The 108,388-nt window shown below is 61.3% G+C and carries 122 protein-coding genes (2 of these 122 cut by a window edge); 57 read left to right on the top strand and 65 right to left on the bottom strand.

Translation table 11 applies throughout. From position 1 onward, the window contains the following. Positions 1-18: the 5' end (the start) of a class I SAM-dependent methyltransferase gene (locus AC1DUP_RS25505; RefSeq protein WP_477835340.1), read on the bottom strand. Its footprint begins 771 nt before the window's first position; the window shows 18 of its 789 coding nt (coding positions 1-18); its start codon is at positions 16-18; its stop codon lies beyond the left edge, outside the window. A gap of 74 nt (positions 19-92) precedes the next feature. Between AC1DUP_RS25505 and AC1DUP_RS25500 the strand changes: the two genes are divergently transcribed. Further along, a complete protein-coding gene (locus AC1DUP_RS25500) occupies positions 93-947 on the top strand; it encodes an acyl-CoA thioester hydrolase/BAAT C-terminal domain-containing protein (protein WP_477835338.1) in 855 nt (284 codons plus the stop codon). A 15-nt stretch (positions 948-962) separates the two neighbouring features. On the opposite strand, the gene chrA (AC1DUP_RS25495) is transcribed toward AC1DUP_RS25500, so the two are convergent. The 3 genes from chrA (AC1DUP_RS25495) to AC1DUP_RS25485 form a co-directional block, all read right to left on the bottom strand. Beyond that, entirely contained in the window at positions 963-2,174 is a 1,212-nt protein-coding gene (chrA, locus tag AC1DUP_RS25495; RefSeq protein ID WP_113308403.1) for a chromate efflux transporter, read from the bottom strand. 136 nt (positions 2,175-2,310) lie between these two features. Continuing rightward, positions 2,311-3,216 carry an EamA family transporter gene (locus tag AC1DUP_RS25490; RefSeq protein WP_113301076.1) on the bottom strand — a complete coding sequence of 302 codons (906 nt, stop codon included), beginning with the start codon at positions 3,214-3,216 and terminating at the stop codon, positions 2,311-2,313. Positions 3,217-3,377: 161 nt separating this feature from the next. Further along, positions 3,378-4,862 carry a DUF1254 domain-containing protein gene (locus tag AC1DUP_RS25485; RefSeq protein WP_477835336.1) on the bottom strand — a complete coding sequence of 495 codons (1,485 nt, stop codon included), beginning with the start codon at positions 4,860-4,862 and terminating at the stop codon, positions 3,378-3,380. Between the two features lie 286 nt (positions 4,863-5,148). On the opposite strand from AC1DUP_RS25485, the gene AC1DUP_RS25480 reads away from it, so the two are divergent. From AC1DUP_RS25480 to AC1DUP_RS25470, 3 genes are all read left to right on the top strand, one after another. After that, entirely contained in the window at positions 5,149-5,784 is a 636-nt protein-coding gene (locus AC1DUP_RS25480; protein ID WP_115034954.1) for a LysE family translocator, read from the top strand. A gap of 117 nt (positions 5,785-5,901) precedes the next feature. Next, positions 5,902-6,324, top strand: coding sequence for a hypothetical protein (locus AC1DUP_RS25475; RefSeq protein ID WP_113507640.1), 423 nt, complete (start codon positions 5,902-5,904; stop codon positions 6,322-6,324). Between the two features lie 10 nt (positions 6,325-6,334). Then, positions 6,335-6,907 carry an OmpA family protein gene (locus tag AC1DUP_RS25470; RefSeq protein WP_477835406.1) on the top strand — a complete coding sequence of 191 codons (573 nt, stop codon included), beginning with the start codon at positions 6,335-6,337 and terminating at the stop codon, positions 6,905-6,907. A gap of 45 nt (positions 6,908-6,952) precedes the next feature. On the opposite strand, the gene AC1DUP_RS25465 is transcribed toward AC1DUP_RS25470, so the two are convergent. Continuing rightward, positions 6,953-8,407, bottom strand: coding sequence for an MltF family protein (locus AC1DUP_RS25465; protein ID WP_477835333.1), 1,455 nt, complete (start codon positions 8,405-8,407; stop codon positions 6,953-6,955). Positions 8,408-8,511: 104 nt separating this feature from the next. Further along, positions 8,512-10,176: an arylsulfatase gene (locus AC1DUP_RS25460; protein WP_113507642.1), complete on the bottom strand. Its 1,665-nt coding sequence runs from the start codon at positions 10,174-10,176 to the stop codon at positions 8,512-8,514. A 212-nt stretch (positions 10,177-10,388) separates the two neighbouring features. Between AC1DUP_RS25460 and AC1DUP_RS25455 the strand changes: the two genes are divergently transcribed. Continuing rightward, the gene (locus AC1DUP_RS25455) at positions 10,389-10,763 is read left to right on the top strand and encodes an HIT domain-containing protein (protein WP_113301070.1); all 375 of its coding nucleotides are present in this window, start codon (positions 10,389-10,391) and stop codon (positions 10,761-10,763) included. 7 nt (positions 10,764-10,770) lie between these two features. Here AC1DUP_RS25455 and AC1DUP_RS25450 read toward each other — a convergent pair whose 3' ends face one another. Together AC1DUP_RS25450 and AC1DUP_RS25445 are read right to left on the bottom strand one after the other, a co-directional pair. Next, positions 10,771-11,226: a MarR family winged helix-turn-helix transcriptional regulator gene (locus AC1DUP_RS25450; RefSeq protein ID WP_477835330.1), complete on the bottom strand. Its 456-nt coding sequence runs from the start codon at positions 11,224-11,226 to the stop codon at positions 10,771-10,773. 25 nt (positions 11,227-11,251) lie between these two features. Beyond that, positions 11,252-11,698 carry a MarR family transcriptional regulator gene (locus AC1DUP_RS25445; protein ID WP_113301068.1) on the bottom strand — a complete coding sequence of 149 codons (447 nt, stop codon included), beginning with the start codon at positions 11,696-11,698 and terminating at the stop codon, positions 11,252-11,254. Between the two features lie 85 nt (positions 11,699-11,783). Here AC1DUP_RS25445 and AC1DUP_RS25440 point away from each other — a divergent pair, with 85 nt between their 5' ends. Beyond that, on the top strand, positions 11,784-13,601 hold the full coding sequence (locus AC1DUP_RS25440) for a chloride channel protein (protein ID WP_477835328.1): 1,818 nt from the start codon (positions 11,784-11,786) through the stop codon (positions 13,599-13,601). 88 nt (positions 13,602-13,689) lie between these two features. Here the strand turns inward: AC1DUP_RS25440 and AC1DUP_RS25435 are convergent, their stop codons facing one another. Next, positions 13,690-15,108, bottom strand: a complete 1,419-nt coding sequence (locus tag AC1DUP_RS25435) for an MFS transporter (protein ID WP_477835326.1) — start codon at positions 15,106-15,108, stop codon at positions 13,690-13,692. Positions 15,109-15,239: 131 nt separating this feature from the next. On the opposite strand from AC1DUP_RS25435, the gene AC1DUP_RS25430 reads away from it, so the two are divergent. Next, entirely contained in the window at positions 15,240-16,169 is a 930-nt protein-coding gene (locus tag AC1DUP_RS25430; protein WP_115034947.1) for a LysR family transcriptional regulator, read from the top strand. 170 nt (positions 16,170-16,339) lie between these two features. On the opposite strand, the gene AC1DUP_RS25425 is transcribed toward AC1DUP_RS25430, so the two are convergent. Continuing rightward, a complete protein-coding gene (locus AC1DUP_RS25425) occupies positions 16,340-16,537 on the bottom strand; it encodes a hypothetical protein (RefSeq protein ID WP_113507647.1) in 198 nt (65 codons plus the stop codon). Positions 16,538-16,792: 255 nt separating this feature from the next. On the opposite strand from AC1DUP_RS25425, the gene AC1DUP_RS25420 reads away from it, so the two are divergent. Continuing rightward, positions 16,793-17,008 carry a hypothetical protein gene (locus AC1DUP_RS25420; RefSeq protein WP_477835324.1) on the top strand — a complete coding sequence of 72 codons (216 nt, stop codon included), beginning with the start codon at positions 16,793-16,795 and terminating at the stop codon, positions 17,006-17,008. 13 nt (positions 17,009-17,021) lie between these two features. Here the strand turns inward: AC1DUP_RS25420 and AC1DUP_RS25415 are convergent, their stop codons facing one another. Continuing rightward, on the bottom strand, positions 17,022-17,333 hold the full coding sequence (locus AC1DUP_RS25415; RefSeq protein WP_477835322.1) for a hypothetical protein: 312 nt from the start codon (positions 17,331-17,333) through the stop codon (positions 17,022-17,024). A 113-nt stretch (positions 17,334-17,446) separates the two neighbouring features. After that, positions 17,447-18,340, bottom strand: coding sequence for a LysR substrate-binding domain-containing protein (locus AC1DUP_RS25410; protein ID WP_477835320.1), 894 nt, complete (start codon positions 18,338-18,340; stop codon positions 17,447-17,449). Between the two features lie 134 nt (positions 18,341-18,474). On the opposite strand from AC1DUP_RS25410, the gene AC1DUP_RS25405 reads away from it, so the two are divergent. Next, the gene (locus tag AC1DUP_RS25405; RefSeq protein ID WP_113301064.1) at positions 18,475-18,867 is read left to right on the top strand and encodes a RidA family protein; all 393 of its coding nucleotides are present in this window, start codon (positions 18,475-18,477) and stop codon (positions 18,865-18,867) included. A gap of 9 nt (positions 18,868-18,876) precedes the next feature. Here the strand turns inward: AC1DUP_RS25405 and AC1DUP_RS25400 are convergent, their stop codons facing one another. Beyond that, positions 18,877-19,623, bottom strand: a complete 747-nt coding sequence (locus AC1DUP_RS25400; RefSeq protein ID WP_477835318.1) for a sulfite exporter TauE/SafE family protein — start codon at positions 19,621-19,623, stop codon at positions 18,877-18,879. A 97-nt stretch (positions 19,624-19,720) separates the two neighbouring features. Here AC1DUP_RS25400 and AC1DUP_RS25395 point away from each other — a divergent pair, with 97 nt between their 5' ends. Next, positions 19,721-20,650 (top strand): LysR family transcriptional regulator, encoded by a 930-nt coding sequence (locus AC1DUP_RS25395; protein ID WP_477835316.1) that lies wholly within the window; start codon positions 19,721-19,723, stop codon positions 20,648-20,650. On the opposite strand, the gene AC1DUP_RS25390 is transcribed toward AC1DUP_RS25395, so the two are convergent. After that, positions 20,588-21,811: an alpha/beta hydrolase family protein gene (locus tag AC1DUP_RS25390; protein WP_477835314.1), complete on the bottom strand. Its 1,224-nt coding sequence runs from the start codon at positions 21,809-21,811 to the stop codon at positions 20,588-20,590. The genes AC1DUP_RS25395 and AC1DUP_RS25390 overlap by 63 nt on opposite strands. Before the next feature lie 152 nt (positions 21,812-21,963). Between AC1DUP_RS25390 and AC1DUP_RS25385 the strand changes: the two genes are divergently transcribed. The 4 genes from AC1DUP_RS25385 to AC1DUP_RS25370 all read left to right on the top strand — a co-directional run bounded on the left by AC1DUP_RS25385 (position 21,964) and on the right by AC1DUP_RS25370 (position 25,671). Then, positions 21,964-23,517, top strand: coding sequence for an acetolactate synthase large subunit (locus AC1DUP_RS25385; RefSeq protein ID WP_113507653.1), 1,554 nt, complete (start codon positions 21,964-21,966; stop codon positions 23,515-23,517). A 90-nt stretch (positions 23,518-23,607) separates the two neighbouring features. Beyond that, entirely contained in the window at positions 23,608-24,504 is an 897-nt protein-coding gene (locus tag AC1DUP_RS25380) for a helix-turn-helix domain-containing protein (protein ID WP_477835312.1), read from the top strand. A 62-nt stretch (positions 24,505-24,566) separates the two neighbouring features. Continuing rightward, positions 24,567-25,445: an NmrA family NAD(P)-binding protein gene (locus AC1DUP_RS25375; protein WP_477835310.1), complete on the top strand. Its 879-nt coding sequence runs from the start codon at positions 24,567-24,569 to the stop codon at positions 25,443-25,445. A gap of 76 nt (positions 25,446-25,521) precedes the next feature. Next, on the top strand, positions 25,522-25,671 hold the full coding sequence (locus tag AC1DUP_RS25370; protein ID WP_113308362.1) for a hypothetical protein: 150 nt from the start codon (positions 25,522-25,524) through the stop codon (positions 25,669-25,671). A 270-nt stretch (positions 25,672-25,941) separates the two neighbouring features. On the opposite strand, the gene AC1DUP_RS25365 is transcribed toward AC1DUP_RS25370, so the two are convergent. Beyond that, positions 25,942-26,649, bottom strand: a complete 708-nt coding sequence (locus tag AC1DUP_RS25365; protein WP_477835308.1) for a hemerythrin domain-containing protein — start codon at positions 26,647-26,649, stop codon at positions 25,942-25,944. A 185-nt stretch (positions 26,650-26,834) separates the two neighbouring features. Between AC1DUP_RS25365 and AC1DUP_RS25360 the strand changes: the two genes are divergently transcribed. The 3 genes from AC1DUP_RS25360 (at position 26,835) to AC1DUP_RS25350 (ending at position 29,027) form a co-directional block, all read left to right on the top strand. After that, complete coding sequence (locus AC1DUP_RS25360; protein ID WP_477835306.1) at positions 26,835-27,293, top strand: hypothetical protein; 459 nt, start codon at positions 26,835-26,837, stop codon at positions 27,291-27,293. After that, positions 27,290-28,636, top strand: coding sequence for a GAF domain-containing protein (locus tag AC1DUP_RS25355; RefSeq protein WP_477835304.1), 1,347 nt, complete (start codon positions 27,290-27,292; stop codon positions 28,634-28,636). Before AC1DUP_RS25360 ends, AC1DUP_RS25355 begins: the two co-directional genes overlap by 4 nt. Before the next feature lie 160 nt (positions 28,637-28,796). Then, on the top strand, positions 28,797-29,027 hold the full coding sequence (locus AC1DUP_RS25350; RefSeq protein WP_477835302.1) for a hypothetical protein: 231 nt from the start codon (positions 28,797-28,799) through the stop codon (positions 29,025-29,027). 23 nt (positions 29,028-29,050) lie between these two features. On the opposite strand, the gene AC1DUP_RS25345 is transcribed toward AC1DUP_RS25350, so the two are convergent. Beyond that, positions 29,051-29,347 carry a hypothetical protein gene (locus AC1DUP_RS25345; protein WP_115034932.1) on the bottom strand — a complete coding sequence of 99 codons (297 nt, stop codon included), beginning with the start codon at positions 29,345-29,347 and terminating at the stop codon, positions 29,051-29,053. Positions 29,348-29,495: 148 nt separating this feature from the next. Here AC1DUP_RS25345 and AC1DUP_RS25340 point away from each other — a divergent pair, with 148 nt between their 5' ends. Beyond that, complete coding sequence (locus AC1DUP_RS25340; RefSeq protein ID WP_477835300.1) at positions 29,496-29,912, top strand: YkvA family protein; 417 nt, start codon at positions 29,496-29,498, stop codon at positions 29,910-29,912. A 17-nt stretch (positions 29,913-29,929) separates the two neighbouring features. Here the strand turns inward: AC1DUP_RS25340 and AC1DUP_RS25335 are convergent, their stop codons facing one another. After that, on the bottom strand, positions 29,930-30,820 hold the full coding sequence (locus AC1DUP_RS25335) for a LysR substrate-binding domain-containing protein (protein WP_113507661.1): 891 nt from the start codon (positions 30,818-30,820) through the stop codon (positions 29,930-29,932). Between the two features lie 169 nt (positions 30,821-30,989). On the opposite strand from AC1DUP_RS25335, the gene AC1DUP_RS25330 reads away from it, so the two are divergent. Further along, positions 30,990-31,151 (top strand): YjiS-like domain-containing protein, encoded by a 162-nt coding sequence (locus AC1DUP_RS25330; RefSeq protein ID WP_113507662.1) that lies wholly within the window; start codon positions 30,990-30,992, stop codon positions 31,149-31,151. A 14-nt stretch (positions 31,152-31,165) separates the two neighbouring features. On the opposite strand, the gene AC1DUP_RS25325 is transcribed toward AC1DUP_RS25330, so the two are convergent. Continuing rightward, on the bottom strand, positions 31,166-31,684 hold the full coding sequence (locus AC1DUP_RS25325) for a 2'-5' RNA ligase family protein (protein WP_477835298.1): 519 nt from the start codon (positions 31,682-31,684) through the stop codon (positions 31,166-31,168). A gap of 277 nt (positions 31,685-31,961) precedes the next feature. On the opposite strand from AC1DUP_RS25325, the gene AC1DUP_RS25320 reads away from it, so the two are divergent. Then, positions 31,962-32,822: an NmrA family NAD(P)-binding protein gene (locus tag AC1DUP_RS25320; RefSeq protein WP_113301451.1), complete on the top strand. Its 861-nt coding sequence runs from the start codon at positions 31,962-31,964 to the stop codon at positions 32,820-32,822. Between the two features lie 130 nt (positions 32,823-32,952). Beyond that, complete coding sequence (locus AC1DUP_RS25315; RefSeq protein ID WP_113301450.1) at positions 32,953-33,351, top strand: cupin domain-containing protein; 399 nt, start codon at positions 32,953-32,955, stop codon at positions 33,349-33,351. Positions 33,352-33,411: 60 nt separating this feature from the next. On the opposite strand, the gene AC1DUP_RS25310 is transcribed toward AC1DUP_RS25315, so the two are convergent. The 6 genes from AC1DUP_RS25310 to AC1DUP_RS25285 form a co-directional block, all read right to left on the bottom strand. Next, positions 33,412-34,272 (bottom strand): glycerophosphodiester phosphodiesterase family protein, encoded by an 861-nt coding sequence (locus AC1DUP_RS25310; protein ID WP_115034929.1) that lies wholly within the window; start codon positions 34,270-34,272, stop codon positions 33,412-33,414. Between the two features lie 16 nt (positions 34,273-34,288). Continuing rightward, positions 34,289-35,119, bottom strand: coding sequence for a glycerophosphodiester phosphodiesterase family protein (locus tag AC1DUP_RS25305; RefSeq protein WP_115034928.1), 831 nt, complete (start codon positions 35,117-35,119; stop codon positions 34,289-34,291). An 11-nt stretch (positions 35,120-35,130) separates the two neighbouring features. After that, a complete protein-coding gene (locus tag AC1DUP_RS25300) occupies positions 35,131-36,228 on the bottom strand; it encodes a sn-glycerol-3-phosphate ABC transporter ATP-binding protein UgpC (RefSeq protein ID WP_115034927.1) in 1,098 nt (365 codons plus the stop codon). Between the two features lies 1 nt (position 36,229). Further along, positions 36,230-37,147: an ABC transporter permease subunit gene (locus AC1DUP_RS25295; protein ID WP_113507668.1), complete on the bottom strand. Its 918-nt coding sequence runs from the start codon at positions 37,145-37,147 to the stop codon at positions 36,230-36,232. A 9-nt stretch (positions 37,148-37,156) separates the two neighbouring features. Continuing rightward, positions 37,157-38,047: a carbohydrate ABC transporter permease gene (locus tag AC1DUP_RS25290; protein ID WP_113301445.1), complete on the bottom strand. Its 891-nt coding sequence runs from the start codon at positions 38,045-38,047 to the stop codon at positions 37,157-37,159. Positions 38,048-38,109: 62 nt separating this feature from the next. After that, positions 38,110-39,420, bottom strand: coding sequence for an extracellular solute-binding protein (locus AC1DUP_RS25285; RefSeq protein ID WP_477835293.1), 1,311 nt, complete (start codon positions 39,418-39,420; stop codon positions 38,110-38,112). A gap of 190 nt (positions 39,421-39,610) precedes the next feature. On the opposite strand from AC1DUP_RS25285, the gene AC1DUP_RS25280 reads away from it, so the two are divergent. Continuing rightward, positions 39,611-40,765 (top strand): ROK family transcriptional regulator, encoded by a 1,155-nt coding sequence (locus AC1DUP_RS25280; RefSeq protein ID WP_477835291.1) that lies wholly within the window; start codon positions 39,611-39,613, stop codon positions 40,763-40,765. Between the two features lie 12 nt (positions 40,766-40,777). Here the strand turns inward: AC1DUP_RS25280 and AC1DUP_RS25275 are convergent, their stop codons facing one another. From AC1DUP_RS25275 to AC1DUP_RS25265, 3 genes are all read right to left on the bottom strand, one after another. Then, on the bottom strand, positions 40,778-41,176 hold the full coding sequence (locus tag AC1DUP_RS25275; RefSeq protein WP_477835289.1) for a GFA family protein: 399 nt from the start codon (positions 41,174-41,176) through the stop codon (positions 40,778-40,780). Between the two features lie 100 nt (positions 41,177-41,276). Continuing rightward, positions 41,277-42,260, bottom strand: coding sequence for an aldo/keto reductase (locus AC1DUP_RS25270; RefSeq protein WP_477835287.1), 984 nt, complete (start codon positions 42,258-42,260; stop codon positions 41,277-41,279). Between the two features lie 126 nt (positions 42,261-42,386). Next, the gene (locus AC1DUP_RS25265; RefSeq protein ID WP_477835285.1) at positions 42,387-42,767 is read right to left on the bottom strand and encodes a DUF2255 family protein; all 381 of its coding nucleotides are present in this window, start codon (positions 42,765-42,767) and stop codon (positions 42,387-42,389) included. A gap of 115 nt (positions 42,768-42,882) precedes the next feature. On the opposite strand from AC1DUP_RS25265, the gene AC1DUP_RS25260 reads away from it, so the two are divergent. Continuing rightward, positions 42,883-43,788, top strand: coding sequence for a LysR family transcriptional regulator (locus tag AC1DUP_RS25260; protein WP_477835283.1), 906 nt, complete (start codon positions 42,883-42,885; stop codon positions 43,786-43,788). A gap of 198 nt (positions 43,789-43,986) precedes the next feature. Beyond that, positions 43,987-45,534 (top strand): methionine--tRNA ligase, encoded by a 1,548-nt coding sequence (metG, locus tag AC1DUP_RS25255; RefSeq protein WP_477835281.1) that lies wholly within the window; start codon positions 43,987-43,989, stop codon positions 45,532-45,534. A 154-nt stretch (positions 45,535-45,688) separates the two neighbouring features. Here metG and AC1DUP_RS25250 read toward each other — a convergent pair whose 3' ends face one another. Both AC1DUP_RS25250 and AC1DUP_RS25245 read right to left on the bottom strand, forming a co-directional pair. Then, complete coding sequence (locus tag AC1DUP_RS25250) at positions 45,689-46,300, bottom strand: pyridoxamine 5'-phosphate oxidase family protein (RefSeq protein WP_477835279.1); 612 nt, start codon at positions 46,298-46,300, stop codon at positions 45,689-45,691. 48 nt (positions 46,301-46,348) lie between these two features. Next, positions 46,349-47,299 carry an alpha/beta hydrolase gene (locus tag AC1DUP_RS25245; RefSeq protein ID WP_477835277.1) on the bottom strand — a complete coding sequence of 317 codons (951 nt, stop codon included), beginning with the start codon at positions 47,297-47,299 and terminating at the stop codon, positions 46,349-46,351. 45 nt (positions 47,300-47,344) lie between these two features. Here AC1DUP_RS25245 and AC1DUP_RS25240 point away from each other — a divergent pair, with 45 nt between their 5' ends. Then, complete coding sequence (locus tag AC1DUP_RS25240; protein WP_113308385.1) at positions 47,345-47,812, top strand: MarR family transcriptional regulator; 468 nt, start codon at positions 47,345-47,347, stop codon at positions 47,810-47,812. On the opposite strand, the gene AC1DUP_RS25235 is transcribed toward AC1DUP_RS25240, so the two are convergent. After that, a complete protein-coding gene (locus AC1DUP_RS25235; protein WP_477835274.1) occupies positions 47,809-48,996 on the bottom strand; it encodes a low temperature requirement protein A in 1,188 nt (395 codons plus the stop codon). The genes AC1DUP_RS25240 and AC1DUP_RS25235 overlap by 4 nt on opposite strands. Before the next feature lie 34 nt (positions 48,997-49,030). Then, positions 49,031-49,405, bottom strand: a complete 375-nt coding sequence (locus AC1DUP_RS25230) for a gamma-butyrobetaine hydroxylase family protein (RefSeq protein WP_477835272.1) — start codon at positions 49,403-49,405, stop codon at positions 49,031-49,033. Between the two features lie 136 nt (positions 49,406-49,541). On the opposite strand from AC1DUP_RS25230, the gene moaA reads away from it, so the two are divergent. Both moaA and AC1DUP_RS25220 read left to right on the top strand, forming a co-directional pair. Further along, positions 49,542-50,588: a GTP 3',8-cyclase MoaA gene (gene moaA / locus AC1DUP_RS25225; RefSeq protein WP_477835270.1), complete on the top strand. Its 1,047-nt coding sequence runs from the start codon at positions 49,542-49,544 to the stop codon at positions 50,586-50,588. 125 nt (positions 50,589-50,713) lie between these two features. Further along, the gene (locus AC1DUP_RS25220; RefSeq protein WP_477835268.1) at positions 50,714-51,496 is read left to right on the top strand and encodes an SDR family NAD(P)-dependent oxidoreductase; all 783 of its coding nucleotides are present in this window, start codon (positions 50,714-50,716) and stop codon (positions 51,494-51,496) included. 166 nt (positions 51,497-51,662) lie between these two features. Here the strand turns inward: AC1DUP_RS25220 and AC1DUP_RS25215 are convergent, their stop codons facing one another. Then, on the bottom strand, positions 51,663-51,869 hold the full coding sequence (locus tag AC1DUP_RS25215) for a CsbD family protein (protein WP_477835266.1): 207 nt from the start codon (positions 51,867-51,869) through the stop codon (positions 51,663-51,665). A gap of 117 nt (positions 51,870-51,986) precedes the next feature. Then, complete coding sequence (locus tag AC1DUP_RS25210) at positions 51,987-54,542, bottom strand: methyl-accepting chemotaxis protein (RefSeq protein WP_477835403.1); 2,556 nt, start codon at positions 54,540-54,542, stop codon at positions 51,987-51,989. A 312-nt stretch (positions 54,543-54,854) separates the two neighbouring features. Between AC1DUP_RS25210 and AC1DUP_RS25205 the strand changes: the two genes are divergently transcribed. The 3 genes from AC1DUP_RS25205 to mobB are packed head-to-tail and all read left to right on the top strand — an operon-like array spanning position 54,855 to position 56,958. Beyond that, positions 54,855-55,763, top strand: coding sequence for a DMT family transporter (locus AC1DUP_RS25205; RefSeq protein ID WP_113301434.1), 909 nt, complete (start codon positions 54,855-54,857; stop codon positions 55,761-55,763). Positions 55,764-55,780: 17 nt separating this feature from the next. Beyond that, on the top strand, positions 55,781-56,410 hold the full coding sequence (gene mobA, locus AC1DUP_RS25200) for a molybdenum cofactor guanylyltransferase MobA (protein ID WP_477835264.1): 630 nt from the start codon (positions 55,781-55,783) through the stop codon (positions 56,408-56,410). 14 nt (positions 56,411-56,424) lie between these two features. Further along, positions 56,425-56,958, top strand: a complete 534-nt coding sequence (gene mobB / locus AC1DUP_RS25195; RefSeq protein WP_477835401.1) for a molybdopterin-guanine dinucleotide biosynthesis protein B — start codon at positions 56,425-56,427, stop codon at positions 56,956-56,958. Positions 56,959-57,210: 252 nt separating this feature from the next. On the opposite strand, the gene AC1DUP_RS25190 is transcribed toward mobB, so the two are convergent. Further along, a complete protein-coding gene (locus tag AC1DUP_RS25190; RefSeq protein ID WP_477835262.1) occupies positions 57,211-59,463 on the bottom strand; it encodes an OmpA family protein in 2,253 nt (750 codons plus the stop codon). Between the two features lie 326 nt (positions 59,464-59,789). On the opposite strand from AC1DUP_RS25190, the gene AC1DUP_RS25185 reads away from it, so the two are divergent. The 6 genes from AC1DUP_RS25185 (at position 59,790) to AC1DUP_RS25160 (ending at position 64,358) form a co-directional block, all read left to right on the top strand. After that, positions 59,790-60,563: a transporter substrate-binding domain-containing protein gene (locus AC1DUP_RS25185; RefSeq protein ID WP_113301431.1), complete on the top strand. Its 774-nt coding sequence runs from the start codon at positions 59,790-59,792 to the stop codon at positions 60,561-60,563. Between the two features lie 113 nt (positions 60,564-60,676). Beyond that, the gene (locus tag AC1DUP_RS25180; protein WP_113301430.1) at positions 60,677-61,483 is read left to right on the top strand and encodes an ABC transporter permease; all 807 of its coding nucleotides are present in this window, start codon (positions 60,677-60,679) and stop codon (positions 61,481-61,483) included. Continuing rightward, complete coding sequence (locus AC1DUP_RS25175; RefSeq protein ID WP_477835259.1) at positions 61,480-62,310, top strand: ABC transporter permease; 831 nt, start codon at positions 61,480-61,482, stop codon at positions 62,308-62,310. Before AC1DUP_RS25180 ends, AC1DUP_RS25175 begins: the two co-directional genes overlap by 4 nt. A 162-nt stretch (positions 62,311-62,472) precedes the next feature. Further along, on the top strand, positions 62,473-62,739 hold the full coding sequence (locus tag AC1DUP_RS25170) for an usg protein (RefSeq protein WP_113308392.1): 267 nt from the start codon (positions 62,473-62,475) through the stop codon (positions 62,737-62,739). A gap of 43 nt (positions 62,740-62,782) precedes the next feature. Next, positions 62,783-63,604: a class I SAM-dependent DNA methyltransferase gene (locus AC1DUP_RS25165; protein WP_113308411.1), complete on the top strand. Its 822-nt coding sequence runs from the start codon at positions 62,783-62,785 to the stop codon at positions 63,602-63,604. A gap of 70 nt (positions 63,605-63,674) precedes the next feature. Continuing rightward, complete coding sequence (locus tag AC1DUP_RS25160) at positions 63,675-64,358, top strand: glutathione S-transferase family protein (protein ID WP_477835256.1); 684 nt, start codon at positions 63,675-63,677, stop codon at positions 64,356-64,358. A 15-nt stretch (positions 64,359-64,373) separates the two neighbouring features. Here the strand turns inward: AC1DUP_RS25160 and maiA are convergent, their stop codons facing one another. From maiA to AC1DUP_RS25135, 5 genes are all read right to left on the bottom strand, one after another. After that, positions 64,374-65,024, bottom strand: coding sequence for a maleylacetoacetate isomerase (gene maiA, locus AC1DUP_RS25155; RefSeq protein ID WP_113507683.1), 651 nt, complete (start codon positions 65,022-65,024; stop codon positions 64,374-64,376). A gap of 150 nt (positions 65,025-65,174) precedes the next feature. Then, positions 65,175-65,996: an ABC transporter ATP-binding protein gene (locus tag AC1DUP_RS25150; RefSeq protein ID WP_477835254.1), complete on the bottom strand. Its 822-nt coding sequence runs from the start codon at positions 65,994-65,996 to the stop codon at positions 65,175-65,177. A 10-nt stretch (positions 65,997-66,006) separates the two neighbouring features. Then, positions 66,007-66,858 (bottom strand): aliphatic sulfonate ABC transporter permease SsuC, encoded by an 852-nt coding sequence (ssuC, locus tag AC1DUP_RS25145; protein WP_477835252.1) that lies wholly within the window; start codon positions 66,856-66,858, stop codon positions 66,007-66,009. 40 nt (positions 66,859-66,898) lie between these two features. Continuing rightward, positions 66,899-68,074 carry an FMNH2-dependent alkanesulfonate monooxygenase gene (gene ssuD, locus AC1DUP_RS25140; RefSeq protein WP_477835250.1) on the bottom strand — a complete coding sequence of 392 codons (1,176 nt, stop codon included), beginning with the start codon at positions 68,072-68,074 and terminating at the stop codon, positions 66,899-66,901. Between the two features lie 209 nt (positions 68,075-68,283). Continuing rightward, positions 68,284-69,249 (bottom strand): aliphatic sulfonate ABC transporter substrate-binding protein, encoded by a 966-nt coding sequence (locus tag AC1DUP_RS25135; RefSeq protein WP_477835248.1) that lies wholly within the window; start codon positions 69,247-69,249, stop codon positions 68,284-68,286. Between the two features lie 262 nt (positions 69,250-69,511). On the opposite strand from AC1DUP_RS25135, the gene AC1DUP_RS25130 reads away from it, so the two are divergent. Beyond that, positions 69,512-70,381, top strand: coding sequence for an NAD(P)-dependent oxidoreductase (locus AC1DUP_RS25130; protein ID WP_477835246.1), 870 nt, complete (start codon positions 69,512-69,514; stop codon positions 70,379-70,381). Positions 70,382-70,394: 13 nt separating this feature from the next. Next, positions 70,395-71,108 carry a DNA alkylation repair protein gene (locus AC1DUP_RS25125; protein ID WP_477835244.1) on the top strand — a complete coding sequence of 238 codons (714 nt, stop codon included), beginning with the start codon at positions 70,395-70,397 and terminating at the stop codon, positions 71,106-71,108. Here AC1DUP_RS25125 and AC1DUP_RS25120 read toward each other — a convergent pair. The 5 genes from AC1DUP_RS25120 to AC1DUP_RS25100 all read right to left on the bottom strand — a co-directional run bounded on the left by AC1DUP_RS25120 (position 71,077) and on the right by AC1DUP_RS25100 (position 76,110). After that, a complete protein-coding gene (locus tag AC1DUP_RS25120) occupies positions 71,077-72,009 on the bottom strand; it encodes a LysR substrate-binding domain-containing protein (RefSeq protein WP_477835242.1) in 933 nt (310 codons plus the stop codon). The two genes, AC1DUP_RS25125 and AC1DUP_RS25120, sit on opposite strands and share 32 nt — an antisense overlap. Positions 72,010-72,451: 442 nt before the next feature. Beyond that, a complete protein-coding gene (locus AC1DUP_RS25115; protein WP_113507688.1) occupies positions 72,452-73,495 on the bottom strand; it encodes a porin in 1,044 nt (347 codons plus the stop codon). 869 nt (positions 73,496-74,364) lie between these two features. Next, entirely contained in the window at positions 74,365-74,853 is a 489-nt protein-coding gene (locus AC1DUP_RS25110) for an Lrp/AsnC family transcriptional regulator (RefSeq protein WP_113301461.1), read from the bottom strand. Positions 74,854-74,923: 70 nt separating this feature from the next. Then, a complete protein-coding gene (locus AC1DUP_RS25105) occupies positions 74,924-75,565 on the bottom strand; it encodes a uracil-DNA glycosylase family protein (RefSeq protein ID WP_477835239.1) in 642 nt (213 codons plus the stop codon). Continuing rightward, complete coding sequence (locus tag AC1DUP_RS25100; protein WP_477835237.1) at positions 75,562-76,110, bottom strand: thermonuclease family protein; 549 nt, start codon at positions 76,108-76,110, stop codon at positions 75,562-75,564. The genes AC1DUP_RS25105 and AC1DUP_RS25100 overlap by 4 nt, the downstream gene beginning before the upstream one ends. Positions 76,111-76,216: 106 nt before the next feature. Here AC1DUP_RS25100 and AC1DUP_RS25095 point away from each other — a divergent pair, with 106 nt between their 5' ends. Continuing rightward, positions 76,217-77,752, top strand: a complete 1,536-nt coding sequence (locus AC1DUP_RS25095) for a sensor histidine kinase (protein ID WP_477835399.1) — start codon at positions 76,217-76,219, stop codon at positions 77,750-77,752. A gap of 63 nt (positions 77,753-77,815) precedes the next feature. On the opposite strand, the gene AC1DUP_RS25090 is transcribed toward AC1DUP_RS25095, so the two are convergent. Then, complete coding sequence (locus AC1DUP_RS25090; RefSeq protein WP_113307687.1) at positions 77,816-78,196, bottom strand: diacylglycerol kinase; 381 nt, start codon at positions 78,194-78,196, stop codon at positions 77,816-77,818. Between the two features lie 119 nt (positions 78,197-78,315). After that, positions 78,316-79,332: a nicotinate-nucleotide--dimethylbenzimidazole phosphoribosyltransferase gene (gene cobT, locus AC1DUP_RS25085; protein ID WP_477835235.1), complete on the bottom strand. Its 1,017-nt coding sequence runs from the start codon at positions 79,330-79,332 to the stop codon at positions 78,316-78,318. Positions 79,333-79,506: 174 nt separating this feature from the next. On the opposite strand from cobT, the gene AC1DUP_RS25080 reads away from it, so the two are divergent. The 4 genes from AC1DUP_RS25080 to AC1DUP_RS25065 all read left to right on the top strand — a co-directional run bounded on the left by AC1DUP_RS25080 (position 79,507) and on the right by AC1DUP_RS25065 (position 82,133). After that, complete coding sequence (locus AC1DUP_RS25080; protein WP_477835233.1) at positions 79,507-80,286, top strand: adenosylcobinamide-GDP ribazoletransferase; 780 nt, start codon at positions 79,507-79,509, stop codon at positions 80,284-80,286. An 18-nt stretch (positions 80,287-80,304) separates the two neighbouring features. Then, a complete protein-coding gene (locus AC1DUP_RS25075; protein WP_113301468.1) occupies positions 80,305-80,502 on the top strand; it encodes a DUF1289 domain-containing protein in 198 nt (65 codons plus the stop codon). Further along, positions 80,502-81,200, top strand: coding sequence for a TIGR02281 family clan AA aspartic protease (locus AC1DUP_RS25070; protein WP_477835231.1), 699 nt, complete (start codon positions 80,502-80,504; stop codon positions 81,198-81,200). Before AC1DUP_RS25075 ends, AC1DUP_RS25070 begins: the two co-directional genes overlap by 1 nt. A gap of 75 nt (positions 81,201-81,275) precedes the next feature. Beyond that, entirely contained in the window at positions 81,276-82,133 is an 858-nt protein-coding gene (locus AC1DUP_RS25065; protein ID WP_477835229.1) for an NAD(P)-dependent oxidoreductase, read from the top strand. Between the two features lie 21 nt (positions 82,134-82,154). Here the strand turns inward: AC1DUP_RS25065 and AC1DUP_RS25060 are convergent, their stop codons facing one another. Beyond that, the gene (locus AC1DUP_RS25060; protein ID WP_477835227.1) at positions 82,155-83,120 is read right to left on the bottom strand and encodes an alpha/beta fold hydrolase; all 966 of its coding nucleotides are present in this window, start codon (positions 83,118-83,120) and stop codon (positions 82,155-82,157) included. Between the two features lie 155 nt (positions 83,121-83,275). On the opposite strand from AC1DUP_RS25060, the gene AC1DUP_RS25055 reads away from it, so the two are divergent. Next, on the top strand, positions 83,276-83,725 hold the full coding sequence (locus AC1DUP_RS25055) for an Rrf2 family transcriptional regulator (RefSeq protein WP_113507774.1): 450 nt from the start codon (positions 83,276-83,278) through the stop codon (positions 83,723-83,725). Between the two features lie 126 nt (positions 83,726-83,851). Beyond that, positions 83,852-84,289: a hypothetical protein gene (locus tag AC1DUP_RS25050; protein ID WP_477835224.1), complete on the top strand. Its 438-nt coding sequence runs from the start codon at positions 83,852-83,854 to the stop codon at positions 84,287-84,289. An 8-nt stretch (positions 84,290-84,297) separates the two neighbouring features. Here the strand turns inward: AC1DUP_RS25050 and AC1DUP_RS25045 are convergent, their stop codons facing one another. Together AC1DUP_RS25045 and AC1DUP_RS25040 are read right to left on the bottom strand one after the other, a co-directional pair. Then, positions 84,298-84,687, bottom strand: coding sequence for a Rap1a/Tai family immunity protein (locus AC1DUP_RS25045; protein WP_477835222.1), 390 nt, complete (start codon positions 84,685-84,687; stop codon positions 84,298-84,300). Positions 84,688-84,835: 148 nt separating this feature from the next. After that, complete coding sequence (locus AC1DUP_RS25040) at positions 84,836-85,456, bottom strand: TetR/AcrR family transcriptional regulator (protein ID WP_113301477.1); 621 nt, start codon at positions 85,454-85,456, stop codon at positions 84,836-84,838. A gap of 122 nt (positions 85,457-85,578) precedes the next feature. Between AC1DUP_RS25040 and AC1DUP_RS25035 the strand changes: the two genes are divergently transcribed. After that, positions 85,579-86,436, top strand: a complete 858-nt coding sequence (locus AC1DUP_RS25035) for an MBL fold metallo-hydrolase (RefSeq protein ID WP_477835220.1) — start codon at positions 85,579-85,581, stop codon at positions 86,434-86,436. Between the two features lie 54 nt (positions 86,437-86,490). Here the strand turns inward: AC1DUP_RS25035 and AC1DUP_RS25030 are convergent, their stop codons facing one another. After that, entirely contained in the window at positions 86,491-86,943 is a 453-nt protein-coding gene (locus AC1DUP_RS25030; RefSeq protein ID WP_113507775.1) for a pyridoxamine 5'-phosphate oxidase family protein, read from the bottom strand. Positions 86,944-87,090: 147 nt separating this feature from the next. Here AC1DUP_RS25030 and AC1DUP_RS25025 point away from each other — a divergent pair, with 147 nt between their 5' ends. Beyond that, complete coding sequence (locus AC1DUP_RS25025; RefSeq protein WP_113507698.1) at positions 87,091-87,513, top strand: helix-turn-helix domain-containing protein; 423 nt, start codon at positions 87,091-87,093, stop codon at positions 87,511-87,513. 19 nt (positions 87,514-87,532) lie between these two features. Further along, positions 87,533-87,913: a DUF4180 domain-containing protein gene (locus AC1DUP_RS25020; protein WP_477835217.1), complete on the top strand. Its 381-nt coding sequence runs from the start codon at positions 87,533-87,535 to the stop codon at positions 87,911-87,913. Between the two features lie 41 nt (positions 87,914-87,954). Here the strand turns inward: AC1DUP_RS25020 and AC1DUP_RS25015 are convergent, their stop codons facing one another. Continuing rightward, on the bottom strand, positions 87,955-88,947 hold the full coding sequence (locus AC1DUP_RS25015; RefSeq protein WP_477835215.1) for a squalene cyclase: 993 nt from the start codon (positions 88,945-88,947) through the stop codon (positions 87,955-87,957). A gap of 186 nt (positions 88,948-89,133) precedes the next feature. Between AC1DUP_RS25015 and AC1DUP_RS25010 the strand changes: the two genes are divergently transcribed. After that, entirely contained in the window at positions 89,134-90,057 is a 924-nt protein-coding gene (locus AC1DUP_RS25010; RefSeq protein WP_477835213.1) for a LysR family transcriptional regulator, read from the top strand. Here the strand turns inward: AC1DUP_RS25010 and AC1DUP_RS25005 are convergent. The 3 genes from AC1DUP_RS25005 to AC1DUP_RS24995 all read right to left on the bottom strand — a co-directional run bounded on the left by AC1DUP_RS25005 (position 90,020) and on the right by AC1DUP_RS24995 (position 93,085). Next, complete coding sequence (locus tag AC1DUP_RS25005; protein WP_477835211.1) at positions 90,020-90,757, bottom strand: SDR family oxidoreductase; 738 nt, start codon at positions 90,755-90,757, stop codon at positions 90,020-90,022. The two genes, AC1DUP_RS25010 and AC1DUP_RS25005, sit on opposite strands and share 38 nt — an antisense overlap. 113 nt (positions 90,758-90,870) lie before the next feature. Beyond that, entirely contained in the window at positions 90,871-92,268 is a 1,398-nt protein-coding gene (chrA, locus tag AC1DUP_RS25000) for a chromate efflux transporter (RefSeq protein WP_477835209.1), read from the bottom strand. 1 nt (position 92,269) lies between these two features. Then, positions 92,270-93,085, bottom strand: a complete 816-nt coding sequence (locus AC1DUP_RS24995; RefSeq protein ID WP_477835207.1) for a chromate resistance protein ChrB domain-containing protein — start codon at positions 93,083-93,085, stop codon at positions 92,270-92,272. Between the two features lie 302 nt (positions 93,086-93,387). Here AC1DUP_RS24995 and AC1DUP_RS24990 point away from each other — a divergent pair, with 302 nt between their 5' ends. Next, entirely contained in the window at positions 93,388-93,987 is a 600-nt protein-coding gene (locus AC1DUP_RS24990) for a demethoxyubiquinone hydroxylase family protein (RefSeq protein ID WP_477835205.1), read from the top strand. Positions 93,988-94,144: 157 nt separating this feature from the next. Further along, a complete protein-coding gene (locus AC1DUP_RS24985; protein ID WP_477835203.1) occupies positions 94,145-95,080 on the top strand; it encodes a pyridoxal-phosphate dependent enzyme in 936 nt (311 codons plus the stop codon). A 90-nt stretch (positions 95,081-95,170) separates the two neighbouring features. Here AC1DUP_RS24985 and AC1DUP_RS24980 read toward each other — a convergent pair whose 3' ends face one another. Then, positions 95,171-95,908, bottom strand: coding sequence for an SDR family oxidoreductase (locus tag AC1DUP_RS24980; RefSeq protein ID WP_477835201.1), 738 nt, complete (start codon positions 95,906-95,908; stop codon positions 95,171-95,173). 183 nt (positions 95,909-96,091) lie between these two features. Here AC1DUP_RS24980 and AC1DUP_RS24975 point away from each other — a divergent pair, with 183 nt between their 5' ends. Then, a complete protein-coding gene (locus tag AC1DUP_RS24975) occupies positions 96,092-96,715 on the top strand; it encodes a TetR/AcrR family transcriptional regulator (protein WP_477835199.1) in 624 nt (207 codons plus the stop codon). A 25-nt stretch (positions 96,716-96,740) separates the two neighbouring features. On the opposite strand, the gene AC1DUP_RS24970 is transcribed toward AC1DUP_RS24975, so the two are convergent. The 7 genes from AC1DUP_RS24970 to AC1DUP_RS24940 form a co-directional block, all read right to left on the bottom strand. Beyond that, complete coding sequence (locus AC1DUP_RS24970; RefSeq protein ID WP_477835197.1) at positions 96,741-97,457, bottom strand: hypothetical protein; 717 nt, start codon at positions 97,455-97,457, stop codon at positions 96,741-96,743. A gap of 87 nt (positions 97,458-97,544) precedes the next feature. Beyond that, positions 97,545-98,075, bottom strand: a complete 531-nt coding sequence (locus AC1DUP_RS24965; protein ID WP_477835195.1) for an AAA family ATPase — start codon at positions 98,073-98,075, stop codon at positions 97,545-97,547. A gap of 50 nt (positions 98,076-98,125) precedes the next feature. Continuing rightward, on the bottom strand, positions 98,126-99,376 hold the full coding sequence (locus AC1DUP_RS24960) for an ATP-binding protein (protein ID WP_477835397.1): 1,251 nt from the start codon (positions 99,374-99,376) through the stop codon (positions 98,126-98,128). A 65-nt stretch (positions 99,377-99,441) separates the two neighbouring features. Then, positions 99,442-100,119, bottom strand: coding sequence for a response regulator transcription factor (locus tag AC1DUP_RS24955; protein ID WP_477835193.1), 678 nt, complete (start codon positions 100,117-100,119; stop codon positions 99,442-99,444). Next, on the bottom strand, positions 100,116-100,685 hold the full coding sequence (locus AC1DUP_RS24950) for a cytochrome b/b6 domain-containing protein (RefSeq protein WP_113335322.1): 570 nt from the start codon (positions 100,683-100,685) through the stop codon (positions 100,116-100,118). The genes AC1DUP_RS24955 and AC1DUP_RS24950 overlap by 4 nt, the downstream gene beginning before the upstream one ends. 3 nt (positions 100,686-100,688) lie before the next feature. Further along, complete coding sequence (locus tag AC1DUP_RS24945; RefSeq protein WP_477835190.1) at positions 100,689-100,955, bottom strand: PepSY domain-containing protein; 267 nt, start codon at positions 100,953-100,955, stop codon at positions 100,689-100,691. A gap of 123 nt (positions 100,956-101,078) precedes the next feature. Then, positions 101,079-101,447, bottom strand: a complete 369-nt coding sequence (locus AC1DUP_RS24940; protein WP_113301494.1) for an NIPSNAP family protein — start codon at positions 101,445-101,447, stop codon at positions 101,079-101,081. Positions 101,448-101,826: 379 nt separating this feature from the next. Between AC1DUP_RS24940 and AC1DUP_RS24935 the strand changes: the two genes are divergently transcribed. Further along, complete coding sequence (locus AC1DUP_RS24935) at positions 101,827-102,537, top strand: DNA helicase (protein WP_477835188.1); 711 nt, start codon at positions 101,827-101,829, stop codon at positions 102,535-102,537. Between the two features lie 39 nt (positions 102,538-102,576). Here the strand turns inward: AC1DUP_RS24935 and AC1DUP_RS24930 are convergent, their stop codons facing one another. Then, entirely contained in the window at positions 102,577-103,524 is a 948-nt protein-coding gene (locus AC1DUP_RS24930) for a LysR family transcriptional regulator (protein WP_477835186.1), read from the bottom strand. 191 nt (positions 103,525-103,715) lie between these two features. Between AC1DUP_RS24930 and AC1DUP_RS24925 the strand changes: the two genes are divergently transcribed. From AC1DUP_RS24925 to AC1DUP_RS24910, 4 genes are all read left to right on the top strand, one after another. Beyond that, positions 103,716-104,399 (top strand): glutathione S-transferase family protein, encoded by a 684-nt coding sequence (locus AC1DUP_RS24925; RefSeq protein WP_113507777.1) that lies wholly within the window; start codon positions 103,716-103,718, stop codon positions 104,397-104,399. Positions 104,400-104,657: 258 nt separating this feature from the next. Beyond that, positions 104,658-105,065 carry a (R)-mandelonitrile lyase gene (locus AC1DUP_RS24920; RefSeq protein WP_113507714.1) on the top strand — a complete coding sequence of 136 codons (408 nt, stop codon included), beginning with the start codon at positions 104,658-104,660 and terminating at the stop codon, positions 105,063-105,065. Beyond that, positions 105,065-106,048, top strand: a complete 984-nt coding sequence (locus AC1DUP_RS24915) for an aldo/keto reductase (protein ID WP_477835183.1) — start codon at positions 105,065-105,067, stop codon at positions 106,046-106,048. The genes AC1DUP_RS24920 and AC1DUP_RS24915 overlap by 1 nt, the downstream gene beginning before the upstream one ends. 493 nt (positions 106,049-106,541) lie before the next feature. Next, the gene (locus tag AC1DUP_RS24910; RefSeq protein ID WP_477835181.1) at positions 106,542-107,177 is read left to right on the top strand and encodes a DUF1062 domain-containing protein; all 636 of its coding nucleotides are present in this window, start codon (positions 106,542-106,544) and stop codon (positions 107,175-107,177) included. 70 nt (positions 107,178-107,247) lie between these two features. Here AC1DUP_RS24910 and AC1DUP_RS24905 read toward each other — a convergent pair whose 3' ends face one another. After that, complete coding sequence (locus AC1DUP_RS24905) at positions 107,248-107,769, bottom strand: NUDIX hydrolase (RefSeq protein ID WP_477835179.1); 522 nt, start codon at positions 107,767-107,769, stop codon at positions 107,248-107,250. A 172-nt stretch (positions 107,770-107,941) separates the two neighbouring features. Next, positions 107,942-108,388: the final stretch of an inorganic phosphate transporter gene (locus tag AC1DUP_RS24900; protein WP_113301503.1), read on the bottom strand. Its footprint extends 558 nt past the window's final position; the window shows 447 of its 1,005 coding nt (coding positions 559-1,005); its start codon lies off the right edge, out of view; the stop codon is at positions 107,942-107,944.

Genomic DNA, 108,388 nt, shown 5'->3' with positions numbered 1-108,388 from the left:
CTGCGGCTTCTCGACCATGATAGGCTCTGCCCTCTGTTCCAGTCGAGAACCACTCCATAATTCAACAGGATGTCAGTATGGTAACAGGCGCGATGGCCAGCTGTAAAATCGAACGGCTCGAAGGCCGGATCAACGGGGTGTTCGTCTCCCGGCCGGATGCAGGCGAGACCGGCGTCGTCGTGCTCAGCGGTTCCAGCGGCAGAGTGGATATCGATCGTGCCAGACTGCTTGCCGAGGCTGGCGCGCAGGCGCTGGCGCTGCAATGGTTCGGTGGTTCCGGTCAGTCGCCCGGCATCTGCGAAATCCCGCTGGAGACCTTCGCCGACGCTACGGACTACCTGATTGCGCGGGGCTGCCGGCGCATCGTCTTCGTCGGAACCTCGAAAGGCGCCGAAGCGGCCCTGCTTGTCGCCACCCTGGACCCGCGCGTCGATGACGTTATTGCGATCAGCCCGACCTCGGTCGTCTGGGGCAATATCGGTCCCGGCAAGGACGGCATTGCCTGGCCGGAACGCTCATCCTGGTCCTGGAAGGGAAAGCCGCTGGATTTCGTTCCTGCCGACCTCGCCTGGGAACGGATTGATCGCGATGGGCTGGTGTCCTATCGCTCCTTCTTCGAACAGTGCCTGGCGAGGGACGAGGAAACCCTGCGGCGCGCGCGGATTCCCGTCGAAAAAGCCGCCGCGAACCTTGTGCTCGTGGCTGGCGGAGACGATGCGCTCTGGCCATCGGACAGCTTCGCCGGCGCGCTTGCCCACCGGCGGGAAGACAGTGGCAGGCCTGTGTCACTGATCGTTGACCCCGAGGCAGGTCATCGCGTGCTGCTCCCCGGCGAGACGACGCCTCGCTCCAGCCTTCGTGCCCATGGCGGCACCGACATTGCGGATGCAAGGCTTGGTCTGATGGCATGGGCGGCGATCGAAGCCGCCTTGCTGAAGAAGGATTGACTGGCCCGATACGGTTCAGGCGGAAAGCTGCAGCAGGATCGCACTCGTTGCCATCAGCACCACGACGATCCATGGCGGCGCCTTCCAGACCACCAGCAGCAGGAAGCCGGACAGGGCAAGGGCAAAATCGGCCGATGTGAGGACCGCGCTTGTCCATACCGGATTGTAGAGGGCCGTACCTAAGACGCCGACCACAGCCGCGTTTGCGCCACGCATGGCCGCCTGCGCCAGCGGATAGGTGCTGAGCCTGTCCCAGAAAGGCAGGGTGCCGAGCAGCAGCAGAAAGCCCGGCAGAAAGATGGCGACCAGAGAGATGGCTGCGCCTGTGACACCATTGGGAGACGGACCTGTCACCGCCCCGAGATAGGCGGAAAACGTGAAGAGCGGACCGGGCACCGCCTGCGCAACACCATAACCGGCAAGAAACGCGTTTTCCGAAACCCAGCCCGGCCGCACCACCTCCGTCTCGAGCAGCGGCAGGACGACATGTCCGCCACCGAACACCAGAGCACCCGAGCGATAGAAGGCATCGAAAAGGCGCAGCCCTTGCGAATCCATGATGGAAACGATGAGCGGCAAACCGAACAGCAGGAGCAGGAACGCCAGCAGACAGGTGACGCCAGCAGATCTCGATATTCCGAACGAAAAATCTGTCCGTTGCTCGACCGCGGCCCCACGACAAAGGGCGAGCCCTGAAACGGCACCCAGGACGATGGCTGCGAGCTGACCGAGCGCCCCCGCTGATATCACGATGAAAATGGCGGCCAGCGCGATGCCGGCGCGCGGCCTGTCGGGTGTCAGCGATCGGGCCATGCCCCAGACGGCTTGTGCAACGACAGCGACGGCAACGAGCTTCAATCCGTGCAGCAGACCCTGCCCGAGAGGATTGTCGAGCGCGGTGGCGGCGGTTGCGAAGATGAACAGGATCAGCGCGGATGGGAGCGTGAATGCGCTCCACGCTGCAAGCGCCCCCAGTGGCCCGCCGCGCAGCAGGCCCATGGCAAAGCCGACCTGGCTCGATGCAGGACCGGGAAGGAACTGACAGAGGGCGACGAGATCGGCATAGCCCTTCTCGTCGATCCATTTGCGCCGCGTGACGAGCTCGTCGCGGAAATAGCCGAGATGCGCGATCGGTCCGCCGAACGAGGTGAGGCCAAGCTTCAGGAAGGCGCCGAAGACCTCCGCAGGCGTGCCTGCCGATGGAACAGCCGTCTGCTCCTCAGTCATTTCCTTCGCATCCACGCCAATATCCCCCATTGTGCCGACCCGTATCCTCATCATCAATGACGGCACGATGACAACAGGTGATTTTCGATGTCAGTCGAATAAACCGTTGCAGATCTTGTGGTCCTGGAGGCGCGGATCAGGCAGCCTGACGGAACCGCCTTCGTGTGGGCAGCGTCATTGCGATGACACCGGCCATGACGCAGGCAAGACCAACGCCCGCCGTGGAAGACAACGTTTCGCCGAGGAAGATCACACCGATCGCAACGCCGATCGGGACCCTCAGATAGGCCTGGGCCGTGGCACCCACCGAACCGAGCGTCTGCACGAGACGGAAATAGATCACGAAGGCGAGCGCGGTCGAGAAGACGGAGAGCGCAAGGAGCGCCAGCAGCGAATGGAGGCTCGGCTGCAACGTCCAGGGATGATCGACGATGACGCTGACCGGGAGGAGAATCACCGCGCCTGATATCAGCGAGCCGGCAGCCGGCATCATTGGGTCGAGCTCTCTGAAATTCCGCCCGAAGACCGCGGCACCCGCATAGCAGATCGTGGCGGTGACGATCGCAAGCTGAGCCCAGAGTGCCTGTCCGATGCTGCCGAGCGCACCGACGCCGATGATCAGGGCCGTTCCGATCAATCCCGCCGACACGCCGAAAAGCTTGCGGGCTGTGAGCGCTTCATGCCGGGTGATCAGCGCCGTGATCAGAAAGGCAAAGATCGGCGTCGTGGAATTCAGGATTGCGGCAAGACCGGCATCGGTCGTTCGTTCGGCCCAGGCGATCAGCGTAAAGGGCAAGACGCTGTTCAGGCAGGCTTGAAACAGAAAGTAGGCCCATGTCTTTCGGTCGCGGGGCAGCTTGAGGCCACGCCAGCCGATGATGGCGAGAAGCAGCCCGCCGGCGATGAATGTCCGTGCTGCCACCAGCGTGACCGGCGGAATGGTTTCGACGCCGATCTTGATGAAAGTGTAGGAGGCTCCCCACAGCGTCGAAAGCGCCAGAAGTAGCGCCAGTTCCGTTGTCAGCGTCGTCGTCTTTTCCATCACAGTCGCATTCCCTGACGTTCAAAACCGACCGCATGTTTAATGGCTGCGGCCGCGAAATGCTTCGATGCGGAACGAACTATCGATGGAAAAGAAAGGCTTGGTGGTGCGCGCCATGGTTCATGGCGCGCACCGCCAAGCCTCCGATGCATTTGGCCTTGTCACTGAGCAGCGAGCGGAGCCGCCGGAGCCGCACGCGTCACCGGTGGCGGGTTCCACTTGCCGATCAGCGCGCTACCCTTCGGCGCATAGAGCCTCATCGTCAGATTATACGGGCCGTTCGGCGCCGGCAGCCAGTTCCATTCCTTGTCCTTGCCGGGGCTCTCCGTCTGGAAATAGAGGTCGAGCGAGCCGTCCGCGTTGAACTGGAACGGCATCCAGCTGCTGACCGCGAAACGGTTGAGCGGGTTGGCGACCTGGAAGCCGTCACTGTCATAGAGGGTGACCGACCAGAAAGCGTTGACTGGTGGAATGTTCTCCTTTTCGAAGTGGATCGTGTAATTGCTTCGCCCGTCCAGCGGGTTGCCGGTTTCATCCGCAAGATTCAGCGGATAGATGGCGTCTTCAGGCAGATTGGCGCCAAGCCCCTGTTGCGCTATGATCGCGCGTTTCAGGTAGTAATTGCCATAAACGCCCATCGTGTCCGTATTCATCGACCAGCCATTGACCACGCGTGCCAACGTCTTCAGCTTCCAGCCCATGAGCGCTTGCGCATCCTGCGGCGCCGTCTTCAGCGCTTTCTGGACGACAGGATCGGCCTTGGAAAGATCGAAGCTCTTGCCGGGCTCGATGCCGATCCGCTTCATGCGGGCAATGATCGGCTGATCGGTGCTGTGYGGCGGATGAAGTTTCAGGAGTTCGGCAGCGTAAGCGAAATAGTCTTCCGCCGAAGCCGTATCGGCTTGCGTCTTCGGCGGCGTCGTCATGTTGACGGAAGGGTCTATCTTGACCGCGGCCGGCTTGGCGTCTTTGCCCCACTGCGACAGCGGGGTGATCTTGTAGCCGTCCTGGACCTTGTGAACGGCATCGTAGTCGTCAGGGCCATCGGTTTTGGTGCGGCCGATGGTCCAGACATAGGGCGTCGGAGCATCGATCCGTTCAGTTCCATCAGGCAGCTTGAATTCGCCGAACGTATCGCGAAGCTCGGGCCTCCATCCGGGCGAGGCAATCAAGAAGTTTCCGGCTGACGTTCCGGTCGTTCGCCAGCCCGGCGCGGCAAACACATCCGTCCACATGTCCAGCATCGGCAGGAGGTAATAGCGACCGCCGGTATCCGGTGCGGTAACCACCACCGGCTCCTTCGTGAGATCAAGCCAGCCGCTCGAATAGAGCGTATCGAAATTCGGCCGGACCACGGCCTTCATGTCCGCCGCCGGAAATGCGCGGACATTGGCGAAGCGGTTGGCCGGACCGCCAATCGCTCCCTCCTTCGGTTCCATGTTGGTCAGCTGCTTGCGCGTGATATCCATCGATATCAACGGATAAAAATAGACATAGGCTTCGATGCCGATCTCACGCGCTTCCTCTTCGGTCAGGGAAGCGGCCCTGGCCTCAGAGGGGGCCGAAATGGCCATCGAAGCAATTGCCAGGAAAGCGAACGAGATAGGCGTCCGCAACAGGCGTCTGATCCCAAACTGGATTGTCATGTGCGTTTCCCCCGGAACGAAATGAAAAACCCGGCAGGGCCTCGATTGATGCCGACGCATCTTTGGCAAGGCCAGGATAGCGAAGGTACTGAGGACTTGCTGAGTGACCAAAGCGAAACATACGGGGCGAATATCCGGAAGTAAGTTACAGTAAACGGCGCCGTAAATGGTCAGGATACATGGATCTGTGCTTTGATCCGGAGCAGGATATTGGCTTTCATTGAAGGCCCTTCCGCAAATGTCAGGTGAATGCCATAACTCGATTCCTGACACGGAGGAGGACGATATGACTGAGATGACCGTTCTTGCATTTGCGCTTGTGGCATTCATCGGCATCGCTACACCCGGCCCGACCGTGCTTCTGGCCCTGACGAACGGCTCGAAATTCGGGGTGCGCCGGGCGATATCGGGCATGATCGGCGCAGTCATGTCCGACTTCGTGCTGATCGGCGCAGTCGCACTGGGTCTTGGTGCCCTGCTCGCCGCCTCGGAATTCTGGTTCACCGTCGTTAAATGGGTGGGTGTCTGCTACCTCGCCTTCCTGGGTGTCATGCTGCTGCGCTCCAAGGGGACGCTGGATGTTTCGCTGCGCTCTGAAAGCGGCAATGCATCCGCTTCGGCGGTGACGATTTTCCTGAAGAGCTTTCTCGTCGCCGTCACCAACCCCAAGGGCTACCTGTTCTTCTCGGCCTTCCTGCCGCAATTCATCGATCCCGCCAGTCCGCAGGTCGAGCAATATGCCATGCTCGCCCTCGTCTTTGCCGCCATCGATTTCATGGTCATGTTCGGCTACGCATTGCTCGGCTCGCAGGCCGTCCGGCTGTTGCGGAAGTCGGGCGCGCTCTGGCTCGACCGGATCTGCGGCGGCGCCTTATTGACGCTTGCCGGCTCGCTCGCGCTTTATCGGCGGGCCAGCGTGTAACTACCCCGAATTTACGGGTCTGATTTACGGTAACGTACTTATCCGAACTCGCCCGATCTGCATTCAATAAGCCTCGAGGGGACGCCATTCCGGCGGCCGCAGCAGGAGGGCTTGCGCATGCGGAAAGGACCGAAACTGATTGGTGCGGCGGCGATCGCCGTCATTGCCTGGACCGGTGCCGCAAAGGCCGACACCATCAGCTATGCCGACGCGATCACGGTGCTAGCGAAGGATTGCGGTGCCGATATCAAGAAGTTCTGCAAGGGGATGAACCTCGGCAATAACAGGATTGCCGATTGCCTCGCGCAGAACTCCGCCAAGGTATCGCCGACCTGCACAACTACACTGGCGAGCGTCGCGGCATCGATCCAGAAGCGCGAACAGGCGCAGTCCTCATATAAAAAGGTCTGCGCCACCGACATGGCGCGGCGCTGCAACGGCGTGAAGGGCGACGGCTACATTCTTGCATGCCTCGCCGGCAAGACAAAAACGGTCAGCAATCAATGCAGTCAGACGATATCAGATGCGGGCTGGAGGTAAGGTCATGACGATGAGAAAAACCGCCCTCGCCGGCCTTGCCGCAGCCTTCCTCGTCCCAGCGCTTGCGCTCGCGCAGCAGGTCTCCGAACAACGCATCATCAACGGCCTCGGCAAGCTGCAGGGGGCAGCGCCCATCGTCGATGTCGAACTGCTCAGGCAGGAGGCCATGAACGGATCGGGAAAACAGATGTCCGGCCTCCCGAACTGGAGCAAGGTCGCGCGCCTGCCCCAGATGGTGGTCGAGATCGCCTTCGCGAATGATTCCGTTGCCATCGAGCCGGAATCCTACCGCACGCTCGGCATGATCGCCGATGCGCTGCACCACCCGAACCTCTGGGCCTACAAGTTCCTCGTCGTCGGCCATACGAGTTCGACCGGCAGCGACCAGCACAATCTCGACCTCAGCCAGCAGCGGGCCGAGGCGATCAAGGAGATCCTGTCGACCACCTTCGCCGTCGATGCCGGGCGTCTCTATGCGGTCGGGGTCGGCGAATATTTCCCGATCGAGGGCTCGAAATCGGAGGCCGCCGATAACAGGCGCGTCCAGCTCTACAATCTCGGGGTCTTCACGCGCAAACCCTGAGGAAGAGACCCACCGTGCTGCTGATTCCAACAGCCGGCGGCACGGTTATTTCTGGACAGGCTGGCCAGCATTTGTCCGCTCCCCCATGCGCGCCACGAGCAGCGAATAGGCCACGTAATATTTATAGATGTTGCTGACATATTGAACGGTTTCCCGCCCGACGATCTCGGAGGCGGCATTCTCCACATTGCCGAACCAGACATTGGGGTCGAGGCCCATCGCCTTTGCCTTGTCGCGAAACTTGTGCAGGTTGCCAGGCCCGGCATTATAGGCGGCGAAGGCGAAAAGCTGCTTGTCCTTGGCGTCCAGGCCCTCGTCATCAATATAGGTGTCGATCAGGTGGCGCAGATATTTGGCACCGGCCTCGACATTGCGATCCGCATCCTTGTCGATGCCGCTGATGCCGATCACCTTGTCTTTTGCCGTCGAGGGCAGCATCTGCATGATGCCGACGGCGCCGCGCGGCGAGCGACGCGACTGGTCGAGCTGCGATTCCTGATAGCCTTGAGCCATCAACATCAGATAGTCGAACGAATAGCTGCCGCCATATTTGCGGAAGATCTCCACCAGCGTCTGGAAGCGGGCGACGTCGGAGGGCGAATAGGCGCGCTTGATGATCTTGTCCTGCTTGTAAAAGGTGTTGCGCAGGATATTGCCGAAAGTCGTGCCGACCTTGTGCGTCGCAACGAAGGCGTTCAGTTCCGCCTTCAGCTCCGGGCTGTTCTTGCGGATCGCCCAGGCGATCTTGCCCTCGGAGGACAGCACGATATCCTGGCGCACCTTCATGTCGGCAAAGACATGCGACCAGATATTCCCCTTGTAGGCGTCGACGACCGTGAAGGGCAGAAGCTCGGCATTGACCATCTCCATCAGGTCCTCGTCTTCGAGGCTTTCATCCATCACACGGATGCCGATCTCGGGTTTTCCTGCCGCGGTCAACTCCTTGTTGCGGACCAGAAGATGCTCGTAATAGCTGCTGGAGGCGCGCACCGCGATATGCTGGCCCGAGAGATCGTCGAGGCTGGCGATCGCCGGGCTGTTGGGAGCGGCGACCAGCACCTCCTCGGCATTTTCATAAAGCGGATCGGCGAAATCCACCTGCTTCAGCCGCTCGTCGGTGATCGTCATGTTGGCCATGACGATATCGCCATAGCCCTCGTTGAGCGCGTCGAGCAGCCTGTCGCGCGCCATCGGCACGAAGACGATGTTGACGCGGTCGATCTGCTTCTTGCTGTTCTTGTTGAGGACCTTTTCGAGCTCCAGCCCGAACTGCACCGCCGTGCCATACTGGCGGCCCTTGTCGACGAAATAGATCGTCTTGCTGTAGGGCACGAGCACGCGCACGATGCGGCGTTCTTTCATCTTGCCGAGATCGATCACGTGCTTGTCGATAAGATCAGGCTTCTCCACCGGCGCCGGGGTCTCGGCCGAAGCCGGCCTTGTCCCCAGCGACACAGCGGCCAGAACGAGGACGAACAATATCTTCAAAAACGAGCTCATCGAGGCCTCCCCAGCATCGGCCATGAACGCATTTGTATCGCTGCGGTTTGGATCTCTTCCGTCGCGGCAGCTCCGGCCGCACTGCCGCGACGGTCTAGGGAGGACTATTGCGGCGCCAGCCGCTCCAGATCGTTCAGCCGTTTCAGGGCCGCCTGCTGACGCAGCAGGCTGTAATTGATGCCGCTCGCATTCAGCGAACTGCCCTCCTGATAGGGGTACTGATCGAAATCGGAGAAGAAGTCCTTGATCTTCGCCTGCACCGGCACGAGCAGCCACATATTGCGGGCAAGGAAGTCGACAGCGCCGCCACCCTCCTTCATTCCGCGCTCATATGGATCCATGCGCAGGTTGGCGATGTTGGCCCAGGCCGGCACCTCGCGCGTCGCGGTGGCGATATTGCCTTCGCTGTTGATCGCAAAGCTGAGCTTCCAGTCGTTCCACCTGATGGCGTTGAGATTGCCGCCCTGGTCGAAATAATAGACGGAATCACGCGGTCCGGCTTTGACTTCGCCCTTCAGCATCGGCAGCAGGTTATAACCGTCTAGATGCACCTTGAAGTTTTTGGCGCCCGACGTGAAACCGGCCTTCATCTGCTCCTTCAGATCGTCCATGCCGGCGGCAGCCGCGAAGGTCGGCATCCAGTCCATCAGCGTGACGATATCGTTGACCTCGGTTCCGGGCTTCACGACACCCGGCCAGCGCACCATCATCGGAATGCGGAAGCCGCCTTCCCAGGTCGTACCCTTTTCGCCGTGGAAAGGCGTCATCGCCCCATCCGGCCACAGGGCAATCTCGGCCCCATTGTCGGTGGTGTAGAGAACGATCGTGTTGTCGGCGATCCCGAGCTGATCCAGCTGATCGAGCAGCTGGCCGACATGACCGTCATGCTCCACCATACCGTCGGCATGAATGCCTTTGCCCGTCTTGCCGAGAGAGTCTGGCTTCAGATGGGTGAAGATGTGCATACGTGTTGCGTTGAACCAGACGAAGAAAGGCTTCTCCGCTTTGGCCTGCCGATCGATGAAATCCTTGGCGGCGCCGAGAAATTCCTCGTCGACCGTTTCCATCCGCTTCGTGTTGAGCGCGCCGGTATCTTCGATCTTCCCATCGGCACTAGACTTGATCACGCCGCGCGGGCCGAACTGCCGGCGGAAGGCCGGGTCCTTCGGGTAGAAATAGCCTTCCGGCTCTTCCTCGGCATTCAGGTGATAGAGATTGCCGAAGAACTCGTCGAAGCCGTGTTTGGTCGGCAGGTGCTGGTCCTGGTCGCCAAGATGGTTCTTGCCGAACTGGCCGGTCGCATATCCCCTCGTCTTCATCACGTCGGCGATCGTCGGCATCCAGTCCTGGATGCCGTGCGGATCGCCCGGCATGCCGATCGTGAGAAGGCCGGTGCGGAATGGCTCCTGCCCGAGGATGAAGGAAGCACGCCCCGCCGTGCAGCTCTGCTGCCCATAGGAATCCGTGAAGATCGCCCCTTCCCTGGCGATACGGTCGATATTCGGCGTGCGGTAACCCATCAGGCCCATCGTGTAGGCGCTGATCTGCGGAATGCCGATATCGTCGCCGAAGATGACGAGAATGTTCGGTGGTTTTGCGGAACCGCTGCCCTGTGCAGGTGCTGCCTGCTGCGTCTGCGCGGCAGCCGGTCCGGCAGCGGCAGAAACGGCGAGAGCCGTGAGCGCCAGCGATGTGCCGCCGAGCAGAAGATCACGGCGGCTGACGGGCACGATCGGGTCATCCTGCTTTTGAATGTCGACGTCTTTCATCGAATTCTCTCCTTGAGATGAAACCTACACGCGAATGTTTTGCCAAATTCCATGATCGCGGAAGTACGTTACGGTAAACACTGAGCGTAAACGGCCGCGTTAACGGTCCGGGCTTTCCCTCAGGCCCTGATATCAGCCTGTCACATATCCTTCGCTACCGCGCGCTATTGCCTGCCCGTAGCAATGACTTGATATGGTCAGGAATGATGCCCATGTGCCCCTTCTGTGCCGCAAACCGTGCGGAAAAAGCCCCGCCGCTCTTTTCCAACAACAGCTGCTATTTCCTCGAAACGACCGATCAGGTGCTGCAATGCTCCGGTATCATCATACCGTTCCGGCATGTCGCAACGCCCTTCGACCTGACATCAGAGGAATGGTTCGACACTTTCGACCTTCTGGAGAATGCGCGCGCCCATCTCGATAGATCCGAACCGCACGGCTACAATATCGGCTGGAATGTCGGCGAGGTTGCGGGACAAACGGTCCAGCACGCCCATCTGCATGTCATTGGCCGCTTTGCCGACGAGCCGCTTGCCGGCCACGGCATTCGCCACCACTTGAAGCAGGCCACCAACAGGCGGATCTGATTGCCTGTCAGCTCGGCCAGGGATCGTTCTTGGGGCTGTCACCTTTCTGCAGGCTCTGCAGCATGTTGATAAGCTGCGGCGCCATCTCCCGGATTTCCGTCAGATGAATGGCGGTGAGCCGCTTCAGCGCATCATCAGCCTTTTCCGTCAGCTCCAGTGTCTGCCGCCGCTTGTCGGCCGGGTCTGTCCGGCGCGAGACATAGCCGGCAGCAACCAGCCGGCCGACGAGTTCGGTTGCCGAATGCGGCGCAATCAGCAGGCGCTCGGCAAGCAGGCCGATCGTCATCGCATCCTCGCTGCGATGACCGCGGATCGCCAGCAGCGCCTGATGCTGCTGTGCCGGCAGCCCCTCTTCCAGCGCGGCCGAAGCGCTGAAATCCATGAAGCGGCGCAGCGTATAGCGCAGGTTGGACAGCGCCTCGTAATCGGCATCCGTCAGGTCATTGTCAGGCGTTTTCACCATGCGTCCCCCAGGGCGCTTCATCCGCTCATTGCATCCATGCGGCCACTTCCATCTGCCGGTGATCCCCAAGCATGCGCAGCGCCTGCATCAGTTCCGGTGCCATCTCGCGGATTTCGTAGAGATGGGCGGGTGTCAGACGGTGCAATAGCTCTTCTGCCTGTGCTGTCAACAGGACGGCCGGCCGGCGCTTCTGTCTGACATCGATGCTGACATGGCCGGCCTCCTGCAGCGAAGCCGCCAGTTCGGCTGCTTCATCCGGCGTCAGAAAAAGCTTGTCCGAGAGATCGGACAGGGTCATGCGCCCCCCGATGCCCAGCCCCTTGATGGCCAGCAGCGCCTGATGCTGCTGTCGCGTCAGGCCGAGTTTTTCGGCCGCCTTCCCACTGAACTGGCGAAATTTGCGGATCCTGTATCTCAGGTTGGCAAGCGCTTCATATTCGATTTCGGATAGAGCGCGGTCCTTGTTCGGCATGATTCCAGCTCCTGGTTTTGGCTGTTGATTTATATCGTACTACGATATATTTGCGTCAAGAACGAAGCCGTCAACAGGACCTGCAATGCCTCCCCAAAAAAACGCACATCGCCCCCATGACTTCATGGGTGGCCTCTCCCGGCGCGAGGCCGGGGATTTCACCACGGACAAGCGCGTTCTCGCCCTCGTCGGCATGGCGCTGATCGTCGGCACGGGCGGCGCATTCGCCGCCTGGGTTCTGGTCAGCCTCATCTCGCTGGTGACGAACCTCGTCTGGTTTCACCGCTTCAGCATTGCTGCCGTCTCGATGGCTCAGGCTCCGCGCTCCGTCTGGATGGTGCTGATCCCCGTTATCGGCGGCATCGTCATCGGCCTGATGGCCCGCTTCGGCTCCGAAAAGATCCGCGGCCACGGCATTCCCGAAGCGATCGAGGCGATCCTGATCGGCGGCAGCCGCATGTCGCCGAAGGTGGCGATCCTCAAGCCGCTCTCATCGGCGATCTCGATCGGCACCGGCGGTCCCTTCGGCGCCGAAGGCCCGATCATCATGACGGGCGGCGCGATCGGCTCGCTCTTTGCCCAGTGTTTCCATCTGAGTTCGGCCGAGCGCAAGACGCTGCTAGTCGCAGGTGCGGCCGCCGGCATGACCGCGATCTTCGGCTCGCCGATCGCCGCTATCATGCTTGCCGTCGAACTGCTGCTATTCGAATGGAAGCCGCGCAGCTTCATCCCGGTTGCGGTCGCCGCCTGCGTGTCGGTCTGCTGGCGTCCCTTCCTGTTTCAGGCAGGCCCGCTGTTCCCGAAGCAATTCAATATGGACCTGCCCTGGTGGGGCATCCTGCTCTGCGCCGCTGTCGGCATCATCGCCGGCCTGCAATCCGGCATCCTCACGACGCTGCTCTATAAGATCGAGGATCTCTTCGAGGCCCTGCCGATCCACTGGATGTGGTGCCCGGCGCTCGGCGGTCTCTTCATCGGCCTCGGCGGCCTGATCGAGCCGCGCGCGCTCGGCGTCGGCTACGATATCATCGACGGCCTGCTGAACAGCTCAATCCTGCCGGCCGCCGTGCTGACGATCCTGCTGGTCAAGGCGGCGATCTGGCTGATTGCCCTGTCCTCGGGCACCTCGGGCGGCGTGCTTGCGCCGCTCCTGATCTTCGGCGGCGCGCTTGGCTGGCTGGTCGGCCTTTTCCTTCCCGGCGATCCCGGCTTCTGGGCCCTGCTCGGCATGGCCGCCATGATGGGCGGCACGATGCGCGCGCCGCTGACGGGCACCTTCTTCGCCCTGGAACTGACAGGCGATGTTTCGGCGCTGCTGCCGCTGCTGGCAGCGACCGTCTCCGCCTATGCGGTCACGGTGCTGCTGCTGCGCCGCTCCATCCTGACGGAAAAGATCGCCCGCCGCGGCCAGCACATCACCCGCGAATACGGCATCGACCCCTTCGAGTTTTCTCGCGCCCGCGACATCATGATCAAGGAAGTCGATACTTTCCCGGCCGAGATGACGGTCGGTGAAGCGACCAGCTTCTTCGTCGCGACGCCGAAGACCCACCGCGTCTATCCCGTCGTCGATGGCAAAGGCATCGTGAAGGGGCTGGTCTCGCGCGGCGACGCGCTGCGCTGGCAGCAGGATGGTACGCTTGCCGACCAGACGCTCGGCGATCTCGTCTCCGACAGCTCGCTACCATTAGCCCATCCCGACGATACGGTCGGTTATGTCGCCGATCTGATGCTGGCAACCGATGCCGGCCGCATCCCGATCGTCGACGCAGAAAACGGGCAATTGCGCGGCCTCGTCGCCCGCAAGGACCTGCTGCGGCTGCGCCATTCGCTGCGGGCCACCGAGACGGAGCGCCAGCCCTATTTCGGGCCGCGCCGGCAGGTGAATGAAGGGCGCACCTGAAGCTCAGGCGCCTGATGGTATCAGTGGAAGCCGCCGTCAGCCTGTGACGGCGGAGAGCCGCCTCAATACAGCGGATGCAGGCCCCGCCCTATGCGCGCGACCCGTTGTTGCCCCTTTGCAATGCGCAAAAGAGAAACAGACCTAGAGTAACGGCGACCAGATTATAGAGTGTCGCAACCGCGAATGCAGTCCCATAGACACCGCCGCCGCTTCCGTCGCTAATGCCGAACAGGATCACGCCGACGATCGTCACGCCGAAAGCCGAACCTGCCGTTTGTGTCGTACTGAAGACGCCCGACGCCATCCCGGCTTCGGAATTTGCTACGGTACTCAGAACCATGTTGAGCAGAAGCGGAATGATAATTCCCTGACCGAATCCCTGGAGAATCACCGAGATAGTCAACGCCCATCTCTCTCCCCCGACAAAGCCGTCGATAACCGCGATCAGCAAGCCGAAGCCGAAGATGCCCATGCCAAGTGTTGGCGCCTGATGCCGCAACTGTTTCGCTAACGAGGCCGAAACCAGGGAGCCGGCGAAGAATGCGACTGTGGAAGGCAAAAACAGCATGGCCGCCTGTAGAGGGGTCTGGCCGAGGCCGACCTGCAAAAAGATCGTCAGTGACAGCGAGAACGAACTGATCGCCGAGAAAAACAGAAACGACGCCGACATGCCGAGGGCCACACCGTCGTTCTTGAAAATCGAGGGATCAATGATCGGGACGCCGCCGCGTCGCATCAAGCGGCTTTCATAGGTGATGAAGGCGACGAACAAAGGCACGGACGACAATAGGCCCGTGATCGCCCACCATGGCCAATGTTGTTCCTGCCCCACCATTGCTGGCAGGAGGATTGCCGTGAGTGCGGAGGCGCCGAGTAGCGCTCCCATGAGGTCGAGCCTTGCCGATGCAGCGTCTCTGGTTTCAACAATGAACCATTTCCCGGCAATGAGGGCGTAGGCGGCGATGGGAAGGTTGACAAAGAAGATCAGGCGCCAGTCGAGGTTGCCAATGTCGAGTGCCATCAAACCGCCGCCGAGCAGTTGCGAGGCCGCACCTGCGACGCCTTGCACAGCGCCCATCACGGCAAAGGCCCGCCGACGCTCGTCACCATCGAACAATAATCGCAGCGACGCATAGACCTGCGGCATCAGCAGGGCTGCGCCGATGCCCTGTAGTGCTCGTGAGGCAATAAGGCTCCAGGGCGATAAGGCGACGCCACACAGCAAGGACGCCAGTGCAAAGATTGCCATGCCGGAGAGAAACATACGCCGCCGGCCATAGAGGTCGCCCAGCCGCGCGCCGTTGAGCAGCATGGCGCCGTAAGATACGCTGTAAGCGACCATGATCATCTGCAACTCGGCATTCGAGGCGTGCAAGTCCCGTTGAATATTCGGCAACGCCACGTTGACGATGAAAAGATCAAGGATGGTGACGAAATTTCCGGCCAGTAGCACCGCAAGTGATGAATTGGCTCCCGCCCACTGACGTTTCCTATGTATCGACTTCATCTTTTTCTCCGCCTGAAGGGAAGCAAACAGAATTGGGCTTCCTGTGGAGAAAACGATATCTTGTCTTGAATGTTGATCAATTCGGGAAAATGGACTTACATAAAGGACAAAATGTCCTTTATGGCGCGATCATGGATAGTTTCAGCAGTCTTACCGCCTTCGTTCACGCCGCCGAGCGACACAGCTATGTCGCGGCCGCTCGCGTCGCCGGGGTTTCTCCATCGGCTATCGGCAAGGCCATCGCTCGCCTCGAAGCACGGCTTGGCGTTCGGTTATTCAACAGAACGACGCGCAATATCAGCCTGACGGAGGAAGGTTCAGCCTTTTACGAACGCTGCAAGCGCATCATCGACGACCTCCAAGATGCAGAGACAAGCATTATAGAAAGCCGGAAGCGCCCCAGGGGACGCCTGCGCATCAGCGTCGCGCATATCGTCGGTCATCACCTCCTGATGCCGATCCTGCCGGCCTTTGTGGAACGATTTCCCGAGATCGAGCTGGATATCGACTTTGAGGATCGCGTCGCCGATCTGGTGGCGGAAGGGGTGGATGTTGCCATTCGCAGCGGCGAACTCGCCGATACCGGTCTGATCGCCCGCCGTCTCGGCGAGCAGCATTTTGTGGTTTGCGGAAGTCCCGGCTATTTCGATCGCCATACGCTGCCAACCGCGCCGGCCGACCTCGCCGGGCATGCCTGCATCCATTTCAAATATCCAACCAGCGGCCGCCTGGCGCCCTGGGCTTTCGCTCCTCCGAACGAAAAACTGATCTTGCCGAGAAGCCTGACCTTCAACAATACGGATGCCGGCTTGCGGGCCGCGCTGGATGGTTTGGGAATCGCCCACCTGCCGGTCTATGTAGCGGCAGCCCATATCCGCGGCGGATTGCTCGTTCCCGCCCTGACCTCATACATGGTCGCGTTTGGTTCATTGTCGCTCGTCTGGCCGTCAAATCGCCAATTATCGCCGAAGGTTCGGGCCTTTGTGGATTTCGTAGCCGAGCATCTCGCCGCCCGATTAGATGCTTTCCAGGCAGGTGTGGCTCCGTCGCAAGCTTCCTGATTTTTGTCGGAAATGAGCCGCCCTGAAATCGCTTGTTAAATCGTGTCGAAAATATCAAACGCAAAAGCCCATTTTCCGAGGGGCGACGACCGCGAAATGCTCGGCGTCCCGCTCGCGCAACGGTACGCCCCCTCGATGTCTCATCCAGCTCGATTGGCTTCACCGTCCCGTCAGCTCGCGACCCAGAGGATGCAGGCAAGGCCAGCAAAGAAGACGGCGAGAACCAGGGCGAGCCTGAGAAATATCCAGAGATCGTCCGTATGATCGAACGTCACCTCGGTCCTGCGCTGCGCGTTCCAGGACGGCTGAGACGGAGCCACATGGCGCAAGCGCGCCTGCATGTAATAAGCCCACCAACGACCATACATCGCCTTTTCCTTTCGCGTTGTCGGAGCGGACGAAGGATCATCCGCGCCAGGCAAAGCTACTCATTCGGGCATATGTTTTCGATTGGGACGGAAGGGCGCCGGCATAGGCTTCCCATAAAGACATCCGGGCTGTCACTGGCCCGCCGGCCTTGATGCAATTCCTATATTCCCCGCCCCGCGGCAATATCGATTTCCTATGGGCTTTTCGTCAGACTCGCTCCCGCAACCCTGTCGACAATGCCAAGGAAGAAACCCATGTTCGGCCGCAGCGGCGTAACGTATCTGGCGCGTGAACGCGAAATCATTGCCCATACCCGAAGCCGCAAGGCCTATCGGCGTTTTCTGACGAGCCTGATGACCGCCGGCGTGCTGCTTGTCCTGCTGGCGGGCGCAATCGCCATTCGGCTGGTGCCGGGCGACGACAGGACCGGCATATTTTTGCAGGCAGCGGGCCATCATGCGCGCGCATGATGGCCGCAAGGCATTAGCGGCCGAGCCAGCGATATTCCTCGATCGAGGCCTTGCCGGTCTTCTTGTCGTAGAGGCAGATCAGGTTGACGTTCTTGACCTTGCTCTTGCCCTTGCCCATCGAGCCGCGCAACAGCACGGCGACCTTGCCCGTCGCATCGTCGAAGACAACAGGAGCGGTCGCCTCGGGCGTATCTATGCCCGACTGGCCGATGCAGGTGCCGTTCACCTTGGCGAAGAGCGCATTCCACGCGGCATCGCTTGAGGCGCCGGCATAGTGAGCCGAAAGTAGCATCGCGGTCGCCGCGATCGTCATTTTCTTGATCATTTTCAAACCCTTGTTGAACGGAAAGGAATCGCCCATCGCGTGGGATCTGTTTAGTGATGGGCGAGCGGGGCTAAAACAAGGCGGCGGGTGCTGCACGCGGAAACGCCGAATGATCAACCGCGCGCAATCTCCGCACGCAGCCATTCGGCCGCGGCGGGGACGCTGGCGCCAGGCGGCGGATCGATATTCATGACCATATGGTAGGTATGGCCGGGAACGGTCGGGCCAAACGGCTGGACGAGGTGCCCGGCTTGCAGCTCGTCGCGCACAAGGGCCAGGCTCAACAGCGCTATCCCCTGTCCGGCGACGGCAGCCTGAATGGCATGGCTTTCGTCAGAAAAATGCAGTTGTCCCTGAGGCTGCGACCGGACAATACCGGCCGCAGAGTACCAGCGCTCCCAGGTGGGGTTGAGCGGGTGATTTCGCCGCCACTGAAAATGGATCAGCGGCACCGTACTCAGATCCTCGATGCTCAGTGCACCGCACAGCGGGTTGGCCACGGGCGCGAAGTCGTCGGCGAACATCACCTCAGCGCTCAGGCCGGGATAGGGCCCCCGACCGTACCGGATGGCAATATCGACGCCATTGTCCGCAAGCCCGACCGCTTCGTCCGAAGCATGCAGCTGAAGGTCGATGTCCGGATGCAAGGCATGGAAACGTGCCACCCGCGGGACCAGCCACTTGGCCGTGAACGCGTTTGTGGCTGAAATCGTCACCCTGGCGCGTTTGCGGATTTGGACCAGGCGATCGAGCGTCGCCTCGAAGGCGTCGAACCCGTCCCGCAGAACAGGGTACAGCTGCGCACCCGCCTCGGTCAGCACCACCTTGCGCACCTGCCGACCGAACAGGACGAGACCCGTGTGCTCCTCCAAAGACCTGATCTGGTGGCTGATGGCTGTGGGCGTGACATTGAGTTCTGCCGCGGCCCGCTTGAAACTCATCAGGCGGGCGGCTGCCTCGAAGGCGCGGAGAGCGGAAAGCGTCGGAAGTCTGCGCATGATCACCATGGATGAATTGGATTCACTCGATAACTGACGATTTGGAGTTTGTCGAGGCAAGGAAACAGCCCCATTCTCTTCATGTGGCTGAGGTCACGAAGATGAATCCATCTCGATCATCGGCCCTCACAAGGAGTGAATCAATGCTGGAACGTATCGTCACCGAGCCTGATAATTATGCACCATTCCTGCTGTCGCAGGGAATCAGGTTCGGCAATCTTCTGTTCATTTCCGGCCAGGCCGGCGCCGATGACGGTGGTCGGATCGTCGATGGCGGTTTCCGCGCCCAGGGCGAACAGGCTTTCGCCAATCTGCGCCGCGCTTTGGAGGCCGGCGGCTCAAGCCTGAAAGACGTCATCAAGGTGACAATCTTCGTCACCGATATGGGCCATTTCCCTGATGTGGTCGAACTGCGCCGCACATATTTCTCCGAGCCCTACCCCGCCGACACGATCGCGGAGATCAAGGCGCTCTATGATCCCAAGGCCATGATCGAAATCGAAGCGATTGCCGCAATCGATGAAGGGCACGGCTGATGGGCGGTTTCAATGTGGTCCCAGACACATCCCCGCGCCGAGCAGCAGCAGGCAGATGAGAAACCAGCGGCGGAAAGTTTCAGGCGCAATCCGCCGGCGCAGCATCTGCCCCACCCCCATGCCCGCAAGCGCCGGAAGGATGGCGAGACAGGAGAGCGCCAGATTACCCGTGTTGAAGGCGCCACGCAGCCCGAGGGAGGCTGCAAGCCCGATCGTGGAAACGGTGAAGGATAGGCCCAGCGCCTGCACCAGATCGTCCTTCGCAAGCCCCAGCGCCTGCAGATAGGGCACGGCCGGAATGACGAAGACGCCTGTGCTGCCCGTCACCAGTCCGGTCACCGCACCGATGAGGGGCGAAAGCCATGGCTCCATTGCCTTGGGCACGCGGAGCTCACAGGCAAACAGCGCATAGGTCACATAGAGCACCAATACCGCGCCAAGTCCTCTGGTCGTGAGGCTGGTATCGCCGCTTGTCAGCCACGCCGAACCGAGCATCGTTCCCAAAAAGATGGCCGCCATCATGAGCCAGAACCGGCGCAGGAGCCGAAGGAAAGCCGGCCCTGCGAAAAGCTGCCAGATATTGGTGACTGACGACGGCGCAATGAGCAGGCTCGCCGCCGTCAGCGGCGAAGTCAGGACACCCAGCACACTCATGGCGACCGTTGGAAGTCCCATGCCGGTGACACCCTTGACGATGCCGGCGATGAAGAAGGTGGCCGTGACGGCGAGGATGAAGCTGATGGAAAGATCGGACATGCCGCATCGCTAGCAGCTCCCGATACCGGCACAATGCGGAAGTCCCTCAGCCAGCCTTCGGCTGGTCCGAAGGCTGAAATTGGCCTATCCTTGCAAAATGCGTTTCGATCTTACCGACCTTCGCCTGTTTCTGGCCGTCGTCGATGCCGGCAGCATCACCCATGGGGCGGCGGACGTGGGGCTGTCGCTGGCGGCTGCGAGCGAGCGCCTGCGCGATATGGAGGCGCTTGGCGAAGTCACCCTGCTGGAGCGCGGCCGGCGTGGCGTCTCCCCGACGGAGGCCGGCGAAGCGCTGGCCCACCATGCCCGCGTGATCCTCGCACAGATCAGGCAGATGCGTGGTGAACTCGGCGAATATGCACGCGGGTTGCGCTCGACGATCAGCATTCTCGCCAACACGGCAGCCATATCGGAACATCTGCCTGAACGGCTCGCACCCTGGATGGCCGCCAACCCGCAGGTGGATCTGCAACTGAAGGAGCGACAGAGCGTCGAGATTGCCAGAAGCATCGCGGCTGGCCATGCCGAGATCGGCATCCTCTCTGCCGCGACTGACATGGCCGGCCTGACGGCGCGACCTTTCGCGATCGATCGCCTCGTCGTCGTGGTCAGCAACAGCCATCCTCTTGCCCTGGAGAGCAGTATCCGCTTCGCCGATCTCGTCGATGAACATTTCATCGGCCTCGCCGCCGGTGCCCTGCAGGACCATATCGATGCGCAGGCAGGCCGCATCGGCTACAGGCTGAAGACCCGGGTGCGGCTGCGTGATTTCGAGGCTATCTGCCGGCTGGCTGGTGCAGGCGCCGGGATCGGCATCGTCCCGGAGACGGCGGGCCGCCGCCAGAAAAGATCATCCGGGATTGCCATTCTCGGCCTGTCGGATGATTGGGCGACACGGCAGCTGGTAGTCTGCACGGCGCAAGGGGCGGAATTGCCCGTCCATGCCCGCAGCCTTCTGGACCATCTAGCTGGTGCCCGGCCCGAATTGCTCGTCGAGCCAGTCCAGAACCCGTCTGTTGAGCAGTGACCGGTTCTTCATCTCGCAATGGCCATCTGCGCCTTCTTCGGCGGTGAACCGCAGCAAGGTCTTGGAGCAGCGCAGCGTATCGAAGAAAAAGCCGGCATCGGCGGCAAGCCCGTCATTCTCCGCCTGGGTGATCAAAGTCGGGCACTGGATGTGCTCCGCATGTCCCCGCATGGTGAAAAGCTCGGCCGAGGCGAGATAGGCCCTGAGGTTATCCACCCCATGCACCCAGAATCCTCGTTGCACCACCTTCCAGTTCAGCACCGGATTGTTGCGGATGAAGGCATCCATCGTATCGAGCAGTGTCTGGTCGAGAGCGCCGAGATCGGCCGCCGCTTCCGCAGGCACGCCGAACTTTTGGACGATGATCTTGCGAAAACCGTCGGCAATGCTCCAGGTGCCGGGATCGGCGATCAGCGCCGCAATGCGCGGCTCGCCCGCCGCCCCGCGCGGAGCCAGAAACCCGCCGAGGCTCCAGCCGCTGAGGGCGATACGATCAGGATCGACGAGCGGATAGTTCACCGCAAAATCCACCACCGCACGAATGACCACATCCCAGTCCGGCCGCAGCGGGATGCCGTGCTCGTAGAGCATGGCGCCCTGGCCGGGGCCGTCGAAGAGCAGGCTGTGATAGCCGCGCCGCGAGGCTGCGACGGCGCAGGCGAAATAGGTGTCGGTGATGGTGCAGTCATAGCCGTTGTTGAAGATGACGAGCGGCCGCACCTCATGCTCGAGACCATGCGCCGGAATGAAATATCCAGGCATCGGCGTTTCGCCGAGCGGAATGGCAAGCGGCTCGATCGTCGGCGCCGAGAGCGCAAGCCCCGTCTCCAGCGCATCCGTCTGCTTGCGGAAGGCGGAAAGCAGACGCGGATCGACAGGCGCTCCGTAGAGCGGATGATAGGAGGCCGCGTAGAAGACGCTTGCCCGCAGATAAAGCTCGCGCGCGCTGACCTTATGGCCCCCGGAAAGCGCTGCCTCCGCTTCGCCTTTCAGACGGTCGCCGGCCGAAACCCACGCCTCGTAAAAGGCGGGATGATCGCCATCGCCGACGGCTTCCGCCACGGCCCGGATCTCACCGAAATCCGCCCCGCCATAGGGAATATAGGCGATCGGCCAGCTGCCGAAATCCTCATGCAACTCGTTCCTGAACAGCATGCTCATCGCCAACTCCTCAATGGCTGCCGAGGTGCGACCGCAATGATTATAGATGCGGCTTGCGGCACTGTCACGAAAGCTCGCGCCGGCCGGATGCATTATTCAAGGTTGTGCCTATATTCTTCCCGTGCGAGGCTATGATACGGGAGGAAACGGCCATGAATGGTGCAGACAGCCTGTGTGACACGCTCCTGGCAAACGATGTCAGGGTGTGCTTTGCCAATCCCGGCACGTCGGAAATGCATTTCGTGGCGGCACTCGACCGCAAGTCCGACATGCGCTGCATTCTCGGTCTCTCCGAGGGCGTCGTCACCGGAGCGGCGGACGGCTATGCGCGCATGACCGACCGGCCGGCGGCGACCTTGCTCCACACCGGACCGGGGCTGGCGAACGGCCTCGCCAATCTCCACAATGCTCGCCGGGCAAGGGTTCCCGTCATTAACATCGTCGGCGACCACGCCTCCTACCATCTTGCCCTCGATGCGCCGCTGACATCGGATATCGAAAGCCTTGCTGCGCCGATGTCCAATTGGGTGCGTCGCATCAGCAGTCCCGAGGATGTGGCAGACGCGACGGAGGCTGCCTTCCGTGCCTCATTGTCACCTCCTGGTGTGGCAACGCTCATCCTGCCGGCAGATGCCGCCTGGGGCGAAGTCGCCTCCGCGCAACCGCTTAAGGTGTCTCCTCCAGCGCCATCAGCCGTCAATATGGATACCGTGCGCGAGGTTGCCAACGCCATTCGTAACACGCCGGGCGAGGCCGCTATTCTCGTCAGCGGGGCGGCTGCCCGCGCCGACTGTCTGGAGATATCAGGCGCGATTGCCGCGGCCAAGGATGTACGTCTCTTCAGTGAAGTGCTGTTGGCCAGGATGGAGCGCGGCGGCGGCCGTGTCACCCCGACCCGCATCCCCTACCCGATCGACGACGCCCTGCAACTGCTTGCCGATATCGATGTTCTGGTGCTCGTCGGCGCTCCCGAACCCGTCGCCTTCTTTGCCTATCCGGGCAAGCCGGGACGATTGGTGCGCAACGGCTGCAAGGTCCTCACATTGGCGAAACATGGAGAGGATTTGAAAGGCGCGCTGGAGGCGCTGCGGGACGAACTCGGCGTCAAACCATCGCAACCACAGCGGCGTGCAATCATCGATTCCGATTATATCGTCCCGTTCGGACATCTGACCGAAGATGCAGTCGCCGTGATGGTGGCGGAAAGGCTGCCTGATAATGCCATCGTCTGCGAGGAGGCTATCACTTCGGCCCGCCGTTTCTTCGAGCTCACGGCCGCGGCTGCGCCGCACGATTACCTGATGAACACGGGCGGCTCGATCGGCTGCGGCATCCCGCTTGCGACGGGTGCCGCGATCGCCTGCCCGGATCGCAAGGTCATCAATCTGCAGGCCGATGGCAGCGGCATGTACACGGTGCAGGGCCTGTGGACGCAGGCCCGCGAAAACCTCGACGTGGTGACGATCATCTTCGCCAACCGCGCCTATGCCGTGCTGCATGCCGAAATGCGCAATGTCGGCGTCAACGGCATCGGCGAGAATGCAAGGCGGATGATGGACCTCGATCACCCGGCCTGGGATTGGGTTTCGGTCGCCAAGGGCATGGGCGTCGATGCCGCGGGCGCACATAGCTGCGAGCAATTCGCCGATCTTTTCGAAAGCGCGCTCAGGCGCCGCGGTCCATTCCTCATCGAAGCGATCATCTGATTGCGACGGTAAACCCGGTTGGCAAGCCGGCGGTTGAGACGTAGCATCCCGGCCCCAAGCTAAGAGCCCAAGTTAAAGCAAAGACATATTATGATAGCTCCATCCCTGCAGACGTCACCGCAGATCCTGTTGACCAGCGCCGGACGGGCGTGGAGTGGGCTCGCTGCCGAATTCCTGCATATTCCCCGCGGCCTCTCTCGCGCACCGGGCGGTGACATGCATCGTCTGGGCATTCACTTTGGCCCGCCTGTCAACGCCGACTGCAGTTGCGATGGCCGCCGGATGATCCGCGTGCAAAAGCCCGGCGATATCGACGTTATCCCGGCCGGTCTCGACGGCTCCTGGGAGGATGATGCCGATTGCCGGATCCTGCGCGTAAGTCTCGATCCCTCGCGGCTGGAACAGGTCGCGGAAGATCTCGGCCGGGATGCCGGCAAGATCGAGCTGCAGCCGCGATTTCAGCTGCGTGACACCGGCATCGAGGCGATCTGCCGGGCGATCAAGGCGGATCTGGAGGCCGATATGCCCTCCGATCCGCTTTATATCGATCTTCTCGCCAACGCGCTCGCCATCCGGCTGATCGAAACGGCGAGCGACGGCGCGCCTCGGCCCGAGATCAACCGCGAACCGAAACTCTCGGCCCGGCAATTGCGGATGCTGACGGAATTCATCGAGACCCATCTGGACCGGAAGCTGCATCTGGCGGACCTTGCGGTCGTTGCTGGTGTCAGTGTCACACGGTTGAAGAGCCTGTTTCGCAACAGCACCGGCGTTTCTGTGCACCAATATGTCATCCGCCGCCGCGTCGAATATGCCCGCGCCCTGATGACGACGACGGATATGGCCGCAAGCGAGATTGCGCTTGCCGCGGGCTTTGCCCATCAGAGCCATATGGCAACCACCATGCGCCGGCTCACCGGCCAGACACCCGGCGAGATCCTGCGCGAAGTCGGCGAATTCCGCCCGAAATTGCAAAGACCGGCCTGAATATGTGCGACGCCTCTGGCGCGCCCCTCTAGTCCTTGCGCATCATCAGCAAGGAGAAACAGATGATTGCAATCCTCGGAGCCGCCGGAAAGATCGGCTATTCGACCGCCAAGGCGCTGCGCGAGGCAGGTGTGCCCGTGCGCGCTATCCTGCGCGATCCGGCAAAGGCTGATCGCCTGACCGCCATCGGCTGCGATGTCGCTTTTGCCGATCTGCAGGACGCCAAGGCGCTTGCCGGAGCGATATCAGATGCGGACAGCGTTCAGGTCATTCTGCCGGCCGACCCGCGGGCTGAAGACATAAAAGGTGACATGCGCCGCTCGATCGAAAGCATTGCCGAGGCATTGGAAGAAGCGCGGCCGGCCCTCATGCTTGCCATTTCCGACTACGGCGCCCATCTCGGCGAAGGCTTCGCCATGCCGAGCATGTTCTACATCTTCGAACAGCGCCTTCGCCAACTGGATATGCGCCGGATATTCCTGCGGTCGGCCGAGCATATGGAAGGCTGGGGCCGCGTCGCGCCGGTAGCGATCGCAACCGGCATTCTGCCGAGCTTTCATGACCCGGTCGAAAAGCAGATCCCCAACGTCTCGGCGCAGGATGTCGGCCGGGTCGCCGCCGATCTCCTGCTTCGCCCCGACATCGAAACGCGCGAGCAGATCGTTCACGCAGAAGGCCCGCGCCGCTATAGCGCGAGCGACGTGGCTGCAGCGCTGAGCCAGTTGCTGGGGCGCACGATTACTGCTCAAGCCCTGCCCCGCTCGCAATGGCGCGAAAGCCTGGGCCGGGTGATGAGCGCCAGCGCTGCCGATCTTCTGACCGAGCTCTACGACGTGCATAGCAGGGGTGGCCTCATCGACGTCGAGCCGAATGCGCGCGATGTCCGCAAAGGCACCACCGAATTGATCGACGCGCTTCGGCCATTTGTCACTGCACGGTGACCGAAAGGCGATCTTCGTAATCAGCCGGAACCGGATGAGCCTGAGGGGAATTTACCCCTCAGCACAGGAGGTTCACATGATACGGAAATTGAAGTCAGGGGAATATCGTCTCTATTCCCGCAAGCCTGATGCGAAGACGCACAAGCGTAAGAATCTTGGCACCTTCAAAACCCGCGAGGCGGCCGAGAAGCATGAGCGCGAGGTGCAGTATTTCAAGCATCACTAGAGAGGTTCTGCTTTTTCGGAGTCGGCATCGGATTCCCAAATCTGAGGCGCGTCTCCGGGAAGACCGACGCGGGCGGCGGGCGCTCGAAACGTGCGGCGATCCCCTCGCCCGCCATGGCTGAAGGCAGCATGGGACAGCCGCGACAATCGCCGCGGCGCGGACACTCGGCCGGGATGCCTGCCTCGCCGTTCGGTTTGCACATGGTTCTTCTCCGGAAATTCTCGGCGATGCCACGGGCGGAGCCTCGATCCTCCGCCCGCAGCAATCTTCTCAGGCCGCCAGCTTCAGCGCGTCGGCAAGCTTGGCGAAGTCGCCGGCCGAAAGCCCCGGACGGACGGCGAAATCGATGACGGCCTGGAAGATTTCCGGCGGCGCATCCTTCTTCATGGCACCTAGGAGTGCCGCACGCTCCGCCGGATTGATCGCCGGGATCATGATGCGCATGAAGGCCATGCTCTTTTCCGGCGGCAGGGAGCCGATGATGCGCATCTCGATGCCGAATATTTCCTGGTCGTTGAAGTGGCGCCACAGGAGCGGGCCGGTCACTGCCTCCTCCTCGTGCATATGCGCGAAGTCGTCGGCGATATAGGCGGCAAAGGCGAGATAAAGCTTGCGGCCGCAGGCGGCCTTGTGCAGCGGCCAGGCCTTTTCCCAGGCGACAACAAGTTCTTCCAGCTCGCGGAAGGCGGTGCGGTGGTCGTCGTGCTGCTCGTCGAGCGTGACGGTCGAGACGCCCTTTTCGGCGAGCGCCACGTGGATATTGTCGTCCTCGTGAGTGACGTGGGAGGCGGCAAGCATCAGGTAGTGGCGCAGGTCGCCGATCAAAAAGACCGTTTCGTCGACATTCTGAAAATCGGCCGTGCCGAGGCGTGCGAGCAGGTCGCAGCCGGCCTTGCGCAGGCCCTTGTGTATCGCGCCGTAAATGTCGTAACGGCCGTTGAGATCGGGGATGCTGGTAAGCGAGAATTCGTGGCTCATGATGGTTTTCCTCTCGTTGGCCGGCGCCTCCTTATGTGCGCCGGGCTGATGACCGGGAGATAGCCGAGGCCTTTGCGAGGCGCTTCCTAAAACCATCCTAAGCAATTGGAACGATTGCTAAGAATATCCTAACTAATTATCATTGCCTGACATCGGGGGGAAAAGCATTGCTCGGGCGGGAACTCGTGGAATTCATAGAAAGTCCCGTCATGATCCTGTTCGCGACGCGCGACGAGACCGGCCGGCCGATGATCGGCCGCGGCTCCGGCGTGCGCTTCGACCGGCAGAGCGGGCATCTGCACTTTCTCGCCTCCCGCAGCCAGTGGCCGAAGGCCGTGGGCGAAGCGCTGGCCGGCCGGCCGATTGCCACGACCTATGTGCGGGCCACGGACTACAAGGCCTGCCAGATCAAGGGCCGGGTCGTGGAGCAAGGGCCGGCGGATGAGGCCCACCGGGCACGGGGTGAGGCCTATGTCGCAGAACAGCTTGCGCGGATGATGGCGCTCGGGGTCACCCGGATGCAGCTCTCCAGCACGCTGTCGGACCAGGAACTCGTCTGCCTGACGATCGAGCCGCAGGCGATCTTCGAGCAGACGCCGGGGCCGGGCGCCGGACGCAGGCTGACGCCGGAAGCCACCGCATGATCCCGCTCGAAAGGCTGCGGGACAGTTTCGAGGGCGTCATTCCCTCCGTCATCGCTACCACCGATGCGGACGGAATGCCGAATGTCTCCTATCTCTCGCATGTGCATTACGTAGACGAGACGCATGTCGCTCTCTCCAACCAGTTCTTCTCCAAGACCGCCACCAACGTGGCGCGCAACGGGCTCGCGACCGTGATGGTGGTCGACGGCTATAGCGGCCAGCAGCACGTGCTCGACCTGGTGTTCGAGCGCTCCGAGACGGAGAGCGAGACCTTCGAGGGGGTGGCGATCCATCTGGCGATCCTGGAAAGCCGGATGAGCGGAATCATGAAGCTGCGCGCCGTCGACATCTACCGGGTGGAGGACTGTCGGGCCGTGCCGGCCGCCAATCCGCTGGTCGAGCCGGAGCCGCTCGTGCTGCCCGACCTGATGGGCAGGGTGGCGAGGCTGACGGCGCGGATGTCGGACTGCAGCGATCCGGAAACGCTGCTCGACGTGACGCTTGAGGGCCTCGGCGAGTTCTTCGGCTACCGCCATTCCATGGTGCTGGTCCCGGACGGCGAACGCGGCGGGCTGACGACGATCGCCAGCCGCGGCTACGAGCAGTTCGGCTTCGGCGCCGAGGTTCCGCCTGGGCACGGCATTATCGGGGTTGCGGCCGAGCGGCGGCGCACTGTGCGGATCACCGACCTCAGTCGCGGTCAGCGCTACATCCAGGCGGTGCGGACCATGGTGGGCGTCGAAGATGCGACGCCGATCCCGCTCCCTGCCCTCGACAAGCCGCTCAGCCAGATCGCGCTGCCGCTCGTCGCGCGGGCAAGGCTCGTCGGCGTGCTGTTCTCGGAATCGACGGAGCGGTTCACCTTCCGTCATCGCGACGAGGAGGCGCTGACCGTGATCGCCGCGCATCTGGCCACCGCGCTCTCCTTTCTTTCCGAGGAACGCGAGCGGGCGGAGACGAACGGGCGCGAAAAGACCGACGCGCCGGCCGGCCACTCCGGCAGCGTGCCCGCCGGCCGACGCATCGCCGTGCGCTTCTATCCGCGCGACGGCTCGCTGTTCGTCGACGACGATTATCTCATCCGTGGCGTGCCGGGGCGGCTGCTCCTGCATTTCCTCGAAGACTATGCGCGCACCGGCAAGCAGGACTTTCTGAACCGCGAGATACGCCGCGACCGCCGCCTGCAACTGCCGGATTTCAAGGACAATCTTGAGACCCGGCTGATCTTGCTGCGCCGGCGACTGGAGGAAAAGGCAGGCCCGATCATGCTCGAGCGCGCCGACCGCGGCCGCCTGCGGCTCACCCTTGCCGGCCGTCCCGAGATTGAGTTGGTGGAAGACTGACCCGGGCGCCAAGGGGCAAGAGGCTGCGCGATTTTGTCCCGCACGGCCGTCGTCGCCCGATAGCCAGTTCCGCAGAAGACGGCAGGCAGCCTCTGGTGAAACTCGAAATTGCAACCTACATACGAAGAAACGAGGCGCTCCACGGAATTTCCGCTCTGCCATGACGCAAGACAAGCCAGTGCTCCGCCGCCTGCTCTTCGCCGTCAGGATCGTCTGGACGCTTCTGGTCGTGGCGGTCGTAACGCAGATGGCAGCCCAATATGGCTGGGAGCATCACGGACTTGTCGGCGCGCTGGCGCTCGGGTTCGCAGGCATCGTTGTCGGTGCCGTTCTCAGCCTGTTGTCGCCAAACGGATTGGGGATGATCCTGGACGCTCTTTCCGCTCTTTGAGTCTCAGTCCCAAGAGCCCCGCCTCAGTGTCCGTCCCTGCTCTTCCTGTTATCGTGATAGGGCTCGCTGCGATTGGGGTCGCTGTAATAAGTCCGGTAGCCGCCGCTCGAATAGGTCTCTCGATAGCTGCCGTTGAGCTGCTGATGCGTCTGCGAGTAGAGATCCCCATTTCGATAGGTATTGTAGCCGCCGCCGAGATTCTGCTCTCTGATATAGGTATTGCCCGAACTGTCGGTGGAACATGGAGCCGAAACCAGCTCGCAGGAAGCAGACGCATTCCCGGCGGTCAGCAAGAAAATCCCAAACAAAACCGCCTTCATGCAAACTCCCTTTTCGCGAAAATCGGCGTCGCGCACGAGTGCAATGTAACTGAACGGCGAAAAAGAACAAACGGAAAACATTCGGGCTCGGCTCTACTTCCACTCAATGGATCAAATGTTAGACCACGCCTGCAATGATCCAGCCCGAATGCTCAAACAGATAGGTGTCGCAATAATGGACAAATGGCTGACGGCCGCGAAGCAATGGGCGCGGAGCGTGAAACGCGATGTCGTCGCACTCTGGATTGCCGCGCGGGACGGCCGCACGCCTATGGTGGCCAAGATCGTCGCCGGCGCCGTTGCTGCCTATGCGCTTTCGCCAATCGATCTCATACCCGATTTCGTGCCGGTACTCGGCTATCTCGATGATCTCATCATCGTCCCGCTCGGCATCCTCATAGCCATCCGCCTCATTCCTGCGCCTCTGATGTCGGAGTTCAGGAACATGGCCACGCAACGCGCGCAGCGCCCGGTCAGCCGTTCCGGCCTTGTGGCGATTGTGATCATCTGGTTGCTTGCAGCCTCTCTTTGCATCTGGCTTGCGTGGGACCTGTTTCGTCGCTGAAGCGAGCTTCCGCCGGGCTATTCCCGCACGAAGGCGTCGCGCAGCCAGTCGAGAAAATGGCCGGCAGCCGGCGAGAGCGCCCGGCCAGGCTTCATGATCGCCACGAAACCGTCTTCGTATGTCAGGAATTCCGATCGCTCCACAAGCTTGCCGCTCTTCAGCTCGGTGAGCGCAAAGCGCCGCTCGACCAGCGCGACGCCAAGCCCGGTCACGGCCGCGCTGACGCAGAGATGCATATGCGGAAAATAGAGCTCTGACTGCGCCGAGATCCGGTGCCCGGTCGCCGCCTGCCAGCTCGTCCATTGTTCGCTCATATGGTCGGGGGAAATGCGGGTCGGGAAGCTTAATTCCTCGCCTTCGGCGCGAACGGGATAATCCGGTGCGGACACCAGGCCGAAGGAGACGGAGGCGAGCGGCACGAATTCGCCCTTCACCTGCGGACGCGACAGGCGATCCCAGCTCAGCGTGAAATCCACGCCGTCCCTTGCCCGGTTCGTGCCGCCGTCACGCGTGCTTGACGACATCGAAAGCTGCACGCGGCAGTTCGGATAGAGGCTGTAGAATTCCGCCAGGCGCGGTACGAGCCAGATCATGGCGAAGGTGGCGCTGCAGGCGATGTGCACACTCGCCTCGTTCCGGCTCGCCTTCAGCTCGTGATAGCGCTCCTCCAGAAGATCGAAGGCGCGCGACACGGTGGCAAAAAACGCCGCGCCGTCCTCATTCAGCCGAAGCCCCGTTCCCGATTTCTCGAAGACAGGAATCCCAAGCTGCTCCTGCAGAAGCTGCAGCTGCTTGGAAACCGCCCCATGCGTGCGCCCCAGTTCGTCGGCTGCCCGTGTCACCGAGCCGAGACGTGCCGTGGCCTCGAAGGCCCGGAGATAAGACAGCGGCGGCAGATTGCGGGCCATGGATTTCCTATATGTGAGATTTTCTAACGGATACGGTCAAGATAACGCGCTTTTCCAGCTTCGAATACTGCCATAAAATCATGACATCCAAGCAAAACGAATGGAAATTGCCGCTTAAGACCTCGTTAATGTTAGGTGAGTTTTGCCAACAGAGAAAGGAAATTTCATCATGCACATGACAGATACGCTCCGCCTGTGGCTGGAACGCTGGAGCGAGCGACGCCTCTTCGCCCGTGAGCTGGATACCCTGCCCGACGAAACGCTGAGGGATTTCGGCATGACACGGGATGCCGCTTACGAGGAAAGCCACCGGCCCTTCTGGCGCGCATAAGCGACCAAACAGGCTCAGCCCGGCAATTGCCGATGCCACAACAGATCGATCGGATGGAAGCGAACGAGTGAGATCCGGTGCAAGCCTGCGGCCACCGGTTGCCAGAGACCAATCGCGCCGCTGATTGCCGCCCCGGCCTCCTCGGGGCTCAGTTGCTCACCGAGCGTGACATGTGGCACCCAGTTTCCCGGAAGATAATAGGGCCAGCACGCCGCCCCTGCCGAGGCGGCTGCCTCGTGAAAATCTCGATGAAGGGCAAGCAGCTCCGCAGAGACGACAGGCGCGGCGAATAGAACCGATGCTGGTCCGGGAAAAAGACCGATACTCGAAAGCTTGACGCTGGGAGCGCGTATGTCCGCGCTGAAGTGGTCGAGCGCCCTTGCGAGAGGCTCAGGGTCGAGCCCGTCATAAACGGCGAGCGTTATATGCGGCTCAACGTTCAAGCTGCGCGGTGTCGCGGCATTGGGCGAAATACGCTCCACGTGCTCGATAATCGGCTGAAGCTCTGCGGCCCCGTACGGATCCAATTCCATGAAAACGGCAAAAGGCAAAACGTCACCTGCAGCGTTGGCAGCACCACGTCAGTTGATTCCACATTCCGGTCCGAGACCAAGCCTCACCCGTCGGCTATTCCTATCAGGATATTCAGACCCGCGCAGCCGCCTTCGGTCCGGGGCCGAACGGACTTCCGCAAGGGCATCCCCGGACACACCTGCCCTTGCCCGTGCTGTCGCCTGCGCTCCGCGATATCGGTGACGGAACCTCAAACGGTCAGCGCAGTTATGCATCTGCTACCTGCGAGGTTTCACCATGTATGTCATCCTTGGTGCGTCCGGAAACATAGGCTCTGCCGTCATCGACACATTGCGACGGTCTGGCGAGAAAGTCATCGCCGTCGTTCACAGCGCGCAGAAGGCTGCGGCCATCGAACAAGACGGCGTTGAACCCTTCGTTGCTGATGTGGCGGATACCGGGCTGCTTCGTTCCATCCTGCAAAAAGGGCGTCGAGCCTTCCTGCTGAATCCACCGGCCGATACCGGACGCGATACCAACGCCGAGGAACTGAAGACCGTCAGAAGCATTGCCGCAGCACTCCAGGATTCCGGGCTCGAGAAGCTCGTCGTGGCATCGACCTACGGGGCGCTGGATGGCGACGGGATCGGCGACCTCTCGGTGCTCTATGAATTCGAGCGCCTCGTGAAGGCAAGCGGCATTCCGGCCGCCATCAACCGCGGCGCCTATTACTTCACCAACCTCGACATGCTGCTGCAGCCGGCGAAAGAGACCGGGCGCCTGCCCACGCCCTTCCCCGCAGACATGAAGATACCGATGGTTTCGCCAAGGGATCTCGGACAGGCTGCCGCCGCTCGCCTGGAAAGCCCAGTCGATGATGTCGGCATAGACTATGTGGAAGGTCCGGAGCGCTATTCCTTCGCCGACGTCGCCAAGACCCTCTCATCGCGTCTCGGGCTCCCGGTCACGGTCGAGACGATCCCTCGTGAAAAATTCGAGGAATACTATCTCGGGCTCGGCTTCTCATGGGCGGCCGCCCGTTGTTACGCGAAGATGACCGAAGTCACCATCGACACCGGCTTCGAAATGCCCGAGCGTCGTCATTGGGGCAGGATGACGCTCGATCAGCATCTCGGGGCGCTTGAGGCAAATCCTTGACGGGGAGCGTCTGACGGATACACGGCGATACAAAAAGCCCCCTCTGCTGAAACATTTCACATTCATCCGTCTGTTCAAATAACCCCGTCGCCCGATCAGGGGCTCAAGCTAGGGACGGAAGGACAGACAGATGAGGACAATCATGATCATGGCAGCGGGCGCTCTCGTCATCGCCGGCACGATGCAACTGACCAGGGCAAATGCCGAGCAGCCGATCCAGCGCACCGACCTCGTGCAGAACGATATCGACGTGCCCGGCCATGAGGCCATCCAGGTCCGGGTCGATTTCGCCCCAGGCGCCTCTGCGCCCAAACACAACCATCCAGGCGAAGAAATCGCCTATGTCATCGAAGGCGCGCTGGAATATCAGCTGGATGGCCAAAAGCCGGTGACGCTGAAGGCCGGCCAGTCGCTGTTCATCCCCACGGGCGTTGCCCATTCGGCCAGAAATGTCGGCGACGGCAAGGCCTCGGAACTGGCGACCTACATCGCCACAAAGGGCTCGCCGCTTGTCGTGCCTGTGAAATAACCCAGCGGACCATGCGGGCCACCTCGCCTTGCGGCGGGTGGCCGGCGCATCAGGAGAGGATCAACCGGCGACGAGGGTCTCAGCCGGCTTTCGCGATACTTGCCGCGCTTCGATATAGCGTCGCAGGGCGGCCGGCTCGTCGGTCTGGATCGTGCTGATACCGGCATCCATCAGGCGACCCCAGATGGCGTCGGGCTCGATGAGGGCCCTCGGATCGGTCCATTCGCCGCTCGCCGCCATATCCAGCGTGTTGAACCAGATCGCCATACTGGCATCCCTGAAGAGCTGCTGGTTGTCGGCGATGGTCCTGAGATCATCGAAGCGCAGCTCGCACATGAAGGGCTTGAGCTCCGAAAGCAGTGCCAGCCTCTCGCTGACATTGCCAGCCGAAAACTGCGCCATCGCCATGAACGGCACGCCTTCGATATTCTGGGCACGCACCCAGTCGATGTCAGCACGGTTCATCACGACGGTCTTGAGGTCGACGGAGGACGCCACGCCCATCTCGCGGGCGCAGGCTGCGACTTCCGAAAACAGGCCGCGATCCTTCAGGTCGAGATCGGCGAAGATGCGGCCGCGAATGGCCTCGAAAACCTGCTTCAATGTCGGAATGCGCTGGTCGGAGATGGCGCGGCTTTCGCCGCCATCGTCTTCGCGCAGTGCGATCGCCTGTAGTTCCGACATGGTGAAGGTTTCGGCGTCGCGGTCGATTCCGGCCATGCGCAACAGCGTGTCGTCGTGCATCAGGAAAAGCTCGCCATCGGCGCTCTTGCGCACGTCGATTTCGACGATATCGGCGCCGACAGCGATGGCCTTCTCGATGGAGGCCAGGCTGTTTTCCGGCGCGCCATGCCAGGCGCCGCGATGGGCGACGATGGCGCAGGAACGGTTCGGGTCGGCGATGAAGTCTTTGTAGCTCATGGTCTTTCCTTATGTGTCAGCCGCGGCGGCTGGCGATATATGATTTCAGTGCGACCGGTTCGTCGGTCTGGATAAGCGAGATGCCGGCCCCGATAAGCCGGCCCCAGATGGCATCGGGATCCTGCATGGCGGCGGTATCGGTGAAGCCGGCAAAGGCCACGGAATCGAGCGTGTTCGCCCAGAGCGCCATGCCCGTCTGACGGGCGCGAGCTTGGAGACCGGCGATATCCTCGATGCGGTCGAAGCAGACTTCGCAGACATCAGGCGCGAGCTGGAACAGCAGATCCAGCTCGGCCTCAGCATGCGTAGCGCCGATCCGTGACTTGGCCATGAACAGCACGCCGTGTGGAATGATCGCCTCGCGCACCCAGGCAAGATCCTCGGCCGATCGAAGACTGCCCCAGAAATCCACCTGGGCCGCGACGCCCATATCGCGGGCGCAGGCGATGACCTCGGGAATGACGGTCCGGTCCTTCACGTCGAGATGCAGGAAGATGCGATCGCGGGTGAGATCGAAGAGATCCCGCAGGCTCGGCAGTCTTTCGCCCGTCATCTCATTGCCTTCGCCGCCATCGCGGTTCTTCAGCGTCAGGCCGGCCAGTTGCGCGGATGTCAGTGTCTCCGGCATCTCGTCGATACCCGCCATGCGATGCAGCGTCTTGTCATGCAGCAGGAAGAGGCCGCCATCGGCGCTGCGGCGCACGTCGATCTCGACGATATCGCAACCGGCACGGATCGCCGCTTCGATGGCAGGGAGGCTGTTTTCCGGCGCGTTGCGCCAAATGCCGCGATGCGCCGCGACTGCGCAATCCCTGCTGGGGTCGCGCACGTAGTTTGTGTAGTTCATGGAGAGGTCTTTCAATGCGTGGCGAATGCATCCGGAATGGCACGGCCTGTCTCGCCATCAAACAGGTGCAGCCGGGATCGCGGGAAGGAGAAGGAAAGCTCGGTTGCGGAATCGATATCCGCGCCGAAAGGTGTGGCGATACGAACGGGCGCGCCGGCGAGATCGGCTGATAGCACTGTATGCGAGCCAAGATCCTCGAAATGCTTGAGCCGGCCTTTGATCGGCCCACCCGTTTCGACGGCGATATCCTCGGGGCGGATGCCGAGCTGAAATTCGCCGGCCTTGTGGTGTTCGGCAACCACCTGCCCGTCAGCCAGACGCAACACGGAGCCGTCGCCGGTGACAGGCAGAATGTTCATGGGCGGCGCGCCGATGAACTTTGCGACGAAGACCGAGGCCGGGCGATGATAGATCGCCTTCGGTGTATCGAACTGCTCGACGCTGCCCCTGTTGAGGATCAGGATCCGGTCGGCAAGCGTCATCGCCTCCACCTGGTCATGGGTCACGAAGACGGTCGTGGCCCCAATGCGCCGGTGCAGATCGGCGAGTTCGACGCGCATGTCGTGGCGCAGCTGCGCATCGAGATTGGAGAGCGGCTCGTCGAAGAGCAGCACGCCGGGTTCACGCACGATCGCCCGGCCGATCGCCACGCGCTGGCGCTGGCCGCCCGAAAGCTGCCCCGGCTTGCGGTCGAGATAGGCTGATAGACCGAGCATTTCTGCGACAGCGCCGACCCGCTGCTGGCGTTCGGCCTTCGGAAGGCCGGCGACGCGCAAACTATAGGCCATGTTCTGGAACACGGTCATATGCGGATAGAGCGCATAATTCTGAAAGACCATGGCGCAGCCGCGCTGCTTCGGCTCCAGACCCTGCACCTCGCGATTGCCGAACAGGATCTTGCCGCCGCTGACGGCCTCCAGCCCGGCAATCATTTGCAGCAGCGTGGATTTCCCGCAGCCGGACGGGCCGAGCACGACGGTGAATTCGCCGGCACGCAGCTCGACATCGAGCGGCGGGATGACGGTCGATTTCGCGTCATACGCCTTGGTGACGCCTGTGAGCGTGATGTTGGTGGCCGCGGTGCGGATGGCGGTATCGATGGCGTTCACGTCATTTCTCCGAAAGAACGAGGCCTTGCACGAGGTAGCGCTGCAGGAGCGCAATCATCGCAAGGGGAATGATCGAGACGACCACGACACCGGCCATGATCATCGGAAAGTCTGGAATTTCGCCCTCCATGTCGGGTGCGAGCCGCGCCAGACCGACGACGGCGGTTGTCATCTCTGGCTTGGAGGCCGCAACCAGCGGCCAGAGATATTGCGTCCAGCCGCTGAGGAAGGTCAGCACGAAGAGCGCGGCAAAGCTGCTGAGCGAGATCGGCAGCAGGATATGGAAGAGGAAGCGGATCGGCCCTGCCCCGTCCATGCGAGCGGCCTTGAAGAGATCAGCCGGCAGCGTGCGGAAGAACTGCCGGAACAGGAAGGTGCCGGTTCCATGCGCGACCAGTGGCGCCACAAGGCCGAAATGCGTGTCGAGAACGCTGAGTTCCAGATGAACAGGCGCGCCGAACAGGCCTTCGATCAGCGCATTGGCGCCGGTCAGATCCAGCAGTGCATTCAGCGGCGAAAAGACATTGGCCGCCACCTGATAGGTGGTGATGACGCGGATCTCGATCGGCAGCATGATCGTCGCGAGGATCGCCGCAAAGGCGATGCCGGCCCAACGGATGCGGAAACAGACGAGCGCATAGGCCGTGAGGAAGGACAGCGCGCAGGTGAAGAAGGCATCATAAAGCGCCACCAGCATGCTGTTCAGCATTTGGATCGGGATGCGCGTCTCGGTGAAGACGCGCGTCACATTGGCGATGAAATGATCGCCGGGATACCAGGCAAGTCCGTTGCGCAACAGAAACTCGTAAGGTTGCGAGGCATTGGCGAGCGTCAAGTAGAGCGGCCCGAGAATGAAGACGATACCGACGAGCAGAATGGCGCTGGCGGCGAAATTCAGCGAGCGAGCATTTTCGATCATGGCTGGCCCTTACCGTTCGTAATTGATGCTGCGGCCGAGAAGCAGGAACTGCGCGGCGGTGAGGAGGACGACGAAGACCATCAGGATGGCCGTCTGGGTGGAGGCGCCCGACAGGTCATAACCGCTGAAACCATCGGTAAAGATCTTGTAGACCAGCAGATTGGTGGCCCCGCCCGGTCCGCCCTTGGTGATCGTGTCGATCAGCGCGAAGGCGGAAGTGACGCTTTCGGTAAATTCCAGCACCAGCGTCAGGAAGAGCTGCGGCATGATCAGCGGCAGCTGGACATCGAAGATGCGCCGCCAGGGGCCTGCGCCATCCATGGCGGCCGCCTGATACATCGTGCGCGGAATGGACTGCAGCCCGGCGAGAAGGATGACGAAATTGAAGGGAATGCCGCTCCAGACATGCGCGACGATGAGTGTGATGAAAGCGTCAGTGCCATCGAGCCCCGGTGCCCATGCGCCCGGGAAGAAATGGTTGATCGGCGCCAGAATGCCGACGAAGGGGTTGAAGACGAAGGCGAAGACGACGCCGATCGAGGCACCCGCCACCCCCTTCGGCCAGACCAGCACGTTGCGGGCCGTCATCGACAGGCGAATCTTCCGGTCCGCTGCCACCGCCAGGATCAGCGGCAGAGCGACCGCGAGCGACGAGGCGACTACCATGAAGACGACGGTGCGCCAGCCGGCATTCCAGAATTCCGGATCGGCAAGCACGCGGCGGAAATTATCCCAACCGACGAATTCCGACCCGCCGCCGAACGGCCTTTCCAGAAAGAAGGACCAGTAGAAGGCCTGGACGATCGGCGCATAGAAGAAGACGAGGATCAGCAGCAGCAAGGGTGCGGCCAATAAAAGCGGCAGCCAGCGATGGCTGAAAAGCGAAGATTCCGACGACATCATGCATGTCCATTTCGAGAAAAGCCGGCGCGACGACGGGGAAGCGCCGCACCGGAGATGGATCAGGGCAGCTTTGCCGTCTTGTAGGTCTGCTCGAAGCGGCGCAGCAGTTCGTCGCCACGCTTCTTGGCGTTATCGAGCGACACCTGCATGGTCTGCGTGCCTGCAAATGCCTTCTGGGTTTCTTCCAGCAGCACCGAGCGGAACTGCACGTAAAAACCGAGGCGGATGCCGCGCGTATCGGGCGTGCCGGGCTCGTTCATCGATTCGATGCCGACGGCTGCTGTCGCATATTTGCGCGAACCGGCGTCACCGCTCTTGGCGATCGCATCGAGCACGTCATTGGTGACGGGCACGTAGCCAGTGGAGGCGGTCATGAACATCTGCTGTTCGGGCTTGCGCAGGAAATCGAGGAAGGCCTTGGCGCCGTCGATCTCGGCCTGCTCGTGGCCCTTCATGATGTAGATGGAGGCGCCGCCGACGAAGGTGTTGTGGCGCTCATAGCCCTTGTACATCGGCGTCAGGCTGACGGAGAGTTCGTACTTTCCGTCGAAGGCCTTGGACGAGTCCGTGTAGGAGCCGGAGGAATTCTCCATCATCGCGCATTCGCCGGAATTGAAGGCGGCCGTGTAATTGCCGGCCTTGGTGTCGCTGGCGATCTTCACGAGACCTTCCTTGCGCCAGTCGACGAGGTTCTGCAGGTGCTTGGCGACGAAGGTGGTGTTGAAGACATATTCGGCGTTCAAGCCGTCATAACCATTATGCTGCGAAGCGATCGGCAGGCCGTGACGGGCTGAAAACTGTTCGAACATCGACCAGGGCTCGCCATTGGTGACGTAGGGGCACTCATGGCCTGATGCCTTCAGCTTGCGGGCAGCTTCGATGATGTCTTCCCAGGTCTTCGGCATCTCGGTGACGCCGGCTTTTTCGAGCTCCGTCTTGTTGACGTAGAAGAGCAGCGTCGAGGCATTATAGGGCTGCGAATAGAGCTTGCCGCCGGAGGTTTCGTAATAGGAGCGAGCGCCCTTGATGTAGCTATTCCAGTTGACATCGGGCAGCACGTCCTGAACCGGCACGACGGCATCCGACAAAAGCAGGTCGAGCGTGCCGGCATCGAAGAACTGGATCAGCACCGGATGCTTGTTCGAGCGATAGGCGGCAATCGCCTTCTGCATGGACACTTCATAGCTTCCCTGCCCGACGCAGGTGACGTGATTGGCAGATTGCGACGCATTGAAGGCTTCGCATTGCGCCAGGATCGCCTTTTCGACGCTTCCCGTATTGCCGTACCAGAATTCGAAATTGGCAGCCTGCGCAGAAGTACACGCAGCCGTCATCAGGGCGGCCGCAGCCACCAGAATGGAAATCTTCATTTTGCCCTCACCTGAATTTGAGACCCGCCGGACCAGCGTCCGTATCGTGAACGGCCGGGTTAGTACACTTTGTGTGTAACAAATCGATGACGTAGTTCGACTTGATTGAGAGCCTAAAGCCCGTTATGCAGGCACCTGCGGTTGCCATATATGTTGCAGTTACACTTTTGTAGTATATTCGAGGTGCGTCATGGCTTATTTTCCCGAACCGTTGATTGCGTCCCGGTTCCGGCGTCCGGGAGAAGAAATCGTCGTCTCCGCGAATGAACGCAGCCTGCTGAAGCTTATCTGGCGCAACCCCGGCCTGTCGCGATCCGAGATCACCGGCCATACGGATCTGACACAGCAATCGGTCCATCGCATCATCGACCAACTCGTCGAGCGCGGTATCGTTTCGCTGGGGTCTCCCAAGCCCGGCCTCGGCCGCGGCCAGCCGAGCCCCATGCTCAGGCTCAACGGACTCCATGCCTATTCGGCCGGTATTTCCGTCAATTCCGACGTGGTCGACATTTGCCTGGTGGACCTGTCAGGCAATGTCCTCGGCGAAAGCGACATCTCGCTGAGGGAGCTGGGCATGAACCAGGCGCTGGATCGCGTGCAAGAACGCATTGCCGAAATGCAGCAGCTGAACGGCCTCGATGACGAGACCTTCTTCGGCATTGGCTTCGGCATTGCGGGCGCTCTGATATCAGGGACAAAATACAATGCCTCGATGCCGCTGCATGAATGGTCGCTGATCGAGCTAGGACCGCTTCTGAGCGATCTCTTCAAAAAGCCCGTCTGGCTGCTGAACGGCGGCAGCGCCGGCGCTGTCGCCGAGGCGATGTTCGGCGCCGGCCGCTTCATCAAGCACTTCGCCTATCTGAGCTTCAATTACGGCTTCGGCGGCGGCCTGATCAACGACGGCGAACTTTTGGCCGGCGGCAACGGCAATGCCGGCGAATTCTCGGGCATGTACGACGACGAGGAGATGGTCCGACGCCCTGCCCTGCAGCTGCTCCTTGAGAAGCTCAAGCGCCACAATGTCGATGTGCCGTCGATCCCTTACCTGCGCAGGAATTTCGATCCGAAATGGCCGGGCGTGGCGGAATGGGTCGAGGAGATCACACCCGCCTATAACCGTCTCATCAACGCCATCTGGGCGATCTACGACCCGCAGGCCATCGTCTTCGGCGGCCAGGTGCCGCCGGGACTGGCACAGATGCTGAGCGAACGCACCGAACTTTTCGGCCGCCCGCGCTACGGCGTGCCTCGCCCGCACCCCAAGCTCATTGTGTCGGATATTTCAGGCGACGCCGCCGCCATGGGCTCGGCAATCGTTCCGTTCAAATCGACTTTTTATTGAGAACCCGCGTGCCTACCGATCTGACGGCGCGTGCTCGTCTTCATCGTAGAGCCGGACATCCGGAACCCGTGGCAGCCAGGGTTCGCGGCGGATGGTCCAGACCTCGACCATGGGGTGGATGTCGTTCGGTGCCTGATCCAGGGTGCCGATAAAGACTTCCACGCCATCGTCGAATATGAAGAACAGCCGCGATCCGCAGATTGGGCAGAACGACCGTTTGTCGTAGGTGCTGATCTCGCCGTCCATCTTGAACTTCGAGCGCCGCCAGTTCGCCGTTGCCGAAAAGATGGAACCGGTCAGCTTCCGGCATTTGGTGCAGTGGCAGAGCCCAGATTGATACGGCTCGCCTTCGACTTCGTACCTGACTGCGGCGCACGCGCAGCCGCCGGTTCTCACGCTTTCCATCGCCATCGCATCCTCCATGCGCTTCAAGACAGCGCAGGATAGCTTACAATGGCTGGAAAGCAGCCATGCCGGCCTTCAGCTAAAACCGAAGCGACATGGCCGCCGGTCAAAGCCCGACGCGACGCATGTGCTCGTCGGGATAGCGGGCACCCTGGATTTTGATATTGGACGTTTCGATTTCCTTGAGATCATCAAGCGTCAACTGAACGCTCAGCGATCCGATATTCTCCTCGAAGCGCTCCAGCTTGCGGGTGCCAAACAGGGGAACGATCCAGGGCTTCTGTGCGAGCAGCCAGGCAAGCGCCACTTGCGCCGGCGTTGCATGGTATTTTTCGCCGATGCGCCGGATGAGGTCGACCAGCCCCAGATTGGCCTCGCGCGCTTCCGGTGCGAAGCGCGGAATGTTGTTGCGCATATCCGATTTATCGAGCTCCGTCCCCGTGTCTATCTTCCCGGTCAGAAAACCCTTGCCCAGCGGGCTGAACGGCACCAGGCCGATACCGAGTTCCTCGAGCGTCGGGATCACCTCAGCTTCGGGCTCACGGGTCCAGAGCGAATATTCGCTCTGCAGTGCTGCGACCGGTTGCACGGCATGGGCGCGGCGAATGGAGCCGGCACCAGCCTCCGAAAGGCCGAACCAGCGCACCTTTCCCTCGCCGATCAGATCTTTCACGACGCCCGCGACATCTTCCATCGGTACATCGGGATCGACCCGATGCTGATAGAGCAGATCGATATGATCCGTGCGAAGACGCTTGAGGCTGCCTTCGACCGCACGGCGGATATGATCGGGTTTGCTGTTGACGCTGCCATGATGGATGCCGGTAACAGGATCGACATCCCAGCCGAACTTCGTCGCGATCTTGACCTCATCACGCAGCGGTTCCAGGGCTTCGCCGACCATTTCTTCATTGGTGAAGGGGCCGTAGACTTCGGCCGTGTCGAAGAAGTCCATCCCGCGCTCGACTGCGCTGCGCATGAGCGAGATCATTTCGGTCCTGTCAGGCAGTTCACGGGCTTTTCCATATCCCATGGCGCCGAGCGACAATGCCGAGACTTCAAGGCCCTGTCCGAGTTTGCGCTTTTCCATTTGGTTCTCCTGTTCTCGATGCACGGATTGTGCAGTGTGACCGATTGCGGATGAGGCGCATGTTACCGTCAGACCTGATGTGTGGTGCGAGGTATGAGAGTTCGGCAATGCTTCGTCCATTCGGGTCTATAAGGTGCGGACCGCTTCGACGCGGATCGTGGCGGCCCTTGCCCGCGCCCCGATCATCGGATCGAGGTAGCGACTTCCGGCATATTTCACCCTGTAGGCATCATCGATCCTGTCGTTGATTGCCGGATCAGCAACCGGCTCAAACGTGACGTCCGCCGTCATGCCTGCTGCGCTGATACACCCGGCTTTCTGCTTCAGCGCCGCCTGATACCAGCGCGAAGCCTGGCCATTGTAACCGCGCACGAACAGGGCGCCGTCGACCACGACCGACCAGATCCACGTCGGCGTGCCATAGGTGACACCGCCATCACGGAAAGGCGAAATATGCAGATCATCGGAGACGGAGATGCGCGTCAGTTCGTCTTTTGACCATGCCATGATCGAGGCTCCATCCATTACTGGCAGGCTGGTGTCACTGCCCGACACCATAGACCCTGCCTTTTGTTTCGATTAGGCGGTAATATGAGATTGGACTTATATCGGAGGTCAATAAATGCGGCGCGAGGATCTGGGCGATCTCATGGCGTTTCTGGCGGTTGCCGAGGAGCGGAGTTTTACCAAGGCGGCTGCGCGTCTGGGAACATCGCAGTCGTCGCTGAGCCTCATCATTCGCCGGCTGGAGGAACGGTTGGGCGTTCGCCTGTTGACCCGTACGACGCGCAGCCTCGCGCCGACGACGGCAGGCGAACAACTGCTGGCAACCCTCAGCCCGGCATTCGGCAGCATCGACGCACAACTGTCGGCGCTGAGCGAATACCGGGAAAAGCCTGCGGGAAGTTTCAGGATAACCGCGGGCGAACATGCGATCGACACGCTTCTGTGGCCGAAGCTGTCGAAATTCCTGGCCGATTATCCCGATATCAAGGTCGAGCTGATCGCAGATCTGGCTTTGACGGACATTGTTGCTGAGCGCTTCGACGCCGGCGTCCGGCTTGGCGACCAAGTGGAAAAAGACATGATCGCCGTTCGCATCGGGCCGCTGGCGCGAATGATCGTCGTGGGCGCTCCTTCATATCTGGCGGAAAGACCGGCGCCCGCCTCGCCGCAGGAGCTGACGGCGTATCGATGCATCAACATACGCCTGCCAACCTATGGCGGATTCTACCCCTGGGAGTTCGAACGCGGCGGACATGAGATGCGCGTCAGGGTCGACGGGCAGGTCGCGTTCAATGGCGTGCCGCAGATGATCAGGGCGGCACTCGATGGTTATGGCTTGGCCTTTGTCCACGAAGACGTCGTCAGGCAATATCTGGACAGCGGGCGTCTCGTGCAGGTGCTGGATGAATGGTCGCCACCCTTTCCCGGCTATCACCTCTACTACCCGTCAAGACGGCATCCCTCGCCCGCCTTCACGATGCTGGTTGAGGCATTGAAATTTCATCCTACGGAAAATGCCTGAGGCCGCGCTTGTCTGATTTCGCGCCCGATGATACCACATCCTACATGGACAGAACCGTCATCAACACGTCAGTGATGATGCTGCGCTCATAGCGTGGCGGGTTTCGTGCGTCCAGAATGCACAACGACCGCCCTCGAGGCGGTCTTTTCATTTGACGATCCGTCTCGCGGGGCAACCAGCCCTCGAAAGGATCAACCGATGAACAAGACCTATATCACCACTTCGATCCCCTATGTGAACGCCGCCCCGCATGTGGGCTTTGCGCTCGAACTCGTGCAGGCCGATGCCTATGCCCGCCACTTCCGCCTGCTCGGCAAAAATGTCCGCTTTCAGGGCGGCACCGATGACAACAGCCTGAAGAACGTCCGCTCGGCGGAAGCTGCCGGCCTGCCCGTGGCGGATTTCGTCAATGTGAATGCCGACCGCTTCGAGCGGCTCGGGACGCGGCTCGATATCTCCAATGATGAGTTCGTGCGCACCTCGCGTGACCCGCGGCATGTCGCCTGCGTGCACGCCTTGTGGAATGCCTGTGCTGAGAATGGCGACCTCTATCGCAAGGCCTATGAAGGCCTCTATTGCGTCGGCTGCGAGCAATTCTACGAGGCCGCAGAACTCGTTGACGGCCGATGCCCAGAACATGGCGTCCCCCTCGAACTTGTCAGGGAGGAGAACTGGTTCTTCCGCCTGTCCCGCTATGGTGACCGGATCCTGCAGCTCATCGAGAGCGGCGAACTCACGATCGTTCCGGCGCACCGGTGCAACGAGGTGCTGGCCCTTCTGCGACGCGGCCTTCAGGATATCAGCATCTCACGCAGCGCCGAGCGGGCGCGGGGCTGGGGTATTCCCGTCCCTGATGGAGATGAGGTGGTCTATGTCTGGTTCGACGCGCTCGCGAACTATCTGACGGGGCTCGGCTACGGCTCCGATCAGACACTCTTCAAGCGCTACTGGGCAGGTGACGGCCAGCGCATCCACATCGTCGGCAAGGGCATCTCGAAATTCCACGCTATCTACTGGCCGGCCATCCTGCTCTCGGCCGGCCTGCCGCCGCCGTCGTCGATATCGGTGCATGGCTATGTAACGGTCGATGGCAGGAAGATCGGCAAATCGGCAGGCAACGGTATCGATCCGGATAGCATTATCGATGCCTACGGCACGCCGGATGCACTGCGCTATTATCTGCTCCGGCATATACGCTCGGGCGACGATGGCGACTTCTCTGCCGACCGTCTGGAAGCCGCCTGGACAGGAGAGCTAGGCGGCCAGCTCGGCAATCTCGCCAACCGGGTGCTGGCGCTTGTCTCGTCTGCTTTCGGCGGGGTCGTTCCGCCGCTGCAGGAGAGTGATTTCACGCAGGCGGCGGCGCGGCTTCCAGAGAAGGTGGCCGCGGCTTTCGATGCTTATGAGCTGCATGTCGGTCTTGCCGATATCTTCGCCTTTGTCAGTGAGGCGAACCGACGCTTTGCCAAACGCGCACCATGGGCGGATGCGAAGGCGCTGCTTGGCGACCTCACGCCCGCTGAACGGCAGGTGACAGTCAATCGTCTCGGTGCATGCCTTGCCGAGCAGGTCTATGGGCTGGCGATCGTCGCACGCTGCCTCCTGCCCTTCCTGCCGCGTTCGGCTGGGGCGCTGCACGGAAGGCTGGGGATTCAGGTGCCTCGACTCTATGGGGAGGAGCTTGTCGTCGATGGTGTCAGAACAGCATCGGACGCCGTGCTCTTTCCGAGAAGAGTAGCGGCCTGACATAGTCTCCTGCATCTCTTCGACACGTCGGGCCTGTCCGAGAACATGGAGATGAGTGGCTGTCCGGCATGTCTTGTCAAAACCCCTCCCCCTTGTGGGGAGGGGTTTGTGGCGGGTCTTTTAGTCTATGTCACCCCGGTGATGCACCCTCACCTCACCACATCGTCTTTGCAGCCCGCACCGGCCATTCGCGATCATAGGTCTCGTGGTCGAAATCACCCACCGCATCCTTCAGCATCTGGCCGGGCGTCGGCAGGTTCGCCGGGTCGACGAAATGCTCGGCGTTCCACAGCTCGGCGCGCATCACCGCACGGGCGCACTGGAAATAGACCTCGACGATGCCGATGACCATGACGGTGCGCGGATGCTTGCCGTCCATCTCGAAACTTGCAAGCAGCGCCTCGTCGTTGGAAACGACGCCGCGGCCGTTGATGCGCATCACCGTGTTGGAGCCCGGAATAAGGAACATCAGCGAAAGGCGCGGATCGCGCACGATGTTGGAGAGCGAATCGACACGGTTGTTGCCGCGCCAGTCGGGAAGATGCAGCGTCGTATCGTCGATGATGCGCACCACGCCGCCGAGATCGCCGCGCGGCGAGCAGTCGAGGCCATCAGGGCCGACGGTCGCAAGCGCCACGAAGGGCGAGATCTCGATCATTCCACGATAGAGCGGCGTCAGCACCTTCGTCACCTTGTCGACGGAGGCCTGCGACAGTCCCGCGCCATAGATTTCGTTGAGCTCTTCGATAGTGCTGATGATCTTCATCTGTGTCCCGCCGTGGTGCCGGCCGCCTGCCCTGCGACCGGCCGGACGCTACACCGATGCGCGGCGCGCCGGAAGCTCAAAAATCGGAATGATCTCAGCAGGTTTCTTGATGTTTTCCTCCGCCAGAAACGCCGCCACCTCGCCAAGAACAGGGGCGGCCGACATGATGCGCCGGTGGCCGAAGCCGTTGGCCCAGGACAGGCGCACATGCCCGCCGGAAGCCGCATAACGCCGCGCATGGGTGGCACTGACTTCCTTGTCGTCCTCGGCGTGGATGACCAGTACCGGCTTGCCGATGCCTGCGGCAGTCTTTCCCGCGTCGAACTCCTCCAGTCTCCGGCCGGTGACGCGCTGCACGACATCCTCGAGTGCAGCCTGAGCCGCCGGCCTCAGCCGCAGCATCCGGCCGAAATCGGTAAACAGCCAGTGCATTTCGCTCGGCGAACCGATCAGCACCATGCGCTCGGCCGAAACGGCCTTTACATCAGGAAGCATGCCGGAGGCCGAAACCATCAGTGCCGCACCGCCGAAGGAATGGCCGATCACGGCATCGAAGCGGCCGAAGCGGGCTTGCGCCGCCGCAATCGCCTTTACGGCCAGCCCCATATGCAGGAAGCGCCCGCCGGCGCGGCCGTGGCCCGGAAAGTCGAGCGCGATTACCTCCGCGCCGGTATCCGCCAGCATCGTCAGGAGATCTGCCATATAGGCCATGCCGGAGCCCCAGCCATGCGTGACGAGATAACGCTTGCGCCGCCCGAGCGCCCCGCCGTTCAGCCTATAGGCATGAGCGCGCCTGCCATCGACGGGCAGCAGGAAGCGCTCGGCGCCTGCGAGCTCGGCAATACCCGCTGCATGCGTCGCCTTCGCCTTCTCGCCCTTGGGTCTGGCAGACGGCGTGCGGCAGAAGAGCCGGAAGGCGGCCTCGCCCGCCAGACGCGGCGAAACGGATTGCATGAGCGAAAATCCGAGGCGGGTGACCTCAAGCGCAAAGTTTGCCATGATGGGATTCCAATAATGTTCAACACTGAACAATAAAGTACAACGATGAACAAAAATCAATCCCTACCCTGGGATCATCCGCGTTTTCGCAGCTGGATCGCGGTGGCTCGCGCCTGCCAGCTCATGCAACAATCCCTGGCGCGCTCGTTATCGGATCTCGATATCAAGCCGCCGCATCTCGATATTCTCGTCAATCTCTACCGCTTCGAAGGCATTTCGCAGCAGGAGCTGGCCCGCAAACTGCTGGTCGGCCGCTCGAACATGAGCATGCTGCTGCCCCAGATGGAAAAGCGCGGCCTGATCGTGCGCCGCGACGACGAGCGCGACAAACGCGTGCTGCGCCTGCACCTGACATCAGAGGGCCGCAAGCTGACCGAGGAGGCCATGGCCATCCAGACCGGGCTCATCGAGCGCACGCTCTCGGCCGAGCCGATCGAGCAATGCATGGCAACCGCCGATTCGATGGAGCGCATCATCGGTGTGCTGCTGCAGGATTTGAGAGACGAGGGTTAGTGGAGCACCGGCCCCGCCGGCCCGCGCGTCAGCGATTTGTATTCCCAAGCTGCAACGATGATCAGCACCAGTGCCGCCAGAATGCCCATCACATAGACCTGCATGAAGGGCGCGAAGAATGTGCAGAGGATGAGGATCACGATGCCGGCGAGATGGGAGAGCGGCAGGCGGCCGCTGGTGGAGCCCTTGAACCAGAGATTGCCGATCAGGAAGAGTCCGGAGCCGCCGAGAACGGAGGCGGCGACGGCGAGATTGCCCGCCTCATGCGGATGCTCGAACATCCATTCGACCGCCACGGCATGCACGATGATACCGGCAAGGATCGGGATATGGGCATAGGTGAAGGCCAGTCGTGCAAGGCTCCCCGGCGTATCGGCATGCTCGATGCGATGCGCCGCCCGCTCATGGCCGAAGCGGAAATAGAGCCACCACATGGCGACCGTCCCGATAAAGCCGATCAGGAAGACCACGCCCGTCATGGCCGAGAATTCCATTTCGGAGAAAGTGCGGCCGGAAACGAGGATCGCCTCGCCAAGGCAGATGATGATGAAGAGCGCGCAGCGCTCCGCCATATGCGCGCCGGAAACGTCCCACTCTTCCGTTTTGGATTTGCCGAGGCCCGGCACCGCAAAGCCGAGCGCCGGCCCGGAATATTCGATCAGGAGCGCGATTACCCAGCAGACCAGCCGTGCCTCATGCTCCAGCAGACCGCCTGATATCCAGAATATGCCGGCAACGGCAAAATAGGTGGTGATGCGCACGAAATTGATCGTCGCCGAACGGCCGGAAGCCCGCATCGCATAGGTGGTGAAGGCCGAGCGGCCGACCTGCATCAGCACATAGGCGCAGGCAAACAGCAGACCCTTTTCGCCGAAGGCTTCGGGAATGGAGGCCGACAGCACGAGGCCGAGCAGCATCAGCACGATCAGCATTGATCGTACCGGCATGCGCTCCGGATCGAGCCAGTTCGTCGCCCAGGCGGTGAAGATCCACACCCACCAGACGGCAAACATTACCAATGCGGCTTCGGCGGCACCCAGCAGCGTGTAATGCGCAAACAGGGCATGTGACAGCTGCGAGATGGAAAAGACGAAAACGAGATCGAAGAAGAGTTCCAGGAATGTGACCCTGCTGCCGGTATGCCCGTGGGCTCGCAGCCAGCTCTTATTATGTGTTTCCGTCATGTGCCCCCCTCGTCTGCCCCTCAGTTTATTGCGATCAGCGCGGCTTTTCCGCCACGTCGCGGCTCATTCCCTTTTCTGCAAGCTCTTCCTCATAGGCCGAGAAGAGTTCGAAGCCGCGCTCGCCGAGTTCGCGCAGATAGGTCCATGTGTAGATGCCGGTGTCATGCATGTCGTCGAAGCCGATGCGCACGGCATAATTGCCTGTCGGGATGATGGAGACGATGGCGACGTTGCGCTTTCCAGGCACCGTCACCTTCTGCCCCGGCCCGTGCCCCTGCACTTCGGCAGACGGCGACTGCACGCGCAGCAGCTCGGCCGAGAGATCGAAGCTCTGCCCGTCATTGAAGCTGACCACCAGCCTCTGGCGGTCCTTCGAGACCCTGATTTCGCTAGGCCAGATATCGCTCATCACTATGTCCTCTTCTTCTGCGAGGAGTAGGCGCTGATCTTTTTCAGCGCAAGCTCAAATTGGCCTGCCCCCGAGGCCTGTTTCCCTTGACGCCACAATAGCATATGCCCACATTGAGGAGAGCACGGAGATTGATGTGAACACCAGAGTCGGAACGATAGGCAATGCTGCGCCGCTGGTTGCGGATGCATCACCGATGATCGACCCCTTCGGGCGGGCTGTCACCTATCTTCGCGTCTCCGTCACCGACCGCTGCGATTTCCGCTGCACCTATTGCATGGCGGAAAACATGACCTTCCTGCCGAAGAAGGATCTGCTCACGCTGGAAGAGCTCGACCGGCTCTGTTCCGCCTTCATTGCCAAGGGCGTGCGCAAGATAAGGCTCACCGGCGGCGAACCGCTCGTGCGCAAGAACATCATGCACCTGGTGCGCCAGCTTGGCCGCCGGATCGGCTCGGGCCTCGATGAACTGACTGTTACCACCAACGGTTCGCAGCTCGCCCGTCACGCCGAGGAGCTCTATGACTGCGGCGTGCGCCGAATCAACGTTTCGCTCGACACGCTCGATCCGGAAAAATTCCGCAGGATCACTCGCTGGGGCGATTTCGCCAAGGTCATTGACGGCATCGATGCCGCCCAGAAAGCCGGCCTGAAGATCAAGCTCAATGCCGTGGCGCTGAAGGATTTCAACGAGGTGGAAATGCCCGACATGCTGCGCTTCGCGCATGGCCGCGGCATGGATCTCACCGTCATCGAAACCATGCCGATGGGCGAGATCGAAGAGGATCGTACCGACCAGTACCTGCCGCTCTCCAAGCTGCGGGCCGATCTGGAACGGCAGTTCACCTTCACCGATATCGACTACCAGACCGGCGGCCCTGCCCGCTATGTCAAGGTCGCCGAGACCGGCGGCCGCCTCGGCTTCATCACCCCGCTCACCCATAATTTCTGCGAGAGCTGCAACCGCGTGCGCCTCACCTGCACCGGCACGCTCTACATGTGCCTCGGCCAGAACGATGCCGCCGACCTGCGCGCAGCACTGCGAGGCACCGAAGACAACGGCCTGCTCCACGCCGCGATCGACGAGGCCATCACCCGCAAGCCCAAGGGCCACGATTTCATCATCGACCGCACCCACAAGCGGCCGGCTGTCGCCCGGCATATGAGTGTTACCGGCGGGTAAGTGACGGTGCCGCAGAGCGGTAGCAATCGATCCAGTGATCGATTGCAGTCACGAATGCCCTGAGCAACGCGACGGACCGGCAAGGCGCTGTCCCATGTGATAACTGCGTGAACAGGAGCCGTCGAATGCCCGCTGATCTCCTACCGAAACGCTACCCGGAAATGCAGGGCAAGATCGCCCTCGTCACAGGCGGATCGTCCGGCATCGGCCTCGCCACCGCGCAGGGCTTTGCGCGCGAGGGCGCAACGGTCGTCATCGCCAGCCGCAACGAGAAGCGTGCAAAGCAGGCGCTTGCCAGCCTGCCGGCTGACAGCGCCAGCTGGATCGAATGCGACGTGGCTGACGGCAAGGCCGTAGAACGGCTGATCTCCGGTATCGTCAAGCAACATGGGCGGATTGACTACGCCTTCAACAATGGCGGCAGCGGCGGGCGTGGCGCACCGGTCGGAAACCTCGGTGAAGATGCTTGGCGCAAGACCATCGACGGTTACCTGACATCGGTGTTCCTCTGCATGCGCCATCAGATCCCGGCCATGCAGAAGAACGGTCGCGGCGTCATCGTCAACAATTCATCCGTCGACGGCCTGCGCGGCTATCCCTTTCCGGGCGGCGCGGCCTATGCAGCCGCAAAACACGGCGTTATCGGGCTGACGAAAAGTGCGGCACTCGAATATGCGCGCGAAGGCATCCGCATTACCGCGATCTGTCCCGGCTGGGTCAATACGCCCGCGGTCGAGAGCCATATGAAGAAGAGTCCCGAGATCGCCGAGGCCATCATCGCCCAGACGCCGATCGGCAGGATCGCCACGCCGCACGAGATTGCCGAAGGTGTGCTCTGGCTTTGCTCGGACGCCTCATCGTTCATGCAGGGCAGCCCGCTGGTGCTGGATGGCGGCTATATGAGCTGAAGCTACCGCGAACCCTGGACTCCTTCTGTAACGCAAAGCCCCATATGGGATTTGGCGCGGGTCCTCAGCATCGCGAGGACAACGCTGGGCTAGGCTTAAAAAAAAGCCCCGCAAAAGCGGGGCCAAGTCTTTCTGATGTGGAATTACTACTGACGTTAGATTGTTATCAGTTCCAGGACTGGCCGTTGTACCAAGTGTCCACGTCGCTGCGGATGCGATCCTTTTCATAGCCGTAGCGTTCCTGCAGCTTGCCTTCGAGCTGCTCCCGTCGACCGTTAATCTGATCGAGGTCGTCGTCAGTGAGTTTGCCCCACTGTTCCCTGACCTTGCCCTTCATCTGCTTCCAGTTGCCTTCAACACGGTTCCAATCCATTCCAAAATCTCCTTTGTTGGACATGGTTGGAAAACGACCGGATCGCCAAATTGTTCAAAAGAAAAACCCCGCGGTCCGAAGACCGCGGGCTCTTCGACATCATCCTGATGAGCTGGCTCAAGCAGCCCGGCCGCCCCAGCGGCCGTCGGCGCGCTGATAGCCACGCACCTCGTCCTCGCCGCCGGTGCGGAAGCGGTTGACCTTGTCGGAGAGCATGTCGACGCGCTGGCGCAGGCCCTGGATTTCGGCGTTGTTTTCTTCCACCATCGCCGCATTCTGCTGGGTGATGAGCTCGACGTCATGCACCGCCTTGCTGACCTCGTGGATGCCGGTCGACTGTTCGCCGGTTGCCGCTGAAATCTCGGCAACGAGGCGCTGTACGCCACCGACATGACTGATGATTTCGGCGAGCGCCCGGCCGGTTTCCTCGACCAGCTGCACGCCGCTCTGCACCTGGCCGGAACTGGCTGAGATCAGTTCCTTGATCTCGCGGGCAGCCTTGGCGCAGCGCTGGGCCAGTTCGCGCACTTCCTGCGCTACGACCGCAAAGCCGCGGCCCGCCTCACCTGCACGCGCGGCTTCCACGCCGGCATTCAGCGCCAGGAGGTTGGTCTGGAAGGCGATCTCGTCGATCACGCCGATGATGGTGGCGATCTTGTCGGACGAGCGGTTGATTTCGCCCATGGCATCGACAGCCTTGGCGACGACTTCGCCGGAGCGGGTCGCGAAAACCTGCGTCTCGTTGACGGAATGCGCCGTCTGCTTGGCGCGGTCGGCGGTGGAGCGCACGACGTCGCTGAGGTGACGCAGCGCTCGTGAGCTTTCCTCGAGTGCGGCCGCCTGCTGTTCGGTGCGGCGGGCAAGATCGTCGGCGGAAGATGCAAGGTTGCCCGTGCCACCCTTGATCTCGACAGTCGCGCCGCGCACATCCGACAGCGTCTGGCGCAGCGCCTCGACGGCGTGATTATAGGTATCGGCCATCTCGACGAAATCGTCGGCGAGATCGCTGCGCATGCCCGCTTCCAGATTGCCCTCGGCGAGCTGCTGCAGCACGTCGGAGAGCGCATTCAGCGCCTGCTTCTGCTCGGCCTCGATACGGGCGCGCTCGGCGGCGCGGCGGTTCGTTTCATCGGCCGACAGCGCACGCGCACTTTCGGCCTCCTTTTCGAGGCGGACATTTTCAACCGCCGCATCCCGGAAGACGGCGACCGAGCGCACCATGTCGCCGATCTCGTCGCCGCGGCTACGGCCTTCGATGGCGACTTCGAGATCGCCATTGGCAAGCCGCGTCATCACATCCGAGACGCGCTTCAGCGGGCCGCGCAGCGTCTCGACCAGCATCAACCCACCGACGATGGCAAGCAGCGTGCCGAGGATCATTGCAAAGACGGAGACGTTGGCCGAACGCTCGCTGTCTTCCTTGCCGAGTTCCTGCGCCTGGCTCACGAACTGGCGAAGCGAGGCCATGGCGCCGGAAAGGATTTCGGAGGATTGCTGGCGGGCCGCCTTCCAGTCCGCAGCCGCCTTCAGCATGTCGGCCGAACCTGATGTCAACGAAGCGGCAGCCGAGGCGACCTTGTCCGAGAGGGCCTTCATGACCGCATCGTTGGCGCCGAGTGCTGAAATCTTCGCCGCGGTTTCGGTCAGCGCCTTGAGATCGGCGAGAACGACATCACGCGAGGCGACAACACGTGCGCTCAGCATCTGGCTGACATGCACCTGCAGGCGGTCGGTGATCTCGCGCACCTGATCGACCGAGGTCAGCAACTCGCGCTGTTCGGCAATGTTCTTGTCGAGGCTGACGAAGCGGGCAGATGCCGTATCGCTGTTCTTGGCCGCCTGCAGCGTCATCTGCCCTTCGGTATTGACGAAACCCGTCAGGATCGGCGCCATGCCGGAAGCCTTTTCATCCGGCGTGCCGGTACCGTTCAACAGCGCATCGAGCTTGCCGGCTGTCTCGGAGACCTGCCCGATCAGCGGCTGGCCGTCCTTGGACACCATGCTCTTGGCGACATCGAGTTGCGCAAGGATCTTTGCAATGTGTTGCTGGGCTGCCTCGATTTGCTCCTCCGGCGTGAACCCCATCTGGATATCGACGCGCATCGCGCCCATGATGTCGGTCAGCGATTTGAAGGCGGCGGTATCGTAAAGCAGTGCCTTGGCGAAGACTTCCTTGTCGGTGAAATCCTTGCGAACCAGATCCGTCTGGCCGCCGGCCTCCTCAGCCGCAACAGTGATCGCCTGCACCGTCTTGTTCACAGCCTCAACGCTTGCATTTTCGCGCTGGCGCAGTCCCCACAGCACCTCCTGCTGCTTGCGCATGGCGGCGGCAAGGCCTCCGACTTCGGTGAGCTGGCTGTGCTGGTCGTCGGTCTTCAGCAGGCCGTTGAGGCGCACCACGCCGCTCTCCTGCGCATCGATCGCCTTTCCGAAATCCGCCTTGCTCGCATCCGACGGGTCGGACACGAATTCCTGCAGCGCTGCCTGCAGGTTCTCGAAATCGGAGATGTTCTCGATCGTCGCCCGCGTCACCGTCATGTGGCCGTTCAGGATATTGGCCGTGTGGTAACCGAGGATGCCGACGCCGGCGATCAGAACGACGAGCGGAATGACGAACAGCAGGACCTTGGTGACGATACGACGGCTTTGCAGAAGTCGGTCGATGAAGTGCATGGGAAGCGGCGCCTTGAAACTGATGGAACCGTCCATTCCGCAATCATTCCGGATGGTTCGGCGGCATCCTCCATCATGGAGAGTGGTCGCATCTTTGGCTGAATCGGTTGATACAACCTTAATCCGCAACCGGAAGATTTGGGAATTATCCTTATATTTCTAATATTTGCCGCAGCTGCACAAGGATTTGCTTTTCCTTACGGCAGGTTGTGCCGCACTGCAGCAACGAATTATCCGAGGTGTGGCATTCCTCCGATTCCCTTGTCGTCCGTTCCCTTCTAAAAGGGCTTGTAAGGTAAGGGATTCTCCAGCATGCCGCGATCACGCAATACCGAAGGCGCCATCTATATGAGCATGGCGATGGCGGGCTTTTCCGCAAGCGACGCACTCTCCAAATCGGTCATTTCCTATATGAATGCCGGGGAGATCATGTTTCTGCGCGGCCTCTTCACCAGTATCCTCGTCTATCTGATCGCCTGGAAGTTCGGCGCATTGCGGCCCTGGCGGGTCATGGTCAAACCCATCATCGCACTGCGTATCGCCTGCGAGATCATTGCAGCCGTCACCTATATCACCGCCCTCGGCATGATGCCGATCGCCAATGCTTCGGCGATCCTCCAGTCGCTGCCACTGGTCGTCACCTTCGGCGCGGCACTCTTCTTCAAGGAGCCTGTCGGCTGGCGTCGCTGGATGGCGATCCTCGTCGGCCTCATCGGCGTCATGATCATCATTCGCCCCGGCCCCGAGGGCTTTACCGCCGCCGCCCTTCTCTGCGTCGGCAGCGTCGCCTCCACTGCCGGCCGCGATCTTGCCACCCGCAGCATCAGCAAGGACATTCCCTCGCTGATGATCACGACCGTGACGGCGATCTCGGTCGCGATCTTCGGCGCGCTGATGATCCCCTTCCTCGGCGGCTGGGAGCCGGTCAGTGTCACCTCGCTCACGCATCTGTTGCTCGCCTCCGTGCTTGTTCTCGTCGGCTACCAGTCGGTCATCGTCGCCATGCGCACCGGCGAAATCTCCTTCGTCGCGCCCTTCCGCTATACGAGCCTGATCTTCTCCTCGCTGCTCGGCTTCTTCTTCTTTGCAGAAGTGCCTGACTTCTGGACGCTCGTGGGTGCCGCCATCGTTATCGCGTCTGGCCTCTATACGTTCTATCGTGAAGCCAAGCGCCATGTGCCGCCGGTCGCGCAGGAATCAGCGCCCCGCTCGCCCGTGTGATAGTCCGAGGGATCGCCATGACTGACTTCGTGCTCGACCAATCGACCATTCCGGGCGTCGTCCTGGCCGGCGGGCGCTCGTCGCGCATGGGCCGCGACAAGGCGGGCGTCAAGCTCGGCGGCCGCAGCCTGCTCGACCACGTGCTGTCCCGCCTTTCACCACAGATCACGCAGATCGCCATCAATGCCGATGAAGTCGGCGGCCACGACCTGCCGATCGTTTCCGACCGCATTCCCGGCAAGGCGGGTCCGATGGCAGGCATCCATGCGGCGATGGTCTATGGCGCGGGCCTGCCCGCCACCCATGTCGTCACCGTCTCGGTCGACTGCCCCTTCTTCCCGACCGATCTCGTTAGCCGGCTAGTGACCTCGCTCGACCACCCGGATCGTATCGCCATTGCCGCCTCGCAAGGCCGCAGCCATCCGGTCTTCGGCCTGTGGCCAACCGCATTGGCGGCCGATCTCGCAACATGGGTGAAGACCGACGACAAGCGCCGCGTGCGAGACTTCCTCCTGCGTCATGACGTTACGGAAGTGCCCTTCCCGCTGCATCCGACCCGCGCCAGCGTCCTCGACCCCTTCTTTAACATCAACACGCCTGATGATTTAATGGAGGCCGAACGCTGGCTGGAGGCACTTCGCGCATGACAAAAGATGCGGAGATGACACAGAAGATCTTCGGTATCGCCGGCTGGAAGAATTCCGGCAAGACAGGCCTTGCGGTTCGCCTCGTCGAGGAATTCACCCGCCGTGGCTATCGCATCTCCACCATCAAGCACGCCCACCACGATTTCGACATTGACAAGGTCGGCGCCGACAGCTACCGCCACCGCCAGGCCGGCGCGCATGAGGTGACGATCGTCTCGGGCACCCGCTACGCGATCATGCACGAGTTGCGCGGCGCCCCAGAGCCGACATTCGAGGAGATATTGGCGCGGCTTGCTCCCTGCGATCTCGTGCTGATCGAGGGCTACAAGCGCGAGCCGATCCCGAAGATCGAGGCACGGCGGCTGGCGGCGGCGAGACGCGATCCTCTGGCGCCGGAGGATCCGCATATCGTGGCGATTGCAGCGGATCATGAGGTGGAGAATGCTGCAGGGCTCGCGGTGTTTGATTTGGATGATACTGCCGCGATCGCGGATTTTGTTGCACAGACGGTTGGGCTTGCTCACCCTTCTCCCCAGCGCGGGTCCTGAGGACGGGTCGAGACCCGCGGCTCGACCCGGCTGATGTGTCCGATAGGACAGATGAGGCGGTGAGCGACGCCAGGAGCGAACGTCTGAGCGGAAGCGAAGACGGCATATGTTCTACTGTGCGGCCCTCATCCGACCCTTCGGGCCACACTCTCCCCGCTGGGGAGAAGCGGAAGACGCGCCGCGCCGTCGAATCCACAAAACAAAAGGGCGAGGTCTCGCGACCCCGCCCTCCTCAATTATACAGGTAACCAATTACCTCTGCGCCACCGGCCGCACCAGCGGTGTGACACGCCTGATGGTCACGCGTCGGTTCTCCTGGTTCGGTCCGACCGTATTCACCTTCAGATAGCGCTCGCCATAGCCCTGCGTCGCAAGGTTTTCCGGCGGAATGCCGTAGACATCCGTCAGCACGTTGGCGACCGATTCCGCGCGTTGGTCGGAGAGGATCAGGTTGCTCTGGTCAGAACCCACCGCATCGGTGTGGCCTTCGATCAGGAAGGTCTCGCTCTTGTTCTTGTCGAGCACTTCGTTGATCGCGTCGGCCACCTTGCGCAGCGTGCGGGCCTGGGTCATCGGGATTTCCGCACTGCCCGTCGCAAAGGTCACCGTGTCCAGGTCGATGCGGCGCACCTTGTCGCGGATACGGGCGGAATATTTCACCTCGTTCAGCGAATAGACGCGTTCGACCGGCTCGACGGGCGGCTCGCTCAGGAACTCGTAATAGTCACGGTCCGGATCGGTGCTGGTGTCGATGATATAGTCGTTCAGCGGCACGCGCAGGCGCATCGGCGGCAGGTCGGCACCCGGATCCTCGAAATAGTCGCGATCCGGATCCTCGTAGAGCTCAGGTGAATAATAGAGCACCTCTTCCCGGCCGCGGGCATCGACGCGCGAGCGCTGGATGATGTCGCCATAGCGGTTGCGGAGCGTCACGATGCGATAGCCCTCGGGCCGCATGATCGTTTCGCGGTAACGGTCGCCCGAAAGCTCTTCATAGCTTGGCCGTTCGCCGTCGCGCAGGAAGCGGCGGTCGTCATCGCTGCGTACCACGGTGCGGTTGCCGAACTGGATGATGACGCGGCTGTCGTCCGTGCGCTCGCCATAACGCGCGCCATCCGGCTGGGCGAACTGAGGACGGCGGTCGATGCGCCGGCCTTCTTCACGCGTGATGGCCTCGATCTGCACCGGCGCACGCTGTTGGGTGGCGCTGAGTGACTGCGCCTCGGCATCCGAGGTGGGCAGCTTGAAATCCCGGCTGTCGGCGCGCTGGCGGTCGCGGTCGCGACGGCCCTGCCTGCCCTGGCTGCGATCGGCATCCTTGTCGCTGTCGAGAACGGCGGCACCATTTTCGACCGGCAGGACGATGGTCTCGTTGCTCTTGGCAGGATCCTTAGCGATCTCCTTGCGGCGGTCCAGCTCCTGCGGCGTGACCTTTTCGGGTGCAGGGATCGCCTGTTCGGCCGGCTGCGGCGCGGCGGCTGGCGGCTGTTCGCCCGGCTGGGGTGCGTTGACCACGGGCTGTTCGGGCTGCTGGCCTGCGGCAGGTTGCTCGGCCTGCTGGCCATCGGCGGGCGCTGCGCCGGCGGCAGGCTTTTCGGCGGTCGCCGGCTTCTCCGCCGGAACAGGTTTTTCAGCGGCAGGCTTCTCGCCTGCGGGCTGTTCAGCCGCTGCGGGCTGTTCAGCCGCTGCGGGCTTCTCGGCCGGCACAGGCGCTTCGCCTGCTGGTGCCGCCTGCTGCTCGGTGGCAGCGGGCTTCTTGCCGCCGGCGGCCGGACGCTTGCCGCCCTGCTGCGGCTCGGCAGGCTGTTGCGTGGTCTGCTCTGCCGGTTGTTCGGTGGTTTCAGGCTTCTGGCGCTGCGGGCGCTGGCGCGGCTTTTCGGCGGGCTGGGTAGCTTCGCCGGCGGCCGGAGCCTGTTCGGCCGGCTGTTGGGCCTCCGGTGCGGCCTGTTCGCTGTTCTGCTTGTTGCGGTCGCGCGGCCGCTGACGTGCTGGCTGTTCGGCCTGGGGCTGCTCTGCTTGAGGCTGTTCGGCCGGCTGTTCCGGCTGTGCCTGCTTCTGGCGGCGCGGACGCTGAGGTTCCTCTGCGGCGGGCGCCTGCTGATCGGGGGCTGCCTGTTCCGGCTGGGCTTCGCGCTGGCGCTGGCGCGGACGGGCGGGTTCTTCAGCGGCCGGCGCCTGGGCCTCTGGTGCTGCCTGCGGTTCGGGCTCGCGTTGACGCTTCGGCTTCTGCTCCGGAGCGCTCTCGGCGGGTGCTTCGCTCTGCTGCGGCTTTTCGGCAGGCGCCTCCTGCTGCTGTTGCTGCTCCAGTTCCTGCTTCTTCTTTTTCAGAAGTTCCTCTTCCGAAGGCGCATCCTGCGCCACCTCGTAGCTTCCTTCGACAACGGGGCGAACTGCGCCCTGCGGCACGCTGCTCACTGCGGCGTAAGCGCCCACCGGCGGCACCGCAAAGGCAAGGGAAAGCAGCGGAAAGGCCGCACTGGCAAACAGTCTGGATTTCATGCCCATCAGGGGTTTCCTCGTCCTTGTTTTGACTTCGACCGGGGCTCACTGCCCCGCAATCAAGGCATTTTGAGCATCGGCCGAATCCGAAAGCGCCAAAATGTCGATTTGTTCCGGAAGCTAGGTAAGGCAGGATTAACCCTAGCTGAACATTGCAGTCGGGCGGCGTTCATAACGGCCGCAGATTGCAGCGCACAACTGCTCGGGGATTCCTGTTGCATTTTTGCGAAAAAAGGTTTGATTATCGCCGCAAGACGGTGGTGGCACCGTCGAAGTGTGCGGTCTCCGGCGAAAAACAAAAAGACCCGGAGCCACCAACAGAGAGGATCCTCATGCGCATTTCCACCAAGCTCCTTGCTGCTGCCTCGATGGCGGCAATGTCTCTTTTTGCCGGCGCGGCTCTTGCCGACGGCGAAAAATATGTGATCGGCACGGACTCGACTTATCCGCCCTTCGAATTCGTCGACGCCAGTGGCACCATTCAAGGCTTCGATATCGATATCACCAAGGCGCTCTGCGCTGAAATGAAGGCCGACTGCTCCTTCGTGTCCACGGACTGGGACGGCATCATCCCGGCTCTGAACGCCAAGAAGTTCGACATGATCGTCTCTTCCATGTCGATCACGCCTGAGCGCCTCAAGCTCGTCGACTTCTCCAACAAGTATTACAACACCCCGCCGGCAATCGCCGTGCCGAAGGACTCCACGATCACTGATGTTGCCGGCCTCAAGGGCAAGGTGATCGGCGCGCAGACCTCCACGACCCATGCCAACTACGCCGAGAAGCATCTCGCCGACACCGAGCTGAAGCTCTACCCGACGGCTGACGAATATAAGCTCGACGTTTCCAGCGGCCGCGTCGATGCCGTCATCGACGACGTCGTCGTTCTCTCCGAATGGGTCAAGTCCGACGCGGGCTCCTGCTGCAAGATCCTGACGACCCTGCCGGTCGACAAGGAAATCAACGGCAACGGCGCCGGTATCGCCATTCGCAAGGGTGACCCGCTGAAGGAAAAGCTGAACACCGCGATTGCCGCGATCCGCGCCAGCGGCGAGTACAAGAAGATCCAGGAAAAGTACTTCGATTTCGACGTTTACGGCGAATGATAAATTCGCTATTTGGCCGATGAAGATAATGGCGGAAGGCTTGCTCTTCCGCCATTTTTGTTTGACAAAGGTGGCAATATCAAAACGGCAAAAGCCGTGAGGGGAATTCTGGCATGGGCGGATTATTTTCCGCGCTTGGCTCCTTCTGGAGCCTGATTGTGCACATCGTCGATCCACTGTGCGGGCCCGTCGGCATCTTCACCTGGTTAGGTCAGTCGACGATTCTTGCCTGTGGCGATACCGGCTGGGGCGATGAGATCGCACTCGGCCTGCAGGTCACCGTTTCGGTGGCGGTCGTCACCCTGCCGATCGGCCTCGTCATCGGTTTTCTGGTCGCCCTCGGCCAGCAATCGGAAGAAAAGTCGCTGCGGCTTGCGGCCGGCGTCTACACCACGATCTTCCGCGGTCTGCCGGAGCTTCTGACGCTCTTCATCATCTATTACGGCATGCAGATCCTCATCCAGTATCTGCTGGATCTCGCCGGCTATAGTGGTCCGCCGGTCGAAATCAACGCCTTCCTTGCCGGCGTAATCGCACTGTCGGTCGTCTTTTCCGCCTATTGCTCGGAAGTGCTGCTCTCGGCCTTCCGCGCCATTCCCAAAGGGCAGTATGAAGCGGGAGACGCGCTTGGCCTGCACCGTGGTCGTACGCTGCGCCTCATCGTTCTGCCCCAACTCGTGCGCATTGCCCTGCCGGGCCTCACGAACCTCTGGATGGTGCTGCTGAAGGATACGTCCTATGTGTCGATTATCAGCCTTGCGGATATCCTGCGCCAGACGAGCGTCGCAGTGCGCGTGACCAAGGAGCCCTTCTTCTTCTACGGTATTGCCTGCTGTCTCTATCTGGCGCTCGCCATCCTTTCGTCTTTCCTGCTCGTCTATGTCGACCGCTGGGCCAAGCGCTCGGAGGTTCGTCGATGAGCTACGCTGAAACATTGATTCCCCCGCAGCCGGCACCCCGCGCGGTGGCAAAGCCGGTCACGGCCTCACGCCTCGCCGGCTATATATTGGTGGCATTCTGGGCGCTGCTCGCCGCACTCCTGATCTACGCCGTCATCAATGGCTGGGATCCGGAGAAGTTTACCCGCTACGGGCCGCGCTATCTGCACGGCCTGTGGATGACGCTCAGCATCGTGGGCCTTTCCGTTGTCTGCGGCGCAGTCCTGTCGCTGCCGCTCGCCATGGCGCGCATGTCGAAAAACCGCGTGCTGAACTGGCTCGCCTACGGCTACATCTATTTCTTCCGTGGCACGCCGCTGCTGGCCCAGCTTTTCCTGGTCTATTACGGCCTCGGCGCGTTCCGGCCACAGCTGGAATCGGTCGGTCTGTGGTGGTTCTTCCGCGATGCCTGGTTTTGCGGCGTTTTCGCCATGACCATCAATACCGCCGCCTATCAGGCGGAAATCCTGCGCGGCGCCATCGAAAGCGTGCCCCACGGCCAGCATGAGGCGGCGGCTGCCCTCGGCATCCACAAGGCCATCGCCTTCCGCAAGATCGTCCTGCCGCAGGCTTTCATTGTGGCGCTGCGCCCTTATGGCAATGAGATCATCCTGCTCATCAAGGGTTCGGCCGTCGTCGCCATCATCACCGTGCTCGACCTGATGGGCGAGACGCGCTACGCCTTCTCGCGCACCTTCGACTACCAGACCTATCTCTGGGCGGCGATCTTCTATCTCTCCATCGTGGAAGCCTTGCGCCACCTCTGGAACTGGATCGAACGCCGTCTGACGCGCCACCTGAAGCGTTGACGAGGCTTGGCAGCACTCTCCCATTCCTGCTGCCAAGTCATTGAAATCAAAAATAAATAGCTCTTCTATGTGGTATCTGTCAAGCTTCCGTTAATCACGGCGTGATCTCATATCATACTGCGTTAATAAGCGCTGAGTGGGAACAAGAAGAAGCGAGACAACATGCACAAGGACATGGAAAAGCAGCTTAAGGGTTACGGGCTGACAACGGCACAGATTCTCTATCACATGCCGGATCACCCAGCCTTTCTCCAGACCTATGTCTGGCAGGACTACGACCTCGCCCCGGACTTTCCGGAAATGCGTGGTTTCCTGAAGTTCTGGCAGGAAAAGCTGGACGGACCGCTGCATTCGGTGCGCTATACTCACCGCAGGCTCATTTCAGCAACGGAATGGCGCTCCCTTAAGGGCGAATTCATACTGCACTGAAATTGCAGTTGCGATGGTAAGCTGTGGGCTCTACAACGCCCGCATGAACAAAAAGAAGATCGACGAAGACGCTCTCGCGGAAGCCTATAACCGCGCTCTCGAGCTTGAAAAAGCCGGTGATATCGATGCGGCCGTCGAGGCTTATCAGGAAGTCCTGGCAATCGATCCCGACGATCACGGCGGCGCGGCCGTCCGCATTGCTTCCATGGGCCGCGGCGAAACGCCGGTTCGAGCGCCGGACGCTTATGTGGAAACTCTCTTCGATCAGCATGCCGAAGTCTTCGAAGATGTGCTTGTAGAGCAGCTCGGCTATCATGTGCCGATGCTCGTGCGCCAGCGCCTGCAGGATCTGAAGCTCGGCCCCTTCAAGCGCATGCTCGATCTCGGCTGCGGCACGGGCCTCACCGGCAGCGCGCTGAACGATCTCTGCGAGGAGATGATCGGCATCGATATCTCCGAAAACATGGTCGTCATCGCCGACGAGAAGGAAATCTATGAGACGCTCTTCGTCGCCGAGGTCGAGGATTTCCTCGACGACAATGACGAGGACCCCTTCGACCTGATCACCGCCACCGACGTGCTGCCCTATCTCGGCGCGCTGGAGCCGCTGTTTTTCGGCGCAGCCGAGAATATGAATCCCGGTGGCATCTTCATCTTCTCCTCCGAAACCCTGCCCGAAGAGCCGGCTGAAACCCGCTCCTACATGGTCGGTCCGCACCAGCGTTTCATCCATACCGAGACCTATATTCGCGAGCGCCTGGCCGCGACGGGTTTCGAGCTCATCGAGATGATGGTGATCAACGTGCGCATGCAGGAAGGCCTTCCGAGCCCCGGCCATCTTGTGACGGCGCGTTACACGGGCTGAATGTGCCATCTGGCATTTTACGGGCGCCTTGCTAATGTCCTGACCTTATTTTCTCAGGAAAGGTCAACGCATGGCGCTCGTTCTTTACCAGCATCCGCTTGCCTCCTTCTGCCACAAGGTGCTGATCGCCCTCTACGAGAACGGAACGCCCTTCGAAAACCACTTCGTCGATCTCGCCGACGAGCAATCGAGCGCCGATCTCCTGCGCTTCTGGCCGGTCGGCAAGATTCCCATTTTGCGCGACGAGACCCGCGATAGCACGGTTCCCGAAACCAGCGTCATCGTCGAATATCTGGACCGGCATTATCCCGGCCCGGTATCCCTCGTCCCCGAGGAGACCCATGCCGGCCTGCAGGTTCGCCTCTGGGACCGCTTCTTCGATCTCTATGTGCAGGTGCCGATGCAGAAAATCGTCATCGACCGGATACGCCCGGAAGGCGCGGCCGATCCGCATGGCGTCAATGAAGCGCGGGGCATGCTGTCCCTCGCCTATGACATGGTCGAAAAGCAGATCGACGGAAAAGCCTGGATCACCGGCGACGCCTTCACCATGGCCGATTGCGCCGCAGCCCCGGCCCTCTTCTACGCCCGCACGCTGGTGCCCTTCACCGAAAAACGTCCCGGCCTCGAAGCCTATTACCGCCGCCTGCTGGAGCGCCCCTCCTTCGCCCGAGCATTGAAAGAGGCGCTGCCCTATTTCAAGTTCTACCCCTACAAGGAAAATCTGCCGGACGAGTTCCGGCCGCAGGAATAGCGGGCGCCCGCCTTGCTAGTGAGCGTTCGAGTAGCCGGCCTGCCGAGACGGATGGGCCTGCGCAAATTCCGGAAGGTCGAAACAGCGTCTCCCGAGAGCTGCCAGGGAGGGAAAGGCCGATAGGTCGATCTTGTTGAACTCGGCCAAGACGATCTGGCCGGCGATGCAGATATCGGCAATGCCGGGGGCCCCTCCGAGCGCAAACGGTGCCGGAGGGCGCCGGGTGAGCAGGCGCTCGTAGGTCGCAAGTCCCTCCGTCGTCCAATGCCGGCACCATGTCTCGATCGCGGATGCATCTGCGCCGAATGCCTGGCCGAGATGTTTGCGCACGCGCGGCACGATCAGCGGGTGGGCATCAGCGACGGCAACCAGCGCCAGCGACCGAGCATAGGCTTTCTCCTTGGCATCCTCGGGCATCAGGCGGGGCTGCGGATGGATATCGTCGAGATATTCCATGATCGCCAACGACTGAAAGACGCGATGGCCTTCGTGAACCAGCGTGGGCACGACATGCTCGGCGTTCACTTCGGCATAAGCAGCATCGAACTGACGCCCGGAGAGAATATCGATTTCGATTTCCTCGAAAGGCAGTTTCTTCAGGGCAAGCGCGACGCGGACGCGAAAAGCCGCATTTGAGCGCCAGAAGCCGTAGAGTTGAATGGTCATGGGAGTGATCCGCTCTGATTGAATGCCAAGTCTCGCGATGATGCGGACCTGCCCTTATCTAGCGGATGATCCGCCCTCGCGTCTCGCCTCGTGCCATTGCAGCGACGCAATGTCACTTGCCCGCCTTCCGGAAGGCGACGAATGGCGAGCCTAGTGCCCGCCATCGCTCCCGAGGATCGCCGACAGGAGCCGCCCTTCGAGCTCCGCAAGCGCCGGATTGCCGTGGCGGCGCGGGTGCGGATAGGGAATGGCGAGATCGAGCGCGATGCGCCCCTCCTCCAATACGATCACCCGGTCGGCAAGGTGCACGGCCTCGCTGACATCATGGGTGACGAGCACGGTGGTGCAGCCAAGTTCGCGCCACACGCGGTTCAGCAATTGCTGCATGCTGATGCGGGTTAGCGCATCAAGGGCGCCAAGCGGCTCATCGAGCGCCAGAATGCCGGGCTTGCTCACCAGCGCTCGGGCCAGCGCCACGCGCTGCCGCTGGCCACCCGACAGTCGCGACGGCCATTCGCCGGCCTTTTCGCCAAGCTGGACTTCATCGAGCACGGCCCTTGCCTCCGCGAGCGCCCGCTTCTTATCGATGCCTTCGCCGAGCCCGACCACGACATTATCGGCGACGCTGAGCCATGGCAGCAGGCGGGGCTCCTGAAAAACGATGCGGGCATTTGGCTGCGCAGCGGCGCCATCGGCACTCTCGAAGCTGATCTCGCCGTCGCTGGGCTCGTCCAGCCCCATCAGGATGCGCAGCAGCGTGCTCTTGCCGCAGCCGCTCTTGCCGATGACGGCGACAAACTGGCCGGCCGGAATATGCAGGTTGATGCCACGCAATACCCGGTTGGCATCAAAGCTCTTTTCGAGGCCGGAAAGCGTGATCGCTGCGGCGCCTGCGCCTGCCGCTACCGTCGGGCTCTCGGTAAATTCCACCGGTTCGGAAGGATGGAAACGCTCATGCGTGATGACGGTCATGACCTGTCTCCTACTTGGCGTAAGCCGGGTTCCACTTGAGCATCTGGCGCTCCAGTGCACGGGCGACGACATCGGCGAGCTTGCCGAGCACCGCATAGATGACGAGCGCCAGCACCACGACATCGGTCATCATGAATTCGCGGGCATTATTGGCCATATGGCCGATGCCCGCGGAAGCAGCGATCGATTCCGACACGATCAGCGTCAGCCACATGATGCCGAGCGCATAGCGCAGGCCGACGAAGATCGACGGAAGAGCACCGGGAAAGATCACCTTGCGAAACAGTGTCCAGCCGCTCATGCCATAGACCTTGCCCATCTCGATCAGGTCGCGGTCGACATTGCGAACGCCGTGATAGGTGTTGAGATAGACGGGGAAGAGCACGCCGAGCGAGGTGAGGAACAGTTTTGATTCCTCGCCAATTCCGAACCAGAGGATGACGAGCGGGATCATCGCCAGATGCGGAATGGTGCGCAGCATCTGCAATGTCGTATCGGTCAGCTGTTCGGAAAGCTTTGATACGCCGTTGGCGATGCCGAGGAGGAAGCCGATGGAGCCGCCGACCAGCAGACCGGCAAAGGCGCGCGCGCTGCTCACCAGCACGTCTTCAGGCAATTGCCCTGACATCGTCGTCGTCCAGAAGGCCGAGGCGACATCGGCCGGCGATGGCATGATGCGCGAGGAAATCCAGCCGAGAGAACAGCCGATCTGCCAGAGCGCGATGATCGCAACCGGCACCAGATAGGGCAACAACCTGTCGCGGCCGGGCAGCGGCAGGTGGAAACCTGCCCTGCCCCCACCTGCCTTGGGCTTGCCGGCTTCAGCGGCAACTCGCGCAAACGGCGTATCGAAAGTCGACATGGATGATATCCTCGCGCTTTGGTTCAGAGCAATTCCGGCATCAGGAGCCGGAAACGACCTTCAGGTTGCCGCCATGGCTGCCGCCGGCAAAGACCTTCTTGCGGCCGAACTCATTGTTGAAGCTCAGGCGCTGTGCGTCCCGCTCGATGCCGAGTTCCGGGAAGAGCAGTTCGGCTACGCGATAGGCCTCTTCCAGATGCGGATAGCCGGAGCCGATGACCGTATCGATGCCGACCTCCTGATATTCCCTGAGGCGCGCAGCAACCGTCTTCGGCGAGCCAACGAGCGCAGTACCCGCACCGGCGCGCACCAGACCGATACCGGCCCAGAGGTTCGGAGACACTTCGAGCTTGTCGCGGCGCCCGCCATGGAGCGCTGCCATGCGCTTCTGGCCGACGGAGTCGGACTCCTTGACGAAGCGCTCCTGCGCCTCGGCGATCGTCTCGTCATCGAGATGGCGGATCAGGCGATCGGCTGCCTCCCATGCTTCCTCGTCCGTCTCGCGGACGATGAAATGCAGGCGGATGCCGAAGGAAACGTCACGGCCCTTGCCGGCGGCAGCGGCACGCACCTTCTGAACCTTTTCGGCAACCTGCGCCGGCGGCTCGCCCCAGGTCAGATACTTGTCGACGCGGCCGACGGCGAAATCGATGCCGGCATCCGAAGAGCCGCCAAAATAGAGCGGCGGGCGCGGCGTCTGCACCGAGGGAAAGCCGAGGCGAGCATCGGTCGCCTTGATATATTTGCCGTCATAGCTCGCGACACCCTTTTCGAGCAGCTCTTCGAAGACATGGAAGAATTCATCGGCATGGGCATAACGCTCGTCATGCTGCAGATGGATGCCGTCGCCGGCAAGCTCGGCCGGGCTGCCGCCGACTACGATGTTGAGCAGCAGGCGGCCGTTGGAGATGCGGTCGAGCGTGGTGGCAAGGCGCGCATAATAGGCGGGAGATGCCGTGCCCGGACGGATGGCGACCAGGAACTGCAGCTTCTCGGTCTTGGCAGCCAGCGCCGAGGCCATCACGAAGGATTCCTCGCACGCGACACCCGTCGGCAGCAGCACGCCGGAATAACCGAGACGGTCCACCGCCTGGGCGATCTGCGTCAGATAGCCGATTTCCGGGGCGCGATTGAGATCGGTGGAACCGAGATAGGTGCCGTCACCGGATGTCGGGATGAACCAGAGGAAATTGATCGGGTCGGATGAAGCGGTCATGAGCGCATTCCTTGCTATGGATATCTGAAATCAGCTGCATTGGGGATATCGTGACATAGGCGACCAATTATATCGACAATATCAATTTGCTATTCTGCCTCGGTCTGGAGAATAATTTTGCCGCGTTCCGCGGCATGGGTATGCTCCCATGCCGCGGCCCGCAGGACCCCGCCCCAAGCTGCAGGAGAGTAAGCTAGCCTGGGCGGCTATTAGCTCGCCTTCGGACGCCAGACGATATCGCCGGTCGTCAGCTTTTTCGGCACGATGCCGAGATTGTAGAACTCGTCGGCAAGCGCCTGCTGATAGGCGGCTGCCGCGTCCGTCACCGTCGTCACGCTGCCGAGATTGGCGCCGGGGCGCTGCAGCGTCACACTCGTCACTTCGGTGGGAACGCCTGTTATTTCCGAGAGCTCCTTGATCGTCGCATCGAGATTGTCCTGCGCCGAACGGCCGACCTTGGCGAGCTCGTCCAGCACATTGACGATGACGGTGCCGTTCTCGTCGGTGAAATCCTTGTTGGCGAGGAAGTAGCTGTAGGAATCGACGATGCCTTCGGCCGTCGTCAGGATGCGCGTATCCGGATCGGCTTCGGCGATGGCGAGATAGGGATCCCAGATCGACCAGGCATCGATGCTGCCGTTCTTGAAGGCAGCGGCCGCATCCGGCGGCGCAAGATCGAGCTGCTCGACATCGTCGGGCTTCAGCCCCGCCTTGCGTAAGACCTTTACCGTTACGTTATGGGCGCTGGAGCCGCGCTTGAAGGCAACCTTCTTGCCCTTCAGATCCTCCAGTGTCTTGATCGGCGAATCCTTGCGCACCAGGATGGCCGAGCCCGCCGGGCTGCCCCTGTAAACGCCGACATAATAGAGCGCACCGCCTGCTGCCTGCGCGAAGAGCGGCGGCACGTCGCCCGTCGCACCGAAATCGAGAGCGCCGGCGCCGAGCGCTTCGAGCAGTGGCGGGCCGGACGTGAATTCCGACCAACTCACCGTAATCCCCTGATCGGCAAGCCGTTTTTCCAAGGCGCCACGACGCTTGGCGAGTGCCAGTACGCCGTTCTTCTGCCAGCCGATGCGGAATTCCGTGGCGGCGGCGCGGGCCGGCCGAGCTGCCGGTAGAATGACGGTCGCGGCGGCGACCCCGAAAAGCCCGAGCGTCTGTCGACGTGTAATCATTTCTATCCCCTTTTCGTCGGCCGACTTTCCTGATGCGTCGGCCTCTTCGTTCGATGGGATGATGATGATTTAGTCTATAAGTTAGATCGACAATTAAAATTACCATATTCGCGATCGCTGAAACTTTCCTGACCCCATTTCTTTCGGCTTGGAGAAATTTTGTTCCAAGAGAAGCCGCCTCGCCCCTCCTTGCGGCTTTCCGTCATCAGCCGTTTCCGCTAATCCTCGAAACCAGTCTGCAAGCAGTTAAGGAGGACAGCATATGGCGAAAGTCGCTTTCATCGGTCTCGGCGTCATGGGTTTCCCGATGGCGGGGCATCTGAAGACAAAGGGCGGCCACGACGTCACCGTCTATAACCGCACCACCGAAAAAGCCGCCGCCTGGGTGGAAAAATTCTCCGGCAAGTCCGCCTCGACGCCTGCCGAAGCTGCCGCAGACTGCGATTTCGTCTTCGTCTGTGTCGGCAATGACGAGGATCTGCGCTCGGTAACATCAGGCGAAAACGGCGTGCTCAAGTCTATGAAGCGCGGCTCCGTGCTCATCGACAACACGACGGCGAGCGCCGAAGTCGCCCGCGAACTCTACGAAGCTGCCAAGGCAAAGGGCATCGACTTCATCGATGCGCCGGTTTCCGGCGGCCAGGCGGGTGCGGAAAACGGCGTACTGACCGTCATGTGCGGCGGCGATGAAGCCGTCTTCGAAAGGGCGCAGCCCGTCATCGACGCCTATGCCCGCATGGTCGGCCTCATGGGTCCGGCAGGTTCTGGCCAACTGACCAAGATGATGAACCAGATCTGCATCGCCGGCATCGTCCAGGGCCTTGCCGAAGCCGTGCATTTCGGCAAGCGCGCCGGCCTCGACATCGAAAAGGTGGTCGACGTCATCTCCAAGGGAGCGGCCGGCTCCTGGCAGATGGAAAACCGTCACAAGACCATGAACCAGGGCAAATATGATTTCGGCTTCGCCGTCGACTGGATGCGCAAGGATCTCGGCATCATCTTGACCGAGGCCCGCAGCAATGGCGCCAGGCTGCCGCTGACGGCACTCGTCGACCAGTTCTACGGCGATGTGCAGGCACTCGGCGGTAACAGGTGGGATACGTCCTCGCTGCTCGCCCGCCTCGAAAAATGATCTGGCGTTCCTGATGATCCGCCCTTCTTCGAGCGCAGTAGACCTGATCGAGCATCTGCAGACGCTGCGCTCTGAAGAGAATATCGCCGGCATGGCGCGTTTCGGCATCGTCACCGAAACCGCCATCGGCATCTCCAATCCCGACCTGCAGAAGATTGCCCGGCTGGCGAAGAAGGATCATGTCAGGGCGCTACAGCTGTGGGCAAGCGATATCCGCGAAGCGCGCTTGCTGGCGCTCTATACATTCGAGCCGAAGAGACTGACGGCAACGGAGGCCCGCACCCTCGCCGCTGATTTCAACTCCTGGGAAATTGTCGATTGCGCCGCCGATCTGTTCGTGGAGGCGAAGCTCGACGCGCTGATCCCGGACTTTGCTGCCGACGAGCGCGAATTCGTCAGGCGAACCGCTTTCGCCATGATCGCCGGCGCTGCCGTGCACAGGAAGAAGGATACGGACGAAAGCCTGATTGCCTTCCTGCCGCTGATCGAGGCCCACGCGACCGACAATAGAAACTTCGTCCGCAAGGCCGTCAACTGGGCGCTCCGCAATATCGGCAAACGCAGCAGCATCTGCCATAGGCCTGCCCTCGCCCTTGCCGAGCGCCTTGCCGCAAGCACGGACAAGACCGCCCGCTGGATCGGCAAGGATGCGGTCAGGGAATTGACCGGCGAAAAGCTGCTGTCGCGGCTGAACCCTACTGCGCCGCAATCGCCGCATTCGTCGTGACGATCTGATGCTGCTTGGATTTCTCGACGAGGAAATCGATCAGCACGCGCACCGCCGGCGGCATGCCCTTGGTCGTCGTGAACACAAGATAGAACTGGCTCTCCACCGTCTGCCAGTCCGGTAGCACGCGAACCAGGCGGCCGGTCTGTATGTCAGACGCGCAGGCATGTTCGAGGATCAGCCCGTAGCCTACACCGGCGCGTGCGGCGTCGAGGATCGCCGTCATGCTGCGGCAGGTAAGCCGCGGCTGATGCCGCACGACCTTCTTTTCACCATCAGGTCCGACCAATTCCCAGGTGTGGAAAGACATCCAGGTGGACATGGCAAGTGTCGGTGCATTGCCGAGTTCATCCACACAGCCGAGTTCGCCCATGCGCTCGACAAGCGAGGGACTGGCGACGAGGATGCGGCGCGCCCGGTCGAGCTTGCGCATCGTCAGGCTCGTCTGCGTTTCCGGCTCACTGGCCGCCCGCACTTCGACATCGATGCGCTCATTGATGAGGTCGGTGCGCCGGTCGGAGCCGATGATCTGCAGTTTGATCTTGGGGTAACGCTCCAGAAACTCGGGCAGAACTGCGCCGAGCGAAATATCGACGAGGCCAAGCGGGCACCCCATGCGGACGATCCCCTGCGGATCGGACTGAGCGTCCGTGACGATCGATTTGGCACGATCGGCTTCCCGGAGAATCGTCTGGCACTGTTCGTAGAAGGCCTGGCCGATCTCTGTCACCCGGAAGTGACGTGTGGAGCGTTCGATCAGTCTTGCGCCCAGGCAATCCTCCAGCCGGCTGACGCGCCTGCTGAGTTTTGAACGGGGTATTTTGAGAGTTCTACTTGCGGAAGCAAACCCACCGCTGGAGACGACGGCGGCGTAATAAAAGTAGTCGTTAAGATCGTCCATTATCGAAACCTACCCGACAGCACTAATGAATGCCAGCCTCTGAAAATGCTTATAACGCCTCACCTGTCACGTTACAGTCAAATTAATGGCATCGAATCCGCCAGGATAAAACCTATCCAAACGCGCAGTTTTCCGGAAAAGATCATTCAACGACAGGATGCATATCGCGCAATATGATGTGGCGCGACTAATCAAAGACAACAGGTAGATTCATATTTTAAGTGTGCATGCGACCAGGGGAAAATTCCGAGAAAAGGTCGCTGAAAGATGAAACCGGCGAGCGTGGCGGCGCTCCAAGTCCTATATCCGTTTTTCAGCTGCAAAGGACTGGCCCAGCAGGGAAAACCGGACCAGTCCCTCGTTACTGATCGGAGGTCATTCTGATCAGAAACTCATGGGTTGGAAGACCCCCGGCACGAAGCCGGGGGTTCCGTCGTTCAGATTAGAACGAGCGCTGCAGACGGAAGTAACCGGTCGTGACGTCGTCGCCATCTTCCGGATCCAGGTACTGGACGGAAGCCTTGGCGTAGAAGTTGTCAACGATCTGGTAGTCAACCGTCAGACCGACCTTCCAAGCATCGCCGAGACCTTCGAAGTCGTCAGCAACACCGGTCGTGACCGGGGTACCGTAGTAGTTGCCGTAGTACTGAACACCAGGGGTGATCTTCAGCTTGTCCGTTGCCTTGATGGCGTATTCGGCAGCAACTGCCCATTCAGCCTGCGAGTAGTAGGAGTTCGGGCCGCTGGAGTAGACAGCAGCGAGGCCGAGCGTGCCCGGGCCGAGTTCAGCCGTACCCATAGCGCGGATAGCGCCGTCTTCGTTGTCGAAGTCCCAGCCGCCGGTAACCTGGTAGCTGAAGGCGCCAGCCGTGCCGCCGATGCCGAAGGCAACGCCGACATTGTTCGGAGCTTCGCCGGTCTTGAAGACGCCGTCTTCCAGTTCGTCGACGCTGAGGCCAGCGTAGAAGGAACCGGTTTCGTACTGATAACGGAGCGAGTTATGCAGCGTTACGACAGAACCGATATCGTCCGTTTCGCCGGAGAGACCATCGTCCCACCAGGAGTAGAAGAGACCGGCGCGGAAGCCAGCGACGTCCAGGTAAGCGGAGTCGAGAATCGTTTCCTGGTTGGAAGCGTTGTCGGCATTGGCCTGGAGAACGATTACGCCGGTGAGCGGACCGTACTCGGTGTCGCTCTTGGCCGTGAACTGAACCTGACCACGGGTTACAGCATCCCAGCTAGAGTCGTTGGTGGCGGAGGTGCCGCCGGCGTTCGGGCCAACGTTAACCTGGAAACGGATGTAGCCTTCGATCTTCAGGCAGGTTTCCGTGCCCGGGATGTAGAAGTAGCCGGTGCCGTAAGCGTCGCAGACGCGAACGTATTCAACCGGCTCCGGCTCGGCAGCAACGATTGCGTCTGCTGCGAGTACCGGGGTCGATGCAGCAAATGCTGCTGCCGACGCAAGCAATACCATCTTGATGTTCATTGTAGAATTCCACTCCTTTGTCGATCGGGGCTTTACCCTGTCTCCGAAGATCCAAAGTCGACCCGTTTGAACAGCCTCACGGCGTGCGGATCGATCGAACCGCCGAACGTTCATCCCACAGACATCTGACTGTAGCAATTCGTGAGCGGCACCAACCCGCAGCCGGACCATGCTTTCCGCGCAAGGCGTGGTTTTTATACAACAATTTCAAGGATTTAGACGGTTAACGCACAAATGCCGCCGCGATAACCAATGGCTATCGCAAGCGGCTGAAATAACTCCTCCCAAAGCAGCGAAAACGGAGCAAAACTCGAACACTTTCGCGAAGCTGCCGGACTGTAGCGCCGGCTAACGACTATATAAAGATCGGAGAATAGGACATGGTGTCCTGAAATCGAACCTAATGGTGCAGATGGCGACCATTAATCGATTTAGAGCCTACTTTTTGTTGTGGAAACAACCATAGGCATACGTTTTCGGCGCCGCTTAAACGTTTCGCCAAAGGCACAAAAAACCGCGCATCGCACAATATTATGCAGCACGGACATTATAAAACGTGTTCCAGATGCCCCCGGAGCACTTTATCAAACCGCACCCGTGCCTCCCCAGCACATGGGCAGTTCATGACCTGCGTGGCTTCGCATGGTTCCATGACAGGAAGATTACAATTTGGAAAGGTTTCGTGCCGCCGTCAAGTGGCAGGTGCTTTGTGCGGCCTATCAGAAGTCACAGATGAACTCCTGAAACTCCCTGCATAGCTTGTCCTGCGCAGATTAGCCCCAGAGGAGCTTTGCTTGCACAAAGAGCGGGCGCGATTCGCTCGCGCCTGCCCTAGATCATCCGGGCTGTATTGAAAGCGCCTGCCCGCCTCAGTCCTCGTTGGACTTGGCGTTTTCGATCAGCATGTAATCCAGCGGCAGCTGAGTCGAATACTTGATCTGCTCCATCGCGAAGGCAGAAGAGACGTCGCGAATCTCGATCTTGGCGATCATCCGCTTGTAGAAGGCGTCATAGGCGGCGATATCGGGCACGACGACACGCAGCAGATAGTCCACATCGCCGCTCATGCGGTAGAATTCGACCACTTCGGGAAACTCCGCCACGACTTCGGAGAAGCGGCGCAGCCACTCGATGGAATGAGTCGCGGTGCGGATCGACACGAAGACCGTAACCTTAGTGTTGACCTTTTCCGGATCGAGGATCGCCACCCGGCGCTTGATCACGCCGTCTTCCTCCATCTTCTGGATACGCCGCCAGCATGGCGTCGTCGAAAGCCCGACCTTCTTGGCGAGGTCGGCAACGGCGAGCGTCGAGTCTTCCTGGAGAAGGCGCAGTATCTTTCGGTCGAGGCGATCCATGCGAAACTAAGTCCCTTTCGAATTATTTTCTTTGTATAGCGCGATTCCGACCATGGAAAAGAATTTTTTTTCAGAGGGCAAGCATTTTGATTCGTGCGCGCAGGACAGGAAGCAGTTCTTCTTCGAACCACGGATGCCGCTTGATCCAGCCGGTATTGCGCCAGCTCGGATGCGGCAGCGGCAGAATCGCCAGTCGGCCCGCCGCCTCCAGACTGTCGCGCCAGGCCCGCACCGTCTCCGTCATGTTTTCGCGCCTCAAAGCACCCATATGCCAGGCCTGCGCATAACCGCCGACCGCAAGCACCAGCTCGATCTGCGGCATGACCGAGAGCACGCGATCCCGCCAGACCGGCGCGCATTCGCGCCGCGGCGGCAGGTCGCTGCCCTTGGCATCATAACCCGGAAAGCAGAAGCCCATCGGCACGATCGCGAATCGATCCCGGTCGTAGAAGGCCGGCCGGTCCACCTGCAGCCACTGCCGCAGCCGGTCGCCGGAGGCATCGTCGAATGGCAGGCCGCTTTCATGCACCCTGAGCCCCGGCGCTTGACCGGCGATCAGCACCCGGGCGCGAGACGAGAGCACCGCGACCGGCCGCGGTTCGTGCGGCAGGCGATCCTCGATGCCACGCAGCGGCGCATCGCGACAGATCCGGCAGGCGGCGATCTCGGCCCGCAGCCCGTCCAGCCGATCCTCGCTCGAAACGTCGTTCATTCCCACCCTGTCCATTCGCCGATCAATCGCTTCAGACCGGAGTACTCATGCCGCGCCTGGTCCCTGACGTCGCGCGGCATCTCGAAATGGCCGGCCCAGAGCCCGAGTTTTTGCGCCCTCGCCTGCCCCTCCTCGCGCTGATAACCGCCGTAGGAAACCGCCATGCCTGAGGCCACCATGCTGGCATTGATATCGCCGGTATGATTGCGGCAGACGACGAGCAGCCGGTCGTAACGATCACGTTCGCTTCCGTCGCATTGCGTCCCGCCATCCGAAACGAGCTTTTGCAGCGCGCGCTGGGCAAGTCTGCCGCAGGGCCAGTCCTGCCCTGCCCGCTCGCATGTCTGCGACAATTCCGGCGCATCGACGCCCTTGAGCCGCATGCGCTCGCCATCAAGAACAAGGCTGTCACCATCGCCGGCATGGAAGCTGCCCCGATGCCGGACTTCCGGCCCGTCGTTCAATTTCGCCGCGATTAATGCAATCAAAGCAAGAAAAGCGAAAGCGGTTGCACCGTCTCGGGTCAACCGGAAAAGCCGTGCCACGCTTTTGCCTCCTTGAAAAACAAACCCTTGGCAAAGATGGCAAACATCTTCTTAAGAATTTCCGGTTAAGCTCTTATTCATCTGCGGGACAAGTTTCAACGTGCACATGAGTACCGGCGTCAGCACATCGACCGACAAGATCATCGTCGACAAATCGCGCGGCCACCGTAACAAGGCCGTGTCCAAGGCCGTGCGGCAAACGCGCGAACGCCTGCAGTCGGGCCATGCTTCCAGTTCCGCCTTCGATCGTGACCTGCTGCGGATGTATATCACTGCTGTGTTGCAGGGCGCGGCGATCATGCCGCTCTTCGTCATTATCGTCGCAGCGCTCGGCACCTATTTCACCGAGGATGCGAGCCTGTTCTTCTGGGCGTTGCTGACGCTGACCTGCCATGCAGTCAATATTCTTCTGGCACGCCGCGCCAGGAAACAGGACATTACCGCAGAAGCCGTGCGCCGCTGGCGCAACCTGTTGCTGGCAGGCCAGTTCCTGATCGGCTGCTGCTGGGCGATCTTTGCTCTGCAGAGCTGTTCGGCCTGCGAACCGTCGAGCTTCACGCTCTATAAGGGCGCTACCCTGTTGATCGCGCTGTCGGTCACGACCATGTCGAATTTCATGCTGACCCCGGCCGTGCTGGTCGGCTTCGCGCCTGCGGTCATCGCACTCGCCGCGAAAAGCGGTCTCTCGCGCGATATTCTGGAACTCTGCCTGACCGCAGTTTTGACCATGACAGTCGTCTTCTTCAATTACATCAGCGATCGGCTCTTCCAGTCCAGCCTGAGGATCCTCGCCTTTCAGTCGGAAAAGGACGATCTGATCGCCGAGCTGGAAGTGGCGAAATCCATGTCGGACGAAGCCCGCCGCCGCGCCGAAGAAGCAAACCTCGCCAAGTCGCGCTTCCTCGCCTCCATGTCGCATGAGCTGCGCACGCCGCTGAATGCCATTCTCGGCTTTTCCGAAGTCATGTCAGCGGAGGTGATGGGGCCGCTCGCGAACCCGACTTACAAGGAATATGCCGGCGATATCCATCGTTCCGGCCAGCATCTGCTCGATCTCATTAACGAAATCCTCGATCTCTCCCGTATTGAAGCCGGTAAATACGAGCTCAGCGAAGAGGCGATCTCACTACTCGATATCACCGAGGACTGCATCGGCATGGTGCAACTTCGCGCCCGTGCCAAGAACATCTCCATCCATGATCAGGTCGAGCGCCAGTTGCCGGCAATCTGGGCGGATGAGAAATCCATGCGCCAGGTCGTGCTCAATCTTCTCTCAAATGCGGTGAAATTCACGCCCCAGGGTGGAGAAATCAACGTCAAGGTCGGCTGGACCGCCGGCGGCGGCCAGTACATCTCGATCAGGGATAACGGCCCCGGCATTCCCGAAGAGGAAATCCCGGTCGTGCTGTCGGCCTTCGGTCAGGGTTCGATCGCCATCAAGAGCGCCGAACAGGGCACCGGCCTCGGCCTGCCGATCGTCCAGGCGATCCTCGCCAAGCACGACGGCCAGTTCATCCTGAAATCCAAGCTGCGCGAAGGCACCGAAGTCATCGCCATCCTGCCGGCCAAACGCGTGCTGCAGAGCATCCCGGCCGTGGAAGAAGCGCAGCCGGTCGCCAGGAGGCGCCGTAGCTTCGCGTGATCACGGCAATTCCAACAAAAATGTGCAGCGGTATTGCGTCCGGAATTGCGGCAGACAAATGCTCTAGAAAAACAGATGCCGGCAAATGACGAAGCCGAGATAAAGGCAGCAGGCAGCGATCATGCAGGTCACGGCGAAGGAGCCGAGATCCTTTGCATGTTTGCCGACGATCGAAATTTCCGGTGAAATCCGGTCGATCACTTCCTCGACAGCCGTGTTCATCGCCTCGATGGAAAAGAGCCCGAGGAAAAGCACTGTCGCGACGACGAATTCCGTCGCATCGGCGCCGATGAGGATAAGCACGATCAGCGCCACGACGAAGAAGCCGAGTTCCTGCCGGAAGGCCGATTCCCTGAATACCCGCAGGAAGCCGGCCCATGAATAGCTGGCCGCTGCCACGAAATGGCGAAATCCCGTTTCCTTGGTCACGGCAGGTTTCGTCAACGGCCCCTCATTTCCTCCGCGCCGGTCGTTTCGCCGCGCATTATTCATAAGCGAATACGCAGATACAGGCTCGCCTGCATCCGCGCAAGCAAAGCGCGGAGCGGCTTGAAGTTCCGGTATCAGTGTTTGTCGGTAACGCCGGCCTGGGCGAAAGTTGCCATGCCGGAATGGCAGGCGGCGGCCGCTTTGACGATGCCGGCGGCAAGCGCCGCCCCGGTGCCTTCGCCAAGCCGCATGCCGAGCGCCAGAAGCGGCGTCTTGCCGAGCTGTTCGATGGCGCGCAGATGTCCGGGCTCCGCCGAGACATGGCCGATCAGGCAGTGGTCGAGCGCAGACGGATTGGCCGCCCGCAGAATCGCGCCCGCAGCCGTCGCAGTATAACCGTCGATCAGGACCGGAATGCGCTCCATGCGCGCTGCAAGGATCGCGCCCGCCATCGCCGCGATCTCGCGGCCGCCGAGGCGCCGCATGATCTCCAGGGGATCGTCGAGGTGATCGCTGTGCAGCTCCACTGCGCGCTCGACGGCATCGATCTTGCGCTCCAGCATCTCGCCTTCCGAGCCCGTGCCGGGGCCGACCCAATCACGCGCCGTGCCGCCATAAAGCGCATAATTGATCGCAGCCGCAATCGTCGTGTTGCCGATGCCCATTTCGCCGATGCAGAGCAGATCCGTGCCGCCGGCAATCGCTTCCATGCCGAAAGCCATGGTGGCGGCGCAATCGCGCTCGGTCAGCGCTGCTTCCTGGGTGATGTCGCCTGTCGGATAATCGAGCGCCAGGTCGAAGACCTTGAGTCCCAGATCATAGGCAACGCAGATCTGGTTGATCGCCGCCCCGCCTGCCGCGAAATTCTCCACCATCTGCTGCGTGACTTCAGGCGGGAAAGGCGTGATGCCCTGCTTCACGACACCATGATTGCCGGCGAAGATCGCGACCAGCGGCCGGTTGACGGCGGGCGGCTTGCCCGTCCAGGCGGCGAGCCAGAAAGCGATCTCTTCCAGTCGTCCAAGCGCACCCGGCGGCTTCGTCAGTTGCGCGTCGCGTTCGCGGGCGGCGACCAGCGCGCGACCATCCGGTCCCGGCAGGTCACGAAGAAGGGCGCGAAAATCGTCGAACGGCAGGCCTGAAACGCTCATCTGAATGGCTTTCCTTGTATTCTTGTCTTTTCCCGGCAAATCGGGTTCTTTGCGTCGCGACTCTCTTAAAGCGAGCGGCCCAGGCGAACAATGTGAAAAAGCACACAGCGCCAAAAGCCGCAGGGAGACAAAGACGCTGCGGAGAGACGGGGGCAGCAGAGAATGATCCCAGCAATGATAAAGAACATCGTGGTCGATGCTGCGCGCGCCGTGGCTTTCCTGAGCCGCATTCCCATGCCGCCATGGCTCTTTGCCGGCTACGACGGCAAGCTTGGTCGGCTGGTCCGTGTCTTCCCCCTGGCCGGGCTCGTCATCGGCGCCCTGCCCGCTCTCGTCTTCCTCGTGATGCTGGCGTTTCGTACCGACCGCCTGATGGCGGCGCTCGTGGCACTCGCCGTACAGACGATCCTGACCGGCGCGCTGCACGAGGACGGGCTTGCTGATACTGCGGACGGGATAGGCGGCGGCAAATCCCGCGACCAGAGCCTTATTATCATGAAGGACAGCCGCATCGGCAGCTACGGCGCGATCGCCCTCATCCTCTCTTTCGCGCTGCGGGCTTCGGCCCTTGCAGCGATTGCCCGTGAAGCATCGCCCCTTGCTACTGCACTTGCCATTCCTGCCGTCGCGGCGCTGAGCCGCGGCGCCATCGCCTGGCACTGGCAGCGCCTTCCCGCCGCAAAGCCGGATGGGTTGGCCGCCTCCGCCGGAAGCCCAGCGGAAGTCACCATGCAGATCGCCCTGGTGACGGCAGGCTTTATCACTGCCATCCTCGTCTGGCCGGCACTCGGTCTGTTGCCGTTCGTCTCGGCCCTTCTCGCCGCCGGTCTCGCGACGCTCGCCTTCACCTGGTTCGTTCGCCGCAGGCTTGGCGGCCACACCGGCGACACGCTCGGCGCTACCCAGCAGATTTGCGAGGTCGCAGCCTTCTGCGCTCTTGCCATGGCCCTCTGAAATTCCGATATATCGCCCATGCGAACACCCTGCATCCGCGTATGCTCCCTGGATCCTCTCACCGGTCTTTGTACCGGATGCGGCCGCACAACGGATGAGATCGCCGGCTGGATGCGCTTTTCCGACGAGGAGCGTGAAACCATCATGGAAGATCTGCCCTCCCGGCTCGCGGCACTCGCTCCCGAATCGACCAAAATGCTGGAGACCATCGGCTGATGCGCCTCATTCTCCTGCTTGCCGTCATCGGCATCGGCCTCGCTGTCCTGCTCTTCAATAGCGACCAGAGCCGCATCTTCGGACTGGCAAGCGACGATTTCGGCCGCTTCGTCTACCTGCTGCCGATCGCGCTGATGCTGGCGGCCGGCATCTGGGGCAGCCGCCAGAATATCGGCCAGACCCTGCGCCAGCTGGTGATCTGGCTCGTCATCATCCTGGCGCTCGCTACCGCCTACCTCTACCGTCAGGATGCGATGGCAGTCGGCAACCGGCTGCTCGCCGGCCTCGTGCCGGGCCGCGCCGTGGTCGTCACGACGAGTGAAGGCGGAGAGGAAGTCATCGTCCACAAGATGCTGAACGGCCATTTCGAGGCCGAGGTCTCGGTGAACGGCCAGTCCGTGCCGATGCTGGTCGATACCGGCGCCAGCATGGTGGCGCTGTCGCATGCCGATGCGCTGCGCATCGGCATCGACCCGAAACAGCTCACCTATTCCATGACCGTGATGACCGCCAACGGCCGCGCCCGTGCCGCACCTGTTACCCTCGATCAGGTGGCGATCGGCCCGATCGTGCGCAGCAACGTCGCCGCATCGGTTGCCGAAGACGGCAGGCTCGACCAAAGCCTGCTCGGCATGAGCTTCCTCGAAACGCTGGGCTCTCTGCAGATGCAGACGGATGAGCTCAGGATGCGGGATTGAGCCGCATCCACCTTGCGGCATCGACCTTGCAGCCCTAGTCTTTGAGCATCCCCGCCAAAGAGGTCTCATCCACCAATGTCTACCACCATCGCATTGTTCGGCGCCGGCGCCATGGGCAGCGCCGTCGGCCGCCGCCTTACCGAGTCAGGCGCGAAGGTCGTCACCTTTCTTGAAGGCCGCAGCAGCGCGACAGTCGAGCGTGCCCGCGCGGCCGGCCTCCTCGCCGCCCCGCTGTCAGCCTTTGGCGAGGCCGATATCATTCTCTCCATCGTTCCGCCGGCTGAAGCTCTCGATGTGGCCGAGCTTATCGCCCCGGTGCTGCGGGACGGCGGCCGGAAACCGACCTTCGTCGATCTCAATGCCATCAGCCCGAAGACAATGGCGAAGCTTGCCGCAGGTCTTGCTCCGACGGGCGCCAAGGTTCTCGACGGCTCGATCATCGGCGGCCCGCCGGTCTCTGGCAAGGCCGGTCCTGTTGTCTGCCTCAGCGGCGATCTCGCTGGCGAGCCGGATTTGCTCGCCCGCTTCGGCCTGAAGATCCGCCCCGTGAAAGGCCCTGTCGGAGCCGCCTCGGCGTTGAAAATGTGTTACGCCGGCATCAACAAAGGCATGACAGGTCTCTCCGCCGCCATGCTGCTTGCCGCCGCGCGCAATGGTGCCAGTGAAGCGCTGAAAGTGGAACTCGCGGATAGCCAGGCCGAGCATCTGACGCGCCTGCGCCACTCGATTCCCGACATGTTTCCCAAGGCCTATCGTTGGGTGGCGGAAATGGAGGAGATCGCCGAATTCCTTGGCCCCGACGATCCGGCCGCCCAGATCTTCAAGGGCATGGCCGGCGTCTTCCAGACGATCACCGACGACCGCAATGGCAGTCAGGAGCTGACTACCACACTCAAAGCCATGCTTGAGGTCAAAGCCATGCTTGAGGATTGAAACCGAACCGCCAGCTGCCGATCACAAGCTGCCTATGAACTCGATGATCGCCTCACTGACGATCTCGGGTCGTTCCTGCGGCAACCAATGGCCCGCACCGGGAACGAACTGCGTTTTCCTGAGATCGGGCACAAGCCCGGGCATGGCTTCGATAATCTGCCGCATGCCGGGGATAGCGAGGCCGGTATCGCGTTCGCCTGTCATGAACAGTGCGGGAACCTTGACCTTCAGCCCTGCGAGAGCCTTCTGCAGCTCCCAGTTCCGGTCCAGGTTTCTGTAATAGTTCAAGCCGCCGCGGAATCCTGTCATCCTGAACGCATCGACCACGACATCAAGATCGGCTCGCGGCAGCCAGACGGTTTCGCTTTCAGGCAGATCGCCAAGCAGGCCTGATGCCCGTGACACCATGCCGAACGGATTGGGTGTGCCATCATCAGGCAATCGCGGACCTGCCTCACCGCTGGCTGCGCTGTAGATCTTGCGCAGCGTCAGCGCCACGTCCCGCTCGAATTCGGCCTCCGCCAATCCCGGCTCCTGGAAATAGAGCACATAAAGCAGGTGATCCGGCGTCGCGGGAAAGATCTTCGTCGGCGGCAGCGGCGGCTGGCCCATCATGGGCACGCTCATGGCGACCACGCCGCGGAACCGGTCCGGTCGCATCAGCGCCGCCTGCCAGGCAACCGTCGCACCCCAGTCGTTGCCGACGATGACGGCCTTTTCTTCGCCAAGCGCATCGACGAGCGCCACCATGTCGGCCACGAGATCGAACACTGTATAGGCACCGATCTCATCGGGGCTGTCCGTCCCGCCGTAGCCACGCATATCGGGCGCCACGGCATGAAAGCCGGCCTGCGCAAGCGCCAGGATCTGATGGCGCCAGGCATGTGACGTCTCGGGAAATCCGTGGCAGAAGAGCACCAGCGGCCCCTCGCCGGCCTCCGCGATCTGCATCCTCAAAGTCCCGGTTTCGATCCTGCGGTACTGCATCTCTGCCTCCAAGAAATATGGCGCTCTGTCGGAAAACGGCCCTGACGCCAAGGTATCTTTTATTCTGTATCTTTTTACGTTACAGAAACCTACATCGTAGAGACTGGAAGTCAATAGACCGTAACAGTATTTGTTACGCTATGTGGAGCGCGCAGATGCGGCAAGACGGAAGACTGGCGCGGATGATCCATGTTCTCGTCCATATGGGATTGCTCGGCGGCCGGGAAACGAGCGAGCGAATCGCCCAGATGCTCAACACCAATCCCGTCGTCGTTCGCCGCACCATGGCGTTGCTGCGCCAGCACCGCATCGTCGAATCCGAGGGCGGCCGCGGCGGTGGCTGGTCGCTCGTAAGGCCTCTCGCCGAGATCACCATTCTGGATGTGCAGCGCGCCCTGCAAGGTGAAACGATCCTCGACGCGCCGCTCTCCAACGATCACCCGTCCTGCCCCGTCGAGCGCGCGACCAATGGCAAGCTGCAGCTTGCCTTTCAAAGCGCCGAGCAGACGCTGGAGCGGGAATTCCAGTTGGTGACGCTGGCCGAGATCGGTGAAATCGCCATGGCGTCGGCCAAGGCCGGCAAGCCGCTGGACGGAAGCGCCTGAATCTGCGAGCATCCGGCAAAACAACAAGACCACAAAAAACAAGAAGAAACTCCTAGTCTGGTGGCACCACATCCCGATCGCCTTCCCTCAAGGCCTCAGCATGTCCGGTGCGACAGGAGTTTTACGATGACTGCATTCTGGCCCTTGTTCGTCGGCGGCGTGGCCCCCGCCCTTCTCTGGGGCATCACCGCCATCTTCCAGAAACAGAGTGCGGTATCGGGCGCCGGCTCCTCCGCCTATCTCATCGCCTTCGGCCTGATGCTTGCGGTAGCGGGCGGGATCTCCGCCCTGATCTGGCGCCCCGCGCCCTGGACGGCGGAAGGCATCGGCTTTGCCGCCATCGCCGGCCTCTGTTTCGCCCTCGGCACCGGCCTCATCAGCTTCGCACTCTTCGCCTACGGCGTGCCGGTCTCTAAACTCGCGCCGATCTGGAGCTGCAACGTGCTGGTGACGCTGACCGTCGGCGCGGTGTTTCTGGGAGAGGCTGCTGAGGTCGATCTCATGAAACTCTCTGCCGGCACCCTGCTCATCATCGGCGGCGCCATCCTTGTCAGCAACGCCTGACGCCAATCTTATCGGCAGCCATAGCTGCGGGTAACGACTGTCATTACCAGATCATCGCCCTCCGCGCTGCGAACACCTGGATTTTCCTGCAGGAAGTGGCAAAGCATATCGCCGATCACGATGGGTGTCGTGGCCGGCGGCAGGCAGATATTCCACCCGACCGAATGGCCGAAACGGGTTATAGTGACCATCGCCTGCGGATCGGGGGCCGCATCGGTGAATGCTCGCCGCGCAAGAAACTCGTCCCTGTTCCACTTGTCGAGCCAGCCAGAAACATAGCCGGTGACGAACTGCCGCGAACCGCCACAATCCGAAAAGAGAAGATCGCCGCTGGCATATTCCATCGGCGCCTTGGCCGAAACAGTCGCCAACAGGGTTGCAATGAGAATGCCCGGCATCTGATCCCTCGCCTGCGTATCGCTGCCGGAAACTTCAGCCCGAACATGTCGGAATTAAGCTGGAACTATTGCCGATGTGTGACGTCGGAAAAGATGGTAAATGCCCGAACCGGAAGGGAAATTTCTCCTTAACCGAGGTAAATAGCCTTCAATGCACCTTGCCGTGGAGCAGCACGTCAAAGACCATGTGCTTGAATGTCTCGAGCGGCGCCCCGCTGCGCTCGGCGCGCATGCGCAGAAGCGCGCCTTCCCAGCTGTTCAGAATGAAATCGGCGAGTGTCCCGGCCGGCAGCTCGCTGGTTAGTGTGCCGTCTCTCTGCGCTTCGGCCAGACAGGCTGCAATCACCTCGCTCCAGCGGCTGAAATGCGCTGCCACATGCTGGCGGATCAACTCGCTATGGTCGACCGTTTCGGCACTGAAATTGCCGAGCACGCAGCCCTGCGTATGGCCCCTCAAGGTAAAGGATGCGACGCGATCGTCGAAATAGGCCTTGAGGCGGCGAAGCGGCGGCTTTTCATGATCGGCGAGAAACCCGATGAGCCGGGCAAGCGCCTGCTCGGAATAGCGATCGGAAACCTCTGCTCCGAAAGCCTCCTTGCTGTCGAAGTAATTGTAGAAGGAGCCCTTCGGAACCTTGATGTCATCGACGATCTTCTGGATGCCGGTCGCGGCAAACCCATTGGCATGGATCTCCTTCAGACCCGCCTCGATGAGTTTCTCCCGCATTTGCATATTCGGCTTGGGGCCGCGGCGGGCCGGCTTTTCCATGTTCGTTTCCTCTTGAATAACTAAATACGACCGGTCATATATTTATTGCCTGGTCACAAAAATCAAGGCCTTTCCCGCTCTCCCAGCCGCCTTAACTCCAACTATTCCAAGGAATTGCCACAATGACCTCAAGCCCCACTCCCAGCCTGCGCTATGATGTCCTGACAATCCGCCGCCCCGGCCTCAGCCGTGATGTGCCGGCTGGCGATCCATCCCTTCAGTGGGTAGCCAATTCCGCCACGCTGATCTCGGGCGAACGCGATGCCGTGCTCGTCGATACCTTCCTGACCGAACCGCAGACAAAGACCCTCGCCGACTGGGTGGAAGCGAGCGGCAAGCGGCTGAAAGCGATCTACATCACCCATGGTCACGGCGACCACTTCTTCGGCATCGGTGCCCTGCTGAAACGGTTCCCCGATGCGAAAGCCTATGCCATATCGGATGTGGTGGAGGCGATGCGCCGCCAGAGCGCGCCCGAAATGCTCGACGGCTTCTGGCGAAAGCTCTTCCCCGGCGAAATCGCCGAGAACATGGCTGTAGCCGATGTCCTTGAAGCACCGGACCTGGATCTCGAAGGCCACAAGCTGATCCCGATCGATGCCGGCCATACCGACATGTCGCACTCGACCGCCCTCCACGTTCCCTCGATCGGGCTGATCGTCGGTGGAGACGTCGTTTATAACGGCATCCACTGCTACCTCGGCGAAACCACCCGGGAGAGCCGGCTGCACTGGATCGAAACGCTGGAGCGGCTCAAGGAGCTGAAGCCGAAGGCCGTCGTCGCCGGCCACAAGATCCCAGAAAATGACGACGATCCCGATATCATCGACGAAACCCAGCAATACCTGCGCGATTTCAACAGGCTTGAGCTGGAAACGACGACAGCGAGAGAACTGTTCGACGCCATGCTGGCGCTCCATCCAAACCGTGCCAATCCCGGCTCGCTCTGGGGCGCTGCCAAAGTCGCTAAGGGCGCCTGACCTTCACGCAATCAACACCAGGCAGGCTGCCGCGCCTCTGCGCGGCACGCCGCATCAGAGCGTGACGAGCTCGGTATGTCCGAACCCCTTGGAATAATCGAGCACTGAAATCACCTTCGGCACGACGCGGAAGATGCAGATCTGATCCTGCGCCGGCATGGCGATCGCCAGACTCTCCTGAACAGGATATTTCGCCGGCATCAGTTGGAGCACCCTGTCGGCCTCGTCAGGGTCTTCCACCCTCTCGGCATGCGCGGCCATCGACAGGCCGGTGATCTGCATCAGCTGGCCGGCATCCGGGTTGATCGTCAGCGACATCCTGTTGTCCCGCGCCAGATTGGCGGCCTTCTGGCTGTCCGGGCTGCAGAGGAAATAGAGCGTCAGCCCGTCATTGACGTAGCCGACCGTCGTCGCCTGCGGCCAGCCATCTGGCCGGAGCGTCGCAACACTCATGATCCGCTGCCCATCCAGTATCGCCTGGATCGTCTTCCTGATCGTCTCATCCACGGCACGCTCCGTTCGGTTTGATAGCTGAAGCATGTGCGGCTACAGGGAGTTCCGCATTGATCCGCATCAAGGCGAATATGATCTGGATTATTCCAAAATATTCCTTATTCTTCTAAAAGAAGATTACCATAGAGAACAGTACGGATCATGTCGGAAGAGTTTTACACCGCTGAACAGGCTGCCGAGCGGCTGAAGCTGCACCCGAAGACAGTGCTGCGGCTCATCCGCGAAGAGCGTTTGCGCGCCACGCGCATCGGCAAATCCTACCGCATTCTGCGCTCCGACCTCGAAGCCTTCGCCGGTGTCAGCAACAGCACCCCGGCCCCGCAGGCCGAGGTCTATGTCACCAGCGTGGTCGAGGTGCCCGATCTCTCCGCCGAAATGTCGAACCGCCTGACGGTGCTGATGCAGGCCATGCTGATCTCGCGGCATCGCCGTCCGCACGCCATGCAGTTCAACGCCGCCTATGACGCGGAACGGCGGCTCCAGAAATTCATCCTCATCGGTACGCCGTCGGATACGGCGGAACTGTTGAACAGCCTGGACGCTTATCTGAAGGCGCTCCGTTGACGACCAGAAAGGACATTCCGTGAGCAATGACATCAGGCTCTCGCACGGCTTTCGTGTGCTGCTCCGCAATCCCGATGGCAAGCCGTTATCGGCTGAAAGCGGAATCAACGATCTGATCGGCCACGCGCTCGGCGAAGCCGTCGATTGGGTGGTGCTGCCGGTCGCTCGCCTGCCCGAGGGTTTCCTGACGCTCCGCTCAGGCATTGCAGGTGTTGCAATCCAGAAATTCGTCAACTACAAGGTTCGTATTGCCATTATCGGCAGGATCGACGCGGAGCTTGCCGGCAGCAACGCGCTGCAAAGCTTCGTCCTTGAAGCCAATCGCGGCACGAACTGCTGGTTTCTCGATACGATGGAAGAGTTCGAGGCCAGGCTTTCGGCCTTCAGCACACCGGCCTAAACCCCTTATTTCCCTAGACAATGCCGGATGTCGTAACAGCGTCACGCAACGGCATGTTCAGCCTGCCGGCCACCCCACCATTTCAGCACCCTGAGTGTCCTGAGCGTCACCCAGCGTGAGGGCTCTCCCTCGCCGTCATCCATCACGAACCAGGCCCGGCCGGACACGCGCCAGTCGAGCGGCCAGCGACCATCCTCCAGTCGCCGCAGGCGGAGGTATTCAATTGCCTCTTTCAGCCGCATATCGGGCGCAGCTCTCGTCAGCAAGCTCGAGGCGCGAAAGTAATCGAGCGCCCGCAACACATCGAAGCGCCAGCGGTTCGGATGCAGGAACTGCATGAACTTCTCGTCGACCGGTTCGCCGGTGCTGAGCCGCCGTATCAGGTGCCGCGCCAGCAGATACTCCTCTCCCGACCGTCTTGCCTCGCGCGACTGCGCCGTGCCGCCGGTTGCCCGCTCATATTCCAGAAGCCCTTCCAGAACATTGATCGTCGTGTGGAAGGACGAGCGCACCGAACCATTCGCCCGCTCGCAGTTCCAGCCGCCATCCGCCTGCCGCTCGCCGAGCAATCTTTCCACGATGGGCGAGACATCGACCCCGAAATAGGCGCCGTCGCCAACCGTGCGGCCGTTGATGCATTCCTCGACCTCGCCCTCCCAGAAGGGCTGCCCGCCCTCGTCCCAGCGGCAATTGGCGCCGATGAGCGCGATGGTTCTCCTTGCGCTTTCGGAGCGCGGATCGAGGCCGAATTCGCGAAGCTGCGTCAGCGAAAAATTCGTCGCCGTCCAGGGCTGGCCGGTCGCCTTCCATTCCTCGCGCGTGAAATCGCTGGGCAGGAAGGAGCCGCCAGCCCACTGCCCATCGGCATCCTGATAGGACAGAAGCTCTGCACCCCAGCCTTCCCGCTCGACCTTCCGCCGCTCGAAAGACCATACGGGCTCCGGCTCATCGAGCAGATCGCGCATCACCTGCCAGCGGATGGCAGGGTCGGAGGCGAGCAGCCAGTCGATCACGGATGTCTCTGATGGCGGCATCAGCAAGTCTCCCTGTCGCTTGCAAATACGGGGCGCAGTTTGGCCAAGCATGTGTCTGCCGTCAATTGCGAGGCTCGGCGCATGAGATGCCGCCATCGGCTACGGCCAAGCGGAGACTCCCTCTTCGCCCTGCTGCCTGATATAGGCAGGGAGTGCCCATCCTTGCCGGGGAGCACGGAGCCCGCGATGAACCCACGACAATTGAAGACCTTTCTTGCGGTCGTAAGGCACGGCAATTTCACCCGCGCCGCCAGCGAGGCAAACCTCGCCCAGTCGAGCCTCAGCGACCAGATGCAGGTGCTGGAAGAGCAATTGGGCGTCCAGCTTTTCGAGCGCTCCCGGCAGGGTGTGACCCTGACACCGGCTGGTGATACGCTGAAGGCCTATGCCGAGGAGATCCTTGCGCTGAACGACGAGGCGAAAGCGGCGATCCATGCAGCCGCCGGCCTTGGCGAACTCATGCTTACGATCGGCACGCTCGAAACCATTGCGGCGGAAAAGCTCGCGCCCTTCCTGTCGCGCTTTCGCGAGATCCATGCTGATATCGGCCTGACGCTGAAGATCGGCGGCAGCGGTGAATTGCAGCGGCGTCTGGAAGACGGCTCGATCGATATCGCCTTCACATTCGATCGCGGAGAACAGGACGAGAGGTTCGTGACCCGTCTGGTCTCGCACGAACCGCTGGTACTGATTGCAGGCCGCAATTCCGCAGCCACGCCGCCGGAAAGCCTTGCAGACCTGAGCCACCTGCCCTTCATCGCCACGGAAACCGGTTGCGTCTATCGCCGCCTCTTCGATACTGCCTTCGCCGAAGCAGGCATTGCCGTACCCGATATTGTCACCCAGGCCGACAGTATCCAGACGATCATCCGCCTCGTTGCATCCGGCGCCGGCTACGGTCTCGTCCCCCGTCTGGCCGTCACTCCGGTTGCGGAGCGCGGCGATGTCGTGGAGCTTCCCTGGCCGGGCGATGCGCCAACGGCCTCGCTGATCATGCTGTGGCGGCGCCGGCGCGTGCAGCCGCCGGCGCTCTCCCTGTTGCTCGCTTCGGCGGGCGAGGATCTGCGGCCGGTCAGACCAGCCGATGCCCGCCTTCGACGTGCAGGATAGTGCCTGTCGTAAAGCCGTTGCCGATCAGGAAGCGGATCGCATCGGCAATATCCTCGGGCCGGCCGACACGACCCGCCGGCAGGCGCTTGGCCATCGCGTCCAGCGTCGCCTGCTTGGCGTCGCCCGCAACGAAACTCCAGATCGGCGTATCCACCCATCCCGGCGACACTGCGTTGATACGAACCGGCGCAAGCTCCACCGCCAGCGCCCGCACCAGCCCTTCCAGCGCCGCATTGACGGCAGCAACGACGGAACCGCGTGCCGCCGGCCGATAGGCGGCGACGCCTGACGTATAGGTAATCGACCCTGACGGCGGCAGGCGGGGCGCGCCGTATTTGGCAAGCAGCAGGGGACCGTAGAACTTACTCTCGACCACCCGTTGCGCTGCTTCAAGCTCGATGTCGGGCAGAAGCTGGTAGGCTCCCTCGATATCCGCCGCCGTGCTGACGATATGATCGACCGGCCCGCAATCGTGGAAGAAGGCTGCAACCTCCTCTTCCCGCGTGAGATCGAGGGCTGCTGTCGTAAGCCCTGCGGGATCGCCTAGCTTCCGCCGTGCTGCTTCAAGCCTCTCTGCGCTGCGCCCGGCAATCGTCACCCGTGCCCCTTCGGCCAGCAGCCGCTGCGCCAGCGCCAGCCCCATGCCGGAACTGCCGCCGATAATGATGATGTCCGCGCCTTCGATCCTGATCTCTGTCATCTGCCGTCTCCTTCTTGGCTCGGAGAGCAGATGCCTCGTTCCGGACAGCAAGAAAAACGGAAGAAACCGATAATGCCATCGGTTTTTCCGATGGTACTGCGGCCCGCAGTGCTTCACGCCGGCCAGAGCATTCCGGCCACTGCGCAGCCGAGCAGCACCGGAATGACCGCCACCCTGAACCGGAAGATCGCGATGGCTGCCGCAAGGCTCAGCAACAGCGACGGCGTCGACAGCGACGTCCAGACAGGCAGCTCGATGGAGAAAGGTCCAAGGCTGTGAATCTCCGTGCTCCGGAACAGGAAGTGCAGGCCGAACCAGATCGCTAGATTGAGGATGACGCCGACCACGGCCGCAGTTATGGCCGTCATCGCGCCTGCAAGTGCTGCATTGCCACGCAGTTTCTCAATGAAGGGAGCGCCGAGGAAGATCCAGAGAAAACAGGGAATGAAGGTCACCCATGTCGTCAGGATGGCGGCAAGCGTGGCTGCGGTGATCGGATTCAGGCTGCCGGGATCGCGATATGCCCCCATGAAGCCGACGAACTGGAGAACCATGATCAACGGGCCGGGCGTCGTTTCCGCCATGCCCAACCCATCGAGCATTTCGTTGGGCTTCAGCCATCCGAAACGCTGGACGGCCTCCTGCGCGACATAGGCAAGCACGGCGTAAGCGCCGCCGAAAGTCACCATCGCCATCTTGCTGAAGAACACGCCGATCTGCGTGAAGATATCGCCGGGTCCGAGGAAGAGATAGAGCAGCAGAAGCGGCAGCAGCCAGAGCGCCAGTAGCACCGACGAGATCCTCAGCGACCAGCGCAGGTTCGGCCGCGCATGATCAGGTATATCTTCCCCGAGCAGCGCGTCAGCGTCGGACAGCATCGCGCCGCCGACTGCCTTGTGCCCGCCATTGCCCTGGAACAGGCGGGTACCTGATTTCGATCCCAGGAATCCGATGATGGCGGCGACCAGGATGATCACAGGAAAAGGCACATGCAGGACGAAGATCGCCAGGAAGGCGGCTGCCGCGATCCCGATCATCGCCCTGTTCTTCAGCGCGCGGCCGCCGACCCTGACGACCGCTTGAATGACGACGGCTAGCACGGCGGCCTTCAGGCCGAAGAACAGGCCCTCGACGGCATCGACGCTGCCGAGGGTCACGTAGAGGTAGCTCAAGGCCAGGATGGACAGGAAGCCCGGAAGCACGAACAGGATGCCTGCGACCAGACCCCCGGCGGTCCGATGCATCAGCCAGCCGATATAGATGGCGAGCTGCTGCGCCTCCGGTCCCGGAAGCAGCATGCAATAGTTCAGCGCATGCAGGAAGCGCTGCTCGCCGATCCACTTCTTCTCATCGACGACGATGCGATGCATGACGGCGATCTGCCCGGCCGGTCCGCCGAAGCTGAGCGCGGCGACCCGCAGCCAGACGCGAAGAGCCTCGCCGAAGGTAACGCCATGCGGGTTAGGCGACGCCCCGGTATCGGGCGTCGCATGGGTGACGGCACTGTTCACGTCAGCCTCCCTTTTTCGCGGAAGGCCAGTTGTGCGTTTCGTCCGTGGCATCGCGGCACCAGCGATAGAAGGCATCGTAGAGCAGCATGCCGGCATCCAGTTGCTTGAGGTCGTCGACGAACATGCGCGACAGGCCGAGCGAAGCAGCCAGCAACCCGGCGACTTCAGGGGCGAGGTCCGGCCGGGCGGTGTCGGCGCCACGAACGATCGTTGCGAGCCTCGACATCGGCCCCGAAGCAAGGCCGAATTCCTCGATCATCACATCGAAGGTGCAGAGCTCGCCGCGGTGGCTCCAGAAGACCTCCTCGATATCGAAGGGCATGGCGCCGAAGCGATCGCCAACCAGCAAGACGTCGGACGTCGGCACGAAGAGAAAAACCGCGGAGGGATCGACGAAGCGCCGGATGAGCCACGGACAGGCGATGCGGTCGATCTTCGGACGCGCACGCGTGACCCAGCAGGTCCGTCCCTGCCGGTCGCGCGGCGGCAGCCTGTCGACGGGCACGGCCGTCCCGCCCGAGCCTGTCCAGGCTTCGAAGCCGCCTTCCAGCACCTCCGCCGCTCCCCCGGCATGCCGGATATGGGCGGCGACCCCATGGCTGAGCTTGCCGCCYGCCTGGCAGACGACGACCACCGGCCCGGCGAAACCGGCTGCCCATTCGTCGATATTGGTGTGGGATTTGCGGATCGAGCCCGGCACGAGCCGCGGATCGCGGGCGAAATCATCGTCGACGCGCACATCGACGATGACAGGCGCATTGGGTGTGCCGACGATACGGTTCAATTTGTCTGAAGATATTTCGAGAAATGATGGCATGACGCGTCCTCCGGTGTTCGGTTTCATGGACGCGATTCTTCGGCATGTCGCCTCGTGGGGTGATCGCAACCCCATATGATTTTTATGCGCGCCGTCGTTTTTCATGTCAAGCTGCGGAAGGTTCATGTCTTCTGCGATATTGTTCCGCCGGACATCAGCGCGTTGCTGGCGGAAGAAAAACGGAAGAACCGATGGCGCCATCAGATTCTCCGAAATACGCCTCATGGGGTTTGCCCAGCCATTGACGATCGCGGCGGTCGTATTGCCTATTGCAAACAGGGGAAGCTGGGGCCGCATGCATCATGGACAATCTGCCTGATATCGTCAGCAAGCGCGATCCGGACGTCACCGTCAGGCGTATTCTCAAGGTCAATCACGCCGGCGAATTCGGTGCTATCCGCATCTACGGGGCGCAGATCTGGATGGCCCGCCGTCTGTTTCCGGAGATCGTGCCGGCGCTTCAGGACATGCGGGAAGACGAGATCAGGCATTGCCGCCTGTTTCGCGAGGCCATGCCCGCGAGGAGCGCCAGGCCGTGCCTTGTGATGGCCTTCTGGAGCCTCGGCGGTTTTGTGCTCGGTTTTCTGACGGCGCTCGGAGGGCGCAACATGGTCTGGATCTGCACCGAGGCGGTGGAAAGCACCGTTCATCGCCATCTGGAAGAACAGCTAGCCTTCCTTGAGACCAGAGACCAGGAGCTTCACGCCCTGATTGCTTCGATCCAGGATGAGGAACTGGCGCATCTGCGCGAGGCCGAGGAAAAGCAGACGGCGCACGGGATCAGCCACGCGCTGCTTCTGCCCATCATCGGTGCGCTCACCGATCTCATGATCTGGCTTTCGACCTGGGGAGATTCGAGCTGGATGCGCGCTGAAATCGCGCGGCCCGCGCGGAATGCCTAAATCGCCAGCATCAAACAAGTGACACGGAAAATGCGTCGGATTCCCAAATCCGTTAAAGCAGCTTTCTGTCACTAACGCCGACGCACTCAAGATCCTATTTTCGTTGTGTTTTTTGGCTATGTTCTCATTTTTTACCAGCAATGCTGTGGGAGGAAATATGGATGATTACCCGCTGATCGGCCAAGCCCTATCAACTACTTTGAAGAACGACATCGAGTTTATCTTAAATCATGCAATGCCCGGAAAATTCAGCGAATTAGCCACAGCAGGAGATAGTTCCGGCGCCATTAGATTAGTTGATGAAACACAACAATATGCGGGATCCTTCAAATACAGAGGAGCCGTGCTCGGAGTGAGCAAACATCCCCAAGGCGTCGTCGCTTGTGGCTCCGGAAACTTTCCAATTGCGGTAGGCCTGGCGGCCTCTAAACTTGGAATTCCAGCGATATTGGTGATACCCGAGGATGCACCTGTTTCCAAAAGAGAGTTGGCTCGCAATTCGGATTCTGAAGTTTTGTTCGTTCCGAGGACTGACTTTGCTGACGTTGCGGAACGGCTAGCGAAGGCCCGTGGTTTGCCGTTGCTACATCCGTTCCGTGATGCAACCATGCTGATTGGCAGTTGCTCCCTTGGTGTTGAACTTGCCCGTACCATTCAAGCGAGTGGATCACCTGATGATGCCATTGTTGTCGCTTGTGGCGGCGGCGGACTGGCGGCAGGAACCGCATTGGGAATTAGGCTCAGTGGATTAAAGAACGAGATTTACGTGGCTGAACCAAAGAACTATCCGCGTTTGCAAGCCGCAATCACTGTGTCTCATCCGGTCGAGATCACTCCTCAGGGGCAAACAATTTGTGATGCTTTGCGGGCAACTGAGATCGGTGCACTTTCATTTCAGATTATCGAGAAAATCGGGGTACGCACTCTGCTATCGTCAGACAATGCAGTTCTTGAAGCACAAGCGCGACTGCGGCGTGAATGTGACGTAATCGCAGAACCAAGCGGAGCATTGGCGTTGGCGGCGCTCTTCGAAAACGAGCTTCCGAAACGGCATAGCAAATTCTGGGTCATTGTATGCGGCGGTAACGTCTAATTTGAATCAGAGAAATTCAGGATGTTTCTGAGGGGAGACTCGAGCTGGATGCGCGCCGAAATGGCGCGCTCCAAAAAAGCCTGGCCTACATCAGTTCCGCCCGCCATTCGCCCGGATCACTTGCCCATTGACCCAGCCGCTCTCTGCGCTCGCCAGAAACGACACGATGCGCGCAATATCCTCCGGCTGCCCGAGCCGGCCGAGCGGGATCTCGTTGGTCAGGCGCTGGATCAGCTCAGGGGAGCGGCCGGCGAGCAGCAACTCGGTTGCGACCGGCCCGGGCGCCACGGCGTTGACGGTGATGCGGCGGGGGCCGAGCTCCTTTGCGAGGATATGCGTCATCGCTTCCACCGCTGCCTTGGTCGCCGTGTAGACGGCATTGCCCGGCGAATAATGGCCGATGATACTGGTGGAGAGATTGATGATGCGGCCGCCGTCACGCACGCGCCTTGCACCCTCGCGCATGCCGTTGAAGGTGCCGGTCAGGTTCACGGCGATCAGGTGCTGATAGTCTTCGTCGCGGACTTCGGAGAGCGGGCCGAAGGTGGTGACGCCGGCATTGTTGACGAGCACGTCGACGGTTCCGAATTGCGCTTCGGTACGCTCGAAGAGATCAGCGACCGCTCGTGGGTCGGAGACGTCGGCGCGGATGGCAAGCGCCTGGCCGCCGGCGGCCTCGATGGAAGCGACCACGTCCTCCGCCTGCGCAACACTTTCGGCATAATTGACGACGGTCTGGAAGCCATCGGCTGCGAGCTGTCTGGCAATGGCAGCGCCAATGCCCCTGGATGCGCCTGTGACGATGGCGGTCCTGATGTCATGGGTCATGTCATTCTCCGTTCTGTTCCGGCTCAGGCGATCGCAGGCACAACAAGGTGCATGCGCGTCACCGGTCCCGGCAGCGCGCTTGAAGACTTCAAATCCTGCTATGTTGCCCGATCGCTTGTGCGCTTGATCTGACGTCGGTAATGTGAGCGATAACTCGCGTTCCCGCCACTCGCATTTCAGATCATGACCGACAGCCCCTACAAGAGCCGCTCCGCGCCCAGAAAAGCACCAAGACAGGCCCGCTCACTCGCAACCGTCTCGGCGATTGTCGAGGCTGCGGCTCGCATTCTGGAGGAGCGCGGCCATGAGGGTTTCTCCACCAACGCTGTGGCGGAAAAGGCCGGCGTCAGCGTCGGCTCGCTCTACCAGTATTTCCCGCGTAAGGACGCGCTGATCGGCGCGCTGATCCTGCGGCAGACCATGTCACTGGTTGAAAATGCGGAGAGTGCTGCCGATCAACCGACCAGCGAAGAGGCCTTTTCGGCGCTGATCGACCCTTGCGTTCACCAGCAGCTCGAACGTCCTGCCCTTGCCCGCCTGCTCGATTATGAAGAGGCCCGCCTGCCGCTCGATGCGGAGACTGAACGGGTGAAGACGCGCTTCTTCGAGCTCACCCGCGATACCCTCCTGCGGCCGGACATGCCGCCGCAGCCCGATATCGATGTCGCAGCGCGCGATGTGGTAGCGATCATCAAGGGCATGATCGATGCCGCCGGCGAGCATGGAGAGAAGGACAGGACCGGGCTGGCGCTGCGCGTCAAGCGCGCCGCGATCGGCTATCTCAAGACCGCATCGGACGGTGGGTGATCCCAAAAGACATCATCGGCCCGGCTCAGAGCGGCTGCTTCCCCCTCCAGATCCGAAGCGGTCCAACATCCTCAAAGCCGAAAGACTTCATGCGACTGAGCATCGCTCCCCGATCATACCCAACCACAGGCTTTTCAGGTGCGAGCGCTGCGACACACTCGATGGCGGCTCGAAGCTCGTCTTCGCCGTCGCTCTCCGAAAAGACGTTCGACAGGCCGACGCAGTCGCCGGAGATATTTCCGATGCATCCAGCCTGGAAGCCGGCACCATTACGGCGACCAAAGAAGACTATATCCGGCCGGGAAAGCATGGAGGATGGAAACATCTTACGCTCGGTCGAAGAGCCGTTTCGTTTCCAGCCCTGTTCCCATTGAGCCAGATCGTCTTCGGTCTTGACCTGCTGCCAGTTGGGGTCCGTGCCGCCAAACATGCGAGGCGGAGCCCACAGCCAACGCGCCTCAAACAGAATTTCCATTCCGAGCGCGGTCATGTCGAAACTGCAGAAACTGTCCTTGAAATCGAATTTCCAGCTCCTGCTGCGGCGAAGCTGATCGATGGCAGCCCGCTGTTCGTCTATCCGCGTGGCCGACAATGTCGTCAGGCTTGAGTAATAGGGCGGCGGCGGGTCGATACTGATAAACGCGTAAGCTTCGCGCCTGTATCTCAGATCGTGTGCCTGAAACACGCATTCATAGATATCTGCATTGTTTCCGGCGGCCGAAATCGCTCTGCTATCCGCCATCGAACCTGCTTTCAATGTAGCAAACAAACTTCGCGCGCAGTGTTACTTCCGATATCCAAGGTGCATATGACATAGGGCCTGCCTGCATTACCCCGGCAGGAGGCTCAGCAGAAAATCGGCACGCGCGGCCACATCGGACTTCGGCAGCATGAAGACCTCATAGCCGATTTCAGGATAGGCCGCGGCCAGTCGATCATATTCGGCAACCGCCTCCTCGAAACCATGCCGCCGTTCGGGATCGTTGACGTAGATCTCCGGCCACGGTGGCGTCAGAAACACCGTCTGGTGATAACGATGCCGGTCCCGCAGCGTCTCCAGCACCGCTTCTCCGGTAGTGGCCTGCAGCGCGGCGGCGGCATCGATCATGCCGCGGTCGAAAAACGTCCAGCCCGTCTGTGCTTCTGCCAGCTTCTGGTCCTCGAGCGCCATCGCGATCGCCCGCCGGGCAAAAGCCACCGGATCGACCCAGGGCAAGGCAGCGCCCTGCCCGGCCAGTTCCTCTTTCACGATCCGGCGGCCGGGCTCTTCGACGGTGGCGTAACCGCGCCGGGAAAGCTCTTCGAGCAATGTTGATTTCCCGCCACCCGAACAGCCGGAAATAACGACGGATTTGATCACGGAACCCTCCCATGACAGATGATGTAAAAGAAGCGTGGCGCAGACTCGGGCTATGTGCCGACTTCCAGATCGAAGACATGCCCCTGCCTGCCGGCAGAGCGGCGAAGCGAACCGCGGTGGATCGCTGCAATGCGCTCTATGATATCAAGGCCGATCCCGAGCCCGTCCGTACGGGCTGTGACGTCGCACCCTTGCCGGATGCCGACCGGGTGCCGGTCTTCGACGCGGATCAGGTTGCTGCTGACCCGCACGACGATATTGGTACGCGCGGGCGTGTGGCGAACGGCATTGTCGATCAGGTTGCGGAGGGCATCCTTCAGCAGCGCCGGCACACCCTGCACGAAGGCGGCATCCACCTGCGCGGAGAATTCCAGCGAGTGACCGTTTTCATAGACCCAGGGCGCCAGCTGTTCCACCACGCTGGATGAAAGCGCGACGAGGTCGACCTCCTCGAACATGCCGTGATCGAACGTATCGAGCCTGGCGAGCGTGGTGATCTGGCTGACGAAGCGGACGAGGTCGTCGAGATCCGCCTCCGCCTTCCGTGCGCGCGGATGGTCGATATGACCGAGCTCCAGCTTGATTGCGGCAAGCGGCGTGCGGACCTCGTGGGCGATGCCCGATGTCAGGATCTTCTGGGATTTCATCAGCTCGCCGACCCGCGCGAAGGCCCGGTTGACGGCCTCGGCAAGATGGGCGATTTCCCGTGGCATTTCCTGGAATTGCAGGTGTGAGCGGGAATCCATCGGATCGATCCGCTCCGCCGCCTCGGCCGCAATCCGCACCGGCTTCAGCGCCTGGCGCACGGAAAGCAGGGTGGCGCCGAGCACGAGCACCAGGAGAATGCTCATCGGCACGATCATGTGTTCGATCACCTCATTCCAGAAGACGTCCGACAGCACGTCCTGCGGATCGCCCATCGTCGCGACATCGACAACGAAGCGCCGCTCGCCGACTGTAAAGGCCCGCCCGCCCACCAATGTCAGCGGCTTGCCGGGCTCGAGTGACCGCAGCCAGAAATCCGGCGGGTTCACATCAGGCGGCAGAAAGCGGCTTTCGCAGGCGGCATCGCAGGACTGGAAAACAAACCCGCCACCGGCCTCGCGGATACGCGCCACATAGCCGGTTTGCGCCTGCCGGTAGCGCCCTTCGACGCTGCCGGGAAGCCGGTAGCGGATTGTGCCGTCTTCCACCTCGATACCGGAGGCGAGCCGCTCGGTCTCCTGCTCCACGAAGAGGCGCGAAAGCTCCCCGACATTCCAGTAATAGTCGGAAAAGATCACGGCGAGCTGCACCACCATGGCCAGCACCGCAAAGAAGGCGATGCGCCGCGCCAGGATCGCGCCCAGTGTCGGCGATTTCAGTCTCACGCGCGCGCCTCCCGCATCATGTAGCCGACACCCCTGACGGTCTCGATCAGCGCCTTGGTCGGATGTCCCTCGAGTTTCCTACGCAGCCTCGAAACGGCAAGCTCGACGGCATTGCTGCTGCGCTCGTCGCCGAACTCCGAGAAGGCGTGCTCGATCTTCGGCTTGGGCACGACCCGGCCGCCATTGCGCATCAGAAGTTCCAGCAGGCCCTTTTCGGAGGGCGCGAGCGCGATCTCGGCGCCGGCACAGATCACCCGCCGCGAGGCGACATCATATTGAAGTGCGGCGAATTCCAGGACCGGCATGATGGTTGCCGGCGCGCGCCGCGTCAGCGCGCGGATGCGGGCGATCAGTTCGCCATTGTGAAATGGCTTTACGAGATAGTCGTCGGCGCCCGCGTCGAGCCCGGCGATGCGTTCGTCGATCGCGCCCCGCGCGGTCAGCACCAGAACCGGCATCTGAACCCTTGCTGCCCGCAGCGACCGCAGAAACGCGATGCCGTCTTCATCCGGCAGGCCGAGATCGAGAAGCAGCAGGTCATAGTCCGCTTCCTGCAATGCAAGCCGCCCTTCCTGCGCGAGCGCAAAGGCATCGATCTTCCAGCCGGCATCACGGATAGCCTCGCAAAGCAGTTCGCGAAGCCGGGAACTATCCTCGACCAGCAGTATCCTCATGCCTTCTTTCGACCCGTGACCATCGACCAGACGAGATTTTCCCTGTGCCTCCAGCTTTCGACGATCGCCGCACCCGCATGAACGAAGGCAAGCACCATGATGCCGTTTGCGATGGTGCCATGCAGTTTCTCCAGCCACTTCTCGCCCCAGAAGGCATCGAGCGTTGTCATCCAGCCGGTCAGTGCAGTTGCCGCCAGCAATGCCATCAGGAGCAGCATCATGACCGATGCCAGCGGATTATGACCAAGGTAACGTCTCTCACTGCCATCGATCATATCGAGTATCTGCTCCATCACCCTGCGCGGCGTCGGCAGGAAATCGGAAAAGCGAGCGTGTTTTGTACCGACGAAACCCCAGAGAATACGAATGACGATTGCCGCAGCGACGACATAACCCGTGATGCGGTGCCAGTATTTGCCCTCTTCGAGAATGAAGAGGTTGAGCATGCAGGCCGTCACGATGGTCCAGTGAAACAGCCTGATGACGGGATCCCATACCCTGACCGTCTGCTCGTTGGTATCGGAGGGCTCTTGGCCCTCCTCCTTCTTCGACGAGATGGCCGTCATCGCTCAATCGCCCTTCTGGACGATCTCACCGGAGACCGGATTGAAATAGACTTCGGCGCGTTCGCCGTTCTTGTCCTTGCCGTAGATTTCGTAGCAATTGCCGGTGATCTCGAAGGTCCTGACCTTGTAGCCCATGGCTTCGATCTTCGCCTTCATGGTCGCCTCGGGCATCCATTTGGATTTCGGCTCGCTGGTGCAGCTTGGACTTGCAAGCGCCAAGGCCGGCGTGAATGACAGGATTGCGAGAGCGGCGATCAGTTTCAGCTTCATGATTTTACCCTTTTGCTGCTGCCCCTTGCGGGCGACGGCCAAACGGGTAGCGCGGCGAAGCTGTCTGTTTGCTGTCGGGGAGTGCAGACGATCTCTTCCCCGCCGACAGGAACCCTCCACGCCCTATTCGCTGCGCGGCAGCGGTCGCAGAAACAGGCGCTCGTAACTTTTGAACGGCGGATCGGCCCCGAAGCGTGCATTGGCCGCGATACTGTCCGGGTCGGCGGCAACGCTGGCGCGGTAGCCGAGATAGGTCTGCTCATCCGGGAAAGTGAAGAGAGCGATTGCAATATTGCCTGCCCCGTCTGCCCCGGCACCGGGAAAACTCAAGCCTGCGCCATCAGGCTTTTCGCGCGGCATGAAATATCCATGATGCGTTCCGCCATAGCGCTCGATCAACTGGACCCAAACCCCGGCATAGGCTTCGAATTCCCTGCGTTTTTTCGGATCGAGGCGGTAGCGCACCTCGCAGGTGACGGGCATTGTCGACATCAAGGAAAGTCCTCCAATGTCAGCATATAGCTCATCTGGGGATGCCGGCCATGCATCGTCAGCCAGATCTGAGGAAATTGCAGGAAACGCGGCTGCGCATGGAGGCAAAATACCTTCCCGCTTCGCCTTTCCGGCATAGCGACGAACGGCTCTGCCGCCTCTCCCGCATTTCCCAGGCGATCAGATGTGATCCGGAAGATCCCATCATTTCCCGCTTGTCGCGAATCGTAACGCCCGCTATCTCTTGGACAAGGCTCGACCCAAGCCTCCTCCCTCCAGCCGGGAAGCATCGTCCATGCGGGGTTCATCCACCATCGAACCATCTGTTCGAGCACCGCATAAGGAGGGGTTGCGTTTCCGGCTCGCAATGGAGGTTTGAATGAAACTGTCTGCACCCATTTATCAGCTGAAGCGCCGTGCGAAACTGTTGTCGCGCACCGATACGATTCCGCTCCATCAGGCGCTGGACCGTATCGCGCAGGAAGAAGGTTTTACCGCCTGGAGCCTGCTTGCATCCCAGCATGAGACGCAGTTACTGACCGGCCCGATTCTGTCGCAGCTTGCGGAAGGCGATCTGCTTTTGATCGGCGCCCGTCCGGGGCACGGCAAAACCCTGCTCGGCCTGCAGCTTCTGCTCGATGCCGTCAGGGAAAGCCGCAAGGCCACCTTCTTCACGCTCGAATATACCGAACAGCAGACCATGAAGCGTATTCATGCCCTGCCGGAAGGCGAAGCGCTGGGCGAGAAGATCGAGATCGTCACCTCGGACGAGATCAGCGCCGATTATGTCATGCGGCATCTCGCGGGCGCTCCGCGGGGAACGGTTGGGGTCATCGACTATCTGCAGATCCTCGATCAGCAACGCAGCAAGCCGGGCCTTTCGGAACAGGTGTCTGCACTCCAGACCTTCGCTCGCCAAACCGGTATCGTGCTGGCCTTCATCTCGCAGATCGACCGATCCTTCGAGGCTGATGGCAAGGGCTTGCCGGATCTGGCCGATGTCCGGCTGCCCAACCGGCTTGACCTTACGCTGTTCGACAAAGCCTGCTTTCTCCACAATCGCGAAGTCCAGCTTCAGCATGTGGCTTAAATCGTAAAGCGGGGGCCGGTGTCCGCTAGGTGCCGGCCCTCAGCCTTGCGATATCAGCTGCGGCTGCATCGAGAATGCATCTGAGGTCATTCCCTGCCGCATGCGCTTCGTCGCGAAGTCCACGAAGGCCCTGAGCTTGGGCAGCGACTGGCTGCGGCTTGGATAATAGAGGCAGAGCCCCGGCACATCGCGGGCATGATCTTCAAGCACCGGAATGAGGCTTCCCTGCTCGATATAGTGCCTGATGACTGAGCCGACCGTGTAGAGGAAGCCAACGCCGCGAAGCGCAGCCCGGATCGAGGCCTCGTAATCATTGAGGATCAGCGGGCCATCGACGGCAACCTTCAGGCTCTCGCCGCCTTCGACGAATTCCCAGGTCCGCGACACCTGCCCGCCTCGCCGGGTCAAGAGAGCGGGCAGCCCCTGCAGCTCTCGCGGATGGCCGGGCCGTGGATGTTTGCGAAGCAGGCTCGGCGCGCCGACGACAACGAACTTGTCGGGCGGCGTCAGCCAGGTTGAAACCATGTCGAGTTCGATCGTATGCCCGAGCCGGATACCGGCATCGAACCCTTGTTCGACGATATTGGTGAACTCGTCGTCGCCGACCAGTTCCAGACTGATGCCGGGATAGGCGTCGTGGAAATCAGGCAGCAGGCTGTTGATCAGCAGCGAAACCGCCGGGCGCGGCGCATTGATGCGCAGGTTACCACCAGGCTGTTCGCCGAGATCGCGGGCGGCATTCACGCCGGCCTGAAACATCGCTGCTGCCGGCTTGGCATGGGCAAGCAGCTTCTGGCCCGCTTCCGTCAAACTCACACTGCGGGTCGTCCTCGCAAACAGCGCAGCCCCTACCCGCCTCTCGAGCGTCTGGATGCCCTGGCTGATTGCTGACGGGGTCAGGCCGAGCTGGCGCGCGGCAGCGCGAAACCCGTTCTGCTCGGCCACCGCCAGAAATATCGCAAGGCCATCCAATTCGGTTCGATCCATTGTGTAGTTCCACTTTACAGCGTGATCAGATAGGGGATCATTATCAAACAATAGGTCGCATGCCATATCTTGGCAAGAAGCGCGGCCAACAGCTTTCCGCCCTTCCAACCTTGATGAGCAATCCCTCGGGCCCGGCGTCCTCTCGATCGAAGAGGCGCGCCTTCACGCCTGCCCAAAAGAGAGAGAATTCCATGAAAATCTATGACAGACCGGGCTTCCCCAACCCCATGCGCATCCGCATCGTGCTGGCGCAAAAGGGCCTGGATTCCGAAATCGAATTTGTCCCTGTCGACCTGATCGCCGCCGAACACAAGCAGCCGGCCTTCCTGGCGAAGAACCCGTCCGGCGTGCTGCCGGTCCTGGAACTGGATGATGGTACGCTGATTTCCGAAAGCACGGCGATTACCGAATATCTCGACAATCTCGATGGCAAGCCGGAACTCACCGGCCGCACCCCACGGGAAAAGGCGCTGATCCATATGATGCAGCGCCGCGCCGAAGCCTTTGTCCTCGATCCTGTCGGCATCTTCTTCCATCACGCCACACCTGGTCTTGGACCAGCACTTCAGGCCTTCAAGAGCCCGCAATGGCCGGGCCGCACGGAAATGGGCGAGCGCGAGGGCGAGAAGGCGAAGGAAGGGCTGCGCTATTTCAACGAGATCCTCACCAGGCAACCCTTCCTGACAGGCGAGATCTATTCGATGGCCGACATCACCCTGCTCGCCGGCCTCGCCTTCGCCGAAGTCGCCGGTATCGTTCCGTCTGGCCTCGACGCGCTGACGCAGTGGCAGGCACGCATGGCCGATCTGCCCGCCGTCAAGAACCGCAGCGGACAGAACTTCCTGCCTGAAGACCTGAAGCGCCTGGGTTTCTGAGCGCTGGTGCGGACTGAGCCGCGATAGCGTAGCGCATCCACCACGACAGCGAAGGCCGGCGTCCGTTGGCGCCGGCTGGACCCCGCGTAAAACCTCCCTCGCGCGCGGCGGTCAGGAAAGTGGCGATGTCGTCAAGACTGGCCCGGCCCATTCATAAGCTCCCCTAATAGGTTCATGCGCAACTTAGCGTCTAATCGCAGAACTGCGTAGCCGCTAAAAGGTCGACAGCAATTATGGTAGCAGACAAGGAGCTTAGACATGCAGATCAAGCGAAGCGGCTTTGCCCCTTCCGTTAGGGGACCGGAGGCCTATTTCACCGGAACCGTGCGTCTCGACTCCCGTTTCGACAGCGAAGACCCGGATCGCGTCGGCGGCGCCACGGTGACTTTCGAGCCCGGCGCGCGCACCGCATGGCACACTCACCCGCTCGGCCAGACGCTGATCGTCATTTCCGGCCTCGGCTGGGCGCAACGCGAGGGCGGCCCGGTGGAAGAGATCCGGCCGGGCGACATCATCTGGTTCGCGCCCGGCGAAAAGCACTGGCACGGCGCCACGCCAACCACGGCCATGAGCCATATCGCCATCGCCGAAAAGCTCGACCGCAGCGCTGCCGACTGGATGGAAAAGGTCAGCGACGAACAATATCACCTGACGGAGATACGATAATGCAGAAGCGCAAACTCGGAACAAACGGCCCTGAAGTATCGGCACTCGGCCTCGGCTGCATGGGCCTCAGCTACGGTTACGGCCCGGCAACGGACAGGCAGACGGCCATCACCCTCATCCGCACCGCCTTCGACCGCGGTGTGACTTTCTTCGATACGGCCGAAGCCTATGCCCAGGGCGCCAATGAAGACCTGCTCGGCGAAGCGCTGGAACCCTTCCGCAACGAGGTGGTAATCGCCACCAAGTTCGGCTTTCGCGACGGCGATGTCAGCAAGGGACAGGACAGCCGGCCGGAGCGCATCCGCGCAGTGGCCGATGCTGCCCTGAAACGGCTGCGCACCGACTGCATCGATCTCTTCTACCAGCACCGCGTCGATACCGAAGTGCCGATGGAAGATGTCGCCGGTGCCGTTAAGGATCTGATCGCCGCCGGCAAGGTCAAGCATTTCGGCATGTCCGAGGCCGGCGCCGGTTCGATCCGCCGCGCCCATGCGGTCCAGCCGGTCGCCGCCCTGCAGAGCGAATATTCCCTCTGGTGGCGCGAGCCCGAGAAGGAAATCCTGCCGCTGCTCGAAGAACTCGGCATCGGCTTCGTGCCCTTCAGCCCGCTCGGCAAGGGCTTCCTGACCGGCGCGATCACCGAGACCACCAGCTTCGACAAGACGGATTTCCGCAATGTCGTGCCGCGCTTTTCGGAGGAAAACCGCAAGGCAAACCAGGGTCTCGTATCAGTGCTATCAGGCATCGCCGCCGCCAAGCAGGCGACGTCGGCCCAGATCGCGCTCGCCTGGCTGCTGGCACAAAAGCCATGGATCGCGCCGATCCCCGGAACCACCAAGCTGCACCGGCTGGAAGAGAATATCGGCGGTGCGGCGATCGAGCTGACGGCGCAGGATCTGCAGGAGATCGAGGCGGCGCTGGCCGATGTCACCGTGCAGGGAGATCGCTACCCGGCGCACCTGCAGGCCCGCGTCGGCCGGTAAGTTGCCGGCCCTGAAAGGAGTTGTCATGACCGACAATATCAAGGAAACACCGTCGTCATAACGCGTGTCGATATCAATGAGATCCTGTTCCGGCCGAGGGCGCAGGAGCTCTAATCCTTTCCTGACGTCAGCGGAAAGTTGCAAAAATGCCGCAATAGCGCAGCTTTCCGGCTGTGCCGCGGCTCACATCTCCCCCTCGTTGACATCATTTGCTATCCCTGCGCCCCGAAGAGCATGGGCGCATCGAGGTAAATTTTGCCTAAGTAAGAACCGGTCTCAATCCAGTTTCACCCGTACTGCCGGATAGCCGCGGGCTATCGGCGTATGAATACGTTCATCGGGTGGTGGCAAGAGACCGGTTTGGCATTGTTCCGATCGCCAGCGCAGCTCCGCTGTCTCTGCTCTTCAGCCACCCAAAAGCATCGCCACTCCGCGCCTTCAAGGTTTTCTCTCGCGCCATCTTGGTGAACTTCCGAATGGAAGACCAAGACTTATGTGCTGTTCACTCAGGGTCCGATGGACCATTACGCCGAAAACTGCCCCCCAGCCCTGGATCGCATGTGGCGGATGTGGCGGATTGAGAGCCTTTCAATCCAGCGGCAAGATCCGGCTCAATGCCAATGGCCGCAAGCTGGATGCCTGGCTCATCTACAAATGCCTGGCCTGCGACAAGACCTGGAACCGGCCGCTCTTCGAGCGCCAGAACGTCCGCGACATCGATCCTCAGACCCTCGAAGCGCTGCAGTCCAACGATATCAAATGGATCCGGACGGAGAGCTTCAACCTCGATGCACTGAGGCGCAAGTCGCAGCGTATCGACGAATTCCCGGAATTCGAAATCGCCAGAGAGGTGCTGCGGGAAACAGCCGATTGGACGCGGCTGGAGATCGAATTGTTGGTGCCGTTGCCATCGGGTATGCGGTTCGAGCGGCTGCTGGCGTCCGAGCTGAAGGTGTCGCGCACGCGGCTCCAGACGTTCCACGGGAAAGGTCTGCTCCGGACAAATCCGGATCGTGCCGACGTTCTGCGGCGGCGTATCAGGACCGGCATCGAAGTGATGATTGATCTCGCGGCCGTCGCGGATCGCGAACTTTCCTGGGGAGCTCTGGCGACCGGCAGTCCCCGCTAGCCTATGGGACGAAGGCCCGTATGCCGGGCCTTCGTCACCTCCTGGTATCCTCCGCCGCAACTGACGGCTGTCAGTGCGATGGCGGCGACCTGGCCAGCGACACCGCCGCGCCAGCCACCGGCCGCCGTCTGGCGATCCGGTGCGGCTTCAGCCGGTCCTGCGATGTCAGGGGATTGTCCGCATCGATGGACTGGAAAAGCGCCTGCAGTTCAGGCTCCTCGACAAGCAGGGCTGCCTCTGCCGGCGAAATCCAGATCTTCTGCCTCTGGGCGCGCTCCTGAAATTGATCGACCTCGTTTTTGAGCCTGAGCAAGTGGATAGAGACCGTCAGCGGCGTCTCACTGTCTTTCAGGTAGGTGTAGTAGCCAAGCGGCCTCTTCCTGACCTTGCCTACGATGCCAGCTTCTTCAAGCGCCTCGCGCTGAGCACAACGATAGGGCTTTTCCTTCCTTTCCAGATAGCCCTTCGGGATCACCCACCTTCCGGTATCGCGGCTGGTGATGAGCAGCACGCTCAGCCTTCCGCCGCGCTCGACCCGACAGCAGATGGCGCCGCACTGGTTGATCCCGCGGCTGCCTGCTCTAGCGGGCATTTTCGCACTCGATTCAGATGGATGCTCAGACAGACCCATTATCCGCTCGCTATCGCCTTCTCCTTGCTTGGGAAATAGAGCGCAACAGGTGATCGAAAATAGCAGCCCCTGAAATTGGGGTATCGAATGCGTGAAGCAGGCACCCCGGCGGATCGGGACGATGCCCCTGCTCTCAGCCGAACAGGCTCGCGATACCGTAGGAAGCGGCGGCGATGATTGCGGCTGCCGGCATGGTGATGATCCAGGCGATGACGATATTGCCTGCCACGCCCCAGCGCACGGCGGACAACCGCCGCGCCGCGCCGACACCGACGATCGCCCCGGTGATCGTATGTGTCGTGGAGACGGGAATGCCGAGCCAGGTCGCGGCAAAGAGCGTCAGCGCCCCGCCGGTTTCGGCGCAGAAACCCTGCATCGGATTGAGCCGGGTGATCTTCGAGCCCATCGTATGAACGATCCGCCAGCCGCCGAACAGCGTGCCGAGCGCCATCGCCGACTGGCAGGAGATGACCACCCAGAGCGGCACATGGAAACTGCCGCCAAGATGCCCCTGGCTGAACAGCAGAATGGCGATGATGCCCATGGTCTTCTGCGCATCGTTGCCGCCATGGCCGAGCGA

The sequence above is a fragment of the Rhizobium sp. 01L419 genome, from assembly GCF_056400025.1.
This window is presented reverse-complemented; position numbering and strand designations above follow the sequence as displayed.

Coding starts and splice junctions, on each gene's coding strand:
- AC1DUP_RS24950 (WP_113335322.1), bottom strand. CDS start 100,685: ATGACGGCCATCTCGTCGAAGAAGGAGGAGGGCCAAGAGCCCTCCGAT.
- maiA (WP_113507683.1), bottom strand. CDS start 65,024: ATGACCATTCAACTCTACGGCTTCTGGCGCTCAAATGCGGCTTTTCGC.
- AC1DUP_RS24945 (WP_477835190.1), bottom strand. CDS start 100,955: ATGAAGCTGAAACTGATCGCCGCTCTCGCAATCCTGTCATTCACGCCG.
- AC1DUP_RS25345 (WP_115034932.1), bottom strand. CDS start 29,347: ATGAAGGCGGTTTTGTTTGGGATTTTCTTGCTGACCGCCGGGAATGCG.
- AC1DUP_RS25040 (WP_113301477.1), bottom strand. CDS start 85,456: ATGGAAAAGCCGGCCCGCCGCGGCCCCAAGCCGAATATGCAAATGCGG.
- AC1DUP_RS25135 (WP_477835248.1), bottom strand. CDS start 69,249: ATGATTACACGTCGACAGACGCTCGGGCTTTTCGGGGTCGCCGCCGCG.
- AC1DUP_RS25320 (WP_113301451.1), top strand. CDS start 31,962: ATGTATGTCATCCTTGGTGCGTCCGGAAACATAGGCTCTGCCGTCATC.
- AC1DUP_RS25390 (WP_477835314.1), bottom strand. CDS start 21,811: ATGAGCATGCTGTTCAGGAACGAGTTGCATGAGGATTTCGGCAGCTGG.
- AC1DUP_RS25350 (WP_477835302.1), top strand. CDS start 28,797: ATGACGCAAGACAAGCCAGTGCTCCGCCGCCTGCTCTTCGCCGTCAGG.
- AC1DUP_RS25370 (WP_113308362.1), top strand. CDS start 25,522: ATGATACGGAAATTGAAGTCAGGGGAATATCGTCTCTATTCCCGCAAG.
- AC1DUP_RS25165 (WP_113308411.1), top strand. CDS start 62,783: ATGAACAAAAAGAAGATCGACGAAGACGCTCTCGCGGAAGCCTATAAC.
- AC1DUP_RS25375 (WP_477835310.1), top strand. CDS start 24,567: ATGATTGCAATCCTCGGAGCCGCCGGAAAGATCGGCTATTCGACCGCC.
- chrA (WP_113308403.1), bottom strand. CDS start 2,174: ATGACTGAGGAGCAGACGGCTGTTCCATCGGCAGGCACGCCTGCGGAG.
- AC1DUP_RS25425 (WP_113507647.1), bottom strand. CDS start 16,537: ATGTATGGTCGTTGGTGGGCTTATTACATGCAGGCGCGCTTGCGCCAT.
- AC1DUP_RS25380 (WP_477835312.1), top strand. CDS start 23,608: ATGATAGCTCCATCCCTGCAGACGTCACCGCAGATCCTGTTGACCAGC.
- AC1DUP_RS25075 (WP_113301468.1), top strand. CDS start 80,305: ATGCGAACACCCTGCATCCGCGTATGCTCCCTGGATCCTCTCACCGGT.
- AC1DUP_RS25235 (WP_477835274.1), bottom strand. CDS start 48,996: ATGACGGAAACACATAATAAGAGCTGGCTGCGAGCCCACGGGCATACC.
- AC1DUP_RS24930 (WP_477835186.1), bottom strand. CDS start 103,524: ATGGATCGAACCGAATTGGATGGCCTTGCGATATTTCTGGCGGTGGCC.
- AC1DUP_RS25275 (WP_477835289.1), bottom strand. CDS start 41,176: ATGGCGATGGAAAGCGTGAGAACCGGCGGCTGCGCGTGCGCCGCAGTC.
- AC1DUP_RS25215 (WP_477835266.1), bottom strand. CDS start 51,869: ATGGATTGGAACCGTGTTGAAGGCAACTGGAAGCAGATGAAGGGCAAG.
- AC1DUP_RS25270 (WP_477835287.1), bottom strand. CDS start 42,260: ATGGAAAAGCGCAAACTCGGACAGGGCCTTGAAGTCTCGGCATTGTCG.
- metG (WP_477835281.1), top strand. CDS start 43,987: ATGAACAAGACCTATATCACCACTTCGATCCCCTATGTGAACGCCGCC.
- AC1DUP_RS25470 (WP_477835406.1), top strand. CDS start 6,335: ATGAGAAAAACCGCCCTCGCCGGCCTTGCCGCAGCCTTCCTCGTCCCA.
- AC1DUP_RS25205 (WP_113301434.1), top strand. CDS start 54,855: ATGCCGCGATCACGCAATACCGAAGGCGCCATCTATATGAGCATGGCG.
- AC1DUP_RS25055 (WP_113507774.1), top strand. CDS start 83,276: ATGCGGCAAGACGGAAGACTGGCGCGGATGATCCATGTTCTCGTCCAT.
- AC1DUP_RS25445 (WP_113301068.1), bottom strand. CDS start 11,698: ATGCCGAACAAGGACCGCGCTCTATCCGAAATCGAATATGAAGCGCTT.
- mobB (WP_477835401.1), top strand. CDS start 56,425: ATGACACAGAAGATCTTCGGTATCGCCGGCTGGAAGAATTCCGGCAAG.
- AC1DUP_RS25315 (WP_113301450.1), top strand. CDS start 32,953: ATGAGGACAATCATGATCATGGCAGCGGGCGCTCTCGTCATCGCCGGC.
- AC1DUP_RS25440 (WP_477835328.1), top strand. CDS start 11,784: ATGCCTCCCCAAAAAAACGCACATCGCCCCCATGACTTCATGGGTGGC.
- AC1DUP_RS25125 (WP_477835244.1), top strand. CDS start 70,395: ATGATCCGCCCTTCTTCGAGCGCAGTAGACCTGATCGAGCATCTGCAG.
- AC1DUP_RS24985 (WP_477835203.1), top strand. CDS start 94,145: ATGGATGATTACCCGCTGATCGGCCAAGCCCTATCAACTACTTTGAAG.
- AC1DUP_RS25095 (WP_477835399.1), top strand. CDS start 76,217: ATGAGTACCGGCGTCAGCACATCGACCGACAAGATCATCGTCGACAAA.
- AC1DUP_RS24970 (WP_477835197.1), bottom strand. CDS start 97,457: ATGGCGGATAGCAGAGCGATTTCGGCCGCCGGAAACAATGCAGATATC.
- AC1DUP_RS25475 (WP_113507640.1), top strand. CDS start 5,902: ATGCGGAAAGGACCGAAACTGATTGGTGCGGCGGCGATCGCCGTCATT.
- AC1DUP_RS25420 (WP_477835324.1), top strand. CDS start 16,793: ATGTTCGGCCGCAGCGGCGTAACGTATCTGGCGCGTGAACGCGAAATC.
- AC1DUP_RS25010 (WP_477835213.1), top strand. CDS start 89,134: ATGAACCCACGACAATTGAAGACCTTTCTTGCGGTCGTAAGGCACGGC.
- AC1DUP_RS25460 (WP_113507642.1), bottom strand. CDS start 10,176: ATGAAAGACGTCGACATTCAAAAGCAGGATGACCCGATCGTGCCCGTC.
- AC1DUP_RS25035 (WP_477835220.1), top strand. CDS start 85,579: ATGACCTCAAGCCCCACTCCCAGCCTGCGCTATGATGTCCTGACAATC.
- AC1DUP_RS25210 (WP_477835403.1), bottom strand. CDS start 54,542: ATGCACTTCATCGACCGACTTCTGCAAAGCCGTCGTATCGTCACCAAG.
- AC1DUP_RS25025 (WP_113507698.1), top strand. CDS start 87,091: ATGTCGGAAGAGTTTTACACCGCTGAACAGGCTGCCGAGCGGCTGAAG.
- AC1DUP_RS24975 (WP_477835199.1), top strand. CDS start 96,092: ATGACCGACAGCCCCTACAAGAGCCGCTCCGCGCCCAGAAAAGCACCA.
- AC1DUP_RS25150 (WP_477835254.1), bottom strand. CDS start 65,996: ATGACCGTCATCACGCATGAGCGTTTCCATCCTTCCGAACCGGTGGAA.
- AC1DUP_RS25480 (WP_115034954.1), top strand. CDS start 5,149: ATGACTGAGATGACCGTTCTTGCATTTGCGCTTGTGGCATTCATCGGC.
- AC1DUP_RS24925 (WP_113507777.1), top strand. CDS start 103,716: ATGAAAATCTATGACAGACCGGGCTTCCCCAACCCCATGCGCATCCGC.
- AC1DUP_RS25050 (WP_477835224.1), top strand. CDS start 83,852: ATGACTGCATTCTGGCCCTTGTTCGTCGGCGGCGTGGCCCCCGCCCTT.
- AC1DUP_RS25430 (WP_115034947.1), top strand. CDS start 15,240: ATGGATAGTTTCAGCAGTCTTACCGCCTTCGTTCACGCCGCCGAGCGA.
- AC1DUP_RS25005 (WP_477835211.1), bottom strand. CDS start 90,757: ATGACAGAGATCAGGATCGAAGGCGCGGACATCATCATTATCGGCGGC.
- AC1DUP_RS25170 (WP_113308392.1), top strand. CDS start 62,473: ATGCACAAGGACATGGAAAAGCAGCTTAAGGGTTACGGGCTGACAACG.
- AC1DUP_RS24905 (WP_477835179.1), bottom strand. CDS start 107,769: ATGCCCGCTAGAGCAGGCAGCCGCGGGATCAACCAGTGCGGCGCCATC.
- ssuD (WP_477835250.1), bottom strand. CDS start 68,074: ATGACCGCTTCATCCGACCCGATCAATTTCCTCTGGTTCATCCCGACA.
- AC1DUP_RS25105 (WP_477835239.1), bottom strand. CDS start 75,565: ATGAACGACGTTTCGAGCGAGGATCGGCTGGACGGGCTGCGGGCCGAG.
- AC1DUP_RS25310 (WP_115034929.1), bottom strand. CDS start 34,272: ATGAGCTACAAAGACTTCATCGCCGACCCGAACCGTTCCTGCGCCATC.
- AC1DUP_RS24990 (WP_477835205.1), top strand. CDS start 93,388: ATGGACAATCTGCCTGATATCGTCAGCAAGCGCGATCCGGACGTCACC.
- AC1DUP_RS25015 (WP_477835215.1), bottom strand. CDS start 88,947: ATGCCGCCATCAGAGACATCCGTGATCGACTGGCTGCTCGCCTCCGAC.
- AC1DUP_RS25465 (WP_477835333.1), bottom strand. CDS start 8,407: ATGAGCTCGTTTTTGAAGATATTGTTCGTCCTCGTTCTGGCCGCTGTG.
- AC1DUP_RS24955 (WP_477835193.1), bottom strand. CDS start 100,119: ATGAGGATACTGCTGGTCGAGGATAGTTCCCGGCTTCGCGAACTGCTT.
- AC1DUP_RS25405 (WP_113301064.1), top strand. CDS start 18,475: ATGCTGGAACGTATCGTCACCGAGCCTGATAATTATGCACCATTCCTG.
- AC1DUP_RS25290 (WP_113301445.1), bottom strand. CDS start 38,047: ATGTCGTCGGAATCTTCGCTTTTCAGCCATCGCTGGCTGCCGCTTTTA.
- cobT (WP_477835235.1), bottom strand. CDS start 79,332: ATGAGCGTTTCAGGCCTGCCGTTCGACGATTTTCGCGCCCTTCTTCGT.
- AC1DUP_RS24940 (WP_113301494.1), bottom strand. CDS start 101,447: ATGTCGACAATGCCCGTCACCTGCGAGGTGCGCTACCGCCTCGATCCG.
- AC1DUP_RS25385 (WP_113507653.1), top strand. CDS start 21,964: ATGAATGGTGCAGACAGCCTGTGTGACACGCTCCTGGCAAACGATGTC.
- AC1DUP_RS24960 (WP_477835397.1), bottom strand. CDS start 99,376: ATGGTGGTGCAGCTCGCCGTGATCTTTTCCGACTATTACTGGAATGTC.
- AC1DUP_RS25410 (WP_477835320.1), bottom strand. CDS start 18,340: ATGGTGATCATGCGCAGACTTCCGACGCTTTCCGCTCTCCGCGCCTTC.
- AC1DUP_RS25260 (WP_477835283.1), top strand. CDS start 42,883: ATGCGGCGCGAGGATCTGGGCGATCTCATGGCGTTTCTGGCGGTTGCC.
- mobA (WP_477835264.1), top strand. CDS start 55,781: ATGACTGACTTCGTGCTCGACCAATCGACCATTCCGGGCGTCGTCCTG.
- AC1DUP_RS25280 (WP_477835291.1), top strand. CDS start 39,611: ATGGCTTATTTTCCCGAACCGTTGATTGCGTCCCGGTTCCGGCGTCCG.
- ssuC (WP_477835252.1), bottom strand. CDS start 66,858: ATGTCGACTTTCGATACGCCGTTTGCGCGAGTTGCCGCTGAAGCCGGC.
- AC1DUP_RS25190 (WP_477835262.1), bottom strand. CDS start 59,463: ATGGGCATGAAATCCAGACTGTTTGCCAGTGCGGCCTTTCCGCTGCTT.
- AC1DUP_RS25185 (WP_113301431.1), top strand. CDS start 59,790: ATGCGCATTTCCACCAAGCTCCTTGCTGCTGCCTCGATGGCGGCAATG.
- AC1DUP_RS25180 (WP_113301430.1), top strand. CDS start 60,677: ATGGGCGGATTATTTTCCGCGCTTGGCTCCTTCTGGAGCCTGATTGTG.
- AC1DUP_RS24915 (WP_477835183.1), top strand. CDS start 105,065: ATGCAGAAGCGCAAACTCGGAACAAACGGCCCTGAAGTATCGGCACTC.
- AC1DUP_RS25080 (WP_477835233.1), top strand. CDS start 79,507: ATGATAAAGAACATCGTGGTCGATGCTGCGCGCGCCGTGGCTTTCCTG.
- AC1DUP_RS25455 (WP_113301070.1), top strand. CDS start 10,389: ATGTGCCCCTTCTGTGCCGCAAACCGTGCGGAAAAAGCCCCGCCGCTC.
- AC1DUP_RS25285 (WP_477835293.1), bottom strand. CDS start 39,420: ATGAAGATTTCCATTCTGGTGGCTGCGGCCGCCCTGATGACGGCTGCG.
- AC1DUP_RS25400 (WP_477835318.1), bottom strand. CDS start 19,623: ATGTCCGATCTTTCCATCAGCTTCATCCTCGCCGTCACGGCCACCTTC.
- AC1DUP_RS24980 (WP_477835201.1), bottom strand. CDS start 95,908: ATGACCCATGACATCAGGACCGCCATCGTCACAGGCGCATCCAGGGGC.
- AC1DUP_RS25450 (WP_477835330.1), bottom strand. CDS start 11,226: ATGGTGAAAACGCCTGACAATGACCTGACGGATGCCGATTACGAGGCG.
- AC1DUP_RS25330 (WP_113507662.1), top strand. CDS start 30,990: ATGCACATGACAGATACGCTCCGCCTGTGGCTGGAACGCTGGAGCGAG.
- AC1DUP_RS24920 (WP_113507714.1), top strand. CDS start 104,658: ATGCAGATCAAGCGAAGCGGCTTTGCCCCTTCCGTTAGGGGACCGGAG.
- AC1DUP_RS25115 (WP_113507688.1), bottom strand. CDS start 73,495: ATGAACATCAAGATGGTATTGCTTGCGTCGGCAGCAGCATTTGCTGCA.
- AC1DUP_RS25305 (WP_115034928.1), bottom strand. CDS start 35,119: ATGAACTACACAAACTACGTGCGCGACCCCAGCAGGGATTGCGCAGTC.
- AC1DUP_RS25325 (WP_477835298.1), bottom strand. CDS start 31,684: ATGGAATTGGATCCGTACGGGGCCGCAGAGCTTCAGCCGATTATCGAG.
- AC1DUP_RS25220 (WP_477835268.1), top strand. CDS start 50,714: ATGCCCGCTGATCTCCTACCGAAACGCTACCCGGAAATGCAGGGCAAG.
- AC1DUP_RS25060 (WP_477835227.1), bottom strand. CDS start 83,120: ATGCAGTACCGCAGGATCGAAACCGGGACTTTGAGGATGCAGATCGCG.
- AC1DUP_RS25395 (WP_477835316.1), top strand. CDS start 19,721: ATGCGTTTCGATCTTACCGACCTTCGCCTGTTTCTGGCCGTCGTCGAT.
- AC1DUP_RS25120 (WP_477835242.1), bottom strand. CDS start 72,009: ATGGACGATCTTAACGACTACTTTTATTACGCCGCCGTCGTCTCCAGC.
- AC1DUP_RS25240 (WP_113308385.1), top strand. CDS start 47,345: ATGAACAAAAATCAATCCCTACCCTGGGATCATCCGCGTTTTCGCAGC.
- AC1DUP_RS25415 (WP_477835322.1), bottom strand. CDS start 17,333: ATGATCAAGAAAATGACGATCGCGGCGACCGCGATGCTACTTTCGGCT.
- AC1DUP_RS25265 (WP_477835285.1), bottom strand. CDS start 42,767: ATGGCATGGTCAAAAGACGAACTGACGCGCATCTCCGTCTCCGATGAT.
- AC1DUP_RS25065 (WP_477835229.1), top strand. CDS start 81,276: ATGTCTACCACCATCGCATTGTTCGGCGCCGGCGCCATGGGCAGCGCC.
- AC1DUP_RS25340 (WP_477835300.1), top strand. CDS start 29,496: ATGCTCAAACAGATAGGTGTCGCAATAATGGACAAATGGCTGACGGCC.
- AC1DUP_RS25230 (WP_477835272.1), bottom strand. CDS start 49,405: ATGAGCGATATCTGGCCTAGCGAAATCAGGGTCTCGAAGGACCGCCAG.
- AC1DUP_RS25130 (WP_477835246.1), top strand. CDS start 69,512: ATGGCGAAAGTCGCTTTCATCGGTCTCGGCGTCATGGGTTTCCCGATG.
- AC1DUP_RS25500 (WP_477835338.1), top strand. CDS start 93: ATGGCCAGCTGTAAAATCGAACGGCTCGAAGGCCGGATCAACGGGGTG.
- AC1DUP_RS25295 (WP_113507668.1), bottom strand. CDS start 37,147: ATGATCGAAAATGCTCGCTCGCTGAATTTCGCCGCCAGCGCCATTCTG.
- AC1DUP_RS25435 (WP_477835326.1), bottom strand. CDS start 15,108: ATGAAGTCGATACATAGGAAACGTCAGTGGGCGGGAGCCAATTCATCA.
- AC1DUP_RS25070 (WP_477835231.1), top strand. CDS start 80,502: ATGCGCCTCATTCTCCTGCTTGCCGTCATCGGCATCGGCCTCGCTGTC.
- AC1DUP_RS24910 (WP_477835181.1), top strand. CDS start 106,542: ATGTGCTGTTCACTCAGGGTCCGATGGACCATTACGCCGAAAACTGCC.
- AC1DUP_RS25110 (WP_113301461.1), bottom strand. CDS start 74,853: ATGGATCGCCTCGACCGAAAGATACTGCGCCTTCTCCAGGAAGACTCG.
- AC1DUP_RS25355 (WP_477835304.1), top strand. CDS start 27,290: ATGATCCCGCTCGAAAGGCTGCGGGACAGTTTCGAGGGCGTCATTCCC.
- AC1DUP_RS25245 (WP_477835277.1), bottom strand. CDS start 47,299: ATGGCAAACTTTGCGCTTGAGGTCACCCGCCTCGGATTTTCGCTCATG.
- AC1DUP_RS25160 (WP_477835256.1), top strand. CDS start 63,675: ATGGCGCTCGTTCTTTACCAGCATCCGCTTGCCTCCTTCTGCCACAAG.
- AC1DUP_RS25045 (WP_477835222.1), bottom strand. CDS start 84,687: ATGCCGGGCATTCTCATTGCAACCCTGTTGGCGACTGTTTCGGCCAAG.
- AC1DUP_RS25175 (WP_477835259.1), top strand. CDS start 61,480: ATGAGCTACGCTGAAACATTGATTCCCCCGCAGCCGGCACCCCGCGCG.
- AC1DUP_RS24935 (WP_477835188.1), top strand. CDS start 101,827: ATGAAACTGTCTGCACCCATTTATCAGCTGAAGCGCCGTGCGAAACTG.
- AC1DUP_RS25365 (WP_477835308.1), bottom strand. CDS start 26,649: ATGAGCCACGAATTCTCGCTTACCAGCATCCCCGATCTCAACGGCCGT.
- AC1DUP_RS25490 (WP_113301076.1), bottom strand. CDS start 3,216: ATGGAAAAGACGACGACGCTGACAACGGAACTGGCGCTACTTCTGGCG.
- AC1DUP_RS25335 (WP_113507661.1), bottom strand. CDS start 30,820: ATGGCCCGCAATCTGCCGCCGCTGTCTTATCTCCGGGCCTTCGAGGCC.
- AC1DUP_RS25250 (WP_477835279.1), bottom strand. CDS start 46,300: ATGAAGATCATCAGCACTATCGAAGAGCTCAACGAAATCTATGGCGCG.